The following is a 115,062-nucleotide window of genomic DNA, read 5'->3' as shown; positions in this document are numbered from 1 at the left end:
CGTCGGCGGTTTCGCCTTTCACGCGATACGCGAGCAGCACCGCGCCGAGTTCGAGATCGTCGACGCGGCCGTCGAGCATCGCGGTGTAGAGCGAGCGCGTGTCGTCGGCGGTCAGCGCGCGAGCGCCATTCGGGCCGCGGCCGATTTCCTTGATGAATCGGGCCCAGGGGAAGGGAGAAGTGGTATCGGTGGAGTCGGTCATCGTGCGCAAGAGGCGGGTGGCGTGCCGCGCCGGGCGGTTCGCTACGCCATTCGGGGAACAGTTCGGTGTGAGTATCGCATCTATGGCGAGCGGGCGAACAGCAACGAAGCGGGCCCGCAGTGGCGCGCGACGGGCCGCCTGACACGCCTCCGCGCCGTGCCGCGGGTTACACTCGATGTTTCTCGCCGCCTCGGCGGCGCACATCGGAAAACGGAGAACGGGATGAGTTACGTATTTGCACCCGCACCGCAGGTCGCGGTGCCGGTCGTGGGGTCGGGCGAGCAGTTCGCGGTGCGCCGCATCTACTGCGTGGGGCGCAACTACGAGGCGCACGCGCGTGAAATGGGCCACGACCCGGACCGCGAGCCGCCGTTCTTCTTCACGAAGCCGGCCGATGCGATCGTGTACGTCGCGCCGGGCACGACCGGCGAATTCCCGTATCCGTCGCAGACCAGTAACGTCCATTTCGAAATGGAAATGGTCGCGGCGATCGGCGAGGGCGGCAAAGACATCCCCGTCGACCGCGCGCTCGACCACGTCTACGGCTACGCGCTCGGTCTCGACATGACGCGCCGCGACCTGCAAGGCGAAGCGAAGAAAATGGGTCGTCCGTGGGATACCGCCAAGGGCTTCGATCACTCGGCGCCGCTCGGCCCCATCCATCCGGCTTCGACGGTTGGTCACATCGGCAAAGGCGGGATCTGGCTGTCGGTGAATGGCGAGGACAAGCAGCGCGCGGATGTGTCGCAGCTGATCTGGTCGGTGGCCGAGACGATCGCGTATCTGTCGACGCTGTTCGAACTGCGGCCTGGCGACCTGATTTTCACCGGCACGCCGGAAGGTGTCGGCGCGGTCGTGAAGGGTGACCTGATGAAGGGCGGCGTGGACGGGCTCGGCGAGTTCAGCGTGCGCGTCGTCTGAGACGGTTTGCGTGCAGGTGGAGGAGGCAGACAACATGAAGCTCTACAGCTATTTCCGTAGCTCGGCGTCGTATCGCGTGCGCATCGCGCTGAACGTGAAGAACCTGTCGTACGACTACGTACCCGTGCACCTCGTGCGCGAAGGCGGCGAGCAGCTGAAGCCCGCGTATCGCAAGATCAACCCCGACTGCATCGTGCCGACGCTCGCCGACGGCAGTCATTTGCTGCCGCAGTCGCTCGCGATCATCGAGTATCTCGAGGAGACGCATCCCGAGCCGCCGCTGCTACCGAAGGCACCGCTCGATCGCGCGTATGTGCGCTCGGTGGCGCTGCAGGTCGCGTGCGAGATTCATCCCCTGAACAATCTGCGCGTGCTGCGCTATCTGAAGCACACGCTGCGAGTCGACGACGACGCGAAGGACGCGTGGTACCGGCACTGGATCGACGCGGGCTTCGCGACGCTGGAGACGCATCTTGCCGGCGACGCGCGCACCGGCAAACTGTGTTTCGGCGACGCACCGACACTCGCCGACGCGTGCCTGATTCCGCAGGTATTCAACGCGCAGCGCTTCAAGCTCGACACCGCAAAGTTTCCGACGATCCAGCGCATCTACGATCACGCGATGCAACTCGACGCGTTCGCGCGCGCGGCGCCGGGCGTGCAGCCGGACGCGGAGTGAGCCCGGGATCGCTAACACTTCGACGGTAGCTCGAAACGAAAAAAGGGCGCTCCGCTGAGTGCCCTTTTCCTTTGGTTCGCCGCGAGCGCCGAGCGCCGCAACGATCACGCGATCAGCCGCCCAGTAGCGCGTCCGAGAACTCCTCCGCGCTGAACGGCTGCAGATCCTCGACCTTTTCGCCGACGCCGATGAAATACACCGGAATCGGCCGCTGCCGCGCGATCGCCGCGAGGATGCCGCCCTTCGCGGTGCCGTCGAGCTTGGTGACGATCAGGCCGGTGAGCCCGAGTGCGTCGTCGAACGCCTTGACCTGTGTGAGCGCGTTCTGGCCGGTGTTCGCGTCGATCACGAGCAGCACTTCGTGCGGCGCGCCGTCCTGCGCCTTGCCAATCACGCGCTTCACCTTGCGCAGTTCTTCCATCAGATGCAGTTGCGTGGGCAGGCGGCCAGCCGTGTCGGCCATCATCACGTCGATCTTGCGCGCGCGCGCGGCGCCGACCGCGTCGAAGATCACCGCGGCCGGGTCGCCGCTTTCCTGCGCGACCACGGTCACGTTGTTGCGCTGGCCCCACACGGCGAGTTGCTCGCGCGCGGCGGCGCGGAACGTGTCGCCGGCGGCGAGCAGCACCGATTGGTCAAAGCTCTGCAGATGCTTCGCGAGCTTGCCGATGCTCGTGGTTTTGCCCGCGCCGTTGACGCCGGCGATCATCATCACGAGCGGCTGAGCGCGGCCGAGCATCAGCGATTTTTCGAGCGGCTTGAGCAACTCGACGAGCAGTGTGCGCAAGGCGGTTTTGACCTGCAGCGGGGCCGTCAGGCGTTCGCCGCGCACTTTTTCGCGCAGCGCTTCGAGCAGGAATTCGGTCGCCTCGACGCCGGCGTCAGACATCAGCAGCGCGGTTTCGAGTTCCTCGTACAGGTCCTCGTCGATCTTCGTGCCGACGAAAATGCCGGTCAGGTTCGAACTGGTTTTCGCGAGGCCGCTCTTCAGGCGCGTAAGCCACGAGCGCTTCGCGCCGGCATCCTGCACGGGCGGCGGGACGATTTCGACGGTGTCGAGCATGGCGTCTGGCGGCTCGGGCTGCGGCTCGATGATCGTCGTGGCCACAGGAGGAACGGGGGGCGCGGTGGGCTCGATGGGCTCGATGGGCTCGATGGGTTCGGCGGTCGCAACGGGCGCGGCCTCGGCCTCGGCCTCGGGTGCCGCGCCGTCTTGCGCCGCCAGCGATTCGTCTGCGGCGGTATCGGACTCTTTCGAGCCCTTGAATCGTTTGAAAAAGCTGAACATGATCTGACGTATGGGAGAGCGCGCCGATGCGCGCAGCCGGCACGGGACCGGCGAAGCGGTGGGCAGCGCCGGGATGCGAAAAGGCGGGGCGCTGGCAGCCGCACATTTTATCAGGCGTGCCGCGGCGCGTCGTATCGGCCGCTCGGCCAGGCTGGACGCGCGCCAACCCTGTGGTAACGTGAGCGCTCCGGCCCGCGCGCATCGACGCCGTGGGCGTGTTCATCACCTAGCTGAAACTGCGCGATACTGCATGCCTCGTTTAGCACCTTCACGCGCCGCTGGCGCTTCGTCCAAAAGTGGCAAACCGCATGCCATTCGCATCATCGGCGGCGACTGGAAACGCACGCCGCTGCCCGTGCTCGATCTGGACGGCTTGCGCCCGACGCCCGACCGCGTCCGCGAAACGCTGTTCAACTGGCTCGGCCAGCGTCTGGACGACCAGCACTGCCTCGATCTGTTCGCTGGTAGTGGGGCACTCGGCTTCGAGGCCGCGTCGCGCGGCGCCGCTCGCGTGCTGATGGTGGAGCGCCATGCGCGCGCTGCCGGCCAGTTGCGCGCAAACCAGCAGCGGCTCGATGCACGCATGATCGAAATCGCCGAGGCGGACGGCCTGCGTCTTGCGGCGAGTCTCGCGCCAGGCTCGTTCGACGTCGTGTTCCTCGATCCGCCGTTCGATGCCGACCTGCTCGGCAAGGCGCTCGCGGTGGCCGTGCCGCTCGTGCGCGCCGACGGCTATCTTTATGTCGAGGCCGGCGAAGCGCTCGAACCGGCCGCGCACGAGCCACTGTCAGGCTGGGAACTCGTGCGGCAGGGCAAAGCGGGCGCTGTGCACTTTCATTTGCTGCAGCGCGAAAATAAGGAATAATGCGCGTTCCAAAAAAGGGCCGGGCGGTTTATCGTCATCCGCGCCGGTGCGAAATGCGTCGCCCGGACGTGCCCTTTTGTCTGAAGAGAGGAGAAGTCTCATGGTAGTCGCCGTGTACCCGGGCACGTTCGACCCGCTGACGCGCGGTCACGAAGACCTCGTTCGGCGCGCGTCGAGCATTTTCGACACGCTGGTGGTGGGTGTGGCCGACAGCCGTGCCAAGAAGCCGTTTTTCACTCTCCAGGAGCGCCTCGCGATTGCGCATGAGGTGCTCGGCCACTATCCGAACGTCCAGGTGATGAGCTTCAAGGGACTGCTGAAGGACTTCGTGCGGACCAACAACGCGCGGGTGATCGTCAGGGGGCTGCGCGCGGTGTCGGACTTCGAGTACGAGTTCCAGATGGCGGGCATGAACCGTTATCTGCTGCCCGACGTCGAGACGATGTTCATGACGCCGTCCGATCAGTATCAGTTCATCTCGGGCACGATCGTGCGCGAGATCGCGCAATTGGGCGGCGACGTCAGCAAGTTCGTGTTCCCGTCCGTCGAAAAATGGCTGAAGGAGAAGGTCGCTTCGCTGGATCCGCAGGACGGCGCTCAGGGGACCTGAGCCTGAGTCGCGCGAATGCCGGTTTTGACGGATCAAGACCGGCCAGGCCTCGGTGATCGGCGCCAGGTGCATCGGTCGGCTGTTCTAAGTAATGTTGGCGAGCCGTATTGGCGGCGAACGTCAATCCTGTCGTTATGCACGGGCATCGGTGTATTCGATGGTTCGCGCAAGCTGCGATGTCAATGATGATGCGAAGAACAAGAATTGTCTCTTCATCGCAAACGGGGCGATCATCAATAATCACGCCGGCTTGTCAGGTTCCTACGGAACCCTATCCGGAAAACGTCACGGGTGTGGGCAATCGATATACCTTTGTCCAATTCGCCGAGTATGAACTGACGAAGCGCACCAGTACGGTACGATGGATTTCAACAGGGTGACAGGTGCCGCATACGTGGAATTGCCGGAGCGGAGCAACCAGACGGGCATTGCAAGAGGAATGAGAAGTTTTTCCTAACCGGATAGTGCCGGCTTAGCCGAAGCAGAACAATGTCAGCTTCCCTTCGCAGCTTTCGTGAACGCCTCGGCAAGTTTGTCGAAGTGCCGGAGGGCCGCGGGCGTCAGCTCGACCTGTTTGCGGCGAGCGTCTTCGGTGTCGTTGAGCAGGAGCCAGCCCTTTTCGCGCATTGACGTGATACGGGCATGCAAGGTAGCCGGCGACCCCAGCGCACTTTGGGCCATCATGTCTCGAACCGACAGGCGTTCGTTTTTTTGCCTCATGCGAGCAACGAACTCCAGGATCTTTTCTTCGAGTGGATCGAGCGCGGGAAGTGCGGGAAGACCTCGCAGTGCTTCGGTCAATTGAAGAAATCGAAGATAGATATCAGCAGGGCGGCCCATGACCATCGCTCCAACGAAAACGCCGCTCACCCGAGCGCGGAAAGCGAACCTTGATGCCCTGCGACAACCGGGCTTCCCTATTTTATCTCCATGTCCAGCTTACGTTTGGGTTTGCTCCCGGTCGCGGGCACGGCCATCGCGTTCGCGCTGTCGCTCTGGATCGACCAGGAAGTCTTCACGCACATCGAGTTCCACGCGAACCATTTCTCTCAGGTTTGGCCGTTACAAAAACTATAACGATAAAGTCGCGCGTTGCCAAGGTTCGTGGGGGTGATCAACTCGAGCCGTCGCTGGAGGACGATTGGCTGCTTTCCGAAGGCGGATTCAACCGGTCGATGCAAAACCAGAATCGTCGATCAAGTGGCGAAGGCTGTAGGGCGCTACGTGCTCGTAGAGGATCGGCCAATCTACCGCGAGTAACGGAATCGTTGGGTCTTTCCGACACCAGTACGCAACAAACCGCGCCCAGCCCCCGAGAAACATTCCGTTGCCAGAACTCAGCAGACACGGAGGGCGAGCGACAGGCGGAACCAGCATCCGCGGCATTCCCGCCGCCAGGGTTTCAAGGGCGTCCGACGATTCGTGTGACGCCAGCAGACTGTCCTCGGTATCAGACAGGTATCGACGTACTTCTTCTGCGACGCATGTGCTGCGAAGTTCCAGGTAAGAGGCGCGGACTTCATCAAGTACTGAAGTGGGCACACACGAATAATTGGAGCCACCCAGCCTTTCCAAAGCAGCGCGCCTGACGAAGTCAGGAAGCGCCCCCAACCTAGTTTCGCAGCCGAGCAACGCATCTTGAAAGACGGGATAGCACGCGAGCCATGCAGCAGGCGGGCAGCCTACTGGTCGGCGTGCCGATAGCCACCGGTTCGTCCGGATAGCGCGTTCCGTTCCAGCCTGTTCTCTCAGGTTCATCGCTATAAAAAGCATATCAATATGGACGCGGCTCTGCATGCTTGTCGAGCCGGGCATAAAGCTATACATGGGTTTTCGGTCGCGTCGCGCAGAACTTGAGGGCCTCGCGAAATTTTTTCCGTGAGCGTCACGATATCTGTGACCGAAAGCCTGCTGCTTGTGCTCGCGGAACGCCATACGGGCACGCTATGATGCATTCGGCAAAAGCAACCGAGGATGGCTCACCGCAATGTCTAGCTTACGTTTGCATTTTTGGTCGATCGCTGGGACCCTGATCGCGTTCCTGGCGTCGCTGTGGATCAATCAGGAGGTGTTTACGCACACGTCTTTCGTGCGAGGCGTCAACTGGATTTTCCTGCCGTCTGGTGTTCGGCTTCTCAGCACGTTGCTGGTTGGGTTCGATGGTGCACTCGGCCTGCTGCTTGCCGGACTGATTACAGACTTTCTGTACTGGTTTCCGCATGACCCGGTGCGGGCAATAGCAGGCGCCTTGCTTGGGTCACTGGCACCGTATCTGGTCTACAGGTTTGCGCTCGAGTATTTCGATCTGCGCGCATCGCTGACGAACCTGACGCCGAAGCGGCTGCTTGTTCTGGCTGTCGCCTATTCGGGAGCAAATACGCTGTTTCACCACCTGTGGTTCGCGCTGGCCGGTACGACGAAGAACTGGTTCGAAAGCTTCTTCACGATGTTTGTGGGTGATCTGGCCGGCGCGCTAATCATTCTGTATGTGATGAAGGCATTGCTGGCCCTGTTGCCGAAACAGCCCGGCAATTCCCGCGTGTCGAATGGCATGTTCAGCATCCAGTTGGCGTTGAACAGCGCATACGCCAACCAGTTTGCGACGAAGGCTACCGGGCCGAGAAGCGCAGCCGTCCATGATCCTGGCGTGGGATTGCACGGCCGTGCGGGGGCGAAAAAGCTATAATGTATTGTTTTCTCTAGCAAAGTTGGTGGCGGCATGGCCCTGATGATTACCGACGAGTGCATCAATTGCGACGTCTGCGAGCCCGAGTGCCCGAACGACGCGATTTCGATGGGCCCGGAAATCTATGTGATCGACCCGAAGAAGTGCACCGAGTGCGTCGGTCATTTCGACGAGCCTCAATGCATTCAGGTGTGTCCGGTCGAGTGCATTCCGCGTGACCCGAACCACCTGGAAACGCCCGAAGGTTTGATGGCGAAATATCACGCGTTGCAGGCCGCCAAGGGCACCTGACGTTCGCGGGAGACGCGCAAAAGAAAACGGCGAAGGCCTGCGGGCCTTCGCCGTTTTCTTTTGGGGGCGGCGTTTCCGTTATCCGACGTAAGCGCTGAACATGCCGCGCAAAGCGTCGAGCAGTATGTCGCATTCGGCGTCGGTGCCGACCGAGATCCGCAAATGCCGGTCGATGCGCGGCGCGTTGAAATGCCGCACGAAAATTTCCTTTTGCCGCAACCGCGACGCGAGCGTCGCCGCGTTGTACCCCTCATGCCGCGCGAACAGCAGATTCGCCGCCGATGGCACCACCTCGAAGCCGAGCGCGGTCAATTCCGCCGCAAGCCGTTCGCGGCTCGCGATCACCTTCGCGCAGCATTCGCGAAACCACGCGTCGTCTTCGTAGGCGGCGGTGGCCGCGACTTGCGCGAGGCGGTCGAGCGGGTACGAATTGAAGCTGTCCTTCACGCGATTGAGCGCATCGATCAACGCGGGATCGCCGAACGCAAAGCCGACGCGCATGCCGGCGAGCGAACGCGACTTCGACACGGTCTGCACGACGAGCAGATTCGGATAGCGCGCGATCAGCGCAATCGCCGACTCGGCGCCGAAGTCGACATACGCTTCGTCCATCACCACGACCGAATCAGGATGGCTCGCGACGAGGCGTTCGATTTCCGCGAGCGGCAGCGGCCGGCCGGTCGGCGCGTTCGGATTCGGAAACAGGATGCCGCTGTTGGGCACCGTGTAGTCGTCGACGTTGATCGCGAAGCTGTCGTCGAGGGGGATGGTCCGATAGTCGACCTCGAACAGCTTCGCGTAGGTCGGATAGAAGCTGTAAGTGATGTCGGGAAACAGCAGCGGCTTGTCGTGCTTGAGCAAGGCCTGGAACGTTAGCGCGAGTACCTCGTCCGAGCCGTTGCCCGCGAACACCTGCTCGGCGCGGATGCCGTGATACGCGGCGACCGTTTCGCGCAGCTTGCGTGCGCTCGGATCGGGATAGCGGCGCAGTGCGTCGGCCGTGTCGCCGAGCTCGCGGCGGATCGCGTCTAGCACGCGCGGCGACGGCGGATACGGATTCTCGTTGGTATTCAGCTTCACCGGATGCGCGAGCGCGGGCTGCTCGCCCGGCACGTACGGCGTCAGACGGTGAACGATGTCGCTCCAGTAGCGGCTCAAGCGATTCTCCTTGCGGGGCCGATTGCGGGTGTCGATGAGTGTGGCGCGCGTCAGCTGTTGTTGCGATGCAGTTGCATCATTGCGCGTTCGAGCTCGCCCTTGATGATCTGCGGCATCACCGCGAGCGCGCGTTCGATCGACGCGTCGATGACCTCCTGCTCTTCTCGCCGCGGCGGCTTCAGCACATAGTTCGCGACGTCCGGCTTCGCGCCGGCGCGCGCGCTTTCGGGAATCAGATCGCGCGGATGGCCGATGCCGATCCGCAGCCGCCAGTATTGCTGCGACGACAGATGCGCGCTGATGTCCTTCAGCCCATTATGCCCGCCGCTGCCGCCCCCGAGCTTCAGCTTGACGCTGCCGGGTGGCATGTCGAGCTCGTCGTGTGCGACGAGGATCTCGTCGGGAAGAATCTTGAAGAATTGCGCGAGCGCGACGACCGATTGACCAGAGCGGTTCATGTAGGTTTGCGGCTCGAGCAGATGCACTTCCTCGCCATGCAACCGCGCTTTCGCGTAAAAGCCGTGAAAGCGCCGCTCGTCGCGCAGCGCGGTGCCGGCCTCGCGCGCGATTTGATCGACCAGCCAGCAGCCGGCGTTGTGACGCGTCGCGGTGTATTCGGCGCCCGGATTGCCGAGCCCGACGATCAGCTTGATCATGATTGCGTGAGTCCACCAAGTCCGGAAGTGAAACGTACCGGACTAGAAAAGCCGAAAAAAAACCCGCCAGGGCGAACCTCGGCGGGTCACATCGACCGTTTCATAGGAAACGGATCGAGAGGATTGCTTGCTTCGAACCGGAAGGCTCTTAAGCAGCCGGCGTTTCGCCACCTTCAGCAGCAGCAGCGTCTTCAGCGATTGCGCCAGCCGGGATCGTTGCAGCAGCGACCACCGGGTTTTCCGCGTCGACGTGGGCCACGAGCGCCACACCTGCCGGCAACGGGATGTCCTTCGCGTGAACCGATTGACCTGCTTCGATCTTCGCGAGGTCGACTTCGATGAACTCCGGCAGTGCCGACGGCAAGCACTCGATTTCGATTTCGTTGAGGATGTGCGAAATCACCGCGCTCGACAGCTTCACTGCCGGGTTGGTTTCCTGGTTCAAGAAGTGCAGCGGCACCTTGGTGTGCAGCTTCTTCGTCGCGTCGACGCGCTGGAAGTCCACGTGCAGCACGAGCTGACGGAACGGGTGGTATTGCACGTCGCGCAGCAGAACCTGTTGCGACTTGCCTGCCACTTCCAGATCGAGGATCGACGAGTGGAAAACTTCTTTCTTCAGCGCGTGCCACAGGGCGTTGTGATCGAGTTCGATCAGTTGCGTGTCAGCGCCGGCGCCATAAACGATACCCGGGGTCTTGCCCGAGTTACGCAGGCGGCGGCTCGCACCCGTACCTTGCAGGGAACGCTCGAAAGCGACTACTTTCATGTTGAATCTCCAATGCACTGCCCGCGACCAGGCAGTAAAAACAGGGCCTCGAAGCCGTAATGGCTGAGGCCCAGGATAGCGGCAAGAACCTTCGTTCGTTCATGCCGATTGTGCAAAAACGCCGCGTGTCGCGTGAAGCGGTACGCGGTGTCTTCGCAAATGCTTAACTCTCAGCGAACAGCGACATCACCGAATCGCCGCGGCGGATGCGCGAGAACGTTTCGGCGAGCAAACCGGCGCTCGTCAGCGAACGGATCTTCGCGCACGAACGGGCTTCTTCGCCGAGCGGAATCGTGTCCGTGACAACGAGTTCGTCGAGTGCGGAAGCGGCAATACGCTCACCCGCGCCGCCCGACAGAACCGGGTGGGTGGCGTACGCGAATACCTGCTTCGCGCCGCGTTCCTTCAGAACCTGCGCGGCCTTGCACAGCGTGCCAGCCGTGTCGACCATGTCGTCCATGATCACGCAGGTGCGGCCTTCGACTTCACCGATGATGTTCATCACTTCGGCGACGTTCGCCTTCGGGCGACGCTTGTCGATGATCGCGAGATCGCAATTGAGTTGCTTCGCCAATGCACGGGCGCGGACCACACCGCCGACGTCCGGCGAAACTACCATCAGGTTGTCGTAGTTCTGCTTGCGCAGATCCCCGAGCAGCACGGGCGTTGCGTAGATGTTGTCGACCGGGATGTCGAAGAAGCCTTGAATCTGGTCGGCGTGCAGATCCATCGTGATGATCCGCTCGACGCCGGCGATTTCCAGCATGTTCGCCACGACCTTAGCCGAGATGGCGACTCGCGCCGAACGCGGGCGACGATCCTGACGGGCATAACCGAAGTAGGGGATGGCTGCGGTGATCCGGCCTGCGGATGCGCGCTTGAGCGCATCGACCATGATCATCAGTTCCATCAGATTGTCGTTAGTCGGTGCGCACGTGGATTGCAGGACGAAGACATCCTTGCCGCGCACGTTTTCCTGAATCTCGACTTGGATTTCACCGTCCGAGAAACGGCTAACCATTGCTTTGCCGAGGGGAATACCGAGGTTTTTGACGACTTCCTGTGCAAGCGCGGGATTTGCGTTGCCAGTAAAAACCATCAGGCCGTCATGGCTGCTCATCGTGCACCTACTTCAGGCTGGGGGCGGGAGAAATGCGAACTACAGCGAACTACGAGAATTTTTGGCAGGGGAGAAAGGATTCGAACCTTTGCATGCCGGAATCAAAATCCGGTGCCTTAACCAGCTTGGCGACTCCCCTACACTAACTTTGAGCTCCGCCGAACGTGGAGTTTCGTTCGACGATGCAAAACTTATGACGCGAAAGCAAAGAGTGGATGCTGATCCAAGCCCGCTGCTACTGCGCTGTTCCACTCGCCGGGCAGTTTGGCTTGCGCCGCTTCTGCTTCAGCTTTGCTACGGAACGCTGCAAAAACGCTGGCACCCGATCCGGACATCCGCGCTGGCGCGATGCTTTCAAACCACCGCAACACTTGCGCTACTTCCGCGTACTTTCCTACGACAACTTGCTGCATGTCATTCCGGCCGAAGCTTTCTGGCCATTCAGTGTTGCAGCTGTGTTCTGCAGGAAAGTCCGTAATTTTGAGGGGCTTTGTATCTCTTGTCAACGCTTTTTCGGAAAAAATCGCTGCAGTCGGAACCTGCACCCTCGGCGTCACTACCAGGAAGTAACGCGGCGGCAATTGTACAACGTCCAATGATTCTCCGACACCCTCTGCAAACGCATTTTTTCCAAATACGAAGAAAGGCACGTCCGCGCCGAGTTTCAACGCAAGATCCTGCAACTCCTGACGTGGCAGATCGAGCTTCCACAGGCGATTGAGCGCGAGCAGCGTCGTCGCCGCATCGGAACTGCCGCCGCCGAGGCCCGCGCCCATCGGCAGGCGCTTGTCGATTTCGATATCGACGCCTTCGCGGGAGCCCGTATGTACCTTCAGCAACGTCGCGGCGCGTACGGTCAGGTCATGCTCGGGTGGCACGTCGGCGATTTCGGTGCGGCGCGTGATGAAACCGTCGTCGCGTCGCGTGAAGTGCAGCGTGTCGCCCCAGTCAAGCAACTGGAAGACCGTCTGCAGCGTGTGATAACCATCCGGCCGACGGCCGGTGATGTGCAGGAAGAGATTGAGTTTCGCTGGCGCGAGACAGTCGCGCAGCGAATTGCTTGTTTCGATCATGAGTGAAGGCTATATGCGCCACGGTGGCGCCAAACGGGTAGCAAGGTTACGTGAGCGGATGCTGGACAAAAGGCCCAGCAAGAACGACTCACTGATCCAGCACGAGCTTGATGTCGAGTGGCGGCTCCGAGCGGCTCAGATTGAGGCGCTTCACGCCGGTGGCTGGCGCATCGGCATAGGCCACATAGTCGATCGTCCAGCCGTCCTGGGTGATCTGCTTCAGGCGCGACGGTTGCTCCGGATCCTTCTCGGTCTTCGCGCGCGAAGTCGGCGCCGGCGACGGTTGCAGCCAGTAGCGCAACCCTTCGACCGGCAGCGTGAAGCCGAGCGCGTTCTGCATCAGCGTCGACACGTTATCGGCGGTGAGCGGCTGGCGGTTCGGCAATTCGAGCGTGGCCGAAGCCGGCGACGAAGTCACGATGGCCAGCGTCTGGCCAAGCGGATTGCGCAACTGCAGCGTGACGGTGTCGCCCGTTTCCTGCCACGAGAAATTGCCGTAGGCGTTGCGCTGCTGGCCGTTCTGATCGTTGTATTGGATCGCGAAGCGGCCCTGATACGAGCGGCTCGTCTGCGCGGTGACTTCGGTGGCGGCGTTCGACGTGGACGGCCCCTGCGGCTTCACCGACGCGCAGCCGGCCAGCGCGACAACCGCCGCCGCCGCGAAACCAACCGCCATGCCGCGCGGCGCCCTGGAAAAAGAAATCAAACGCGAAAGACGCATCAAAGATTGTTTACCTGAAGACGTTGCAACGTTTTGACGAGCGTCTCGTTGTCGGGTTCGAGCTTGCGAGCCTCGCGAAACGCGGCGCGCGCCTGTTCCTGCTCGCCGGCCTTCCACAGCACTTCGCCGAGGTGCGCGCCGATTTCCGCGTTCGGCTGGAGGCTGTATGCCTTGCGCAGCAGCTTGATCGCATCGGCCGTGTCACCCATCCGGTACTTGACCCAGCCGACGCTGTCCATGATGAACGCATCGTTCGGTGCGAGCGCCGAGGCCTTCTCGACCAGCTTGTCCGCCTCTGGCAGGCGCTGGTTGCGATCTGCGAGCGAATAGCCGAGCGCGTTATACGCCTGCGGATTGTCCGGCTGCGTCTGGATCAGCTTGCGCAGCTGCGCTTCCATGATGTCGTAATGGCCGGTTTTCTCGGCGGCCATCGCGTAGTCGTAGGTGAGGTCGGGGTCGTCGGGAAAGTTCGCCGTGGCTTGCTGCAGACGCGCTTCGGCCTCCGGGTAGCGCTTCGCGTCGAACAGGATCGCCGCATCGGTGCGCGCGATCAGCGCCACATCACGCGGATCGGAGGTCTGCAAGTTGGAAAGCAACTGGCGCGCCTCCTCGGTCTTGCCCTGTTTCGCGAGCAGTTGCGCGCGGGTAATCTGCGCGGCCAGGTATTGTTGACTCGCTGGCGAGATCTTGTTCAGCCAGTCGCTCGCGGCCGCCTCATTCTTCTGTTCGAGCGCTAGCTGCGCGAGGTAGATGTAGGCCTGGCCCGCATCGACACCCGGCGTCTTCTCGGCCTGCTGCGCGTACTGCACCAGATACGTCTGCGCTTCGGGGAGATTCTTCTGCTGGATCTTGATCAGCGCGAGGGCCATCAGCGGTGTCAAGTCGTTGGGGTTTGCCTTGCGCATGAGTTCGAACTGCTTCTGCGCGTCGTCGAGACGGTCGCTGGCAAGATACATCTGCGCCAGCGCGAGCCGTGCGTCATGCGATTTCGGATTCTGCTGCACGTACTTTTCGAGCGACGCGATGCCTTCCTTGCGCTCCTCCGGACCCATTTGCGACAGCATCAACGCCGCCGGCAGATAGTCGGGCTTGATCGTGAGCGCCTGCTCGAGCGACTTGTGCGCGCCCGGCGCGTCGTCGGCCAGCAACTGCTGACGCGCGAGGGCCAGTTGCGCCTCCGGCCGGTTCATGTCGTTCTTCAGCAGGTCCTGCAACACGTGCAGGCCACCGACGCGGTTCGGGCCGCGCGACAACAGCAGTTGCAGCGCGAGGATCGCGCTGCCGCGATTTTCCTCGGGTACCTTCGCCAGTTCTTGCGACAGGATTTGCGAAGCATCGTCGGGCTTGCCAGACAGCACGAGCAGCGACGCGTCGAGCTGGGCGGCGCGTTCCGAACTCGGCGCGTACTGTTGCCACAGTTGCGCGGCGGCGAGCGCGTCCGACGGGCTCTGCGCCGCCAGCGCTATCTCGGTGGCGCGTTGCGCCATGCGCGGGTCGTGAGTGTCGCGCGCGAGCGCGAGGTAGGTCTGATAGGCCGGTGCCGGCTGGTCGCGCTGCAGCGCGATCTCGGCGGCCAGCACCTGGAAGACGATCTGGCTCGACAGCGGTACGCCGGGCAGCGACTTTTCGTCTTCAGGTGTTGCCGGACCCAGCGGGTCCGGCATCGTGACCGACGTGTCGTCGGAATCCGGCGACGGGTCCTGCGCATGCGCGGGCACGGCGGCCAGCGCACACAATCCGAGCGCGGCCGCACCGAGCATCCGGCGAGCGGACACGGCGAGCGGCACGTTGGACACGCGCGCGCGGCGCTTTGATAGCAGCTTCACGAAGGACACGTTCATGGAAATCCGTTCAATGTTTCAGTCGATTGTAACGCGCTCGCTACAATACGCGCACAACCACTCACGCAAGTAGCAGACCAATCAGCCATGCCAGAGTTGCCAGAAGTCGAGGTTACCCGACGGGGGATCGAACCGTATGTGTCCGGGCGCAAGGTTGAGCGCGTCGACGTGCGGACGGCCGCGCTGCGCTGGCCAATTCCGGCCGACCTTGCGAAAACCTTGCGCGGCCACGTGGTGCGCAAAGTCGAGCGACGCGGCAAGTATTTGCTGTTCGAAATCGACGCTGGGTGGTTCATCGTCCACCTCGGCATGACGGGCACGTTGCGCGTTCTGCGTCATGTGCCGCATCCGCCTGCCGCGGCGAAGCACGATCATGTCGACTGGATCTTCGACGACTTTATCCTGCGCTATCGTGATCCCCGCCGCTTCGGCGCGGTGCTATGGCATCCGCGCGAAGCAGGCGACATCCTCGAACATCCGCTGCTCGCGAGCCTTGGCGTCGAGCCTTTCTCGCCGGCTTTTTCGGGCGCGCTGATGCATCGGTTGACGCGCGGGCGCAAGGTGTCGGTGAAGCAGGCGCTGCTGGCGGGGGACATCGTGGTCGGCGTGGGCAATATCTACGCGTCGGAGAGTCTGTTTCGCGCGGGCATCCGGCCGACCACCGCGGCGCGCCGCGTGTCGCTCGTGCGTTATGAACTGCTGGCCGATGCCGTGCGCGTGACGCTCGCCGCCGCGATCGACAAGGGCGGCAGCACGCTGCGCGATTTCGTCGGCAGCGACGGCGAAAGCGGCTATTTTCAGCTCGACTACTTCGTCTACGATCGTGCGGGCCTGCCATGCCGCGTGTGTGGAACGCCAATCAAACAGATCGTGCAGGGGCAACGCTCCACGTACTTCTGTCCCACTTGCCAGCGCTAGATTCTCGATGCCTTCCCGCCTGACCCCAACGACCGGCGCGCGCTCCAGCGCGTCCGACACCACGCCCGCGTTTGCGCCGATGCCCGAGTTTTCCGCGCGGCTGATCGCGTGGCAGCGCCAGCACGGCCGCCACGATCTGCCGTGGCAGAACACGCGCGATCCGTATCGTATCTGGCTGTCCGAAATCATGCTGCAGCAGACCCAGGTGTCGACGGTGATTCCGTACTACGCGAAATTTCTCGCGCGTTTCCCGAATGTCGCCGCGCTCGCCGCCGCGCCGTCCGATGACGTGATGGCGCTGTGGGCCGGCCTCGGCTACTACACGCGCGCGCGCAATCTGCATCGCTGCGCGCAGGTCGTCGTCGAGCAGCATGGCGGCGCGTTTCCCGCGTCGGTCGATGAGCTCGTCGAGTTGCCCGGCATTGGGCGCTCGACGGCCGCGGCGATCGCGTCGTTCGCGTTCGGCGCGCGCGCGACGATTCTCGACGGCAACGTGAAGCGCGTGCTCGCGCGCGTGTTCGGCGTCGAAGGCTTTCCGGGCGAGAAGAAAGTCGAGAACGCAATGTGGACGCTCGCGGAGTCACTGCTGCCGTCGAATGCGTCGAACGCGGAGCTCAGCGGGTACACGCAGGGCTTGATGGATCTCGGCGCGACATTGTGCGTGCGCGGCAAACCCGATTGCACGCGCTGTCCGTTCGCGCCGGACTGCGTTGCCAACGTCACCGGACGTCAACGTGAATTGCCGACCGCGCGCCCGAAGAAAGCGGTGCCGACACGCCGTACGTGGATGCTGCTGCTGCGCGACGGCAATGCGGTGATGCTCGAGCGGCGTCCACCGTCGGGCATCTGGGGTGGTCTGTGGAGTCTGCCCGAAGCTGCCGACGAAGCATCGCTGGCCGAGCGGGCGCGCGCGTTCGGCGGCGACGGCGAAGTGTCCGCGCTCGCGTCGTTCTCACACGTATTCACGCATTTCAAGCTCGATATCGAACCGCGGCTTGCGGAGTTCGATCGCGGTGTCGGCGCCCTGGCCGCGCTCAACGATGCGGACACCGCATGGGTTGCGCTCAGCGATCTGGATTCGTTCGGCGTGCCGGCGCCGGTGCGCAAGCTGCTCGCCAGTCTGCATGGTTCGTTGCTCTAGCGGAATGGATCGGAGGTGCTGAGCGGGCGACTTGGGGCCGACGCGGCAGCCTTCACGACTTCAGGATTTCACAGCAACTGATGCTGTTGCATGTAGTGATGCACGACGTCGATGCGTGCCCCGGCATCGGTTAATTCCATCAGCTTTTGCCGTGCGCGCAACGCGATTGGCAGCACCTCGGCGAGACGGTTCGACACCCACGACGGATCGTCGAGCCGGAACGGCTCGGCGAACGGTAGGCTGTCCGGATCGCGTTCGCGGATCGTTGCGATGATCCGCTCGAGCACTTCCGCGCACGCGCCGAATTTGGCCAATAGCTCATTGCCCTCGAGCGGGAGATCATCGGCGAGCGGCTCGGCCATGCCGACCAGCAGACCGCTCGCTTCGACGCGATGCGATAACAGACGAAAGCGCGTCGTGCCGCGCGCGCGAATCAGCAGCATGCCGAATGCTTCGACGTCGCACTCGTCGATTTCGGCGAGACAGCCGATCGTTTCAGGTACCGAAGGTTCTTCCTCGCGCGCGACTTCCGCGCCGCTTTTCAGCATGCAAACGCCGAACGGTGTTTTTTCGCGCAGACAGTCGCGCGCCATGTCGAGGTAGCGCGCTTCGAAGATTTTGAGCGGCAGCAAGCCATCGGGAAATAGCACCGTATGCAGCGGAAACAGCGGCAAATCGGCGTACACAGTAGGTGTAGAGGACATGGCGCAACGCTTCGGGTTAAGGCCGCGCGATGCGGCCGGTTAAGCCACCAGCTTCGATGATTCGCCGACGTCGACCGGCGCATCGCGGTGCCGCACAATCACATTCGCCGATGTTGCGAGACGCGCGGCAAGCGTCTCCGCGATAAATACCGAGCGGTGCTGGCCGCCCGTGCAACCGATTGCGACGGTCAGGTAGCTGCGATTGTCGTCGCGGAAATGCGGCAGCCACTTGGACAGATACTTCTCGATGTCGTCGATCATCTCGTGGACGACCGGCTGCGCATCGAGAAAATCCATGACCGGTTTGTCGAGGCCGGTGAGCGGCCTCAATTCATGATCGTAGTATGGGTTCGGCAGCGTGCGTACGTCGAATACGAAATCCGCGTCGAGCGGTACGCCGCGCTTGAAGCCGAACGACTCGAACATCAGCACGAGCCCCGCGTCCTCCTGTTCGATGAAGCGCTTGACCCATGCGCGCAGCACGTTCGCGCGCAGATTGCTCGTATCGATCTGATGGCCGAATTCGGCAAGTCCCGCGACCAGTTCGCGCTCGCGTTCGATCGCTTCGGCGAGCGACGTGAGCAGGCCAACGTCCGCATCGTGCGCGGGCGAGCCGGACAGCGGATGGCGGCGACGCGTTTCGGAAAAGCGTTGAATCAGCGACTGCGTGCTCGCGCTCAGGAACAGCACGCGCACGTCGTGCGAGCGCTTGAGGTCGCGGATCATCGCGGGCATTTCGTCGAGCGACGAACCGGAGCGCGCGTCGATCGCGACCGCGAGACGATCCTGGCCGTCCGCGGCGAGGTAGGTGGCGAGTTGCTGCAGGAAACGCGGCGGCAGATTATCGACGCAGTAATAACCCGCGTCTTCGAGCGCGTTCAGGGCAACGGATTTGCCGGAGCCGGAGATACCGGTGATCAGGATTATGCGCATGGAGTCGTCGAAAGCGTAGATTTCATCATAGCATCTGGCCTCCATGCGCGTGCCCGCGGCCTGCCTTCTGCGGGCGCTTCATGGCGCTGTGGCGGGCTTCAGATCAGCTTGCCGGGAAACTGGCTATCGGGATCCTGCATGGCGAGACGTTGCCGATCCATGAAATCGCGCAGCGTGTCGATACCGCGCAGCTGCAGAATCGTATTGCGCACGGCCGCTTCGACCAGCACCGCGAGGTTGCGGCCGGCGGCCACCTGGATCGTCACCTTGCTGATCGGTAGGCCGAGCACGTCGACGGTCTGGCTTTCCAGCGGCAGCCGCTGGAATTCGCCGTCGGGGCGGCGCACCAGTTGCACGATCAGCTTCAGTTTCATTTTGCGGCGCACCGCCGTTTCGCCGAAGATCGTCTTGATGTCGAGCAGACCGAGGCCGCGAACTTCGAGCAGGTTCTGCAGCAGCGGCGGACAGCGTCCTTCGACGAAGTCCGGGCCGAGGCGCACGAAGTCGACGGCGTCGTCGGCGACGAGACCGTGGCCTCGGCTAATCAGTTCGAGGCCGAGCTCGCTCTTGCCGAGGCCCGAGTCGCCGGTCAGCAACACGCCCATGCCGAGGATGTCGAGAAACACGCCGTGCAGCGTCGCGCGCGGCGCGAGAATGCGCGACATGTAAAGACGCAGACTATCGATCACCGCGGCCGCCGAGGTCGGCGTCGTGAACAGCGGCGTCGACGAGCGCGTGCAGCGCAGCACCAGCTCCGGCGGCGCCGCGACTCCGCCCGCGACGACGAGAAACGGCGGCTCCAGCGCGATCAACTCGGCCATGTGGCGCGAGCGGTCTTCGTCGGTCTGACGTTTGTAGTAGTCGATTTCAGCGTCGCCGAGCACCTGGATCCGGTTGGGGTGGATCAGGTTCAGGTGGCCGACGAGGTCGGCGCTCGACGTGGCATTGGCGACCGATTCCGAAGAAAAGCCGCGCTCCCAGCCTTCATGCCCCGTGAGCCAGCTGAGCTTCAGCATGGCGGCGTTGTCGTCGAAAATGCTTTGGGCGTTGATGCTGGACGTATCCATGAGTCAGTGACTCCAGTGTGAGCCGCTTGCCGGGTCTTTGCTGCGTGTGCGGGCGCGTATGAACTACCGCCGCCGTTGCATCAAGGTTGCCACTGAGTAAGCAGGCGATGCAACGATTCGCGTTCTTCTTCAGTGTGCAGCCGCTCGCGGGCGTCGCGATCGGACAGCAATTGCGCGATCTCGGAGAGAATTTCGAGGTGCTGTTGAGTGGCCTGTTCGGGGACGAGCAGGAAGATCAGCAGCGAGACCGGCTGGCCGTCCGGCGCTTCGAAGGGGATCGGTTCGGCGAGTCTGACGAATGCGGCGAGCGGCTGCTTGAGGCCCTTGATCCGCCCATGCGGGATTGCGACGCCTTCGCCGAGCCCGGTCGAGCCGAGTCGTTCTCGCGCAAAAAGATTGTCTGTGACGGTACTGCGGGCGATGCCGTTCTGGTTCTCGAAGATCAGGCCCGCTTGCTCGAACACGCGTTTCTTGCTGGTGACCGATAGTCCGATGACGACGTTCTCGAGGGGAAGAAATTTGGCTAAACGATTCATTTTGACAGGCGAAAACGTGGCCTGAGTTCTCCCCACCGGGGCGGTTGAGTGACGTTCCATTCGTTCGATGCTGGCGAAGACGGACGCTCAGAGTCGATCGCGAAAGCGTTAGATTTCGATCGGCCGTACTTCATCAGAGCTGGCTTGACCCCGATGGTAACTGGAACATTATAGAACAGGGTGACGGCCGATGGTGCGGCGCGCCATCTATGCATATCAGGTTTTTCAGCGCTTGCGCCGCGGCACGTGTCGCGCTGCGCAAACCTCTGCGGGAATGGTTGGGATCGGCCTCGGCGAGACGCACCGGCGGTGAGCGGGAACCGGGGCGCTGAAACGAAAAACCGCCCGGTCGCGGGCGGCTCGACGAGTTCAAGGGAATTGAGGAATTTCCTCTAATTTCTCCTATTGCGGCGGCACGTCCAGTTGCGGCGCCGGCTGATACTTGATCGCTTCGTGCTGATGGCCTTGCAGACGATCCTTGTGGCGTATCACCTGCCTGTCGAGCTTGTCGATCATCAGATCGATTGCAGCGTACAAATCGCTGTCACAACTCTCGACGAAGATATCCTTACCCTTCAGATGGAGGTTGATTTCCACCTTTTGACGCTTGTCCTTTTCCTTATGGTTGTCGACCGAGAGGACCACACTGCCGTCGATGACCTGATCGAAATGTCTTAGCACCCTGTCCAGTTTGGTGATCACGTATTCGCGCAACGCAGGCGTTACTTCGAGGTGGTGTCCACTGATCTTGAGATTCATAGTGCTTCTCCAAGCTAATGGCCGCTTGGTCCGCACAATGACAAAGGTCCGGTCGATCTGACGGCTTGCCTGTGTCGCCCCCCGGTGACGGACATCTGGCAGGTCGCAGCGGCCGGCCTGTCCGCCAGGTGCGGAGCGGCCGGTAAATGCCCGCTGCAAAACGCGACGGGCTACAGAGACTTGCGCAGGTTGACTGCCGGGATTTTGAGCGCCTCACGGTATTTCGCAACGGTACGCCGTGCGACCACGAAGCCCTGTTCCGCCAGCAGTTCGGCTATGCGACTGTCTGAAAGTGGCGATTTCGGGTTTTCCGCTCCTATCAGTTGTTTGATCAGCGCGCGAATGGCCGTGGAGGAGGCCGCGCCGCCGGTGTCCGTCGAAACGTGTGAGCCGAAAAAGTACTTGAATTCCAGCGTCCCGAATGGGGTCAGCATGTATTTGCCGGTTGTCACACGCGAGACAGTCGACTCGTGTAGGCCCAGCGTATCAGCTATTTCCCGCAAAACCAAGGGGCGCATGGCAATTTCGCCGTGCACAAAAAAGCTCTTTTGACGCTCGACAATTGCCTGCGCAACCCGCAGGATCGTCTCGAAACGCTGCTGGATATTTTTGATCAGCCAGCGTGCTTCCTGCAGTTGCTGGCGCAACGAACCACTGCCCGGATCGCCGCGGTTATTGCGCAGAATATTCGCGTATAGATGGTTAATCCGCAGCTTCGGCACTACCTCGGGATTCAGCTCCGCCAGCCAGCCCTGTGCCGTTTTGCGCACCATGATGTCGGGCACGACGTAGTCCGCTTCGGCCTTGCCATAGGCCGCGCCCGGAAATGGTTCGAGCGAGCGGATCAGCACATGCGCGTTGCGCAGATCGTCGTCGCTGGCCTTAAGGTGCTTGCGCAGCCGCGTGAAATCGCGCGCGGCGAGCAGTTCCAGGTAATGGCTGACAATGTCTAGCGCAAGCGTGCGCGTGGGCGATGGCTCGAGCCGCAGCAACTGCAGCTTCAGACATTCGGACGCGGAGCGCGCGCCGACACCTGATGGGTCGAAGCTATGCAGCAGCGCAAGCGCGGCGTTCAGTTCGTCGACGTCGACTTCGAGTTCTTCGGGCAGGTCGGCCAGCACTTCTTCGAGCGTGGCGGCGAGATAGCCGTCGTCGTCCAGCGATTCGATCAGGAACGTGATGAGCGCGCGGTCGCGCTGGCTCGCCTGGGTGACGCGCAGTTGCGTCATCAGGTGGTCGCGCAGCGACGTGCTCGATTCGTGGATTTGCAGCGGGGGCAGGTCGTCGTCGTCCGACGCGTTGCCGGAGCGGCCGTAGTCGTCCAGGTTCCACTGCGAGGTATCGCCGCCGCCGTCGCCCGAAAGGCCATTGTATTCGTCGACACCCTGCGGCTCGCCGCTTTCGGCTCGCTCGCCGTTGCCCTCGGACGATGCCGAACCGTTGCCGGCCATCGGATCGGCCGGCGCCGAGGAGCCCGGTGTCTGGGCGATCACGGAACCGTCGGATGCCACCCGCAACGGGCTCGCGATCCACTCGTCTTCGTTTTCGAGGAGAGGATTCTGCGAGATCGCCATGGCGACTTCCTGCTGCAGTTCGAGCGTCGACAACTGAAGCAGCCGGATGGACTGTTGCAGTTGCGGCGTGAGCGCAAGATGCTGCGATAGGCGGAGTTGGAGGCTGGCTTTCATGGCAAGTTGAGATTCATTGTAGAGAGTTTGCCACGACCGCGATACCTTGCGGCACTCGCAATTTATGGGTACGCCCAATTTGGCGCGCCGCGCGGCGCCACCCTGCGCCGCCTGACAACGAATGTGCGGGTGCCGCAAAAATGGCGCCGCGGCCGGCCGCGCGCGCTCGCTTGGCCGGGGACGCCGTACGTGCTTACATGCGGAAGTGCTCGCCCAGATAGACGCGCCGCACGCTTTCGTTTTCGATGATGTCGCTAGGCGCGCCGGCGGCCAGCACGCTGCCGTCGCTGATGATGTACGCGTGATCGCAGATACCTAGCGTTTCGCGCACGTTGTGGTCGGTGATCAGGACGCCGATATTGCGCTGCTTCAAGAACTTGACGATTTTCTGGATTTCCAGCACCGCGATCGGGTCGACGCCGGCGAACGGTTCGTCGAGCAGAATGAAGCTCGGATTGGTTGCCAGCGCGCGCGCAATTTCAACCCGACGACGCTCGCCGCCCGACAGCGACAGCGCCGGATTTTCACGCAGATGCGCGATCTGAAGCTCGTCGAGCAGCGCTTCGGTGCGTGACGTGATCACGTCTTTGCCGAGGCGCTTGCCGTTTTCGTCGTGCTGCAATTCCAGCACCGCGCGAATATTCTGCTCGACGCTCAACTTACGGAACACCGACGCTTCCTGCGGCAGATATGACAGGCCGAGCGATGCGCGTTTGTGAATGGGCAGCAGGCTGATCGACTTGCCGTCCAGATCGATTTCGCCGGCGTCGAGCGGCACGAGGCCGACGATCATGTAGAACGACGTGGTCTTGCCGGCGCCGTTCGGGCCGAGCAGGCCGACCACTTCGCCGCTCTTCACGTCGAGCGACACGTCCTTGACGACCGTGCGCGAGCCATAGCGCTTCTTCAGATTGCGCACGACCAGCGAACTGCTGGTGCCGGCCGGCTTCCTATGGGGGAGGGGCGCGATGGTGCTGCTCATGGTGCTCACTGGTTCGGCGCTCCCTGGATCGAGTTGGACGGCGTGAGCGTGGCCGACGCGCCGGTCAGCGGCGCGGCGCCGGCGTTGCGCGGCGACAGCATCGCGCGCACGCGGCCGGTCGGGTTGCCCGGACCGGCGACGTCCTTGCCTGACTTCGCGGTGTAGAAGTCGTTCTGGCCGTCGTAGGTGATCACGCTACCGTGCACCTGGTCGAGCAGCGTCGTCATGCCCTGCAGGCGGCGCACCGTCGCGTTGGTGGTCAGCGTGGTCAGATCCTGCTTGCCGTCGTAGTCGATACGGATGGCCGTACCCTCGATGTATTCGTCGAGCCCTTCGCGCTTCTGGCGGAAATACGACAGATTGCCGCCGCTCGAGGTGCCGGTCGCGAATTGGTAGCCCTGCGGGTCTTGCGACACTTCGACGCGATCGGCCTTGATCAGGATCGTCCCTTTGGTGGCCACCACGTGGCCGGTGAAGATGCTGACCTGCCGCAGGTCGTCGTAAGTCATGTTGTCCGCTTCGATGTTCAGCGGCTTGTCTTTGTCGGCGCGGTCCGCGTGCGCAAGCGGCGCGAAGCCGACGAGCGGCAGCGCGACGACGAGCGCAGCAAGTGCGGCGCGGCACGCGGACAGCGCGCGCGAACGGCCGGTATCAAAACGGGGGTGCGATTCGTTCATGCAGTCACGCCTGGAATGGATTACCCGGTATGCGTTGGCTTAGTGGCCGGAATCGGACGCGGCGATTGCGCCTCTTACATTGCCGAACAGTTGCATAAACCGGGTGACATTGTTGTATTTCATGCCGCTGGCAGTCATCACGGACATGCCGCGCTGAAGTTTAACTGGCTTTTCAGTCTCGATCACATCGTCGTTGACGAGGACCCTGAAATGCTCGGAATCGGCCTGCATCTGCGGATCGCCGCCGCCGGGCGCGCGCAGGATGCGCGCGTTCTGGTACAGATTGACGATCGACGCATCCGCGTTGACCGTGCCCGTGTCGCCGGTCGCGGTGACGATCGGCTTGCCGGGCTGGAACGCACGCATCGCCGGCTTGACGAGGTCGCTCATTTCGTCGTCCTCGTAATGGACCAGCGACTGCGCGGTCAGCCGGTACTGCGTCGCGCCTGACTGGTCGAGCTCGGACACCGAAAAGTTGTCGGCGAAGTAGTCCGGCGTGTGTTCCTTCGGGCGCACCTCGTCGTCGGTCTTGCGCGGCAACGTGGCTTGCAGCAGCCACCACGTGATGCCGGCGAGCGCCGCCATCGCGATGAGAGGGATCAGCGAAGTCAGGCGAAACTGGTTCATCCCACGAGGCCCCGTTGCTCGCCGCTGCACGCCGCCGCGAGCAGTGCTTCATATTTGTGCTGGGCACGCAGCAGCGTGTCGCACACTTCGCGCGCCGCGCCGTAACCGCCGCGCGCCTCGCTGACCCAGTGGGCGCGCGCGATCACTTCGGGATGCGAATTGGCCGGCGCGGCCGCGAAGCCGACGCGCAGCATCACCGCGAGATCGACCCAGTCGTCGCCCATGTAGCCGCAGTCCTCGGCGGTGAGGCCGGTTTGCCGCAGCAGGTCGGCGAACGCCTGTGGCTTGTCCTGCACGCCCTGGTAGACGTGCGCGATGTTCATTTCTTTCGCCCGCGCGGCCACGATGCCGGACTTGCGCCCGGTGATGAGCGCCGTTTCGATGCCGGCCTGGCGCAGCAGCTTCATGCCGTGGCCGTCCATCGAGTTGAAGCCTTTCATCGTGTCGCCTTCCGCCGTGAACAGCAGGCCGCCGTCGGTCAGTACGCCGTCGACGTCGAAAATCATCAGCTTCACGCGGCTTGCGCGTTCGGTAGCGGTAGGGGGAGCAACGGCCATCAGATCACCTTCTTCGAAAACAGGTCGTGCATGTTGAGCGCGCCGATCAGCTTGCCCGTTTCGTCGACGACCAGCATCTGATTGATACGATAACGCTCCATCAGTTCCACGGCTTCGACCGCGAGATGATCCGGCCCGATCGTGCGCGGGCCCGCGGTCATCACCGAGGCGATCGGCAGCTGGCGGAAATCGCCGTCGCGTTCGAGCACGCGGCGCAGGTCGCCATCGGTGAAGATGCCCGTCACACGGCCCTCGCGGTCAACGATCGAGGTCATGCCCATGCGCTTCGCGGTCAGTTGGAAGAGGGCATCGCTGACGGTTGCCTCAGGGGTGACCTGCGGCAACTGGTCACCGGTGCGCATGACGTCGCGCACGTAGGTGAGCAGGCGTCGGCCGAGCGCGCCGCCCGGATGCGAGCGCGCGAAGTCGTCGCGGCCGAAGCCGCGCGCGTCGAGCACCGCGACCGCGAGCGCATCGCCGAGCGCGAGCGCGGCGGTGGTGCTGGCGGTGGGCGCGAGATTCATCGGACAGGCTTCTTTCGCGACGCCGGAATTCAGATGCACATCCGCGAGTTGCGCGAGGCTTGAGCCAGGACGGCCCGTCATCGCGATCAGCTTCGCGCCGATCCGCTTGATGAGCGGCAGGATCGCCATCAGTTCCTCGGTTTCGCCCGAATTGGACAGCGCGAGAAATACGTCGTCGGCGGTCACCATGCCGAGGTCGCCGTGGCTTGCTTCCGCCGGATGCACGAAGAACGCGGGTGTGCCGGTGCTTGCCAGCGTGGCCGCGAGTTTGCGGGCCACGTGGCCGGATTTACCGATGCCGGAGACGACCACGCGTCCACGGCAACCCAGGATGAAATCGACCGCGCCGACGAAACTGCCGTCGAGCTGGTCGCGAAGCGCGCGCACGGCGTCCGCTTCGATGTCGAGTACGTCGCGAGCAAGCGTGAGTGCCCTGTCGCCATTGATTTTCGCTATCATTCGCGGAGTATAGCAAAGGCGCCTGTTCGCCGCGCCGGGCCTGCTGTGCCGAGCCGCTGTCTGCATCGGCCTGTCGACAATCCCCTTTTTCAGCTGCTTTGCCGCCTTTTTGCAGCTTTTTTGCCGGCCCAATCAATCATCTCGCACGGCGTTCTCGTGCGCGGTTCCGCTGACGAACGAGGACGCTTCACCCATGCGTTTTTGCCGATGATTTCCCCGCTCGAAATGACGCTGTTTCTGCTGCTGGCATCGGTGGCGGGTGTGGTGATCTTTCGCTTCCTGAATCTGCCGCCGATGCTCGGCTACCTGACGGTCGGCATCGTCGTCGGGCCGCATGCGTTCGGGCTGATTCCCGATTCGGCGGGGGCGCAGAATCTCGCGGAATTCGGCGTCGTGTTCCTGATGTTCTCGATCGGGCTCGAGTTTTCGCTCGCCAAGCTGCGCACGATGCGCCGGCTCGTGTTCGGACTCGGCTTGCTGCAGGTGATCGGCACGGTCGCGGTGGCGGTGTCGCTCGGCTTCGTGCTCGAGCGTTGGGTGCATATCACGTGGCAGGCGAGCGTCGCGCTGGGCGGCGCGCTGGCGATGTCGTCGACGGCGATCGTCAGCAAGATGCTCGCGGAGCGGCTCGAAATCGAAACCGAGCACGGCCGCAATATCTTCGGCGTGCTGCTGTTTCAGGATCTCGCGGTGGTGCCGCTGTTGATCATCATTTCGGCGCTCGGCGGCCGCTCGGAGAATCTGGTCAGCGCGCTCGGCGTCGCGGCGATCAAGATCGTCGTGGCCCTCGCGCTGCTGCTGATCGTCGGGCAGCGCTTCATGACGCGCTGGTTCAACGTCGTCGCGCGGCGCCGCTCGCAGGAGCTGTTCGTCCTCAATCTGCTGCTGGTGACGCTCGGCGCCGCGTTCATCACCGACAAATTCGGGCTGTCGCTCGCGCTCGGCGCGTTCATCGCCGGCATGCTGATCGCCGAGACGCCGTATCGGCATCAGGTCGAAGAGGACATCAAGCCGTTTCGCGACGTGCTGCTCGGGCTCTTCTTCGTGACCACCGGCATGCTGCTCAATCCGCGCGTGATCTGGGAGCATCCGCTCGTCGTGCTGGCCTTTTTCCTCGGCCCCGTGCTGCTGAAATTGGTCATGATCACCGGCCTTGCGCGGCTCTTCGGCGCGACGCCGGGCGTCGCGATGCGCACCGGTATCGGTCTCGCGCAGGCGGGCGAGTTCGGCTTCGTGCTGCTGAACCTGATTCTCGACCGACATCTCGTCGACGCGACGCTGTTGCAGGCGATTCTCGCCGCGATGCTGCTGTCGATGCTCGCCGCACCGTTCATGATCCAGAACGCGGACCGTGTCGTGCTGCGGCTGTCGTCGACCGAATGGATGATGCAGTCGTTGCAGATGACGCGCATCGCCACGCAAAGCCTGAAGCAGAGCGGCCACGTAATCATCTGCGGCTACGGCCGCGCCGGGCAGAACCTCGCACGCATGCTCGAGCATGAAGGGCTCTCGTATGTCGCGCTCGATCTCGATCCCGACCGTGTCGCGGCGGCCGCGGCAGCCGGCGAATCGGTCGTGTTCGGCGACGCGGGGCGGCGCGAGTCGCTGCTGGCCGCCGGCCTGCATCGCGCGGCCGCGATCGCGATCACCTACGCGAACACGCCGTCGGCACTGCGCGTGCTGCACAACATTCACGAGATGGAGCCGACGCTGCCGGTCATCGTGCGCACCGTCGACGATGCCGATCTGGAGAAACTGCTCGCCGCCGGCGCGACGGAGGTGATTCCGGAGATCGTCGAGGGCAGCCTGATGCTCGCGTCGCATACGCTCGTCGTGATGGGTGTGCCGATGCGGCGCGTGGTGCGGCGCGTCGAGGAGATGCGCGACGAACGCTATTCGCTGCTGCGCGGCTATTTCCACGGCGCCGACGACATCGACGACGACGACGGCCACGAGCAGGTGCGGCTACAATCGGTGCCGGTCGACGAGAGCGCCGACGCGGTGGGCCGTACGCTCGCCGAGGTGGGCCTGTACGAACTCGGTGTCGAAGTGACCGCGATCCGCCGGCACGGCATCCGCGGCGTCGAACCGGACCCGTCGACGAAACTGCGCGCGAGCGACATCGTGGTGCTGCGCGGTCTGCCCGAACAACTGGCGCAAGCCGAGGAGCGGCTGTCGAAGCATCGCCGCGCCGCTGCAGCCTGAACCCGTGAGCCTGGCCCGTTCTGGCGGGCGACCGTGATTCAAGCCTTTCACCGGACCTGTCGAGGTCCATCCGGAGACATCATGTCCAAGGCGCTCGCGAGCGCGCCGCTCGATGCGGCCGACTACATCAGAAGTCACATTCGCACGGTGCCCGACTGGCCGCAGCCGGGCGTGCAGTTCCGCGACATCACGCCGCTGCTGCGCGAGCCGAAGTCGCTGCGTGTGCTGATCGACCTGTTCGTGCAGCGCTATATCGACGCGAAGCTCGACTACATTGCCGGGCTCGATGCGCGCGGCTTCATCATCGGGCCGATCGTCGCCCATGAGTTGAGCGTTGGCTTCATCCCGATTCGCAAGGCGGGCAAGCTGCCGTACAAGCGGATCTCGCAATCGTATGAACTGGAATACGGTACCGCGACCGTCGAGATTCACGAGGATGCGTGCGAGCCGGGCGACCGCGTCGTGATCATCGACGATCTGATCGCGACCGGCGGCACGATGATGGCCGGCAAACTGCTGCTCGAGCGGCTCGGCGCGGTCGTCGTGGAAGGCGCGGCGATCGTCGATCTGCCGGAACTGGGCGGCTCGAAGCTGCTGGGCGAGGGCGGTCTTGCGCTCTATACCGTGACGAGTTTCGACGGTCATTGAACCGGGAGGTAGTCACGGCGCGTGCCGTGACGCGCGGTAGCGTTTCCCGCCGTACCAGCGGCTAAAGTCGCATGAGCCGCACAAGCCCCGTTGGCCGAGCAAAACCAACCGGGCTCAACGATATGGCTCACCCATCATGGTTCACCAGTCGCCCAACCAGAAGGCCACCACGATGCCCAACTTCCTGCTGTTTCTTGCCACCTCGATCGCGATCACCGTGGCGCCCGGCCCGGACAATCTGCAGGTGCTCGCGCGCGGCATCTCGCAGGGCCGCGCGGCCGGCCTGGTCGCCGCGCTCGGCTTTGCCGCCGGCATCACGTTTCATACGACACTCGCGGCGCTCGGCGTCGCCGCGCTGCTGCGCTCGTCGCCGCTCGCGTTCGAAGCGATCAAGCTCGCCGGCGCCGCGTATCTGGTGTGGATCGGCATCAAGGCGCTGCGCAGCCAGGGCCTCGCGACCGCGCACGAGCGTGCGCCGCAGCCGCTTTCGACGGTGTTTCGCCAGAGCGTGCTCGGCAATCTGATGAATCCGAAGGTCACGCTGTTCTTCGTCGTGTTTCTGCCGCAGTTCGTGCAGCCGGACGGCGCGCAGAGCGTCACCGTGCAGATGCTGGAGCTCGGCGCGCTGTTCATGCTGCAGACCGTCGTGGTGTTTTCGCTATTCGGCGTGTGCGCGGGGATCATCGGCGGCTGGCTCAGACGGCGGCCGCGCGTGGGCCTGTGGCTCGATCGCGTGGCCGGCGCGACGTTCATCGCGATCGGGATTCGCGTCGCCTTGCGCGACTGAGGCTCGTCACGCAATCCGCCCGCTTCTGCTTTGCCCCGGTTCGCCACGACGGCGGACAGTTTGGAGTTTTCCGATGACTTTGCCCTGCATCACCGCCGCGCGCCGCTTCGACGCGAACGCGCATCGGCCGTTTCTGATCGGCGCCGAACAGGTCGGGTGGATTCGCGAGCGCGACGTGCCGCTGCTCGCGCGCTGGCCCGACGTGTTCGAGATGGCGAACGACGGCGTGACGCTCTGCGCCACGTTCGATACCGTCGATCTGCGCAGCGCGGCGCTCGCTTCCGTGATCGGCGCGCTCGCCGCCGATGGTCGCATCCCCGGCTGGCGCAACGAGACGTACGCGATCCGCAATGCGTTCGACGCGCCGCCGCTCGCGTATATCGAGCGCGCGGCGTCGCGCTTCTTCGGCACGATGACCTACGCGGTGCATCTGAACGGCGTCGTAGAATATGCGGATGGCGGGGCGCCCTTTGGCGGAGCGCCCTTTGGCGGGGCGCCGCGTGGCGCACCGCAATTGTGGATCGCGCGCCGCAGCGATACCAAGGCGACCGACCCCGGCATGCTCGACAACGTCGTCGCAGGCGGGATCGGCTGGGGCTTCGGCATCGCCGAGACGATCGTCAAGGAGTGCTGGGAAGAGGCGGGCATTCCGGCGCAGATCGCGGCGAGCGCGGTCGCGGGCCGCACCGCGCACGTGCTGCAATCGCTGCCGGAAGGCACGCAGGCCGAGCAGATTTTCATCTACGACCTCGCGCTGCCCGCCGACTTCGCGCCGCGCAACCAGGACGGCGAGGTGGGCGAACACCGGCTCGCGCGCATCGACGAAGTCGCGCGCTGGATCGAGGAAGGCGCGCTGACCGTCGATGCCAGCCTCGCGACGCTCGATTGCCTGCTGCGCCGCCGCTGGATCGACGAGGACGCGTGCGAGGGCATCGACGCGCTGTTCGCGCCGCCGGCGCTGGCCTAGCTCAGGCTCATCAGTCGAGCTCAACCCGTGCAGCCAGTACCCACTGAAACAAACCACGCATTGAAGAAGGGAGTCACCGAGGTCATGTCGACCGATCACAGCTTTATCCTCAAACTGTCGTGCGCCGACCGGCCCGGCATCGTTCACGCCGTGTCGGGCTTTCTGTTCGAGCGGGGCAGCAATATTCTCGACTCCGCGCAGTTCGGCGACAGCCGCACCGGCGAGTTCTTCATGCGCGTGCATTTTCAGCAGGTGGGCGGCGATCCGGGGCTTGACGCGCTGCGCGCGTCGTTCGTGACACTCGCCGAGCAGTTCGGCATGAGCTGGGAATTGCACGACGCGAACGTGAAGCCGCGCGTCGTGATCATGGTGTCGAAGATCGGCCACTGCCTGAACGATCTACTGTTCCGCTACCGCACCGGTCAGTTGAACATCGAGATCCCGGCGATCATCTCGAACCACAAGGAGTTCTACCAGCTCGCCGCGAGTTACGACATTCCGTTCCATCACTTCCCGCTGCTCGGCGGCACGCCCGAAGCGAAAACCGCGCAGGAAGCGCGCGTGCTCGAAGTGATCAACGAGCATCAGGCCGACCTCGTGGTGCTCGCGCGCTACATGCAGATCCTGTCGCCGAACCTGTGCGAGGCGCTCGCCGGCCGCGCGATCAACATCCACCACTCGTTCCTGCCGAGCTTCAAGGGCGCGAAGCCGTACTACCAGGCGTTCGACCGCGGCGTGAAGCTGATCGGCGCAACCGCCCACTATGTGACGACCGATCTCGACGAAGGTCCGATCATCGAGCAGGAAGTCGAGCGTGTGGACCACAGCATGACGCCGGAACAACTGACGGCGATCGGCCGCGACGTCGAGTGTGTGACGCTCGCGCGCGCGGTGAGGTGGCACGTGGAGCATCGCGTCGTGCTGAACGGCAGCAAGACGGTGGTGTTCCGCTAGGAGCCGCGCCAGTCACACTGCGCCGGTCGAGGTCGGCGCGGTCCTTTACCTGCTCGTGTTACGAACGCGCTGCCGCGCCGCCCGTGCTTCTCGCGAGATTCGCGTTTTGCGCGGAACGACGGCGCGCGTTCAGCTTCTTCAGCCAGATCAGCAGGCCCGTGACGCTCAGCACGGCCACCGCCACCCCCACCGCGCTGATCAGAATCCGCCCCTCGAGACCGAGGATGCGCCCCGAGTGCAGCGGAAACTGCACCTGCAGGAAGATGTCGCCGGCCGTGCCTCGGCCGGGAATCCGCGCGGCGAGCCGCTTGCCGGTGGCGGCGTCCCAATACATCCACGGGTTGCCGAGGCCGGTGTCGCCGTGGTCGTTGCCGGACGTGTAGAAGCCGACGCCATACGCGTGCATGAATTCGGCGTAGTAGAGCGCGCCCGGCGGCGCGGCGACATGCATTTCCTTGCCGGCCCGCCCGGCGAGTTCGACGATGCGCTCGCGGCTCACCACCTGATCGCCGGGTTGCGGCGCGCGCAGGATTTCGGGGTTGCTGAACGGATCGGGTGTCAGCGTCGACAGTCGTGACACGATCGGCCGCACCACCTGGGACGACAGATTCATCGAAATCGACGTCAGCGCGACGATCGCCAGCAGGCCCCAGATCCATACGCCGCCGGAGCGGTGCAGATCGAACGTCAACGCATAGCCGCCGCGTTTCAGGCGCAACGTGAACGACTTGCGCCAGGCCTTCAGGCTCGGAAACGACAGGCACAGCGCAATCACGCAGTCAAAGAGCCACACGATGCCGACGATCCCCATCAGCCAGGTGCCAAGGTCGACACCGCCGGTAAACGGCAACTGCAGCGTGTAGTGCAGCTTGTAGATGAACGGAATCAGGTTGAGTCGCGCGAGCGACACGGCGCCCCACTCGCGGCATCCCTGGATCTTGCCGGTGACGGGATCGACGGCGATCTGATTGAAATCGAGCGGATAGGGCTGCTTCGTCGCCGGATCGGTGCGCGGCAGCACCATCATCTGCAGCGTGTGGCCCGGTTCGACCGTGAGCGGCAGATAGGTCACCCGAAGACGCGGATCGGCGGCTTCGACGCGATTCGCCAGTTCGAGGCCGGACAGCGTCGGCCCGGCCGTGCGAGCCTGGTAAAACGACGGGTTCAGCGCGGCATCGAGCTCGTGGTCCCACGCGATGATCGCGCCCGTAAGGCCCGCGATGAACAGAAACAGTGCGGTCGCGACGCCGAACCAGCGGTGCAGGCGGACAAGCTGGCGTCTCATGCGCGAGCCGGCAACGCGCAACAGGGACCCAGACGAAGACGCGGGTGCGAGATCGGGTGAAACGTCACGATGCGGACTAGGTGTAAATAGGAATTGTTCGCATCTTAGGGGTTGACGTGGTCGGCTGCAAGTTTTCTGTCAGCAAGAGGCGACGATGCAGGGTCGCGGGAAGCAAAAAGAAAAGCGGCACCGAAGTGCCGCTTGCGCTTTCGTCGGCTGCGTGGACTGCCGCGTGTGCTGCAGAGCGCTAGTGAGTGCTGACTTTTGCTACTCGACCCAGCCCAACTCACACCAACCGCAAATAAATGAGCTCCCGCTTGATGTACGCATAAAAAATCGGCGCCGCGATGACCCCGGCGATACCGAACGCCGCTTCCATCACCAGCATCGCGATCAGCAGCTCCCATGCGCGCGCCTCGATCTGCCCGCCGACGATCCGCGCGTTCAGGAAGTACTCGAGCTTGTGAATCAGGATCAGGAACACAAGTGACATAATCGCCGCCGGAAAACTCACCGACAGCGCGACCGCGACGATGATCGTGTTCGAGATCAGATTGCCGATCACCGGCAGCAGACCCACGATGAACGTGACGAGCACGAGCGTCTTCGACAGCGGCAGCCGGTCGTGGAAAACCGGCAGGATCACCAGCAGGAAGATCGCGGTGAACACCGTGTTCAGCGCGGAGATCTTCACCTGCGCGAATACGATGCGGCGAAACGCGTCGGCAAAACGCGTGACGCGCGTGACGAACGCGGTGGACAGCGGCAGCCGCTGGATATGCTTCTGCGCGCCGACCGCGATGATCGCGCCGATGATCATGCCGAGCAGCACGTGCGTGAACGCGCGCGCCACGGTCGTGCCGCTTTGCTGCAGCATGTTCGCGTGCGTGTGCATCAGTTCGGCGGCCTTCGTCTTCATCTGCTCGGTGTCGACCGGCAGATAGTTCGCGACGAATTGGGGAATCCTGCCGCGCGCCTGGTCGATCAGTTGCATGGCCTGATCGAGCAGAGCCTGCACGCTCGGCACGTCGTTCTCGAAATGCGAGATGATGCCGAGCGTGAGTCCCGTCAGCGCGCCGACGATCAGCGTCGACAGAATCACCACCGCGAGCCAGCGCGCCCGCTTGCTCGACATGTGACGCTCGATGCGCGGCGCGATCGTATGCACGAGCTGAAACACCAGCAGCCCGGCGAGCAGCGCGCCGAGCAGCTTCAGTGCGATCACCGCCCACATGCCGAACAGCATCACCACGTAGCTGCCGATCTCGACCGCCGACAGCTTCGGCAGACTCATGTCGCTGGTCAGCCTGACCGGGCGCGGGCGCAGGTCCTGCACCCGATCTTCTTCGTGCGCCTGATTACGCTTGGTCATGGCTTATCCCGTCTCCAACCTCGGTAGTGCAGCGTTACTTTGTGGTGGCGGCGCGCTTGAGCAGCGGCGCCAGATATTTGCCGGTAAAACTGGCCTTCGACTTCGCGACCTGCTCGGGCGTGCCCTGGGCGATGATCTGCCCGCCGCCGGCGCCGCCTTCGGGGCCGAGATCGATGACCCAGTCCGCAGTTTTGATTACATCGAGATTATGTTCGATGATCACGACGGTATTACCCTGGTCACGCAACCGGTGTATGACTTCCAGCAACTGCGCGATATCGTGAAAGTGCAGGCCGGTAGTCGGTTCGTCAAGGATGTATAGCGTGCGACCGGTATCACGCTTGCTCAGTTCCAGCGACAGTTTCACACGCTGCGCCTCGCCGCCCGACAGCGTGGTGGCCGACTGACCCAGGCGAATATAGCCGAGACCCACGTCCAGCAGGGTTTTCAGCTTGCGCGCGACGACCGGCACGGCCTTGAAGAACTCGTACGCGTGTTCGACCGTCATGTCGAGCACTTCGCTGATGTTGCTGCCTTTGTACTGGATATCGAGCGTTTCGCGGTTGTAGCGCTTGCCGTGGCACACGTCGCACGGCACGTACACGTCGGGCAGGAAGTGCATTTCGACCTTCAGCACGCCGTCGCCCTGGCACGATTCGCAGCGCCCGCCCTTCACGTTGAACGAGAAGCGCCCCGGATCGTAGCCGCGCTCCTTGGCGGCCGGCACGCCCGCGAACAGCTCGCGGATCGGCGTGAAAAGGCCCGTGTAGGTGGCCGGATTCGAGCGCGGCGTGCGGCCGATCGGCGACTGGTCGACGTTGATCACCTTGTCGAAGTGCTCGAGGCCCTCGATCGACTCGTACGGCGCAGGCTCCGTGGCCGAGCCGTACAGATGATGCGCGACCGCGTGATACAGCGTGTCGTTGATCAGCGTCGACTTGCCCGAGCCGGACACGCCGGTCACGCAGGTCAAAAGACCCACCGGCAGATCGAGCGTGACGTTGTGCAGATTGTTGCCGTACGCTTCGACGATGCGCAGGCGCCGCTCGTCGGGATCCTTGCGCTCGTCGGGGTATTCGATCGTGAGCGCGCCGGACATGTATTGGCCCGTCAGCGACGCCGCGTTCTTCTGCACCTCTTTCGGCGTGCCCTCGGCGATCACCATGCCGCCGTGCTCGCCGGCGCCCGGGCCCATGTCGACCACGTAGTCGGCCATGCGGATCATGTCCTCGTCGTGCTCGACGACGATCACCGAGTTGCCGAGATCGCGCAGATGCTTGAGCGTCGAGATCAGCCGGTCGTTGTCGCGCTGATGCAGGCCGATCGACGGTTCGTCGAGCACGTACATCACGCCGGTCAGCCCCGAGCCGATCTGGGAAGCGAGGCGAATGCGCTGCGCTTCGCCGCCCGACAGCGTTTCGGCGCTGCGTTCGAGCGACAGGTAATCGAGCCCGACGTTGTTCAGGAACATCAGACGCGCGACGATTTCCTTGACGACCTTGTCGGCGATCTCGCGCTTCGAGCCTTCGAGACGCAGGGTCTGGAAGTAGCCGAGCGCATCGCGCAACGGCCAGCCGCTGATCTCGAAGATGCCGCGCGCGTCGCTGTCCGCGCCGATGCGCACGAAGCGCGCCTCGCGACGCAGCCGCGTGCCCGCGCACGCCGGGCATGGCTGGTTATTCTGGTATTTGGCGAGTTCTTCGCGCACCGCGGACGAATCGGTTTCGCGGTAGCGCCGCTCCAGATTCGGGATGATCCCTTCGAACACGTGCTCGCGCACCGACGTGCGGCCGCGCTCGTTGATGTACGAGAACGGAATTTCCTGCTTGCCCGAACCGTACAGCAGGATCTTGCGGACTTTCTCCGGCAGGTCCTCGAGCGCGGTGTCGATGTCGAAGTCGTAGAACGCTGAGAGGCTCTGCAGCATCTGGAAGTAGAACTGGTTGCGCCGGTCCCAGCCCTTCACCGCGCCCGCCGCGAGCGACAGCGACGGATGCGCGACCACCCGCTTCGGATCGAAGAACGTAATCTGGCCGAGGCCGTCGCATTCGGGGCACGCGCCCATCGGGTTGTTGAACGAGAACAGGCGCGGCTCGAGTTCCTGCAGCGAATAGGAGCAGATCGGGCAGGCGAACTTCGAGCTGAACAGGTGCTCCTTGTCCGTATCCATTTCGAGCGCGATCGCGCGGCCGTCGGCGAGACGCAGCGCCGTTTCGAACGATTCGGCAAGGCGCTGCTTCACGTCGGGGCGCACGCGCAGACGATCGATCACGACGTCGATCGTGTGCTTGTCGTTTTTCTTCAGCTTCGGCAGAGAGTCGACTTCGTAGATTTTCGCAGTGCCTTCGTTGGCGGTGCCGCCGCCCGAACGCACGCGAAAGCGCACGAAGCCTTGCGCCTGCATGTCCTCGAACAGATCCGTGTGCTCGCCCTTGCGATCGCTGACGACGGGCGCGAGGATCATCACGCGCGTTTCCTCGGGCAGCGCGAGCGCCGCGTCGACCATCTGCGACACGCTTTGCGCTTCGAGCGGAATCTCGTGATCGGGGCAGTAGGGCGTGCCGACGCGCGCGAACAGCAGACGCAGATAGTCGTGGATTTCGGTGACGGTGCCGACCGTCGAGCGCGGATTGTGCGAGGTCGCCTTCTGTTCGATCGAGATAGCCGGCGACAAGCCTTCGATCAGGTCGACGTCCGGCTTTTCCATCAGTTGCAGGAACTGCCGCGCATAGGCGGACAGACTTTCGACGTAGCGCCGCTGTCCTTCCGCATACAGCGTATCGAACGCCAGCGACGATTTGCCGGAGCCCGAAAGCCCCGTGATAACGACGAGCTTGTGACGCGGTAGGTCGAGATTGACGTTCTTCAGGTTGTGGGTGCGAGCCCCACGAATACGGATTTGTTCCACGGATTTATTCCATGAACTGCGGAAAGGGAAAGAGGCCAAACCTGCTACTATAACGACTTTTCCAGACCGCCGTTACGGTGTGCTGACAGCGGGAAAAAGGCGTAACTGGGGCCGTTTTCCGTGAGTACAAGATGCCGCGAGGGGCGAGCGGGGGCGATGGGGCACGGGCTTTGCGCGTCTCGTCGGCGCGGTCCCGCCGATATGCCGGGGCTAGCCGCCTGCCTGTTCGTTCTGCTCCACTGTGCCGGCGGCCAAGGCTGTCCCCACGGGCTCGCCGCCCGGTTCATTCAAACAACGCATCGATGTCCAATCCGTCCGCCATCTCCACACGCATGAGCGCGCCCGAATTGCGCGCGACCGTGTCGCTTGCCGCCATCTTCGCGCTGCGCATGCTGGGTCTCTTCATGATCATGCCGGTGTTCTCGATCTACGCGAAGACCATTCCCGGCGGCGAAAACGTGCTGCTCGTCGGCATTGCGCTCGGCGCGTACGGCGTCACGCAGTCGATGCTCTACATCTTCTATGGCTGGATCTCCGACAAGGTCGGCCGCAAGCCGGTGATCGCGACGGGCCTGCTGATCTTCGCGATCGGCAGCTTCGTCGCGGCGGCCGCGCACGACATGACGTGGATCATCGTCGGCCGGGTGATTCAGGGGATGGGTGCGGTGTCGTCGGCGGTGATCGCGTTCATCGCCGATCTGACCTCGGAGGAACATCGCACGAAGGCGATGGCGATGGTCGGCGGCAGCATCGGCGTGTCGTTCGCGGTCGCGATCGTCGGCGCGCCGATCGTGTTCCACTGGCTCGGCATGAGCGGGCTCTTCACGCTGGTCGGCGTGTTCTCGATTCTCGCGATCGGCGTCGTGATATGGGTCGTGCCCGATGCGCCGAAGCCGGTGCATGTGCGCGCGCCGTTCGCCGAAGTGCTGCACAACGTCGAGTTGCTGCGTTTGAATTTCGGCGTGCTCGTGCTGCACGCCACGCAAACCGCGCTGTTCCTCGTCGTGCCGCGCATTCTCGAAGCGGGCGGGCTGCCGGTCGCTTCACACTGGAAGGTGTATCTGCCGGTGATGGGGCTGTCGTTCGTGATGATGGTGCCGGCGATCATCGCCGCCGAGAAGCGCGGCAAGATGAAGATCGTGCTGCTGTCGGCGATCGCTCTTATCCTGATCGGCCAGTTGTTATTGGGCGTTGCTCCGCATACGATTCTGAGTGTGGCGGCGATCCTGTTCGTGTACTTTCTCGGCTTCAATATTCTCGAGGCCTCGCAGCCTTCGCTGGTGTCGAAGCTCGCGCCCGGTACCCGCAAGGGAGCCGCGGCCGGCGTGTACAACACCACGCAGTCGATCGGTCTTGCGCTGGGCGGAGTGGTCGGCGGCTGGCTCCTGAAGGTGAACGGCCAGAGCGCGGTTTTCTTCGCCTGCTCCGGGCTGGTATTTTGCTGGCTTATAATCGCCGCAAAGATGAAACAGCCGCCGCGCAAGGCATAACACAGCGTACTCGGGGCACCTCCCGAATCATCCAGAACTCACCCGGCGGCGGGCAGAGGCGCTCTTCTGGTCTCGGGCCTGCCGGCCGTGAGACGCGAACCGCGTAGTGCCGCGCCGCCTGCAACAGGAATCAACAGGAGAAATTCATGGCATCCGTGAACAAGGTCATTCTGGTCGGCAACCTCGGCGCCGATCCGGAAGTCCGCTATCTTCCGAGCGGCGACGCAGTGGCGAACATCCGCCTTGCGACGACGGACCGCTACAAGGACAAGGCGTCGGGCGAGATGAAGGAAGCCACCGAGTGGCATCGCGTCGCGTTCTTCGGCCGCCTCGCGGAAATCGTGGCGGAATATCTGAAGAAGGGCTCGTCGGTGTACCTCGAAGGGCGCATCCGCACGCGCAAGTGGCAGGCGCAGGACGGCACCGATCGCTATTCGACCGAGATCGTCGCGGAGCAGATGCAGATGCTGGGCGGCCGCGGCGGCGCGTCGATGGGTGGCGGCGATGAAGGCGGTTATAGCCGTGGCGAGCCGTCGGAGCGCAGCGGCGGCGGCGGTGGTCGCGCGATGTCGTCGGGCGGCGGTTCGCGTGGCGGTAGCGGCGGTGGCGGTGCGAGCCGTCCGAGCGCGCCGGCTGGCGGCGGCTTCGACGAGATGGACGACGATATTCCGTTCTGATCGTTGCGGCTCGATGCCGAGCCGACCAGCGTCCCGCTGATCGACACAAAAACAGAGGCCCGCTTTCTGCCAGGAAAGCGGGCCTTTCTGCCTTCTGTTTGCCAGCATTTTTTACGTCACGCGCGCGGACGGGGCATTTCGTCAGAAACTCACCGACTCAAATGCTCCAACGTATCCCGCAACGGCAGACTCGAAATCACGATCGGCCCGGTGAACGGCGTGTCGAGATCGACGATCACATAAACCGCCGAAGCAATCGACACCGCTCCCAGCGATATCGTCACCAGCGCCAACGCATTACGCGGCGCGATCAACCCGAAGCTCAGAAAGATCACGCCTAGCCAGAACGTCAGCGTCTTGAAGAACGGCTGCGAAATCGAGCTGTGCGCTTCCTCGATGATTTTCCAGCGCGCATCGATGACGCGCCGGTACTGCGTCAACGCGTCATCGAGCGCACGTTGCTGCAACGCATCCTGCGTGCGCAGTTGTCGCAATTGCCGCCCCACCGTGGTCAGCATGTCGCCCAGATGCACGTTTTCGAGTTGCTGCGGATTGCCCGGCGGCCCGAGATCGCGCGGATAGTCGCCGCTCGGCGCGGGCTCGCGCGGCCATGTCGAAGCGATCGCCGCCGCCGTGTACTGGCGCAACAGGCGCCGCGATTCGTCGGCCGCGCTGCCGAGTTCGCGCAGCGTCGAGTCGAATTCGATCAGTTCGGCCGCATAGCTGCGCATATCGTTCGACGCGGTGTCGAAGCTCGCTTTCGCCGATGCCGTCATCAAACCCAGCACCAGCGCGGCGAACGTCACCAGCATGCCGATTACGAGCTGCACGAGCTGTACGGTCTCGTGTGCCTTGTGCTCTTCCGGCAGCAGCGGCCGCACCCCGACGCCGAGGCCGGTGGCGATCAGCAGCAGCGCGAACACGAGTACGGCCGAACCGATTTCCGACATGGGCGCGCTCCGGGCAGGAGGGGGCTTCGACAGAAGGGCTTCAGCAAACGGGCTTCGAGACTCTATTGATGTAACGCAAGCCGGGCGAGCGATCAACCATAAAGTTTTCGGCCGATACGCCGTTGTCCCGAATGTGCTGTTTGCTTAATTTTCAGATAAGTTGCGGACCGGGCCGAACGGCGTGGGCGCAGCCTGCGTGGCCATGCAGCTATCGTCAACGATACGGAATCATCGGCCGGGCAGCCCAAGGAGACCAGTCCGATGTTGAAAAAGCTGTCGATTCGCACCAGCCTTACCCTGATGATCGTGTTCTTCGGCATCGTGCTGCTGCTCGGCGCGGCCGCGGGATTGTTGTCGCTGCGCTCGTCGAACGCGTCGCTGCAACAGATGTACACGGTCGACACGCCCGCCGTCGCCGACCTCGAAGGCAGCGCCGGCCAACTGCTGCGCCTGCGGCTCGCGCTCGCGACGTACGCGTCGCTCGTCGCGCTGAACGATCAGGACGGCGCGAACGCCGTGCTCAAGCGCTTCGATCAGTACCGCAAAGCCTCTGACGAGCGGCTTGCCCACTATTTGAGCCATGCGGGCACGGATGCCGATGAGCAGCGTCTGATCGCCGACATGCAGCAGAAGCGCGACGCGTTCCTGCATGACGGCGTCGACCCGACGCTCGCCGCGCTGAAGTCGAGCGACATCAACGCCTTCCAGCAATTGCAGGCGCATAAACTGCCGTCGCTGTACAGCGCGTACGAGAAGGCCATGCTCGCGCTCGAGCAGTTGCAGCTCGATCACGGCGCACAGCGCTACAAGGATGCGCAGGACCTGTTCTACGCGATCAGCACGGCGGTGGCGATCGGCATTGCGCTGTCGCTGGTCGGCGGCTTGCTCGCCCGCTTCGTGCTCGTGCGCGCGATCGTCACGCCGGTCGATGCGACGATCGCGCAGTTCCAGCGCATCGCCAACGGCGACCTGAGCGGCCGCATCGAGGTGCTCAGCGACAACGAGATGGGCCGTCTCGCGGCCGCGCTGCGCAAGATGCAGGAGTCGCTGATCGCGACGGTCAACGCGGTTCGTCAAGGTACCGATTCGATCGATACCGGCGTCAGCGAGATCGCGGCCGGCAACGCCGATCTGTCGCAACGCACCGAGGAGCAGGCGGCGGCGCTCGAGGAAACGGCCGCGAGCATCGAAGAGCTGACCACGACGGTCAAGCAGACGGCCGACAACGCGAAAGAGGCGAGCTCGCTCGCGCAGGGCGCCTCGACGCTGGCCGCGCAGGGCGGCGAGCTGACCGAGCAGGTGGTCGGCACGATGCACGGCATCGTCGACGATTCGCGGCGGATTGCCGATATCGTTGGCGTAATCGAGGGCATCGCGTTCCAGACCAACATCCTCGCGCTGAACGCCGCGGTCGAGGCGGCGCGAGCGGGCGAGCAGGGACGCGGCTTCGCGGTCGTCGCGAGCGAAGTGCGCTCGCTCGCGCAGCGCAGCGCGGCGGCGGCCAAGGAGATCAAGGGCTTGATCGACGCGTCGACCACCCGCGTGGAGCGGGGCTCGCAGCTCGTCGAGCGCTCGGGCACGACGATGAACGACATCGTCGGCGCGATCGCGCGCGTCAGTTCCATCATGAACGAGATCGCGGCGGCGGCGCTCGAACAGAGCACCGGCATCGATCAGGTCAATCGCGCGGTCGGTCAGATGGACGAGGTCACGCAGCAGAACGCGGCGCTCGTCGAGCAGGCGGCCGCGGCGGCGAGTTCGCTGGAAGATCAGGCGCGGCGCCTGTCGACGGCGGTGGCGGTGTTCCGGACCGGCAGCGAATCGCGCAGCCGTGCTCCGGCGCCCGGCGCGAAGCTGGCCGGTGTTGCCGGCGAGCGGAGACTGGACAGCGAGTTTGTCGCGGCGTAACGCGAGCCGTTGCGCTGCGTCAACCCACGACCTCTCACCGTCCCACTACTGCATGCCCGCGTAATACCTCGCCACCGCATCGATTTCCTCGGGCGTCATCTGCCGCGCGACATTGCGCGTCTGCTCGTTGATGTCGTTGCGCCGCGCGCCCGAAGCGAACGCCTGCAACTGCGCGGCCAGATAGGCCGCCGACTGTCCGCCGAGCCACGGCGCCGCGCCCTTGCGATCGAGTTGGCCATGACACGCCGCGCACGGTGCGATATTGCGTTGCGGGTCGCCCTGCATCACGAGCCTGGTTGCGGTCGCATCGGGTCCTTCGCCGGCGCGGGTCTTCTCGGCCGCCGCGGGGAGCGGGAGCGACGCGTAGTACACCGCCAGATCGTGCAGATCCTGGTCGCTGCGTCCCGCAATGATTGCCTGCATGACCGCGCTTTGCCGCTGGCCGCTCTGGAAGTCGCGCAATTCCTTGTCGGTCACGTCGGCGTACTGCCCGGCCAGCGCCGATTTGTGCGTCATGCGAAGAGCCGCACGAGCGCATCACGTGCATTGCTGACCAACTCGCTTTCGCCCGGACGCCGCGGCAGCAGATGAAACTCGATGGCGGGCAGCGGTGGCAAGCCGAAGTTCGCGGCACACGCCACCACGCCGCCGCCGAGCGACGACTCGTTCAGACAGGAAATCCCGAGCCCCGCCTTCAATGCGAGCTGCAGGCCCGCGACGCCCGACGCCGAATGCGACACCACGTACGGTACTTTGTGTTGGTCGAGCAGCTTGACGGCGAAGCGCTGCAACTGACACGTCGACGGCAGCAGCACCAGTTGATACGGCGCGATGGGGCGGCTGGCGGCATCGGCGCAACTGGCCCATAGCAGCCTTTCGCGCCGCACGACGATGCTCGCGGCACCGGCACCCGCGCCGCGTGCACGCAGCTGGCCTGTGACGAGCCGCGCCGACAAACCGATGTCGAACGACGCGCGATCGTCCGCGCCGCTGTCGATCACCGCGCTCGGCAGCACCGTCACGTGCAGCTTCAGCCGCGGATGCTGTTCCGAAAACGTCTTGAGGATGCGCGCGATGTCGTGCGGCCGGTAGTAATCGGTGATCGCGATGCGCAGCTCGCCGTCGAGCGAGCGGCCTTGCAGGTCGTCGAAGGCCGCTTCGCTCATCGCGATGATGCGGCGCGCATGCTCGAGCAGGCGCTCGCCCGCGGACGTCGGACTCACACCCTGCCGGCTGCGCACGAGGAGCGGCTGGCCGGCGCGCTCCTCGAGCTTCTTCAGCTGCTCGCTTACCGACGACTGCGACAGGAACACGCGCTGCGCGCCTGCCGACACCCCGCCCGATTCGGCGACGGCGACGTAGGTCCGCAACTGCGCAAGGTCGAAACCACGCTGGCTCATGATTCGGTTTTTCCGATGGTGGCGATCTAAATTTCCGGCTATGCCGATGGAATGCCAAGCCGTAGCATACCCTCGAACGACACACGGAGGGTGTGATGGAAAACGGATCGATGACAGCGTCGGGCGGCACCGGCGAGCGCGGCGCGCGGCATCGCTGGAAGGTGCTGGGCGTTGGTTTTGCCGCGAATGCGAGCTTTTCGGCGGCATTTTCGGGGATTCCGACGACAGCGGTGTTCCTGCGCTCGGACTACCACCTGGGCAACCACGGGCTCGGCCTCGTGCTCGGCATGCTCGGCCTGGGCATTGCGGTCAGCGAGTTGCCGTGGGGGCTCCTAACCGACCGCTGGGGCGATCGCCGGGTGCTGCTGCTCGGCTTGCTGTCGACCGCGGTCGCGCTAGCCGGTCTCGCGCTGTTCGTGTCGCCGGGCGGCGCGCATGTGCCCGGCATCGTCCCGCTCGCGCTCGGGCTGCTGTTGGTCGGACTGCTGGGCGGGAGCGTCAACGGATCGAGCGGCCGAGCGGTGATGGCGTGGTTTCGCGAAGGCGAGCGCGGCCTCGCGATGAGCATCCGCCAAACCGCCGTGCCGGCGGGCGGTGGACTCGGCGCAGTGGTCCTGCCGGTGCTCGCCTCGCACTTTGGTTTTGCGAGCGCCTATGCGGTGCTGGCGTTGGCGTGCGCGATCACCGCATGGTTCGCGTGGCGCTGGCTGCACGAGCCCGCACACGCGGACGATACGCCGGCGCCCAAAGGAGTGCGCGCGGCTGCGACGGCCCGTGCTGCGGCGGCCAACGGTCGGAGGTTGGACTCCTCGAACGTCAGCGCACCGCCGCCGATGATCTCCCCATTGCGCGACATCGCGATCTGGCGCGTCGCGCTTGGCGCGGGCGCGCTGTGCATGCCGCAGATTGCCGTGATCACATTCGGCACGGTGTTCCTGCACGACTTCGGGCGTGCCGGCGTGTTCGCGATCAGCGCGACGATGGCCGCGGTGCAGACTGGCGCCGCGATCGCGCGGGTCTGGAGCGGCGCGTGGACCGACCGGCGCGGCAACCGCCGCGCGTATATGCGGGCATGCAGTCTGGTGACCGCCGTGCTGTTCGTGCTGCTCGCGCTCGCGACCGGGCTCATCGGCCTGCGTCGCGCCGGGGCGGTCGCGCCGTTCGCGCTGATGATCGTACTCGGCGGAGTTAGCGCGTCGGCGTGGCACGGCGTCGCGTTCACCGAACTCGCGACGCTCGCCGGTACTCGCCGCGCGGGCACCGCGCTCGCGATGGGCAACACCTGCGTGTTCCTCACGCTGTTCGTGACGCCGCTCGCGATTCCGGCGCTGCTGTCTATCGGAGCATGGCCGCTGGTGTGGACGGTGGCGAGCGCTTGCGCGTTGCTCGCATTGCCGGTGTTTCCGCGCGCCGCGTCGACGCGTGCGATGCGCGCGACGCGTGCTTGCGATGCGGCGTGAGACATGGGGCGAACAGCGCGCTTTGCGTTGCCGAATCGATTTTGATTCGATTCGAATCACGGTGCGCATATTGCCTGGTCGAACTATAAATTATCCCGATTATTGATCTGGATTAGGAACGCTCCGATTGTCGTGAATTTGCGAGGGTGATCAGATGGCTTTTCCGGCACGTCGCTTGAGTGCCGCGACGCAGGTCGACGCCTGCCGCCTGCACAGCCACTGCCGCGCGCATTTCGACCATTCTTATAGCGAGCGAGACTAATCGTGACAAATCTTCGAATCATTCTGGCGGACGATCACCCGTTCATCCTGCTTGGCCTGAAATCGACACTGGAGGCGCACGAAGGTCTGTCCGTCGTCGGTCAGGCGCAGATGCCCACTGCGTTGATCGCATTGCTGCAACACACACCGTGCGACGTGCTCGTCGTCGATCTCTCCATGCCGGAGCCCGCCGGCGAGATTGGCGACGGACTCGGCCTGATCCGGCGCATTCGTGGCGAGTGGCCGTCATTGCGCGTCGTCGTCGTGACCGGGCAGACGAACGCCGCGATGTTGCGTGTCGTCGTCGCCGATGCCGCGGTCAGTGTGATCGGCAAAGCCGATTCGCTCGAGGAGCTGCCGCAAGCGGTCTGCGACAGTGCGCGCGGCGCGCGCTACCTGGGCCGCTCGGTAGTCGAAACGCTCGCGCGTTTGCAGCCGGACAACGGTCGGTTCGTGTCGGCCCTGCTGCTGTCGAAGCGGCAGACCGACATCCTGCGCAGGCTCGTGAGCGGCGAGTCCATCGTGCAGATCGCGGCGGCGCTCGGCTGCCATCGCCGCACGGTGAGCCGGCACAAGCGCGAAGCGATGGCGCGGCTTGGCGTCAACGACGACCCCGCGCTCTTTTCCTGTGTGCGCGCCTGCGGCACGGTCCTCCTCGAATCGGAAGACTAAGCATCAGGCATACGGTTGTTCGTACCATTTCAGAGCGCTCTGATGTTTGTCGCAATAGAAATGCTCGACCATTGCGTGAGCGCCGGTCACACATAACAAGGTCGAGAAATGAAAGTATCGAGGAGCGCCAGACGATGAACCTCATGGCTGCATCAGGCTCGCCTGTTCGAACGATCATTGCGGATGATCATCCGCTGGTTCTGCTGGCTATAGAAAATCTGATTGGCAACTATCCGGGCCTGAAGGTGGTTGGCCGTGCGGCGGATGTCGCCGAACTGTTCATCGAAGTCGATCGCAGTCCTTGCGATATCGTGCTGATGGACCTTTACATGCCAGGAGGGCACAACGACAACCGGTTCGACGTCGTCAGGCAGTTGAAGGCGCGCTATCCCAACGTGGCGCTCGTCATTCTGACAATGGAAACGGAGGCGGCGACGCTGCGCAAAGTGATGTCGCTCGGCGTGGATGGGCTGCTGAGCAAACGTGATCGTATCGATCTGATCCATGTGGCGGTGGTCATGGCGCTGGCGCGCGAATGTTTTGTCGGTCCGGCGGTGCGCGCCATGCTGGCCGATGTCACGCTGACGAAACGTCTCGACTTCGTGCGCGCCACCCTGTCTCGCCGAGAGTTCGAGGTTTTTACGCAATACGCGTCAGGACTCGGCGTCACGGAAATCGCCACGCGGCTGGGACGTAGTGTGAAGACGATCAGCGCGCAGAAGTGCATGGCCATGCGCAAGCTGTCGCTGAATAGCGACGCCGAACTGTTTCGCTTCGCAGTCGAGTATGGCGTAGTGCCAGAAGGGCTTGGTCAAAGCCGTTAAGCGGGCGGCAACATTCTGCGCAGGCGCGCGGCGAATATATCGGCATAACCGGGGGACACATTTCGTGCGGTATGCCCGATCGACACCATAAAAAAGTCACGGAAAAGAATGCCAAACAAGATTCACGTCGTCGTGGCGGACGATCACGACTCCATTCGCGCGGGCGTCCGATCTCTGCTGCGCGACAAGCCGAATATCGAAATCGTCGGCGAAGCTGCCGACACCCGTGGTCTCGCGAAGCTGCTCGATGCCTGCGCATGCGACGTCGTCGTGTCGGACATCGGCATGCCGGGACTCGACGGAGACACCAGCGCGGTGCCGCTATTGCGCCGGCTGCTACGGCGCACGCCGCATCCCCACGTGGTCGTGCTGACCATGATTGGGCGCGCGCATGTGTTGGCCGGCTTGCGCAATATCGGCGTGACTGGAATCGTCGACAAGCGCGACGCCGTGGACGCATTGATCGACGCAATCGAAGCCGTTGCCGCCGGGGGCACCCATCTATCGGAACAGGTTCGGGCCGCACTCGCGACCGCGGAGCCTGCGCCGCCCCGGCGCGGCGGTGTGATGAGCGCACGCGAGTGGGAGGTGTTTCAACTCTATGTGCGAGGCCTCGCGGTGCACGAGATCGCCACACGTTTGCGGCGTAGCGACAAAACCATCAGCACGCAAAAACGCAGCGCGATGCGCAAGCTCGGACTGGAAACAGAAGCCGACCTGATCAACTACGCCACTCAGATTGGGCTGATATGAGGCGCAGCAACGGTCACAAATTCTTTCCCGATGGATTTGAGGTAGCCCTTATCAGACTTATCTGATTGCCGTGGCGTGGGGGGCACCCAATAATCCTGGCGCCCCTGTCATTGCGCGCCTTGCGCCGCAACTGCCAAGCGGCTGGCTCGTGATCCGATTACCAATGGATCAGGGGAATCCGGTGCAGACCTCTTCGCGCGATCGTTTGGCGTCTGTGCCTCATACTTGATGGACGGGATAGAGATGGTTGCGCTAGGCAAGCGATTGTGCAGCGAGGGTGTGGGTACGGCTTGGCTCGTGTTCGTCGGCTGCGGCAGTACGGTGCTGGACACCACAGGCGTGCTGCAGGGCACTGGCGCGTTGCAAATGTCGTTGGCGTTCGGTCTTGCGCTTGCTACCGGCAGCTATGCCTTCGGCAAGATTTCCGGCGCGCATTTCAATCCTGCCGTCACCATCGGCCTGACGATCGCGCAGCGCTTTCCCGTGCGTGATGTCTTGCCCTATATCGCTGCGCAAATCTGGGGCGCAATAGTCGCCGCGGCGCTGCTCGCCTACCTCGCCAGCGGCCGGCCAGGTTTCGAACTCTCCGCGAGTGAATTCGCGGCGAACGGCTTCGGCGCTCATTCGCCCGCCGACTATCCATTGCATGCGGCGCTCGTCGTGGAATGCGTGCTGTCGTTCGTGTTTGTCGGAGCATGCCTGCTGGTCGTCGTTCGAAAAGAGGTGGCAACGATTGCGCCATTCATCACCGGCGCATGTCTGATGCTCGTCTACCTGGTGTCCATTCCGATCACCAATGGAGCGGTCAATCCCGCACGCTCGACCGCGCAGGCGCTGTTCGTCGGCAACTGGGCGCTGGATCAGTTGTGGCTGTTCTGGGCCGCGCCGTTGGCCGGAGCAATCGCGGCTGGCGTGCTGTTTTCGTTTCTGGACGGCGGAGCCGATTCGTCTTCGGTGTCGTTGGTGGACGGGCAGGGTGACGTTTCGTGAGCGAGGGACGGTACTCACCACTTCCGGTCGATGCGGTGCTGACATTGGGGCTGCGGCGTTTGTTGCGGTGTCTTTGGCCGCGCTCGCCGCGCCACTCAATGACGCATTGGCTCGCGTTTTTTCTGCTGGCGGTTACGGATGCGGTCTGCATGGCCGGACCTGCCGGCGCTGCGTCACAGCCACCCGTAATTTCCGCAGTGGGAACGGGTTCTTCCGCGTCGTCATCCATTGCATTTCCTGCCAGATTGACGGTCGGCATTCTCGAAGGAGGCTGGGCGCCGTTCGACATTCCGCTGGGCGGCCGGCTCGCCGGCGTCAGCGGCGACCTGTTGCGCGCGCTCGTGGGGCCGAACGTCGTCATCGAGACGAAAAGCTTTCCCGACATGGCCAGGCTGGTCGCCGCGGCTTGCGCCGGCGAGGTCGACCTGCTGACGAGCATAGCGCGCACGCCGGAGCGCGAGCGCTGCCTCAGCTTTACGGCTCCTTACTTCCACTCGTTCGCCTCGGCCGTCGTGCGTCGCGACGACGCCCGGCATGTGAACCCGACCGACCTCGCTGGCGCGCGTATCGCGATCGAGCGCGGTTTTGCGCGTGAGCGTTTGTTGCGCGCAGGTTTTCCTCGCGCGAGTATCGTCTCGTTCGCGAGCACGCACGAAGCGCTGAACGCGCTACTGCATGGCGATGCAGACGTCTACTTCGGCTTCACGCCGGTCGTGCAATACGAACTGGCGACCGACGCGTATCGCAAGCTGCGCGTAGCGTTCGAGCAAGGCGGCAAAGCGCTCGACCTGCGCTTTGCCGTATCGCCTAGCCAGCCTGCTTTGCGCGATCAGATGAACCGCGCGCTCGTGTCGATGAATCCCGCCGAGGCCGCCGCGATACGCGCGCGCTGGCTGTCCGGCAACTTCAACGCGGCGCCCGCGCCGCATGCACCACGTTTCACGTTGACGCCGGAAGAGAAGAACTGGCTGCGTTCGCTGCCGCCGTTGCAGGTCGGCTTCGACAACGACTGGGCGCCGTTCAGCTATGTTGATTCCGCAGGCCGCCCCGTCGGCCTGACCGCCGATTACCTCACGTACCTGAGCAGCACGCTCGGTGTCGTGTTCAACCGCGCGCGCATGGCCGACTGGGCCGCCGCCGTCGAGGCGTTCCAGCGTGGCGACCTCGCGATGCTGTCCTCCACATCGAGTCGCGCCGCGCTCCTGGTAGGCGCCGACCATAGCCGTGTGTACGAGAGCGATCCGCTGGTGATCGTCGGGCGGAGCGGCGCGCCGCCCCCGTGCTCGTTCGACGACATCACGTCGTGCCGCGTCGTGATGTCGCCGCACGTGGCCGGCTCGGTGCCGCTCGCGTTGGAAGCGGTGCCGGTCGATCACATCGTCGTCGCGGCGAGCCTGGGCGAGGCGCTGCGCATGGTCGCGAGCGGCGAGGCCGACGTGCTGGTCGGCAACGCGGCCGCGATCAACGTGCAACTGCGGCAGCACTACGTCGGCGCGCTCAGGGTGCTCGACTCGCTCGGCGAATCCGACTCGTTGTATTTTGCTGTGCGCGAGGATCTGAGCCCGCTCGTCAAGCTGATCGATCGCGCGTTGCAGGCGATGCCGGCAGCCGAAAAGCAGCGCATCCGGCGCAAGTGGGTGAGTCCCGCCGCGCCGGACAACGCCGTATGGAGCGTGACTGCGGTGCGGCTGCTGCCGGTGCTGATCGGCATCGGCGTCGTGCTGCTGGTCACGTTGCGCGCGTACGTGCTGCTGCAACGCGAAGTCCGGCTACGTAAGCAGACCGAGCGCGAACTCGCACTGCAATTGAACTTCCAGGAAACGATGATGAAGACGGTGCCGTATCCGCTCATCGCGAAAGGCCTGGACGGACGGTACATCGCGATCAACGAGGCCTATGAGAAAGCGTGCGGGCTGGAGCGCAAGGACGTGCTCGGGCGCACGACGACCGAGGTCGGCACATGGGGCGACGCAAACAGCCGCGTGCTCGACGACATCACGGGCGAGATCCTGCGCGGCGGCGGCATCGCGAAAGTCGAACTCCAGTTCGAGGACGGCGCTGGCGAGACGCGGCATGGGATTTTCTGGACGAGCGTCTGCGAGGCCAGCGATGGGCATCCGGCGTACGTGCTTGGCACGATGGTCGACATCACCGACATCCGGCGCGCTGAAATGCGCGCGAGCGAAACCGAACGGCGCCTGTTCGACGTCACGCGCTCGTTGCCCGCCGTCGTGTTCCAGTTGCGGCGCTCGCCGTCCGGCGCGTATTCCTTCCCGTACATCGGCGGCGACACGCGGCATCTGCTCGGCGAGGGTGATTGGCATGGGGGGGCGCGGGTCGATTTCCAACGAGTGTCGGAGCTGGATCGGCCGCGCGTTCTCGCCGAGCTCGAGCGTTCCGCGAGCTGCGCCTCCCCAGTGCATATGGAGTTCCGCCTGGGAAACGCCGGTCAACTGAAGTGGGTGCGGGCCGAACTGGTGCCGCGGCGAGAAGCCGATGGCAGCGTCGTTTGGAGCGGCTATTGGGTCGATGCGAGCGTCGAGCGCGCGCGTTCGGAGGAACTCGCGCGGGCACGCGATGTGGCCGAGGCGGCCTCGCGCGCGAAGGACGACTTCTTCGCGATGATGAGCCACGAAATCCGCACCCCGATGAACGGTGTGCTCGGTCTCGTCGAAGTGCTCGAGCGCACGCCGCTCAGTACCGATCAGAGCGAAATGCTCGGCATGATCCATGAGTCGGCGGGCGCGCTGCTGCAGATTCTCGATGATCTGCTCGATTATTCGAAGATCGAGGCGGGGCGGCTCACGCTCGAAGCCGAGCCGATCGATCTGCGCGAACTCGTCGATAACGCGGTCGGCCTGCTCGCGGGGCGCGCCCACGAAAAAGGGCTGAAAGTGCGCGTCGACATCGCGACCGACGCCGCCGCGACGCTCCGCGGCGACAGCGTGCGTCTGCGCCAGATTCTGTTCAATCTGCTTGGCAATGCGATCAAGTTCACGCCGAAGGGCGAGGTGGGTGTTAGCGTGGCGGTCGTCCAGGATCGCGCGGACTCGCAGACGTTGGAGCTGACCGTTGAGGACACCGGCATCGGCATCGCGCCGGACGTGCAGGCGGGCCTGTTCGAGCCGTTCGTGCAGGCTGAGTCGTCCACCACGCGGCGCTTCGGCGGCACGGGCCTTGGGCTGACGATCTGCCGCAAGCTGATCGACCTGATGAACGGCACGCTCGCGCTGCGCAGCGAACCGGGCCACGGCACGAGGATGACCGTGCGGCTGACGATGCCGATCGTCGAGCAGCGTTATTCGATCAACGGTCTGCGCGGCAAACGCGCCGTCGTGATCACGCGAGATCCGCGCATCGGCCGCGCTCTCGCACACTTCGGCGAGGCGCTCGGGCTCGAACTGCGCAGCCTCTCGGCCGCCGCTGCGGCGACGCAGGGCAAAAGCGACCTGCTGAGCCGCGCGGATCTGCTGTTCGTCGGCGAGGACGTCACGTTGCCCGTACAGATCGGCGCAAATGCGCGTGTCGTCACGCTGACCGAAAAGCCGATGCCGACGGGTTACCGCATCCTCGACGACAAGGTGCGCGTGAGCATCAATCCGATTTCGTGGCGCGGCCTCGGCGCCGCATGCGCGGCCGCGACGACGGGCCTGTCGTCGATGTCCCCGATGGTACCGCGAGCGCCAGGCGTGCCGTTCTCGACCGATGGCGTCGCGCCGCCGCCGGATCGTGAACGCGCGATCGCGAGCGGGCGACTGATTCTTGTCGCGGAAGATCACCCAGTCAATCAGGAGTTGATCCGCCATCAACTCGCCCTGCTGGGGTTCGCGTGCGACGTCGCGAACGACGGCGCCGAAGCGCTTCTCGCGCTCGAGCGCACGAGCTATGGCTGCCTGATCACGGACTGTCACATGCCGAACCTGTCCGGTTACGAACTGACTCGCCGTATCCGCGAAGCGGAGGCACTGCGCGGCGGCGCGCAGCGTCTGCCGATACTCGGCATCACGGCCAACACCGCGCCCGACGACCTGAGGCTGTGCCGCGAAGCCGGCATGGACGACAGTCTGATCAAGCCGACTCGGCTCGCCACGTTGCGCGACTACCTGAGCCGCTGGTTTGGCACCGACACCGTTCGGCACCCCGCGCCGGCAGAAACATGCGGTCGCGAATCGTCTGCGCCGGCCGGCGAGCGGCAGATCACGCAGCGCGTCGGTGTCGAACCGTACGTGCCCATCGAACTAGCACACATGACGCAGTTATGGGGAAGCGAGTCGACGGTCAAGGCGTTGCTCGGTTCATTCATCTCGTCGATGCGCGAAGACTTCAACGCGCTTGCGACGTTACTCGAACGCGCGGACACGGGGCGGGTGCCCGAGTGGCTGCATCGGGTGATGGGGGCGGCCAGCGTGCTGCGGTATCGGCCACTCGTACACGCGCTCGAAGCCTATCGTCGCGACATTGTCGCGAAGTCGCCCGAGCAGTTGCGTAACGAGGGGCATGCGCTAATCCGCCAATGCGAGGCGATGCTCGATGGCATCGAACAGCAGGCCGCATTGCTCGCCTAGCGGGCGGCGGGCGGTGACCTCGCGCGAATACGCGGCCGATTCAAACGGCCGCGACCAAAATCGGGACGAAAAAAAACGCGGCCGAAGCCGCGTTAAAGATTTGGAGACATCCTTCGATGAAGGAGTCACTTCTCGCAAATCGGAGCATACCAGGAACAGCGTCATTTATTCATTACAAATCGCGCAATTAACTTTTCGATTAAATCGATTAAAACGATTTCGCACTACGTTTTTGCCGGTATTTTAGGCATATCGTGACGAACGCCTGCGCGCATTGCGCACCTTGCCCATCAGGCCTTCGGTTTTAATCACAGTCCGGTTCGAATTAAAGCGGCCCGCGCAAGTCACCATCCCAACCTCACCGGCTCCAAATGATTTGCACTAGTATGTGGAAGCTCCGCACGGCCGACACGGGTGCCGCGGTGGCGCGTCAATGTCCGGAGAAGACCATGATTTCGCTGCGAAAATTGAATCTGGCCGTGGTGGTATGGGCGCTTGCGTCGGGCGCTGCGTTCGCGGATACGGTTGCGCTGAAGGCGAATCTCCAGCCGTCGAGCGAAGTGCCGCCGCGCGTGAGTCACGGGCACGGCATGCTGAATGCGACCTTCGACACGTCCACCCAATCGCTGCAGTGGACTGCTACTTACGAAGACTTGAGCAGTCCGGTCACCGCCGCGAATTTCCACGGTCCCGCGCCGGTTGGCCAGAACGCGAAGGTCCAGGTGCCGATCGAGAAGAATGGCCTCGCGAGTCCGATCAAAGGCACGGCGAAGCTGACCGAGCAGCAGGTCACGGATCTGATGGCGGGGCAGTGGTACTTCAATGTTCATACCGCGCAGAATCCGACGGGCGAAATTCGCGGGCAGGTGTTGCCGGCGAACTAGGCGTGGGCCTCGCGTGGGCCGAGCGCGCGTGCCGCGGCCAAAAGCAGCTTCACACCGTTAGAACCCGCCAACCAACGGCGTCCCCGCCACCGCCCGTACCATGACGGGACTTCAACGAAGGAGCATGTCCCGATGAGCTGGCAAAGCGCACTCGCTTGCTGGTATTTGCGCAAGCAGTTCCGGCCCGAAACCCTCAAACCGTCTATCAACGTCGAGCGGGCGCGCGCGCTGACCTCGAAGCGGGTGTGGTCGCCACGCGTGCCGCGCGGCTGGCATCTTCGCGAAACGTATGGCGCGGGCGAGGCGCCGCTCGTCGGCGAATGGCTGGAACGCGTGGACGGCGGCACGGCCGGCGGCGCGGAGCCGACGGTGCTGTATTGCCACGGCGGAGGCTACTACTTCTGCTCGCCGCGCACGCATCGGTCGCTAACGTTCGCTCTCGCTACCCGCGCAGACGCGCGGCTCTTCTCCCTCGACTACCGCCTCGCGCCCGAGCATCGCTTTCCGGCCGCGCTTGAGGACGCCACCGACGCCTATCGACAGCTGCTCGCGATGGGCATCGCGCCGAGCTCGATCGTGGTCGCCGGCGACTCGGCCGGCGGCGGCCTCGCGCTCGCCACGCTGGTCGCGCTGCGCGACGCCGGCGCACCGATGCCCGCTGGCGGCCTGCTGTTCTCGCCGTGGACCGATCTGGCGACGACCGGCGCGAGCCTGCGCACCAACGACAGCGTCGATCCGATGTTCTGTGGCGCCTCGATCGAGCGCGCGGCCAAGGTCTATCTCGGCGACGCGCCGGCCACGCATCCGTACGCGTCGCCGGTCTACGCGGACCTGCGCGGTCTGCCGCCGCTGTTCTTGCAGGTGGGCAGCACCGAGGTGCTGCTCGACGACGCACGCCGCGTCGCCGACAACGCGCACGCGGCAGGAGTCGATTGCGAATGCGAGGTGTGGAAAAACCTGCCGCACGTGTGGCCGATGTTCGCGCCGTTCATGCCGGAGGCGAACCGCGCGCTCGATCGCGCGGCCGCGTTCGTGCGACGCGCGACGAGCCGCGCCGCGAACAGGGCTCAGGCGTCGAGCGTGACGTCGAGCGTCCGATAGACGGCTTCGATCGTTTGCTGGCCGTATTGCCGCTCGAGCCGCCGCACGGTGAAGTGCCCGTGCGCGACCTGCTGGAAGTGATCGATAAACACGGTGTTGACCATCGCGCCGAGCACCGCGCCGATCGCGGGAATCGATTTGGCAGCGATCTGTTCGCTGACCTGCACCGAAAAGCGCGCGGCGATCGCGTTGAGCAGCCGCAGCAGCGCCGCCGAGCCGTGGGTCGTGAAGCCCTTGCTGGCCACCTCGGACGACGCCTTCGACACCGCCTGCGCTAGCGCGCCGCGCATGAAGAAGTAGCCGAGGTCGGCGTCGTCGTCCTCGCTCGATGTACCACCCATGCCGAGCACGGTCAGGCATTGCAGCTGCGTGTCGACCGAGGTCAGGTCCTCGCCCTCGCTGCGCGCGATGTCGCAGATCGAGCGGAACATCAGCGTAGTCGTGACCGGCAGCTCGACTGGCAGCGCGATCAATCCAAACGCCCCGCCGGCCGCGCCGGTGGTCGCGACCGCGAACTTGTGCAGCAGGTTGTTCGGCTTGTCGGGCGCGAGAAGCCTGGCGTCCTCGCGCCGGCCGAGCGTGCGTAGCGCGATCGACAGACATTTGCGCAACGCGGCCTGCGTCGCATCGGACACTTTTTGGTTGGCGAACGCCGGGATGCGCGATAGCAGCTTCTCGATCGGCGCGCCGACGACGCTCGCGAGCTTCATCGTGAGCGCGGGGCTTTCGAGCTGGTGTTTCGCGCGCCGCAGCGCGGCGAGATCCTGCTCCGATAAGGATGGTGCTGCGAGCGAACTCGGCTGCATGGGCCTCCCTGGCATGTCATGCCTTGCGTACCTGGAGTCAGTCTACCGCGTTGCAAGACGCGTTCCGTCCCGCTTGGCGCGTCGCACCATGGTATGATCCCCAATCTTTTGACACGTCAACTTTTGCTCCATCAAAAATGGCTGTCCATACCGCCGCCCACCATTCGAGTGGGCAAGTCTTACCGTTTCGCGAATCCCTGCTGGCCATGCTCGGCATCTCGTTCGTCACGATGCTGGTCGCGCTCGACCAGACCGTGGTCGGCACCGCGCTGCCCACCATCGTGTCCGAACTCCGAGGCTTCGAGTTGTACGCATGGGTCGCAACCTCGTATCTGCTGACCTCGGTGATCACCGTGCCGATTTTCGGGCGGCTTGGCGATTATTACGGGCGCAAGCCGTTCGTGATTGCGTCGATCGTCGTGTTCACCGGCGCCTCGGTGCTGTGCGGCGCGGCCAACAGCATGCTGTTTCTCGTGCTCGCGCGCGGGTTGCAGGGCATTGGCGGCGGCATGCTCGTCGGCACCGCGTTCGCATGCATTCCCGATCTGTTCCCCGATTCCGTCGTGCGGCTGCGCTGGCAGGTGCTGATGAGCTCGGCGTTCGGCATCGCCAATGCGGTCGGCCCGTCGCTCGGCGGTTTTCTCACGCAGTACTACGGCTGGCGCTCGGTGTTCTATGTGAATTTGCCGGTCGGGATGCTGTCGCTGTTTTTCGTCTGGCGTTTCCTGCCGCATCTGCGGCACGTCGAACATACCGGCAAAATGCGGCTCGACTGGCCCGGCGCGCTGCTGATCGCGATCGCGCTCGGCTCACTGCAGCTGTTCGTCGAATTGCTGCCGAAGCACGGCGTCACGCTGAGCGCGTTCGCGCTGCTCGGGCTCGCCGTCGCGTCGGCCGTCACGCTGTGGAAATGGGAAAAGCGCTGCCCGACCGCGATCCTGCCCGTCGACATGTTCCGCAACCGCAGTCTGGCCGCGCTGTTCACGCTGGCCGTGCTCGGCGGCTTCACGATGTTCTCGCTGCTGTTCTACGCACCGCTGCTGTTCCAGGGCGGCTTCGGCATGTCGCCGAAAGAGGCGGGCCTCGTGATCACGCCGCTCGTCGTGTTCATCACGATCGGCAGTATCGCGAACGGGCGCGTCGTGTCGCGGGTGAAGAATCCGAACCTGATGCTGTACATCGGCTTTGCGATGGTCGCGCTGTCATGCCTTGGCATCGTCGTCGCGACCCGTTCGATGCAGCAATGGGTGCTGATGTCGTTCATGGTCGTCGGCGGCCTCGGGCTCGGCTTCGTGATGCCGAACCTGACGATCTTCGCGCAGCAGACCGCGGGCCGCGAACACCTCGGCATCGCGACCGCGCTGCTGCAGTCGCTGCGGATGATCGGTGGCATGATCGGCACGGCGCTGACCGGCACGCTCGTGACCCACATGTACAGGAGCGGTGTGCGCAATGCGCTCGAAGGCGCGGGCGCGTCGCACTGGTTCGCCGATCTCGGCGATCCGCAGATCCTGATCAACCGCGATGCGCAGACCACGCTCGTCGACCAGTTGACCCACGCTGGCCACAACGGCGCGATGTTGCTCGAAAGTGCGCGCGAGGCGCTGGTCGGGGCGATTCATCTGGGTCTCGCGATGGCCGCGGTGATCGCCGTCGTGTCGGTGTGGCAAACCCGCCGCGTGCCGCCGATCAAGCTGCAGCGCAAGCTCGAGCCGGTGATTCACGCAGACTGATTTTTGAACTTGGTGTTGGACAGGCAGATTATGGAAGAACAGGACCGCGTCGCCGTCATGCAGCAATTTGGTCGCACGTATCGGGCGTTCATGTCGGCATTCGAGGCCCAGGTGGGGCATCCGTTGCCACGCTGGCGCATTCTGCTCGCGCTGCGCGAGCAGGCCGGCGAGTCGTCGCAGAAGCGGCTCGTCGAGCGGTTGCGCGTCGATCCTGGCGCGCTCACGCGACAGTTGAAGGCGCTCGAAGGGTTGGGCTGGATCGCGCGCAGCATGGATACGCGCGATAACCGCGTGACCAACGTGCGCCTGACCGAAGCGGGCCACGCCGCGACCGAAGCGAGCCTGCCGCGTCGCAACGCGTTCTTGCACGACACGATGGCCGGGTTGCCGGATCAGGCGCTCGCGGCGTTGTCGAGCGCGCTGAAAATGTTGGAGACGCGCATCGGCGAGGTGACGGCCAACGCCAACGCCGCGACCGTGGCCGCCGCGCCGCAGGAGACCGCTGGCGACGAGGCGGCGCAGCGCATGTGATTTTTAGTCCGCGCGTGGCGATAAAAAAGGCTGTGAGCCCAGGGGCGGACAGCCTTTTTCTTTAGCGGAACAGATCGCGCTTCAGTCAGCGCGGCGTGGTCCGATCAGAAGAACGTCTCGATCACTTCCTTCACGCGATACTGCGGATCGACGACCAGCACCTGCTTCCACTTGTCGAACGTCAGGCACGGATGCGAGATGTCAAACGCGATCATGTCGCCCACTTTCAGATCGGCGCCGGCGGGAATCCGCAGATACGCGTGCTGATCCATCAGACCGAAGATCTCCCAGCCCTCGCTCGCGGCGATGTCGCGCGGCGCTTGCTGGCCCGGGCGATAGTGGCGCGCCGGCTCCGGCATGCCTGCGTCGAACGCGGAGTCGCGTTTGCCGAGGCCGATGATCGCGCGATCCGGCTCGGGAATGGACTGCACGTACGCCCACAATTGCAGCGCCGGCAGCAAGCCTTCGCCCATTTTCTTCGCGACCGGATTGCGCTTGAAGATGTCGGTCTGCGCCTTGCGATAGATGCCGACGTCATGCGTCAGATAGCAGCCGGGACGCAGCACGACCTCGACCTTGCCGGATTGCGTCGCCTGCGCGAACTCTTCGGCGACCACGTCGTACCACGCCGATCCCGCGCCCGATAGCACCGCCGGCGAGCGCGCGAAACGCCCCTGCTCGACAAGTTCGCGAGTGACCGCAACCGCGCCTTGCAGGAACGCGCGCACTTCGGGTTCTTCCTTCAGCACGCCTTCGTACAGTTCGACCCCCGCGAGCTTCAGCACGTCCGGATAGCGCGCGATCGCGTCGAGCACCGCGTTGCGCTGCGCTTCGTCGCGCACGCCGGTGCGTCCACCCGGCACGCCGAGTTCGAGCAGCACCTGCAGCGGCTTCTTCACCGAGGTGAAGAATTCGCCGAGTTGCTCGACGCCTTCAGCCGAATCGACGAGGCAGAAGAATTCGAAATCCGGATCGCTGAGCAATTCGGCGATCATCATCATGTTGTGACGGCCGACCAGCTGATTCGCCATCAGGATGCGCGAGACGCCGCCGTGGTACGCCGCGCGCACCTGATGAGCGGTGGCGAGCGTGATGCCCCACGCACCGGTTTCGAGCTGACGGCGAAACAGTTGCGGCGCCATCGTGGTCTTGCCGTGAGGCGCGAGCTTGACGCCGTATTCGGCAACGAACGCCTGCATCCATTTCAGGTTGTGCTCGACGCGATCGGCGTACAGCACGGCGGCCGGCAGGCTGACGTCCTCGGCGAGCAGGTTCCACTCGAGGCGCGCGGCGTCCTTCAGCTGGACGCTCGTGCCCGGAACCATGCCCAAGCCCTTGCTATAAGGATCAATCGTCGCGCCCTGATAGTTTGTAACTTTCATGTCTCCGATGCTCCATCGTCCGGGTAAATTGAGTTGGATTTGACTTTACCATGTTATCGAAAGTACGATGGCTGAACGAATGTTATTTAGTACCATGGGTTTCGAAGGCCGCCGGGAAGGGCCGCGAAAGCCGTGCCGCGAACCCCACCGCCTGCCATGAACCGTAGCGCCGAACCGCTCGCTTTCGACATCGTCGCGCGCATTGCCGAGTGCGCGCCGGAGTTGCGCTCGGCCGAACGCAAGGTCGCCGCGCTGATCCTCGACGATCTGACCGGCGCGTCGCGCGCGAGCATCGGCGCGCTGGCACAGCAGGCCGAGGTCAGCATCGCGACCGTCACGCGCTTCGCGAAGGCGGTCGGCTGCCGCGACGTGCGCGAACTCAAGCTGCGGCTCGCGCAGGCGGCCGCGGTCGGTCAGCGGTTTCTCGAGCGCGACACCGCAAGCGACGCACCCGAGCCGATCGCCACGCGCGTCTTCGACGAGCTGCAAACGGCGCTCGCGCACAATCATCAACTGCTGCGCCAGGCGCCGCTCGCCGAAGCGGCGGCCGCGCTGCGCGATGCGCGCATGATCTACGTGTTCGGCATGGGCGGCGGCTCGACCGCGCTCGCTGACGAAATGCGTTTCAGGCTCGTGCGCCTCGGCCGCCCGGTCGCGACCTATCAGGACGGGCTGTTGCAGCGCATGGTGGCGAGCACGGTGTCGCGCGAGTGCGTCGTGATCGCGCTGTCCACCACGGGGCGCGTGCCCGAGATGGTCGAGAACTGCAAGATCGCGCGCAGCTACGGTGCGACGGTGGTCGCGCTGACGGCGCCCGCGTCGCCGCTGGCGAAGCTCGCCAACTGGCTGATCCCGATCGTCGCGTTCGAAACCGATTTCATTTACAAGCCGTCGTCGTCCCGTTACGCGATGATGATGGCGCTCGATGTGCTCGTCACCGAACTTGCCGTCAGTCAGGGCGACGAAAGCCGCGAATTGCTGCGCCGCATGAAGCACGCGCTCGACGCGCACCGCGGCGGCGGCGATCGACAACCGTTAGGAGACTGATCCATGCATTCGCATCCCGAAGCCGCCGACACGCTGATCTTCGGCGCGCAACTGTACGACGGCACGGGCGCGCCGCCCGTCGAGCGCGACGTGGCAATCCGCGACGGCCGCATCGCCGCGATCGGCAATCTGTCGAACTGGCTCGCCGAAGAGGTGATCGAGGCCGAGGGGCGCGCGCTCGCGCCGGGCTTTATCGACGTGCACACGCACGACGACACGCATGTGATCCGCTCGCCGCAGATGCTGCCGAAGATCACCCAGGGCGTGACGACGGTGATCGTCGGCAATTGCGGGATCAGCGCGTCGCCGGTATCGCTGAAGAGCGATCCGCCCGATCCGATGAACCTGCTCGGCGAGCGCGACGCGTTCCAGTACCCGACCTTCGCCGACTATGTGAACGCGGTGAACGCCGCGCGGCCGGCGGTAAACGTCGGCGCGCTGATCGGCCACACGGCGTTGCGCAACAACCAGATGGACCGGCTCGATCGCGCGGCGACTGCCGAGGAAATCGAGCGCATGTGCGCGCAGCTCGAGGAAGCGCTCGCGCACGGCGCGCTCGGTCTCAGCTCGGGGCTCGCATACGGTTCGGCGTTCGCCGCGCCGACCGAGGAAGTGATGGCGCTCGCCGAGCCGCTCGCGGCCGCGGGCGCGTTGTACACGACCCATATGCGCACCGAGTTCGACGCGATTCTCGACGCGATGGACGAGGCCTACCGCGTCGGTCGTCATGCGCGTGTGCCGGTCGTGATCTCGCATCTGAAGTGCGCGGGGCCGTCGAACTGGGGGCGCAGCGTCGAGGTGCTGAAGTCGCTCGAAGGCGCGCGCGGCGGGCAGCCGGTCGGTTGCGACTGCTATCCGTACAACCGCAGCTCGTCGACGCTCGATCTGAAGCAGGTGACAGGCGACATCGACATCACGATCACGTGGTCCGAGCCGCATCCGGAAATGGCGGGCAAGCTGATCAAGGAAATCGCGGCCGAATGGGGCGTCTCGCAGCAGGAGGCGGGCAAGCGCCTGCAGCCGGCCGGCGCGGTCTATCACAACATGTCCGAAGACGACGTGCGGCGCATCCTGTCGCATCCGGCGACGATGGTCGGTTCCGACGGCCTGCCGAACGATCCGCTGCCGCATCCGCGGCTGTGGGGCGCGTTTCCGCGCGTGCTCGGCCACTATGCGCGCGATGCCGCTTTGCTGCCGCTCGAGGAAGCGGTGCGCAAGATGACGAGCCTGTCCGCGCGCCGCTTCGGACTCGCGCAACGCGGCGAAGTGCATATCGGCTATCACGCCGACCTTGTGCTGTTCGATCCGGCGAAAGTGCATGACGTGGCGACGTTCGACAAGCCCCAGCAGCCCGCTGCCGGCATCGACGCGGTGTGGGTCAACGGCGTGCTGTCGTATCGCGATGGCGCGGTGACGGGCGAGCGGGCTGGCCGGTTCGTCACGCGCGGTGCGCCGTCGAAGGGCGATGCGCAGGGCGCGTTCTGATTTTTTATCGATTGATGGCGGCACGCGCGGCAAGGGCGCCGCGCGTGCCCGACTTTTTAAGGAGTGTGACGATGAAGCGATATGGCGTGGAAGGCGGAAAGGGAACGGGCGGTCAGGTGATGCCGTTCGCGCGCGCGGTCGAGGCGGACGGCTGGCTGTTCGTGTCGGGCCAGACGCCGATGGAAAACGGCGAAGTGATCAACGGCGGCATCGTCGAGCAATCTCACAAGGCGATCCAGAACGTGTTCGCGATCCTGAAGGAAGCGGGCTATGGCGCCGAGCACGTCGTGCGTTGCGGCGTGTGGCTCGACGATCCGCGCGACTTCGCGTCGTTCAACAAGGTGTTTCGCGAGTATTTTGGCGAGAATCCGCCGGCGCGCGCGTGCGTGGTGTCGTCGATGGTGATCGACTGCAAGGTCGAGGTGGATTGCGTCGCGTATAAGAAGCCGGCGGCCTGATCGCTTTGATGGCTTTCATGTGACGAGGGCGCCGCAGGTCGTGATGGCCTGCGGCGCCCTCGTCGCGTTTACCGCTGTTTTTTGTGTTGGAGTTACTGCCGCGCGAGCCGCATGTTGTCCGGCATCGGCAGGTTGTAGTTGGTGCGGAACGGGTTGATGTCGAGCCCGCCGCGGCGCGTGTAGCGCGCATACACGGCGAGCTTCAGCGGTTTGCACATCTTCATGATGTCGACGAAGATTCGCTCGACGCATTGCTCATGAAACCCGGTGTGATTGCGGTACGAGATGATGTATCGCAAGAGGCCCGCGTGATCGATCTGCGGGCCTGCGTAGTGGATCTGCACGCTGCCCCAGTCCGGCTGACCGGTCACCGGGCAGTTCGACTTCAGCAGGTTCGAGAACAGCGTTTCCTCGACCGGCGCTTCGTCGCGCGCCGCGCTCAAAAGTGACGCGTCCGGCTGATAGACGCTCGCCTCGAGTTCGAGCCGGTCGAGCGACAGACCGGCGAATTCTTCCATTTTCAGCTTGCCGAATTCGTGCGGTGTGCTCAGATGTACCGACACGGTCGCGCCGCACGACGCGGACACGTCGCGCCTGATCGTGTCGCGCACGCTCTCGGCCGAGTCGAACGCAGTCTGCGCGAACGAGCCCAGATACAGCTTGAACGATTTCGACTCGACGATGTTCGGCGAGTCGGCCGGCACGAAGAACGTCGCGACGGCGATCTGCGGCTTGCCGCGCGCGTTCAGCCACGACAGCTCGTAGGCGTTCCAGATGTCGGTGCCGAAAAACGGCAGTCGCGCGGTAATGCCGATCGCCTCGCGCGCATGGCTGCGCGAAATCGGAAATAGCAGCGTCGGATCGTATTGTTCGGTGTAAGTCGAGGACTTGCCGAGCGGGGATTGTTCGGGTGTCATGATGCGTTCACGATGCCACTCAGCACGTGCCCTGTCGCGGTTACGACGCGGGCCGATTCGCAGTGGCCGATCTGGTCGTCGAAGAAAAGGTCAGGCTCGAACTCGCGCAGAAATGCGCTTTTGTCGAGGCCGCCGAGGAACATCGCTTCGTCGATTTCGATGTTCCATGCCATCAGGGTGCGGATCGCGCGCTCATGCGCGGGAGCCGAGCGCGCCGTCACCAGCGCCGTGCGAATGCGCATCGGCGCGGCCGCGTCCGCGAGTTTTTGCAGCCGGTGGAGTGCTTCGAGCAGCGGCTTGAGCGGACCGTCCGCGAGCGGCAGATGCTTGTTGTCGATCTCGTGACCGACGAACGCGCGCAGGCCGTCTTGCTGGAAGATGCGTTCCGCTTCGTCGGAAAACAAGACCGCATCGCCGTCGAACGCAATGCGGATTTCGTCCGGGTATTTGCTCGCCATTTTCGCCGATTCCGGCAACACGCGTGCGGCTGGGAAGCCAGCGGCGAGCGCATCGCGCACGTCGTGCTGATTCGCCGACAAAAACAGCGAGGCGTTCAGCGGCTTCAGATAACCGAACGGCGCGCGGCCGCGCGTGAACACGCCGCGCTCGATCGCGAGCCCGTGTTCGCGGCAGGAATGAAACGCGCGCAGACCGCTGATCGGATCGCTGCGCGACAGGATCACCACTTCGACGCGATGACCGCCGGCGTTCAGCGCAAGCAGCTTGCGGATCAGCGGAAACGCGACGCCCGGTTTCGCGGGCACGTTCAGACGCTCGCGCTGCAACGCTTCGTAAGCCTGCAGGTCGCCGGCCTCGTAGACACGGTTCTCTTCCTCGAAGTCGAACAGCGCGCGCGACGAGATTGCGACCACCAGTTTGTCGACGAGCGAAAGCGCCATCGTTGCGTTCCGGTTCGAAGAGATCAGGCGAGAAAGAGACGATAGACCGGATTCTTCGTCTCTTCCCAGCACGGATAGCCGAGCGTTTCGATGAAGCGCTCGAACGCCGCGTGGTCGCTTCCGGGCACCTGAATGCCGACCAGAATCGAGCTGTAGTCCGCGCCCTGGTTGCGGTAGTGGAACAGGCTGATGTTCCAGTTCGGCGCCATCGACGACAGGAATTTCATCAGCGCGCCCGGACGTTCCGGAAACTCGAAGCGAAACAGTCGTTCGTCGCGCGCGAGCGGCGAGCGGCCGCCGACCATGTAGCGGATGTGCTGCTTCGACAGTTCGTCGAAGGTCAGGTCGACGGTGGCAAAACCGTGCGCTTCGAACGCGCCGGCGATCTGCGCCGATTCGCTGCGATTGCGGATCTGCACGCCGACGAAAATATGCGCCGAGTTCGCGTCGGCGATCCGGTAGTTGAACTCGGTGACGCTGCGCGTGCCGAGCAGCTCGCAGAAGCGCCTGAAGCTGCCGCGCTCTTCGGGGATCGTCACCGCGAAGACCGCTTCGCGCGCTTCGCCCACTTCCGCGCGTTCGGCGACGAAGCGCATGCGGTCGAAGTTCATGTTCGCGCCCGACGTGATCGCGATCAGCGTCTGGTTCTCGATGCCTTCCCGTTCGGCATACTGCTTGGCGCCGGCCACCGCGAGCGAGCCCGCCGGTTCGAGCACGCTGCGCGTGTCCTGGAACACGTCCTTGATCGCGGCGCACAGCGCATCGGTGTTCACGAGCAGCACTTCGTCGAGATATTCGCGGCACAGACGGAAGGTCTCTTCGCCGACGAGCTTCACCGCGGTGCCGTCGGAGAACAGGCCCACTTCGTTCAGCGTCACACGCTCGCCCGCCTGCAACGACGCGGCCATCGCGCACGAATCGTCGGTCTGCACGCCGATCACCTTGATCTCGGGGCGCACCGATTTCACGTAGGCGGCGACACCGGCCGCAAGACCGCCGCCGCCGATCGGCACGAAGATCGCGTGAATCGGCCCCTGGTGCTGGCTGAGGATTTCCATCGCGACGGTGCCCTGGCCGGCGATCACGTACGGATCGTCGAACGGATGCACGAAGGTCAGGCCGCGCTCTTCCTGCAGCTTGACCGCGTGACCATAGGCGTCGCTATACGACTCACCGAACTGCACGATCTCGACGGTCGGCCCGCCATGCGTGCGGATCGCGTCGACCTTGAGCTGCGGCGTCGTCACCGGCACGACGATGATCGCCTTCACGCCCATGCGTGCCGCCGATAACGCCACGCCCTGCGCATGATTGCCCGCCGACGCGGTGATCACGCCGCGACTGAGCGCCTCGGCCGGAATATGCGCCATCTTGTTGTATGCGCCGCGCAGCTTGAACGAGAACACCGGCTGGTTGTCCTCGCGCTTCAGATAGACCGGGTTGCGCAGCCGCGCCGACAGGTTCGGCGCGCGTTCGAGTTCGGTCTCGCGCGCCACGTCATAGACGCGCGCGGTCAGGGTCTTTTTCAGGTAGTCGTGGGAAGCCATGCGGGTGGCGCGGTGCGCTGTGTAAAACGGGAAGACGTCAATGATAGCGCCAACGGTGCCCGCTCTGGCCGTTCAGCGCGCTCCGCGGACGGGTGCCGTGCACTTAACCGGGCCGTATCGGAATTGCGCGATCGAAGCTCGCCCAACCGTCCGGCCGGTCAATGGACGGTATGCGAAAACGCCGCCGGATTCATCGCCAAAACCTCCGAACCCCCGCCGCCGCCCGATTCCCACCGTCAACGCGTGGCGGAATGATGCGGTAGAATTTCGTTTTGGAATAAGGATCGGAAGATGCACTGGCAGCCTCGGATCGCCCATTTAATGCCCGTCCCGCGCGAATCCTGCCCCGCGGCGGAACGGCATGTCCGCCACGCGCGATCGTGTAGCTGTCTCTGAGTGCCGCGAAGCGACCGCCGTGAGTTGGCCGCCGGTCGTGCTTGCTCCCCTTGAAGCCCTAGAAGATTTCAAGCATTGCGCCCCACGCGCATTGTCCGCCGACGCCTCGTGACGAGTGCGCCAGGCTGACCTACCGAGTCGTCCAACCATGAACGCACCTCAAGTTTTCGATCCGCACGGCGCCGCCGGCGCGGTGGCCGCCGATCCCGAAGCGCGCCTGCGCGAAATTCCCTACAACTACACGTCGTTCTCCGACCGCGAAATCGTCATCCGCCTGCTCGGCAACGACGCCTGGGACGCGCTCGCCGAACTGCGCGCCGAACGCCGCACCGGCCGCTCGGCGCGCATGCTGTACGAAGTGCTCGGCGATATCTGGGTGGTGCGCCGCAATCCGTATCTGCAGGACGACCTGCTCGACAACCCGAAGCGCCGCGCGCTGTTGATCGAGGCGCTCAATCACCGTCTCGCCGAAATCGAGAAGCGCCGCCGCGCCGATCTGCGCGAACACGGCGACGAAGCCGGCGTCGATCGCGCCGCGCGCGTCGAAAAGCTGGTGCAGGCCGCGCGCCGCGCGATCGACCAATTCGCCAGCGAATTCCAGCAGACCTACGACCTGCGCCGCCGTTCTACGCGCGTGCTCGGCAAGGTCACGCAGAAGGACAACATCAAGTTCGACGGCCTGTCGCGCGTCTCGCACGTGACCGACGCGACCGACTGGCGCGTCGAATACCCGTTCGTCGTGCTGACGCCGGACTCCGAGGCCGAAATCGCCGGCATGATCAAGGCCTGCTTCGAACTCGGCCTGACCGTGATTCCGCGCGGCGGCGGCACCGGCTACACGGGCGGCGCGGTGCCGCTCACGCCGTTCTCGGCCGTCATCAACACCGAAAAGCTCGAACAGCTCGGCCCGGTCGAAATGACCCAGTTGCCGGGCGTCGATCGCAAGGTCGCGACGATTTTCTCGGGCGCGGGCGTCGTCACCCGCCGCGTGACCGAAGCGGCCGAGCAGGCCGGCTTCGTGTTCGCGGTCGACCCGACCTCGCTCGACGCGTCCTGCGTCGGCGGCAACGTCGCGATGAACGCGGGTGGCAAGAAGGCGGTGCTGTGGGGCACGGCGCTCGACAACCTCGCGTGGTGGCGCATGGTCGACCCGGAAGGGAACTGGCTCGAAGTCACGCGTCTCGAGCACAACATGGGCAAGATCCACGACATCGAAGTCGCGCGTTTCGAGCTCAAATGGTTCGACGGCAACTACGCGCCGGCCGAGAAGCTGCTGCGCACCGAAGCGCTGGACATCAAGGGCCGCGTGTTCCGCAAGGAAGGCCTCGGCAAGGACGTCACCGACAAATTCCTCGCCGGTCTGCCGGGCGTGCAGAAGGAAGGCTGCGACGGCCTCATCACGTCCGCGCGCTGGGTGCTGCACAAGATGCCTGCGCATACGCGCACCGTCTGTCTCGAGTTCTTCGGCCAGGCGCGCGAGGCGATTCCGAGCATCGTCGAAATCAAGGACTACCTGTTCGAGACGTCGCGCCAGGGCGGCGCGATTCTCGCGGGTCTCGAGCATCTTGACGAGCGCTATCTGCGCGCGGTCGGCTATGCGACCAAGAGCAAACGCAACGCGTTTCCGAAGATGGTGCTGATCGGCGATATCGTCGGTAACGACGCGGACGCGGTCGCGCAGGCCACCTCGGAAGTCGTGCGCATGGCCAACGGCAAGAGCGGCGAAGGTTTCGTCGCCGTCAGCGCCGAGGCCCGCAAGCGCTTCTGGCTCGACCGCAGCCGTACGGCCGCGATCGCAAAGCACACCAACGCGTTCAAGATCAACGAAGACGTCGTGATTCCGCTCGACCGCATGGGCGAATACACGGACGGCATCGAGCGCATCAACATCGAGCTGTCGCTGAAGAACAAGCTGCAACTGGTCGACGCGCTCGAAGCGTTCTTCAAGGGCGGCAAGCTGCCGCTCGGCAAGAGCGACGACGCGAACGAAATCCCGAGCGCCGAGCTGCTCGAAGACCGCGTGCAGCAGGCGCTCGATCTACTCGCGCGCGTGCGCACGCGCTGGGAATTCGTGCGCGGCAAGCTCGACCTGTCGCTGCGCGAGGCGCAGCACTACCTGGTCGGCCTCGGCTACGAGTCGCTCGCCGAAAAGTTCGCCGACCGCGTCGACGCGCAACCCGACGCAACCGTATTCCACCTCGCGCAGGACCGCACGATTCGCGTGTCGTGGAAGCAGGAAATCCGCGCCGAATTGCGGCAGATTTTCAACGGCGGCGAGTTCAAGCCGATCCTCGACGAAGCCCAGGCGATCCACAAGCAGGTGCTGCGCGGGCGCGTGTTCGTCGCGCTGCACATGCACGCGGGCGACGGCAACGTCCACACGAACCTGCCGGTCAACTCCGATAACTACGAGATGCTGCAGGACGCGCACACGGCGGTCGCGCGCATCATGAAGCTCGCGCGTTCGCTCGACGGTGTGATCTCCGGCGAGCACGGCATCGGCATCACGAAGCTCGAATTCCTGACCGACGACGAGATCGGCGAATTCCGCAAGTACAAGCAGCGCGTCGATCCGCATGGCCGCTTCAACGCGGGCAAGCTGCTCGAAGGCGCGGACCTGCGCAACGCGTACACGCCGAGCTTCGGCCTGATGGGCTACGAATCGCTGATCATGCAGCAGTCCGATATCGGCGCGATTTCCGAGTCGATCAAGGACTGCCTGCGCTGCGGCAAGTGCAAGCCCGTCTGCGCGACCCACGTGCCGCGCGCGAACCTGCTGTACAGCCCGCGCAACAAGATTCTCGCCACGTCCTTGCTGGTCGAGGCATTCCTGTACGAAGAGCAGACGCGCCGCGGCGTGTCGATCAAGCACTGGGACGAGTTCAACGACGTCGCCGATCACTGCACTGTCTGCCACAAGTGCGTGACGCCGTGCCCGGTGAAGATCGACTTCGGCGACGTGTCGATGAACATGCGCAACCTGTTGCGCAAGATGGGCAAGAAGAAGTTCAATCCGGGCAACGCCGCGGGCATGTTTTTCCTGAACGCGACCAACCCGCAGACCATCAACCTCGCGCGCACCGCGATGATGGGCGTCGGCTACAAGGCGCAGCGCCTCGGCAATGAAGTGCTGAAGAAGTTCGCGAAGAAGCAGACCGCGCATCCGCCCGCCACGGTCGGCAAGCCGGTGATCACGCAGCAGGTGATCCACTTCATGAACAAGAAGATGCCGGGCAACCTGCCGAAGAAGACCGCGCGCGCCTTGCTCGATATCGAGGACAACAAGATCGTCCCGATCATCCGCAATCCGAAGACGACCACCGCCGACACCGAAGCAGTGTTCTACTTCCCGGGCTGCGGCTCCGAGCGGCTGTTCTCGCAGGTTGGTCTCGCGACCCAGGCAATGCTGTGGGAGGCGGGCGTGCAGACCGTGCTGCCGCCGGGCTACCTGTGCTGTGGCTATCCGCAGCGCGGCTCGGGCCAGTACGACAAAGCCGAGCAGATCGTCACCGACAACCGCGTGCTGTTCCACCGCGTCGCCAATACGCTGAACTACCTCGACATCAAGACGGTGGTGGTGTCGTGCGGCACCTGCTACGACCAGCTCGCCGGTTACGAATTCGAAAAGATCTTCCCGGGCTGCCGGATCATCGACATCCACGAGTATCTGCTGGAAAAAGGCATCAAGCTCGATGGCGTGAACGGCGTGCGCTACATGTACCACGACCCGTGCCATTCGCCGATCAAGACGATGGACCCGGTCAAGCTCGTCAATCAGTTGATGGGTTCGGAGCAGGACGGCTACAAGATCGAGAAGAACGACCGCTGCTGCGGCGAATCGGGCACGCTCGCGGTCACGCGTCCCGACATCTCGACCCAGGTGCGCTTCCGCAAGGAAGAAGAAATCCGCAAGGGCGCGGCGAAGCTGCGCGGCATTCCTCTCGTCGCCGAAGCGGGCGCGAACGCGATCAATCCGGCCAATGCATCGGCCGGCGCCGCGGGCGCGCCGAACGGTTCGGTGCTGAAGGCCGGCGACGGTCCGCAGCCCAATCACGGAAACGCGGGTTCGACCGACGTCAAGATCCTCACGAGTTGCCCGTCGTGCCTGCAAGGGCTGTCGCGCTACAACGAAGACGCGGGTACCGAGGCGGACTACATCGTGGTCGAGATGGCACGTCACGTGCTCGGCGAAAACTGGATGGCGGACTACGTTCAACGGGCGAACAATGGCGGAATCGAGCGCGTGCTGGTTTAATGGCACGACCAACGATTTTTGCCGAGGACGACGATGGACTGCGTTTTTTGCCGTGAAGACGGCGGCCATGTGCTGTGGCAGGACGACGCGCTGCGAGTCGTCCTCGCCGACGAACAAGACTACCCGGGCTTTTGCCGGGTCATCTGGAACGCTCACGTCGCCGAGTTTTCGGATCTTTCTGCCGACGAGCGCGATCACGTGATGAAGGCCGTGTACGCGGTCGAGCGTGCGCAGCGGCGCGTGATGCAGCCCGCGAAGGTCAATCTCGCGAGCCTCGGCAACCAGGTGCCGCACGTGCACTGGCACGTGATTCCGCGTTTCTCGAACGACGCGCATTTCCCCCTGCCGATCTGGGCGCCGCGCCAGCGCACGGTGTCCGAAGCGATGTTGTCGTCGCGCCGCGCGCACGCCACGCTGCTGCGCGAAGCCGTGCGGCAGGAAATTGAACAGGCGCTGGGCTGAGCGTCGCTGAACCCGTCGCCGCGCATCGCCGGACTGCCGTCGGCGTGCGAGGCGGCCGATCCGACGTTATCACCCGCCGTTATCTGATGAGGCCAACATGAGCGGATTGACTCCCGAGACGCCGGTGCCGACAGGCGTGATCTTGCATTCGAAGTCGCGCGTGCTCGAACTGCAGTACGCGAACGGCGAAGCGTATCGGCTACCGTTCGAACTGCTGCGCGTGTATTCGCCGTCGGCGGAAGTGATGGGCCACGGGCCCGGCCAGGAAACCCTGCAGACCGGCAAGCGCGACGTGACGATCACGATGATCGAAGGCGTCGGCAATTACGCGCTGCAGCCGACCTTCTCCGATGGACACGCCACCGGTATCTACTCGTGGGACCTGCTGTATGACATGGCCGTGCGTCAGGATGAACTCTGGCGCGCGTATCTCGCCAAACTGGCAGCGGCCGGCATCGACCGCGACACGCCGATGGTGCCCGCCGCGGCTGCGCACGGGCACTGTCACTGATACGATTCGCCCCCGAACGCCGCTCGAGCGGCGCAACATTCAAGAACACGCGAAAGGACGAGCGCGATGAGCAAAACCCACTTCGGCTTTCAATCGGTCGACGAACAGGACAAGGCGCAGAAGGTGGCGGGGGTGTTCCACTCGGTGGCCGCCAACTACGACCTGATGAACGACCTGATGTCGGGCGGATTGCACCGGGCGTGGAAGGTGTTCACGATCGCCCAGGCGAACGTGCGGCCGGGCTACAAGGTGCTCGACATCGCGGGCGGCACGGGCGACCTGTCGAAAGCATTCGCGAAGCAGGCGGGCGAAACGGGCGAGGTCTGGCATACCGACATCAATGAATCGATGCTGCGCGTGGGCCGCGACCGGCTGCTCGACAAGGGCATCATCACGCCGGCGCTGCTGTGCGATGCCGAGAAAATCCCGTTTCCGGACAACTACTTCGACGTCGTGACGGTCGCGTTCGGCTTGCGCAACATGACACATAAGGACATCGCGCTCGCCGAGATGCGTCGTGTGCTGAAACCGGCCGGGCGGCTGCTCGTGCTCGAGTTCTCGAAGGTATGGGATCCGCTGAAGAAGGTCTACGATCTGTATTCGTTCAAGGTGTTGCCGTGGCTCGGCGAGCGCTTCGCCAAGGACGCGGAAAGCTACCAGTACCTGGCGGAATCGATCCGCATGCATCCGGACCAGGAAACTTTGAAAACTATGATGGAACAAGCTGGTCTCGACGGCGTCAAATATTACAATTTGTCAGCTGGCGTGGTAGCTTTGCATGTGGGGACCAAATACTAGAGTCCCTAACCCATCGATTTTTAAAGGAAAGTGCGAAATGTCCGATTCGAATTTGTTATCTACTCGTAAGGTTAAGGGGGCGCTGGCGAGAAGAATCGGACTGATCGCGATGGTCGGTCTGCTGATGGCCGGCACGCTTGCCTCTCTCGACGCCGAAGCACGCCGCATGGGCGGAGGCCGCAGCTTCGGCCGTCAATCGAATAGTCTGCAGCAGCGCCAGACGCCGCCGCCGTCCCAGCCGGCGCAGAACAATCAGGCCACGCAGCAGAGCGCGCAGGCGGCGCCTGCGACTAAGCCCACGCCGCCCGCCGCGCCGAACCGCAATCGCTGGCTCGGGCCCATAGCCGGTCTCGCGGCCGGTCTCGGCATCGCCGCATTGCTGTCGCATTTCGGGCTCGGCGAGGCGTTCGCCGGCATGTTCGCGAACGTGATCGTGATCGCGTTGATCGCGATTGTGGTGATCTGGCTCATCCGCCGCTTCACCGGCCGTAAGCGCGATGCGGCGCAGCCTGCCTACGCGGGCACGGCGCCGTCGCTGAACACGAAAGGCACCGACTATATTCAGGAGCCGCGTTACACGGCGCCGCCCACCGGCTCGTATCTCGAACCGCAGGGCAACCCGTTGACCACGCCATCGCTCGGCGCGACGCCGTCGGTGCCGGCCGGCTTCGATTCGGAAGCGTTTCTGCGTAACGCGAAGGTGTACTTCGTGCGCCTGCAGGCCGCGTGGGACGTCGGCAACGTCGAGGACATCCGCGAATTCACGACGCCGGAAATGTTCGCCGAAGTGCGCGTCGATCTCGCGTCGCGCGGCACGCAGCCGACCCAGACCGACGTCGTGCAGTTGAACGCCGAGCTGCTTGGCGTCGAGGAGCGCGCGAACGAATCCTTCGCGAGCGTGCGCTTCTCCGGTTTGATCCGCGAGGAGCCGGGCGCGGCGGCCGAGCCGTTCGTCGAAGTCTGGAATCTGACGAAGGCGAACCGCACTGGCGAAGGCTGGCTGCTTGCCGGCATCCAGCAGGTCGAGCAACACTGACATGCCGAAGCATCGAGTCGCGTTTGCCTCGAAAAGAGCCGGCCACGGCATGGCGATTCCTCACCTCGCGCATGGCTTAGGCCGTTCGGCATAGCAGGCCGCGAAGCGAACGGACGTTACAATGGGAGCCCGCGCAAGCACCTCGCTCGCGCGGGTTTTTTCTTGCCACCTTCGATGACCCTCGCCGCCAAGCCCTTCGCTGCTGCTGTCAATCATCTGCTCGCCCGCGAATCGTGGGCCCGCGAGCGCCTCGCCCCGTACGCGGGCAAGACCGCTCGCCTGTCATGTCCGCCGGTTGTGCTCGCGCTGCTCGTGCAGCCCGACGGCTATCTCGGTACGCTCGACGAAGCCGATGCGCATCAGTTCGACGTGACGATCTCGGTGCCGTCCGACGCACTGCCGGCGTTCCTGCAAGGTGGCCAGGCCGCGGTGATGAAGCACGTGAAGATCGAGGGCGACGCCGAGTTCGCGACCGTGATCGCGAAGCTCGTCGAGCATCTGCGCTGGGAGCCGGAGGAAGATCTCGCGAAGCTGATCGGTGACGGACCCGCGTGGCGCATCACGTCGCTAGTCCGCTCAGTCAGCGAGCATGTGCAGCGCACCGGTCGCAATCTGCTCGACACCGCCGCCGAGTACCTGCTCGACGAAAATCCGCAACTGGTGCGGCGCACCGCGCTCGCTGACTTCAACGTCGAGCTGGCGCGCGCGCGCGATTCGCTCGCGCGCGTCGAAAAGCGCATCGAGCGCATCGAACAGAAGGTCGAAGCCCGCGGCGCGCAAACGCCGGGCGGCGCCGCCACGTCGCGCGGCACGCGCTAGTCACCGGGCCCAGCCATGCGTTTTCTGCGTTTTCTCAAGATATTTTTCACGGTCATCCGCTTCGGCCTCGACGAAATGATGTTGAGCCGCATCAACGACCGGCGCGTGCGTCTGCTGCTGCGCATCACGACGCTCGGCCGCAAGTTCGATGCGCCGCCGGGCGTGCGTCTGCGGCTCGCGCTCGAAAGCCTCGGGCCGATCTTCGTCAAGTTCGGCCAGGTGCTGTCGACCCGTCGCGATCTGCTGCCGGTCGATATCGCCAACGAACTTGCCAAGCTGCAGGACCAGGTGCCGCCGTTCGATTCGGCGGTCGCGATCGCGCTCGTCGAGAAGTCGCTCGGCGCGCCGGTCGACGTGCTGTTCGACGATTTCGAGCGGGTGCCGGTCGCGAGCGCGTCGATCGCACAGGTCCACTTCGCGAAGGTGAAGGCCGGCCAGCATGCGGGCAAGGCGGTCGCGGTGAAGGTGCTGCGCCCCAAGATGCTGCCGGTGATCGATTCCGACCTCGCGCTGTTGCGCGACATCGCCGTGTGGGCCGAGCGTCTGTGGGCCGACGGCAAGCGCCTGAAGCCGCGCGAGGTGGTCGCCGAATTCGACAAATACCTGCACGACGAACTCGACCTGATGCGCGAGGCCGCCAACGGCAGCCAGTTGCGGCGCAACTTCCTGGGGCTCGACCTGCTGCTCGTGCCCGAGATGTACTGGGAGTTCTGCACGCCCACGGTGCTCGTGATGGAGCGCATGGTCGGCGTGCCGATCAGCCAGGTCGATACGTTGCGCGCGGCGGGTGTCGACATCCCGAAGCTCGCGCGCGAGGGCGTCGAAATTTTCTTCACGCAGGTGTTCCGCGACGGCTTTTTCCACGCCGACATGCACCCCGGCAACATCCAGGTGAGCCTCGATCCCGCGCACTTCGGCCGCTATATCGCGCTTGACTTCGGCATCATCGGCGCGCTGTCGGACTTCGACAAAAACTACCTCGCGCAGAACTTCCTCGCGTTCTTCAAGCGCGACTACCATCGCGTCGCGACGCTGCATCTGGAGTCGGGCTGGGTGCCGCCGAGCACGCGCGTCGAGGAGCTCGAAAGCGCGATCCGCGCGGTCTGCGAACCGTATTTCGATCGCGCGCTGAAGGACATTTCTCTCGGCCAGGTGCTGATGCGTCTGTTCTCGACGTCGCGGCGCTTCAACGTCGAGATCCAGCCGCAGCTCGTGTTGCTGCAAAAGACGATGCTGAACGTGGAAGGCCTAGGCCGTTCGCTCGATCCCGAACTGGATCTGTGGAAGACCGCGAAGCCCTATCTCGAGCGCTGGATGAACGAGCAGATCGGCTTGCGCGGCTGGTACGAGCGTCTGAAGATCGAGGCGCCGCAGTGGAGCAAGACGCTGCCGCAGTTGCCGCGCCTCGTCCATAACATGCTGGCCGAGCGCCATCATCCGGTGGGCGGCGCGAACGACGACGTGATCCGTCAGATCCTGCTCGAGCAAAAGCGCACCAACCGTCTGCTGCAAGGCCTGCTGCTGTTCGGCGTGGCGGTCGGCGTCGGCGCGATGCTGGCGCGTGCGTTCCTGGTACTGGCTTATGGAGGTTAGATTCCGATGAGCGATCCGACCCAACCCGCCGCGCCCGATTTCGCAACCCGCGATCCCGACTCGCCCGAGTTCTGGGACGAACGCTTCGAGCGCCATTTCACGCCGTGGGATCAGGCGGGCGTGCCGTCCGCGTTTCGCGCGTTCGCCGAACGGCACCGCAACGTGGCCGTGCTGATTCCAGGCTGCGGCAGCGCGCACGAAGCGGTATGGCTCGCGCGTCAGGGCAACCCGGTACGCGCGATCGACTTCTCGCCGGCCGCCGTGGCGGCGGCACGCGAGCAGCTCGGCGCGCATGCATCGCTGGTCGAACAGGCGGATTTCTTCACCTATGCGCCACCGTTCGTACCGGCATGGATCTATGAGCGCGCATTCTTCTGCGCGCTGCCGCCGGCGCGCCGCGCCGACTACGCGCAGCGCATGGGCGAACTGCTGCCGGCCGGCGGGTTGCTGGCGGGCATCTTTTTCATCGGCGCGACGCCGAAAGGGCCGCCGTTCGGCGTCGAACGCGGCGAGCTCGATGCGCTGCTCACGCCACACTTCGAGCTGGTCGAAGACGAAGCGGTCGACGACTCGATCGCCGTATTCGCCGGACGCGAGCGCTGGCTCACCTGGCGGCGTCGCGGCTAACGCCACGCGCGCCGCTCTTGAGAGGTCCGGGGCTCGTCCCCATCTGGCGCGGTGGCGGGCGCGTCGTGCGTCCGCTTCCCGAAATCCGGGGAACGGACATCGTTTGCGGCTATAATTCAAGGCTTTGCAAGCGTTTACAAGATTTCAGTAGGGATTTGGAGTAAGAGAGGATCATGCCGATCTACGCTTATCGTTGCGGGTCATGCGGTTTCGGGAAGGACGTGCTCCAGAAAATGAGCGACCCCCAGTTGACGCAGTGTCCCGAGTGCGGAAAAGACACCTTTAGCAAACAACTCACGGCCGCCGGCTTCCAGTTGAAAGGCTCCGGCTGGTACGTGACCGATTTCCGCGGCAGCACGAGCGCGCCGGCCGCGTCGGAAGCGAAGTCCGAGCCGGCCGCAGTCGCTGCCCCGGCTGCATCGGCTGCCGCGCCCGCGGCCCCCGCCGCAGCGCCCGCCGCCGCGAGCCCGAGCGGTTCCGGCAGCGCCTAGTGGGACTGCCGCCCCGCGCGGGCGGCGTATCTACCGCGCATGGGCTTCGGCCCGCGCAGCTTTCTGGCGGTACACATGACGACGAAGAAATTCACGCTCAAATCGGTGTTTCTGACCGGCCTGCTGGTGCTGGTGCCTCTGGCCATCACACTGTGGGTGCTCGGTCTGGTCATCGGCACGATGGACCAGACGCTGTTGCTGCTGCCTACCTCGTGGCAGCCGGAACGCACGATCGGCTATCGCTTGCCGGGCCTCGGCGCGGTGCTCACGCTCGCGTTCATCTTCGTCGTCGGGCTGTTGACGCAGAACTTCATTGGGCAGAAGCTCGTGAAGTGGTGGGAACTGCTGGTCGCGCACATTCCGGTGGTCGGCCCGCTCTACACCAGCGTGAAGCAGGTGTCCGACACGCTGCTCTCGAGCAGCGGCAATGCATTCCGCAAGGCGCTGCTGATCGAGTACCCGCGCCGCGGGTCCTATACGATCGCGTTTCTGACCGGCATCCCGGGCGGCGACGTGGCCAACCATCTGAAAGAAGAGTACGTCAGCGTATACGTGCCGACCACACCGAACCCGACGTCCGGCTTCTTCCTGATGGTGCCGAAAAGCGAAGTGATCGAGCTCGACATGACGGTCGACGCTGCGCTCAAGTACATTGTCTCGATGGGCGTCGTGGCGCCGTCCGCGCCGCCGCCGGCGCCGGTGCGCCGCGCCACCGTCGAGCCCCCGCTCTAATGCCGGCGCGCAACGCTTCATGCAGGATCGTCTGCGGCGCGCCGTTCAACCAATGCAAAACGAAAGACAAACATCATGTCGATGAGATCTGAATACTGCGGTCTGGTGACCGAAGAACTGCTGGGCCAATCCGTCTCGCTGTGCGGCTGGGTAAGCCGCCGCCGCGACCATGGCGGCGTCATCTTCATCGACTTGCGCGATCGCGAAGGGCTCGTTCAGGTCGTCTGCGATCCGGATCGCGCTGACATGTTCAAGGTCGCCGAAGGCGTGCGCAACGAGTTCTGCGTGCAGGTCAAGGGTGTCGTGCGCGGCCGTCCGGAAGGCACGACCAATGCCTCGCTGAAGAGCGGCAAGATCGAAGTGCTGTGCCACGAGCTGATCGTGCTGAACGCGTCGGTCACGCCGCCGTTCCAGCTCGACGATGACAACCTGTCGGAAACCACGCGCCTCACGCATCGCGTGCTCGACCTGCGCCGTCCGCAGATGCAGCACAACCTGCGTCTGCGCTATCGTGTCGCGATCGAAGTGCGCAAGTACCTCGACGAGCAGGGCTTCATCGACATCGAAACGCCGATGCTCACGAAGAGCACGCCGGAAGGCGCGCGCGACTACCTCGTGCCGTCGCGTACGAACCCGGGCCAGTTCTTCGCGCTGCCGCAGTCGCCGCAGCTATTCAAGCAGCTGCTGATGGTCGCGAACTTCGACCGTTACTACCAGATCACCAAGTGCTTCCGCGACGAAGACCTGCGCGCCGACCGTCAGCCGGAATTCACGCAGATCGACTGCGAGACCTCGTTCCTGTCGGAACAGGAAATCCGCGATCTGTTCGAGGCGATGATCCGTCACGTGTTCAGGACGACGATCGGCGTCGAGCTCGACCAGAAATTCCCGGTCATGGAATACGCGGAAGCGATGCGCCGCTTCGGTTCGGACAAGCCGGACCTGCGCGTGAAGCTCGAGTTCACCGAGTTGACCGATGCGATGCGCGACGTCGACTTCAAGGTGTTCAGCACCCCGGCCAACACGAAGGACGGCCGTGTCGCGGCGCTGCGCGTGCCGAAGGGCGGCGAGCTGTCGCGCGGCGACATCGACAGCTACACGGAATTCGTGCGCATCTACGGGGCGAAGGGTCTCGCGTGGATCAAGGTCAATGAAGCGGCGAAGGGCCGTGACGGTCTGCAAAGCCCGATCGTGAAGAACCTGCACGACGAAGCGCTGAAGGCGATCATCGAGCGCACCGGCGCACAAGACGGCGACATCATCTTCTTCGCGGCGGATCGCGCGAAGGTCGTCAACGACAGCCTCGGCGCGCTGCGTCTGAAGATCGGTCATTCGGAATTCGGCAAGGCCAACGGCCTCGTCGAGTCCGGGTGGAAGCCGCTGTGGGTCGTCGACTTTCCGATGTTCGAATACGACGAGGAAGACAACCGCTACGTCGCCGCGCATCACCCGTTCACGAGCCCGAAGGACGAGCACCTCGAGTACCTCGAAACGGACCCCGCGCGCTGCCTCGCGAAGGCCTACGACATGGTGCTGAACGGCTGGGAAATCGGCGGCGGCTCGGTGCGTATCTACCGTGAGGAAGTGCAGAGCAAGGTGTTCCGCGCGCTGAAGATCAACGCGGAAGAAGCGCAGGCGAAGTTCGGCTTCCTGCTCGACGCGCTGCAATACGGCGCGCCCCCGCACGGCGGTATCGCGTTCGGTCTGGACCGCATCGTCACGATGATGGCCGGCGCCGACTCGATCCGCGACGTGATCGCGTTCCCGAAGACGCAACGCGCGCAGGATCTGCTCACGCAGGCGCCGAGCGAAGTCGACGAGCGTCAGCTGCGCGAGCTGCACATCCGTCTGCGTACGCCGGAACCGAAGGCATAAAACCGCGGCCGCTGCGCGCGGCCGGCAAGCGGTCTTGCGTGTGCCGGCCAGCGGGCCGGCGGCCGCAAAAAAACCACACGAGCGAAACGAAAAGGCGCTGAGGTGATCTCCACCTCAGCGCCTTTTTCATTTTTTGCGTTACAGTGAAGCCACTGCTTTCCAGACCCTTTCGACCGTCATCCGACATGTACCGCGCGTATCGTCGCGCCCAGTTTGAGCCATGCCGAAACCGCCGAAAATTCCGCAGTCCGTCCTCGTCATCATTCATACGCCTGCGCTCGACGTGCTGCTGCTCGAGCGCGCCGATCATGCGGCGTTCTGGCAGTCGGTGACGGGTTCGAAAGACCGGCTCGACGAACCGCTCGCCGACACGGCGGTGCGCGAAGTCGGCGAGGAAACCGGCATCATGATCGGCGGCGCACTGGTGCCGCGCAGCGGGTTGTTCGACTGGCACTACTCGATCGACTACGAGATCTACCCGGAATTTCGTTACCGCTACGAAGCGGGCGTGCTCTACAACACCGAGCACTGGTTCAGCCTGCAGGTCCCCGAGTGCATCGACGTGACGCTCGCGCCGCGCGAACACACCGCGTATATGTGGCTGCCATATGAAGAGGCCGCATCGCGCTGCTTTTCGTCGTCGAATGCCGATGCGATCCTGCAGTTGCCGCGGCGGCTCGCCGCACGCCCGGTCGATCCGCAATCCGGCCCGCTGGCCGGGGAGCGTGGCCAGTGAGCGCAGGCGGCTCGGGCCGTTTGGCGCGTCTGCGCCACACGTTGCTCGGCCGTCGTTACTGGCAGCGCTACCGCTTCACCAGTAACAACGAGGTCGAGCTGCTGCGCTCCGGCGACGATTTCTTCGACGCGCTGATCGAGCGCATCGACGCGGCCGAGCACAACGTCGCGCTCGAAACCTATATCTTCTGCGACGACGAAGCCGGCCACGCGGTCAGCGAGGCGCTGCTTCGCGCTGCCGCGCGCGGCGTCGGAGTGCGCGTGATCACCGATGGCGTCGGCACCGCGCGCCTGAAGATGTTCGAGCAATGGCCGGCCGGCGGCATCGAGCATCGCATCTACAACCCGCATCTGTTCGGCCGCTTCGGCTTTTCGCGCACGCACCGCAAGCTCGCGGTGATCGACGATCAGATCGCGTATTGCGGCGGCATCAATATCGTCGACGATTACGAGAACAACGGCGAGAAGCTGCCATACCGGCGCTGGGACTTCGCGGTCGAGCTGCGCGGGCCGGTGGTCGCCGACGTGCGCGATGCGATCGACGTGCAGTGGCGGCGGATTCGCGTCGGCCATCGGCCGCTCGATTCGATGAAGCCCGACCTGTCGTCGCAGGACGCCAACTCGCTTGGCAGTCTGCGCAGACGCCGGCGACGCCGCAACGAGGAACTGTGGGCCGGCGGCGAGCCGTGCGTCGCATTCGTCGCGCGCGATAACCTGATCAACCGCCGCGCGATCGAAAAAGCTTATCTGGCCGCGATCGGCCAGGCGCGCCATGAAATCCTGCTCGCGAATCCGTACTTCATGCCGGGACGCAAGCTGCGTCGCGCGCTGGTGTTCGCGGCGCGGCGCGGCGTGGTCGTGAAGCTGATCATCGGGCGCAAGGAGTTCAAGGCGCTCGATTACGCCGTGCCGTTCCTGTACCACGCGCTGTTGCGCGCAGGCGTGCAAATCGCCGAATACGAGAAGACGCTGCTGCACGGCAAGGTCGCGGTGGTCGATTCGAACTGGGGCACGGTCGGTTCGTCGAATCTCGATGCGCTCAGCCTGATGCTCAACAACGAAGCGAACGTCGTGCTCGTGAACGATCCGTCGATCCCCAAACTGCGCGACGCGATTCTCGACGCGTTCACGGACGCGCGCCCAATCGATGAAGCGCACTACGAATCGCGACCGGCGCGCGTGCGCGCGCTGAGCTGGATCGCGTACACGAGCTACCGCGTCGCGATGAAGCTGCTGACGGTGGGCGGCTACGACTAATACCGCTCGCACGAGAGCCCGCGCTTGCTGCATCATGTCGGCCATCAATCGGCGCCAGCGAACCGGGGCAAAGAAATAGAACACGCGCGAGAACACGCGCGCGCCGATCGGCAACCATCGAGTCAAGGCAAACGCCTCTAAAAATCTGATTGATCTGATGGTCGAAAGCCGCAAAATTAGAAGCCGGTTAGAAACCGGTTTCTAATAAAGTCCTTGTTTCGCGGACGGCAAGCACTCAATAATAGTACGGCCGTTCGATTTCAAATTCGGTCACATTAGAACGGTAAGACAGCTATGCGAAAAGGCGAACAAACCCGAGCCGCGATTCTCGACGCAGCACTCGATCTGGCAGGTCGAGACGGACTGGAAGGTCTGACGATTGGTCTGCTGGCCGAGCGCATGCAGATGAGCAAGAGCGGTGTGTTCGCGCATTTCGGGTCGCGCGAGGATCTGCAGATCGAGGTCGTGCGCGAATACCACCGCCGTTTCGAAGAAGAGGTGTTTTTCCCGAGCCTGCGCGAGCCGCGTGGTCTGCCGCGCTTGCGCGCGATGATTTCCCGCTGGATCGAGAAACGCATTCAGGAAGTCACGACCGGCTGCATCTACATCAGCGGCGCCGTCGAATACGACGACCGCGCGGATAGCCAGGTGCGCGAGCAGTTGGTGTCGAGCGTGACGACGTGGCGTGCGGCGCTCACGCGCGCGATCTCGCAAGCGATGGAAGAAGGGCATCTGCGCGCCGATACCGACCCGCAGCTGATGCTGTTCGAACTGTATAGCGTCACGCTCGGCCTGCATCACGACGCGCGCTTTCTGCATTTGCCGGATGCGGTGCGTCTCACGTGGGCCGCGCTGGAAAAACTGATTAATTCGTATCAAAGCGAAAGCCGTTAGCGGCGTCGCCGGAATCTACCGGAAACGCGCGGCGCAGAAGGTCCGACCACGGACCCGGCCAACGGCCTGGCTTTTTGTCAAACCAGGGAGAGAGAGTCATGGGACAGTACGCCGCGCCGCTGCGCGACATGCAATTCGTGTTGCACGAACTGCTCAACGTCGAGGCCGAACTTCGGCAAATGCCGAAGCACGCCGAACTCGACGCCGACACGATCAACGCGGTGCTCGAGGAAGCCGGCAAGTTCTGCTCCGAAGTGCTGTTCCCGCTCAACCACAGCGGCGACCAGGAAGGCTGCACGTATGCCGGCGACGGCGTCGTGACCACGCCGAAGGGCTTCAAGGAGGCCTATCGGCAATACGTCGAAGCCGGCTGGCCGGCGCTCGGTTGCGACCCGGAATTCGGCGGCCAGGGACTGCCCGCGTTCGTCAACAACGCGCTCTATGAAATGCTGAACTCGGCGAATCAGGCGTGGACGATGTATCCGGGCCTGTCGCACGGCGCGTACGAATGCCTGCACGCGCACGGCACGCCGGAACTGCAGCAACGCTATCTGCCGAAGCTCGTCGCAGGCGTCTGGACCGGCACGATGTGTCTGACCGAGCCGCATTGCGGCACCGACCTCGGCATTCTGCGCACGAAGGCCGAGCCGAACGGCGACGGCTCGTACTCGATCAGCGGCACGAAGATTTTCATTTCGAGCGGCGAGCATGACATGGCGGAGAACATCGTCCACCTCGTGCTCGCGCGTCTGCCGGATGCGCCGAAGGGCACCAAGGGGATTTCGCTGTTCATCGTGCCGAAGTTCGTGCCGAACGAAGCGGGTGAGCCCGGTGAGCGCAACGGCGTGAAGTGCGGCGCGATCGAGCACAAGATGGGCATTCACGGCAACGCGACCTGTGTGATCAATCTCGACAACGCGAAGGGCTGGATGGTCGGCGAGCCGAACAAAGGCCTGAACGCGATGTTCGTCATGATGAACGCAGCGCGTCTCGGCGTCGGCATGCAGAGCCTCGGTCTCACCGAAGTCGCATATCAGAACTCGCTCACGTACGCGAAAGAGCGGCTGCAGATGCGTTCGCTGACCGGCCCGAAGGCGCCGGAAAAGGCCGCCGATCCGATCATCGTGCATCCGGACGTGCGCCGCATGCTGCTCACGCAGAAGGCCTACGCCGAAGCCGGCCGCGCGTTCTCGTACTGGTCGGCGCTGCAGATCGACAAGGAGCTGTCGCACGCCGACGAAGCCCAGCGCAAGGAAGCCGCCGACCTCGTCGCGCTGCTCACGCCGATCCTGAAGGCGTTCCTGTCGGACAACGCGTTCGAAGGCACCAATCACGCGATGCAGATCTACGGCGGCCACGGCTTCATCGCCGAATGGGGCATGGAGCAGTACGTGCGCGACGCGCGCATCAACATGATCTATGAAGGTACCAACGGCATCCAGTCGCTCGACCTGCTCGGCCGCAAGGTGCTCGGCGACATGGGCGCGAAGATGAAGAAGTTCGGCAAGCTCGTCGCCGAATTCGTCGAAGCCGAAGGCATCAAGCCGGAGATGCAGGAGTTCGTGAACCCGCTTGCCGAGATCGGCGAAAAGGTGCAGAAACTGACGATGGAAATCGGCATGAAGGCGATGCAGAACCCGGACGAAGTCGGCGCCGCGGCCGTGCCGTATCTGCGCACGGTCGGCCATCTGGTGTTCTCGTATTTCTGGGCGCGCATGGCTCGTATCGCGCTGGACAAGGAGGTATCGGGCGATCCGTTCTACAAGGCGAAGCTCGCGACCGCGCGCTTCTACTTCGCGAAGCTGCTGCCCGAAACGGCGATGACGATCCGCCAGGCGCGCGCCGGTTCGAAGCCGATGATGGACGTCGAAGAAGCGTTGTTCTGACGCTCGCACATCGAGCGAGGCCACACACATCGCGCGAAGCATGGCTGACGCTTCGCGCCATCGCACAACTCTCCGGAGAAACGACGTGAGCAATCTGATCATTCGCAAGGTAGCCGTGCTCGGCGCCGGCGTGATGGGCGCGCAGATCGCCGCGCACCTGATCAACGCCAAGGTGCCCGTGCTGCTGTTCGATCTGCCCGCCAGGGAAGGCCCGAAGAACGGGATCGCGCTGAAGGCGATCGAAAATCTGAAGAAGCTGTCGCCGGCGCCGTTCGGCGTGAAGGACGACGCGCAATACATCCAGCCCGCGAACTACGACGACGACATCGACAAGCTCGCCGAGTGCGACGTCGTGATCGAAGCGATCGCCGAACGCATGGACTGGAAGCACGACCTGTACAAGAAGGTCGCGCCGCACATCGGCCCGAACGCGATTTTCGCGACCAACACCTCGGGGCTGTCGATCACCGCACTGTCCGAAGGTTTCGCGGACGAACTGAAGGCGCGCTTTTGCGGCGTGCACTTCTTCAATCCGCCGCGCTACATGCATCTGGTCGAACTGATCCCGACCGCGACGACGCGTCCGGAAATTCTCGATCAGCTCGAAACCTTCCTGACCAGCGTGGTCGGCAAGGGCGTCGTGCGCGCGAAAGATACGCCGAACTTCATCGCGAACCGCGTCGGCGTGTTCTCGATCCTTGCGGTTATTGCCGAAGCCGCGAAGTTCGGCCTGCGTTTCGACGAAGTGGACGACCTGACCGGCGCGCGCCTCGGCCGCGCCAAGTCGGCGACGTTCCGCACCGCCGACGTGGTCGGTCTCGACACGATGGCGCACGTGATCAAGACGATGCAGGACACGCTGCCGGACGATCCGTTTCTGCCGGTCTACGAAACGCCGGCCGTGCTCGCCGAACTGGTGAAGAAGGGCGCGCTCGGCCAGAAGACCGGCGCCGGCTTCTACAGGAAGGAAGGCAAGGCGATCAAGGTACTCGATCCGAACACGGGTGCATATATCGACGGCGGCGGGAAGGCGGACGAACTCGTCGGCCGCATCCTGAAGCGTCCGGCTGCCGAGCGTCTGAAGCTGCTGCGCGAAACGCAGCACCCGCAGGCGCAGTTCCTGTGGTCGATCTTCCGCGACGTCTATCACTACATCGCCGTCCATCTGGAATCGATCGCCGACAATGCGCGCGACGTCGATCTCGCGATCCGCTGGGGCTTCGGCTGGAACGAAGGTCCGTTCGAAGGCTGGCAGACGGCCGGCTGGAAGCAGGTCGCCGAATGGGTGCAGGAAGACATCGCGGCGGGCAAGGCGCTCGCCAACGTGCCGCTGCCGTCGTGGGTGCTCGAAGGCGCGGTTGACGAGAAGGGCGGCGTGCACACGGCCGAAGGCTCGTGGTCACCGGCCACGCAGACCTTCGTGCCGCGCTCGTCGCTCGACGTGTACCGCAAGCAGGTGTTCCGCGCGCCGCTCGTCGGCGAAACCGGCGCCGATCCGAAGACCTACGGCAAGACGCTGTTCGAGACCGATGCGGTGCGCGCATGGGTCGACGATCGCGCGGGCGAGGACGACGTGCTGATCGTGTCGTTCAAGAGCAAGATGAACACGATCGGACCGGCGGTGATCGAAGGGCTCACGCAGGCGATCGAACTGGCCGAGAAGGACTACAAGGGCCTCGTCGTGTGGCAGCCCACATCGCTGAAGCTCGGCACGCCGGGCGGTCCGTTCTCGGCGGGCGCGAACCTCGAAGAAGCGATGCCCGCGTTCATGATGGGCGGCGCGAAGGGCATCGAGCCGTTCGTGAAGAATTTCCAGCAGGGCATGCTGCGCGTCAAGTATGCGAACGTGCCGGTGATCTCGGCGATCTCGGGCATCGCGCTCGGCGGCGGCTGCGAGCTCGCACTGCACAGCGCGAAGCGCGTCGCGCACATCGAGAGCTATCTGGGTCTCGTCGAAGTCGGCGTGGGTCTCGTGCCGGCGGGCGGCGGCCTGAAGGAAGCGGCGCTGCGCGCGGCCGAAGCGGCAAGCCAGGTCGGCGCGACGAGCGATCTGCTGAAGTTCCTGCAGAAGTCGTTCGAGAACGCGGCGATGGCGAAGGTGTCGGCCTCCGCGCTCGACGCCCGCGCGATGGGCTACCTGAAGCCTTCCGACACGATCGTCTTCAACGTGTTCGAACTGCTCGACGTCGCGAAGAAGGAAGCGCGCGCGCTCGCCGCGGCGGGCTACCGTGCGCCGCTGCGCGCGACCCAGGTGGCGGTCGCGGGCCGCTCGGCGATCTCGACGATCAAGGCGTCGCTCGTCAACATGCGCGACGGCCGCTTCATCAGCGAGCACGATTTCCTGATCGCGAGCCGCATCGCGGAAGCGGTGTGCGGCGGCGACGTCGAAGCGGGCAGCCTCGTCGACGAAGAATGGCTGCTGCAACTCGAGCGTCGCGCGTTCGTCGAACTGCTCGGCACGCAGAAGACGCAGGAACGGATCATGGGCATGCTGCAGACCGGCAAGCCGGTGCGCAACTAAGCGGCGACCGCACAATGTGCATGGGACCAGAGTAAGAGCTTTGGCCAACTCTGGTCGACAAAGGAGATTCCCAAATGGCAAAGCAATTGCAAGACGCATACATCGTCGCCGCGAGCCGTACGCCGATCGGCAAGGCGCCGCGCGGCATGTTCAGGAACACACGTCCGGATGAGCTGCTGGTTCACGCGATCAGGTCGGCCGTCGCTCAGGTGCCCGGCCTCGACACCGGCGTGATCGAAGACGCGATCGTCGGTTGCGCGATTCCGGAAGCGGAGCAGGGCCTGAACGTCGCACGGATCGGCGCGCTGCTGGCAGGTCTGCCGAACACGGTCGGCGGCGTCACGGTGAACCGCTTCTGCGCGTCGGGTCTGACCGCGCTCGCGATGGCCGCGGACCGCATCCGCGTCGGCGAGGCGGATGCGATGATCGCGGGCGGCTGCGAATCGATGAGCATGGTGCCGATGATGGGCAATAAGCCGTCGCTGTCGCCGCATATCTTCGATCGCAACGAAGACGTCGGCATCGCGTACGGCATGGGCCTGACCGCGGAGAAAGTCGCCGAGCGCTGGAAGATCAGCCGCGAAGCGCAGGATGCGTTCTCGGTCGAATCGCACCGCCGCGCGTTCGCCGCGCAGCAAGCCGGCGAATTCAACGACGAAATCGCCGCGTACACGATCGTCGATCGCGTGCCCGATCTCGCGACCGGCGAGATCAACGTGAAAACGCGCGAGGTGTCGCTCGACGAAGGTCCGCGCGCGGACACGTCGATGGAGGGCCTCGCGAAGCTGCGCGCGGTGTTCGCGAACAAAGGCTCGGTCACGGCCGGCAACAGCTCGCAGACGTCGGACGGCGCGGGTGCGTTGATCGTCGTGTCGGAAAAAATCCTCAAGCAGTTCAACCTGACGCCGCTCGCGCGCTTCGTCAGCTTCGCGGTGCGCGGCGTGCCGCCGGAAATCATGGGCATCGGCCCGAAGGAAGCGATTCCGGCCGCGCTGAAAGCCGCGGGTCTGAAGCAGGACGACCTCGACTGGATCGAGCTGAACGAGGCGTTCGCCGCGCAGTCGCTCGCGGTGATCCAGGACCTCGGCCTCGATACGTCGAAGATCAACCCGCTCGGCGGCGCGATCGCACTGGGCCATCCGCTCGGCGCGACCGGCGCGATTCGTGCGGCGACCGTGGTGCACGGCCTGCGCCGCCGCAACTACAAGTACGGCATGGTGACGATGTGCGTCGGTACCGGCATGGGCGCGGCGGGCATCATCGAGCGTCTGTGAGCCGCTGATCGAACGGGGGATCCTTCTGTGATCCACCAGGGATCGCGCAACGGTTCGCAGGCCGCGCGGCTTGCGAACCGTTTTTACATTCAGCAGGAGCACAAGGAGATGAACGGGATGACGACGGATATTCTGGTCGAGCGCGCCGACGCGGTGCTGACCATCAGCTTCAACCGGCCCGGCAGGAAAAATGCGTTCACGGCCGCGATGTATCAGACGATGGCCGACGCGCTCGTAGACGCGCAGGGCGACGCGTCGGTGCGCGCGATCCTGATTCGCGGCAGCGCGGGCACATTCAGCGCGGGCAACGATCTCGAGGACTTCATGAAGTCGCCGCCGGTTGGCGAAACCCCGCCGGTGTTCCAGTTCCTGCGCGCGCTATGTTCGGCGGAAAAACCGGTGGTGGCGGCGGTCGCGGGGCCGGCGGTCGGCGTCGGCACGACGTTGCTGCTGCATTGCGATCTGGTCTACGCGGCCGACACCGCGAGCTTTTCGCTGCCGTTCACGCAGCTCGGGCTGTGCCCGGAAGCAGCGTCGAGCCTGTTGCTGCAGCGCGTGGCCGGTTACCAGGCGGCGGCGGAAAAACTGCTGCTCGGCGAGGCGTTCGACGCGGCCGAAGCGCACCGCATGGGCTTCGTGAATCGCGTGCTGCCGGCGGGCGAAGTCGACGCGTTCGCGGCGTCGCAGGCCGCGAAGCTGGCGGCGCTGCCGGCGTCGTCGTTGCGCGTGACGAAGAGCCTGATGAAGCGCGCGAGCCAGCAGGAACTGCAGACGCAGATGACCGAGGAAGCCGTGCATTTCGGCAAGATGCTGCTTGCGCCCGAAGCGCGCGAGGCGTTCAAGGCGTTCTTCGAGAAGCGCAAGCCGGATTTCCGGCGGTTCGACTGAAGGGGCGACGCAGGCGGGCTTCGGGTGGGTTAGCCGTGAATCGTCGCTGCGCCGCTTCAATCGCTCAAGCTTGCTGCTGCCAGGTGTCGTAATCGACGTAGCTGCCTTCGCGGCAGAAGCTCACGAGCCGCACGCCCGCCTCACGCGCGATCGCAATCGCGAGCGACGACGGCGCCGAGATCGTCGCGACCATCGGCACGTCGACGCGCGCGGCCTTGCGCACCAGCTCGTAGCTCGCGCGGCTCGACAGAAACACGAAACCGTCGCGCGTATCGGCGCGGTCGAGCACGAGCTGGCCGATCAGCTTGTCGAGCGCGTTGTGGCGGCCGACGTCCTCGAACGCAGAGTGGATCGCGCCTTGCGCATCACACCACGCGGCCGCGTGGAGGCCGCCCGTCAAACGAGTGAGCGCCTGGTGCTCGGGCAGCGCGCGCGCGGCGCGTGCGATCGCATCGGGCGCGAGCCGCTGCAAGAAGCCAGTGTCGGGTACACGCTGCGGTTTCAGATCCAGCAGATCGATGCTTTCGATGCCGCACACGCCGCAGCCGGTGCGCCCGGCGAGCGCGCGGCGCTTTTCCTTCAAACCGGCGAACGCCTGCTGCACGACCTGCAATTGCACCTCGGCATAAGGCAGCTCGCCGTGCCCGTGCAATTCGACCTCGATGTCCTGAATGTCGCTGCCGCGCTCGACGATCCCCTCCGAAATCGCGAAGCCGACCGCGAACGCTTCGAGATCGCGCGGCGTGCACATCATCACCGCGTGCGAGATGCCGTTGAACACGAGCGCGACCGGCCACTCCTGGCCGACGTGATCGGTGGCGGTGTCAACCGCCGCGCCGCGATGGCGGCGCACTTCGAGTTGCACCGCGCCGGGTTGTTCGTCGCTGTCGAGGGCGTGGGGCTGGCCGCCCGCCCGCCCGGTTTGGCGCCCGTTTTGCTGTCCGTTCAAGCTGCTTCACTCCTGTACCATGCCGCGCGTCAAAGGGTGCGCCGGGCTCGCCGTATGCTTCGCGGCGGCCGCCGCGCGGGGCGCCGTCGCGCGAATAAGGTTCTAAAATACCTCAAGCGACGCCCGCACGCTGTCCGCCACCGACAAGGAGCACTGACATGGGACTCAACGAAGCACCGCTTCTGTTCGACTTCGAGGTCGCGTCTTCGGAGAATTTCACTTATATCCCGATGTCGGTGCGCTTCAATCTCGACCGTTTCGGGCTGCGCATCACGCTCGCGCAGTGGCAGCAACTGCCGCTCGAAGATCGCAAGCTGCTCGCGCGTTTCCCGGTCGAAGACGACACGCAGATCGAACCGAATTTCGATCACGCGCTGTTCGAGATGCTGCGCACGCACGCGAACGTCGAACCGGAGTGGTTCACGCCGGAGGAGTCGCCGGCCTGGCGTCAAACCGACAGCGTGCCCGACGGTGTCGCGCATCAGGCGGGGCTGGCCGGTCTCGCCGCGCCGAGCGTCGCGCGCTGGGCCGAGCTCGATCCTTTCAAGCGCTATGTGCTCGCGAAGCTGTCGCGCAAGCCCGAGGCGAGCCACGATTTCGTCCCGGCGATGAAGGAATTTGAAGCGGCCGGCTAGGCGCGGCCGGCTAGGTGCGGCCGGTCAGCCGCCCCCAGCCAGGCGCCCCCACCAACTCGCAGCCTTCCCCCAAATCATCAGATTTTTTTCACGCCGACCCTCAACCCGCTTCCGATCGCTGCCGATATCCAAAGGATGGCGCGTAAAAGACTTGCATCGATGCGGCCCGACGCACCGGCAGCGAGCGCGCTCTCCCGCCCTCGGAACGATTGACGTTCGGAATCCATGAATCCTTTTCTATCGAAGCGACTGCTGATCAATATTGTGGTCGTGGTCGTCGCGGTCGGTGCAAACGCGTTCGTCGCGTACACGCAGATTCGCGGGCAGCGCGACGCCGATGCGCGCCTCGCGCGCTCGACCAGCGTGCGCCAGAACCTCGATGCGTATCACGCCGCGCTCGATAACGCGCTCGCCGCTCTGCACCGCCTGAAAGAATCGGGCAAGCCGGTGCCGCCCGACGCGGCCGCTTCGATGACGAACACACTCGCGAGCCGCGAGCAATCACTGCGCGAGGAGCTCGCGAGCGAGCCGTACATGTCGGGGGCGCTTGCCAGCCTGAGCGCGGCGCGGCACGCGTTGCAGCACGATCTCGAGGACACGCTGCGCAACCATGCGAGTGACCTGCCCGGAGCGGCAAGCGCGGCGTCGGGGGCGGCGTCGGGCGTGGCGCACGCGGCATCGACCGAAGCACCGGGGGCGGCCCCCCTCGACGCGCCATTCGAGGCATCCCTCGACCCTGCGCCGTCGAACTCGCATCTTGCCCCCGCGCTAGAGCGTGTCGAAGCCGCGCTCGCCACGTTGCGCAGCGAGGAAAACCGCTCGTTGCAGACCTCGCTCGCGGCATCGGCGAGCGACAGCGAGCGCGCGATGTTCGTGCTGCTCGTGACGATGCTCACCGGCAGCGTGCTGCTGTTCCTCACGTTCGGCGTGCGCGAGAACAGCGCGCGCGAAAAACTGCGCAGCGCCCGCGCGCTGGTGCGCAACGACGAGCGTTTTCGCAGCCTGTTCGACGATCACACCGTGCCGATGTACATCTTCGATCGCGACACGCTGTGCTTTCTCGCCGTCAACAAGGCCGCGATCCAGCAATACGGCTACACGGAAGACGAGTTTCTCGGCATGACGATCCGCGCGATCCGCCCGAACTCGGAAATCGGCCGCCTGGAGACGCACCTGCAGCGTAGCGCCGACCTCCGCCAGAGCCACACGATGGCGGGCATCTGGCGGCATCGGCGCAAGGACGGCTCGATCCTCAGCGTCAACGTGTCCTATCACGCACTGAACTTCATGGGCCGCGACGCCTCGTTCGTGCTGGCGGACGACGTGACCGACCAGATCAACGCCGAAGCCGAAGCGCAGCGTTCGAATCAGATGCTCGAAGCGGTGATCGACAACATTCCGCAGCGCATCTTCTGGAAGGACCTGAACTCGCGCTATCTCGGCTGCAACATGGCGTTCGCGCGCGATGCGGGGCTCGCGTATCCCGAACAGGTGGTCGGCAAGAGCGACGCCGACCTGGCGTGGCGCGCGTTCGCCGACCTGTTGACCGAGCACGATCGCGAAGTCGTGAGCACCGGCGTGCCCAAGATGAACTTCGAGGTCGACTTCGTGATCGACGGCTTGCACCGCACGACGGTCACGAGCAAGCTGCCGTTCACTGACGGCGGCGGTCAGGTGATCGGCGTGCTCGGCTCGTACACCGACATCACCGAGCGCAAGCGCGCCGATCTCGCGCTGCGTCTGCAAAGCCGGGCGCTCGACGCGAGCGTCAACGCGATCCTGATCACCGCGCCGTCGCCGTCGGGCAATCTGATCGAATACGTGAATCCGGCGTTCATGCGCATCACCGGCTACGATCCCGCCGAGGTGATCGGCCACGACTGCCGCGTGCTGCAACGCGACGACCGTGACCAGGAAGGCGTCGCGTTGATCCGCGAGGCGCTCGCGGCGAATCGCGAGGTCAGCGCGGTGGTGCGCAACTATCGCAAGGACGGCGCGCTGTTCTGGAATCAGCTGTTCATCGCGCCGGTGCCGAACGCGGAAGGCGTGATCACCCATCATATCGGCGTCATCAACGACGTGACCGAGCTGATCCGCTATCAGGAGCAGCTCGAATACCAGGCCAACTACGACGGCCTTACGCGGCTGCCGAACCGCAACCTGCTGCGCGACCGGCTCGAACATGCGCTCGTCGTCGCGCAGCGGCATCATTCGGGCGTCGCGGTCGTGTTCCTCGATCTCGACGGCTTCAAGAACGTCAACGACAGCCTCGGCCATAGCGTCGGCGACCGGCTGCTCGGGGTGGTCGCCGAACGGCTCGCGCGCTGCTCGCGCACCAGCGACACGGTTGCGCGTCACGGCGGCGACGAGTTCGTGATCGTGATGACCGACACCGTCGACGAGCAATCGCTGATCACGTGGATGGAGCGCGTGCGCGCGTCGATCGCCGAGCCGGTGTGGCTCGACGGCACCGAGCTGTACGTCGGCTGCAGCATGGGCGCGAGCCTGTTCCCGCAGGACGGCGAGGATGCCGAAACGCTGATGAAGAAGGCCGACGTCGCGATGTATCGCGCGAAGGACATGGGGCGCAACACGTTCCAGTTCTATCAGCCGGAGATGAACGCGAGCGCGGGCGCGCGCCTGAATCTCGAACGACGCCTGCGCCGCGCGCTGCGCGACAACGAGTTCCTGCTGCACTATCAGCCGCAGGTCGATATCGGCAGCGGACAGATCGTCGGCATCGAGGCGCTAGTGCGCTGGCACGATCCCGAGGTCGGGCTCGTGCTGCCGTCGTCGTTCATTCCGCTCGCCGAGGAAAGCGGGCTGATCGGGCCGCTGTCGGAGTGGGTGCTGCGCGAGGCGTGCCGGCAGAACAAGGCGTGGCAGGATCAGGGCTTGCCGCCGGCGCGCGTGTCGGTGAATCTGTCGGCGCGGGTGTTCCAGCAGCGTGACATCGCGAAGCTCGTGATGCAGGTGCTCGACGAGACCGGACTCGAACCGAAGTACCTCGAACTCGAGCTGACCGAAAGCACGATCATGCGCAACGCGGAAGAAGCAGTGTCGATGCTCAACGAACTGCACGCGCTCGGCATCGGTCTCGCGATCGACGACTTCGGCACCGGCTATTCGAGCCTCAGCTATCTGAAGCGCTTCCCGGTGGACCGCTTGAAGATCGACCGCTCGTTCGTGTCGGATATCGGCGTATCGGGCGACGATGAGACGATCACGTCGGCGATCATCGCGCTCGCCCATTCGCTGAAGTTGCAGGTGATCGCCGAGGGCGTGGAAACGTCGGCGCAACTCGACTTCCTGAAGGCACGCGCGTGCGACGAAATGCAGGGCTTCTATTTCGCGAAGCCGCTATCGACGGAAGCGATTTCCGAACTGCTGCACGGCGGGTTGGTGCCGGAGCTGGAGCCGGCGTGAGGGGAGCGTGACGCGGCGACGGGTGTCGCCGCGTGTCGCCGCGTGCCGCGTCCAACGCTGCTCACTGAGCCGGCGTGTCCTTGAACACCGGCAGGCTTTCCGCGAACGCGGAAAACTTCTCGAGCCGCGGATGATCGGCCTTGCTGACCGCCTCCGGCAGCATCATGTGCGTGAACTGCCAAGCTACGGCGACGGCCACGTCCGCCGCGCTGAACTGCTGCTGCGTGTCGGGCAGCGGCCCTTCGCCCACCTCGCGTTCGAGTTCGGCATAGGCGGCGAGCAGTTGCGCGCGCACGCGTTCGACCCACGGTTCATGCTGCTTCTCCTGAGGCCGCAGATTGCGCTCGTAGACGATCTGCACGCTCTTTTCGCACGCGGCGAGCGCGAGGCCCGTCAGACGCGCGGCGCGCAACGCCGCGTCGGCTTGCGTCGGGAACAGCGGGGTGGGGCCGACGAGCGTTGCCAGATACTGCAGGATCACCGTCGAGTCCATCAGGATCGCGCCGTTGTCGGCGACGAGCGTCGGCGCCTTGACGACCGGGTTGATCTTCGCGAACTGGTCGTAGGTGCGGAAAACCGAAATCGACTCGTGTTCGAAGTCGAGCGCGAGCAGCTTCATGCAGATGGCGACGCGCCGCACGTAGGGCGAGTCGAGCATACCGATCAGTTTCATCTCGTTTCCATGAGAAGAGCGACTATGGGGCGTCCCGGGCCTCGTGCGCTGATCGGCTGGAACGGCTAGCGGTGGCGCGGCGCGTGACGCGTGGAATCGCTAGCTTAAGCATCCTCGCCGGCTCAGTCCAGCGCGGGCAGCACGCGCGGACGGCGGTCGCTGTCGGTGGCGACGTAGGTGAGGATCGCTTCCGTGACCTTGACGACTTCCTGCGAGAGCCTCAACCGCTGCGCGTAGACCTCGACCGACACTGTCACCGACGTATTGCCGGTCTTCACGATATCCGCGTAAAAGCTCAGCAGATCGCCGACGAACACCGGTTGCTTGAACAGGAAAGAATTAACCGCGATCGTCGCGACCCGCCCATTCGCGCGACGGCTTGCCGGAATCGAGCCGGCGATGTCGACCTGCGCCATGATCCAGCCGCCGAACACGTCGCCATGAATGTTCGCGTCCGACGGCTGCGGCATGACGCGCAGCGCGCACGGCTTGGACGGAAGTTGAAGAAGATCGGTCATCGGGACATCCTTGGGAAACGTGTTCGAGTGTATTGACGCGCATTGACGCAATGGCTGGGCCAGTTCGACAGTAGGCCATGCAAAGCGCCGCCAGTCGGCTTCTGCGACAATAGAAAGATCAGGAATTGTACGGGAAAGCACCCAGCGAAGCGCGCGAGCCGCGCGCCGCTGCGAACTCCGGCAGCTCCACACTCTCCCCACGATTTATGCGCCGCGCTCCTTCGTCCGAACCCTCGCCGATTTCCACCGCACCCCGCAACGACTGGCAAACGATCCTGTCGCTGCTGCCATACCTTGCCACCTACAAATGGCGAGTCGGCTTCGCGCTCAGCTGCCTGATCGGCGCGAAGGTCGCGAACCTCGGCGTGCCGATCGTGATGAAGCGCATCGTCGACAGTCTCGCGTCGGTCCGGCATCTGACCGCGCTCGGCCGCGCGCAGGACGCGCCCGGCATCGTGCTGCTCGGCGGCGTCGGCTTGCTGGTGGTCGCGTATGCGGTGGCGCGGCTGTCCACTTCGTTTTTCACCGAGCTGCGCGAAATCCTGTTTTCGAAAGTCACGGAAAGCGCGGTGCGCCAACTCGCGCTGAAAGTATTCCGCCATCTGCACGGACTGTCGCTGCGCTTTCATCTGGAGCGGCAGACGGGCGGCATGTCGCGCGATATCGAACGCGGCACGCGCGGCATCACGCAGATGATTTCCTATTCGCTGTACAGCATCCTGCCGACCCTCGTCGAAGTCGGTCTCGTGCTCGGCTTTTTCGTCGTCAAATACGAGGCCTATTACGCGATCGTCACGTTCGTCGCGCTCGCGGTGTACATCGCGTTCACGGTGAAGGTCACCGAGTGGCGCACGCACTTTCGCCGCACGATGAACGAGCTCGATTCGAAGGCGAATTCGCGCGCGATCGACTCGCTGCTCAACTACGAGACCGTCAAGTACTTCGGCAACGAGGAGTGGGAAGCGAGCCGCTACGACGAGAACCTGAAGCGCTATCGCGCGGCGGCGATCAAGTCGCAGCGTTCGCTGTCGGCGCTGAACTTCGGGCAGCAGGCGATCATCGGCACGGGGCTCGTGTTCATCCTGTGGCGCGCGACCCAGGGCGTGATGGCCGGGCGTCTGACGCTCGGCGACCTGGTGCTGATCAACACGTTCATGCTGCAGCTGTATATTCCGTTGAATTTTCTCGGCGTGGTCTATCGCGAGCTGAAGCAGAGCCTGACCGACATGGACCGCATGTTCTCGCTGCTCGGCGCACCGCGGGAAGTACCCGACGCGCCCAATGCGGTGGCTTTGCAAGTGAGCGGCGCGCAGGTGCGCTTCGACGACGTGAGCTTCGCGTACGAGCCTTCGCGGCAGATTCTGCACGGCGTGAGCTTCACGATCGCGGCCGGCACGACGACGGCGGTGGTCGGCCACAGCGGCTCGGGCAAGTCGACGCTCGCGCGGCTGCTGTTCCGCTTCTACGATCTCGACCGCGCGACGGGCGGCGCGATCCGCATCGACGGGCAGGATATTCGCGACGTCACGCAGGATTCGCTGCGCGCGTCGATCGGCATCGTGCCGCAGGACACGGTGCTGTTCAACGACTCGATCTACTACAACATCGCGTACGGTCGGCCGTCGGCGACGCGCGACGAAGTGATCGCGGCGGCGCGCGCCGCGCATATCCACGAGTTCATCGAGAGTCTGCCGAAGGGCTACGACACGCCGGTCGGCGAGCGCGGGCTCAAGCTGTCCGGCGGCGAAAAGCAGCGCGTCGCGATCGCGCGGACCATACTCAAGAATCCGCCGATCCTGTTGTTCGACGAAGCGACGTCCGCGCTCGATTCACGCTCCGAGCGCGCGATCCAGCATGAGCTCGACCTGATCGCGCGCGAACGCACGACGCTGATCATCGCGCACCGGCTGTCGACGGTCGTGCACGCGCAGCAGATCATCGTGATGGACAAAGGGCGCATCGTCGAGCGCGGCACGCACGCGGAGCTGTTGCGCGCGAACGGTTTGTTCGCGCAGATGTGGGCGCTGCAGCAGCGCGCCGCGCACACCACGGATGCGGTGGAAAGAGCGGAAGCAGTCGGGGCAGGTGAGAGCCCGGCGAAGTAAAGCTCAGCGCGCGCGCAGCAGCCGATCGAGCGCTTCCAGCTGCACCTGGGTGCCGATGTTCTCCCACGAGCCTTCGTACAGCTCGCCGCTCGCGAGCCCACGCGCGATGGTCGCGCGGTAATACGGGCTTAGCGCGCGCCGCGTGCCGCGCGGCAGATCGCGGAACATGCGCGTGTCGTACAGACCGAAACTGCCGAACGTGAGGCGCGGCGGCGCGTCGAGCGACAGCACGCCATCGACGAGACCAAAGTCGCCGTTCGGGTGAAACGCCGGGTTCGGCACCATCACCAGATGCATGCCGGGCTCGGGCAGCGCCTTCAGCCGGCCGGCGTGCGCGTGCAGCGCGGCGTAGTCGTACTCGGTGTACACGTCTCCGGCCACCGCGACGAACACCTGATCCGCGCCCTCGTCGGTCAGTAGCGGCAGCGCCTGCGCGATGCCGCCCGCGGTCTCCAGCGCCTCGTGCTCGGGCGAATAGCGCAGCTCGACCTGCCAGCGCGAACCGTCGCCGAGCGCGGCTTCGAGCTGCGCGCCGAGCCACGCATGATTGATCACGATGCTACGGATGCCGGCCCGCGCGAGCCGTTCGATCTGCCATACGATCAGCGGCTTGCCGCCCACTTCGAGCAAGGGCTTCGGGCACGCGTCGGTCAACGGACGCATGCGCTCGCCGCGGCCCGCGGCGAAAATCATCGCTTTCTTTACGGACATCGTCATCGGTCAGAAGGTGTAGCCGATTTCCTGCGCGCGGCCGTCGAGGTCGTCGAGCAGTTTCGCGAACCCGCGCAGCGGCGCGTAACGCTCCGCCACCTTGCGCGCATAGCCGATGAAGCGCGGCAGGTCGTTCATGTAATGCGCCTTGCCGTCGCGGTAGTTGATGCGGCAGAACAGGCCGAGCACCTTGATGTGCCGCTGCAGCCCCATCCATTCGAGCTGGCGGTAGAACTCGCCGAAATCGGCATCGACCGGCAGGCCGGCTTTTTTGGCGCGCTCCCAGTAGTACGCGAAGCAGTCGAGCTCGAACTCCTCGTCCCAACTGAGGAACGCGTCGCGCAGCAGCGACACGACGTCGTACGTGATCGGCCCGTACACCGCGTCCTGGAAGTCGAGCACGCCTGGGTTCGGCTCGGCGATCATCAGATTGCGCGGCATGAAATCGCGCAGCATGAAGCTTTGCGGCTGCGCGCGCGCGCTCGCGATCAGCAGCGCGAACGTGCGATCGAGCAGCGCGCGCGTGGCGGCATCGACCTCGCGGCCAAGGTGCCGGCCGATGAACCACTCGGGCATCAGCTCCATCTCGCGGTGCAGGAACGCTTCGTCGAACGGCGGCAGCACGTCTTCGCGCGAGCTGAGCTGCCAGCGGATCAGCGCGTCGAGCGCGTCGCGCATCAGCGCGCGAGCCGCGCGCGTGTCGCCCGCGGCCTGCGCGTCGGTCAGCGCGCCCAGATACGACGCGGTGCCGAGATCGGTGACGAGCATGAAGCCCGCGTCGAAGTCGACCTCGAGCACGCGCGGCACGTGCACGCCGGCGGCGGCGAGCAATTGCGCGATCTGTGCGAATTCGCGGCATTTTTCGGGCGGCGGCGCGTCGACGGCGATCAGCGTGGCCGCGCCGTTGCCTTGCGCCGCCTTACCGGCGAGCCGGAAATAACGGCGGAAACTGGCGTCGGACGAGGCCGGAACGAGGGTGTCGGGCTCGAGCGCATGGCGCGCCGCGTGGCCTTGCAGCCAGGCCTTGAGCAGGGAGAGACGGGTGTCGGTGAAATCTTGGGTGGAAGGCAGCGTCATGAAAAGCGGCGGCAAATTCTTGGGGACAACGTCTTGCCATATAATACCCCACGACTTTTTTGACGCGACTCACACGCCAGCTTTCGCGTGCTCCGTTTCACCGCCCGCCTTATCACTCGGCAAATTGGGAATCCAGACGTGCAGCCGACTCTAACGGTCGCGGTGTGCAGGCGGTGGATCGTGACGACGAAAGCTTGCGCACGGGTCGACTCGCCAAACGATACATGCCGCCCAGACAGCTTTCCGATACCACTCCTTCCTGTGCAGTAGTGCCGCGCAAAAGGCGGCTCGTCGCGGCGCTGATCGCCGTTCCGGGCCTGATGCCCGCGCTTGCGCACGCCCAACTGGTGGGGGAAGCTGCGCAACCGCAGGCGGTCTACCCGCCGTGGGGCATGCAGCTTGCGCCGCAGCTCGAGGATCATCCGTTGCAAACGGGCCAGCGGCCGGCCACCTTCGTGCTCGGCGACCACGCGAGCGGCACGATCGACCAGGATCTGGCCGCCAAGGGCTCGGCGGAAGTGCGGCACAACACGTCCGTGATCAAGGCCGACGCTCTGCACTACGATCAGGACACGGACATGGCCGATGCGTACGGCAATGTCCACGTGATCAATACCGGCAATACCTTCATCGGACCCGAAGCGCATCTGCGCGTCGATTCGACCGAAGGCTTCATGACCGCGCCGAAGTACCACTTCACGCTGACGGGCGGCTCGGGCAGCGCGCAGCGCGTCGACCTGCTCGACGCCGAGCGCTCCGTGTTCACGCAGGGCACCTACACGGCGTGCGCGTGCACGGACAATCCGGCCTGGTACATCAAGGGCAGCGAATTCGATTTCGACACCGGCGCCGACGAAGGCGTCGCCTACAACAGCGTGCTGTTCTTCCAGGGCGTGCCGGTGTTCGCGTCGCCGTGGCTGTCGTTCCCGCTGTCGGGCGATCGGCGCAGCGGCCTGTTGCCGCCCACGTTCTCGCTGAGCTCGACGAACGGTTTCGAGCTGTCGGTGCCGTATTACTTCAACATCGCGCCGAATCGCGATCTGACGGTCACGCCGCGTCTGATCTCGAAGCGCGGTGTGCAGTTGCAGAGCACGTTCCGCTATCTGTCGCCGACGTATTCCGGGTCGATCACCGGTGAATTTCTGCCCGACGATCGCCTGACGAAGACCAACCGCTACGCGCTGTACATCCAGCACAACCAGAATTTCGGTAACGGCTTCGGCGGCTACATCTATTACAACAAGGTTTCGGACAACACCTATCCGGAAGACCTGTCGTCGTCGGTCAACCAGTTCATGAACGGCACCCAGCTCCTGTATCAGCAGGAAGCCGGGTTGACCTACAACAACGGACCGTGGTCCGTGCTCGCGCGCGAGCAGCACTGGCAGACGCTGGAGCCGTCGGTCGCGCCGTACGGCCGCCAGCCGCAGTTGAACGTCAAGTACGCGAAGTACAACATCGGCGGCTTCGATTTCGGCGCCGAAGCCGACTACACGAACTTCCGCATCACCACCGCGGATCTGAGCGAAGGCCAGCGGGTGCTGTTCAACCCGTACCTGTCGTATTCGGTGGTGGGGCCGGGCTACTTCGTCACGCCGAAGGTGCAGTGGCACTTTGCGTCGTACAACCTGAACAACATCGGCACCGATCTGGCGAACGTGCCGGGGGCGCAGAAGAATTTCACCGAGTCGATTCCGACCTTCACGTTCGACACGGGACTGACGTTCGAGCGCTCGGTGCGCATTTTCGGCGCGGACTATATCCAGACGCTGGAGCCGCGCCTGTACTACGTGTACACGCCGTACCGCAATCAGAACAACGCGCCGCTGTTCGATACCGCCGAATCCGACTTCGGTCTCGCGGAAATCTTCACGCCGAATACGTTCGTCGGTAACGACCGGATCGCCGATGCGAACCGCCTGACCGCCGGTCTCACCACGCGCTTCATCAACCCGTCCACCGGCGACGAGCGCGCGCGCTTCGTGATCGCGCAGCAGTATTACTTCCGGGATCAGCGCGTTACGCTGACGCCGACCCAGACCAGTACCCAGGCCACGCACTCGGACCTGATCGCGGGAGCGTCGATCAAGCTGGGCGCCGGTTTCGCTTCGGAAACGGCGTTCCAATATAATGCGGACAATAACCAGCTCACGAAGACGAGTGTCGGCTTCGGGTTCAGTCCGGCGAGCGGCAAGGTCGTCAACGTCGCGTACCGCTACACGCGCGCCAACACCACGCTCGACAACCAGCCGATCAATCAGGTGCTGATTTCGGGCCAATGGCCGCTGACGCACCGGATGTACGGTGTCGGCCGGTTCAACTACGATCTGGGTGGCCACCGTGTCGTCGACGGCCTAGTCGGCCTGCAATACGACGCGGACTGCTGGACGCTCGGCGCCGGCATCCAGCGCTACGCGAACGGCCTGAACTCGTCGGGACAGAATCAGTCGAGCACACGGTTTCTGGCGCAGTTGACGTTCAAGGGCTTGTCGAGCGTCGACAACGGGCTGATGACCGCGTTCCGCAGCAGTGTGGCCGGCTACATGCCATTGCCGCCACCGCCACCGCCGGAGTCGCGGTTCACCAACTACGAATGACGCTCGCCCGGTCATTCACGGCTTGCGAAAAGACGGGCGAAGCGCCCGACATCATTGGAGTATCTGTGGCAATCATGAAACAGCTTCGCTTGGCAATACTCGCGGCGGGTCTCGTCGCCGCGGCGTCCTTCCTTCCAGTCGCGTCGGTACAGGCGCAGGCATTGGCCGGCAATAGCGGCGAGACGGTGGACACCATCGCCGCAGTGGTCAACAACGGTGTCATCACGCAGCGCGAGCTCGACGAGCGGGTCGGTCTGATCGCGCACCGGCTGAACCAGCAGAACGCTCCGGTGCCGCCGACGGACCAGTTGCGCCAGCAGGTGCTCACGCAGATGGTGCTCGAGCGCATCCAGCTGCAGAAGGCCAAGGAAGACGGCATCACCATCGACGACGCGGCCGTGCAGCGCACGCTCGAGCGTCTCGCGCAGGCGAACAACATGTCGCTCGCCATGTACCGCGCACGCATCGAGGCGCAAGGCGTGCCCTGGACCACTTTCACGAGCGACGCGCGCACGGAGCTGACGCTGTCGCGTCTGCGCGAGAAGGAAGTGGATAGCAAGATCACGGTGACGGACGCCGAGGTCGCGAACTACATCGCCAGCCAGCGCGGTCCGGGCGCCGGCCAGACGAACGACCTGCACATGCAGCACATTTTCGTGAAGGCGCCGCTCAGCGCCTCGGAGACCGACATCGAGGCGGCGCAGAAGAAGGCCGCGGCGCTGCTCGCCGAAGCGAAGGGCGGCGCGAATTTCGAAAAGCTCGCGAAAGCCAATTCGCAGGCGCCGGACGCGTCGAAGAACGGCGGCGATCTCGGCTTCCTCGCGCCGTCGAAGCTGCCGCCCGAGTTCGTGAAGGCCGCGTCGGCACTGCGTCCGGGCGAGATCAATCCGGATCTGATCCGCACCAACGACGGCTTCGAGATCGTGCGTCTGGTCGAGCGCCGTGCCGGCCAGGGCACCAGCGCGGACGCGCCGAAGCTCGTGCAGACGCACGTGCGCCATATTCTGCTGCGCGTCGGCGACGGTCAGTCCGAACCGCAGGCACGCCAGAAGCTGCTCGACATCCGCAACCAGATCGCCGCCGGCGGCGACTTCGCGAAGTTCGCGCGCACCTACTCGCAGGACGGCTCGGCGTCGCAAGGCGGTGACCTCGGCTGGGTCAGCCCGGGCGAGACGGTGCCCGAGTTCGAGCGCGCAATGAACTCGCTGCAGGACGGTCAGATCAGCGAACCGGTGCGCAGCGAATACGGCTACCACCTGATTCAGGTGCTCGGCCGCCGCGATGCGCAAGGCTCGATTGCGCAGCAGATGGATCTCGCGCGGCAGGCCATCGGCCAGCGCAAGGCGGAACAGGCGTATGCCGACTGGCTGCGCGAGCTGCGCGATACCGCGTACGTCGAAGTGAAGCCGGCCACGGCGAACGTGCAATAACAGAGTCAATGCGATGACGAGCGCTGCCCAGCCCACCCACCGCCCGCTGCAGATCGCGATCACGACCGGCGAGCCCGCCGGCGTCGGTCCCGAGCTGACCGCGCAGGCGCTGGCCGGCGCGGCGGCGCACTGGCCTCAGGCGCAGTTCACCGTGCTCGGTGATGCGCAACTGCTCGCTGAGCGCGCGCGCGCGGTCGGCGTCGATTGGGCGGCGCTGCTCGCGCCAGGCCCGCGCGTGCGGCTCGAACATCACTCGCTTGGCGCACCAGCGCAGGCTGGCAAGCTCGACGCCGCGAACGGCCGCTATGTGCTCGATCTGCTCGATGCGGCGATCGACGGCGCGGTGGCCGGCAGGTTCGACGCGATCGTCACCGCGCCGCTGCAAAAAAGCACGATCAACGACGCCGATGTGCCGTTTACCGGCCACACCGAATATCTGGCCGAGCGCACCCATACGCCGCGCGTCGTGATGATGCTTGCGGGCACCGGCAAGCGGCCGCTGCGCGTCGCGCTTGCGACCACGCATCTGCCGTTGAAGGACGTGTCGGCGGCTTTGACGATCGAAAGCCTCGTCGCGACGTTGCGCATCATCGATCACGACCTGCGTCACCACTTCGGCTTGCCCGCGCCGCGCATCCTCGTGACGGGGCTCAATCCGCACGCTGGCGAAAACGGCTATCTGGGCCGCGAGGAAATCGACGTGATCACGCCGGCGTTGCGGCAGGTGAACGGCGAGGGCGTCGACGCGCGCGGTCCGTATCCGGCCGACACGCTGTTCCAGCCGCGTTATCTCGACGAAGCCGACTGCGTGCTCGCGATGTTCCATGACCAGGGCCTGCCGGTGCTGAAATTCGCGACGTTCGGCGAAGGGATCAACGTGACGCTCGGCCTGCCGATCATCCGCACGTCGGTCGATCACGGCACCGCGCTCGATCTGGCCGGCACCGGCCGCGCCGACGCGGGTAGCCTGATGGCCGCGATCGACACGGCGGTGTCGATGGCGCAGCATCGTCGCGCGGGCTGAGGCGCGGGTAGCGTGGGCGGTCGCGGTGCTCGTGACGCGCCGCGTGGCGTCGTGTTTCCACCGTGACGTCTTTCATTCTCAAGCAGTTTTCTTTCTAGCGTTTCTCCGATGTCCACCAGCAGACAGCAAGGCCGGCACCAGGGCCATCTCGCGCGCAAGCGTTTCGGTCAGAACTTCCTGGTCGACATGGGCGTGATCGATTCGATCGTCGACGTGATCCGGCCGCAGCGCGGCGAGCGCATGGTCGAGATCGGGCCGGGCCTCGGCGCGCTGACCGAGCCGCTGATCGAGCGGCTCGCGACGCCCGACACGCCGCTGCACGCGGTCGAACTCGACCGCGATCTGATCGGCCGTCTGAAGACGAAGTTCGGCAACCTGCTCGAACTGCACGCGGGCGACGCGCTCGAGTTCGACTTCGGCTCGCTCGCGGCACCGGGCGACAAGGCGTCGCTGCGCATCGTCGGCAATCTGCCGTACAACATTTCGAGCCCGCTGCTGTTTCATCTGGCGACGTTCGCGGAGCGCGTGATCGATCAGCACTTCATGCTGCAGAACGAGGTGGTCGAGCGGATGGTGGCGGAGCCGGGCACGAAGGCGTTCAGTCGCCTGTCGGTGATGCTGCAGTACCGCTACGTGATCGACAAGCAGCTCGACGTGCCGCCCGAGTCGTTCCAGCCGCCGCCGAAGGTCGATTCGGCGATCGTGCGGATGATTCCGTACGAGCGGCACGAACTGCCGGTGGTCGACGAAAGCGTGCTCGGCGGGGTGGTGACGGCGGCGTTCTCGCAGCGTCGCAAGATGTTGCGCAACACGCTTGCCGCGCTGCGCGACACCGTCGATTTCGACGCGCTCGGCTTCGATCTGCAACGCCGCGCGGAGGACGTGCCGGTCGCCGAATACGTGAGTGTGGCGCAGGCGGTGGCGGCGCGCTCGGCCGCTGCGGCGGAATAGACTCGACGCTCGACGGCGGAGGGTGCCGTCGTCGAGCCCGCTTACCGTTTCGCCGGCGCGTTGACGAGCGCGATGCCGGTCAGCACCAGCAGCGCGGCGATCAGAAAGCGCGTGCTGAACGACTCGCCGAGCAGCAGCACGCCGAAGGTGACGCCGAACAGCGGCGTCAGAAACGAAAACACCGACAGCCTCGACGCGATGTAACGCGTCAACAGCCAGAACCACAACAGATAGCTGACGAACGCGACGATCACGGCTTGATACGCGAGGCTCGCGAGCGCGAGCGGCGTCACGCTTTCCACGCGCACCTCGCCGAGCCCCAGCGCCAGCGCGAGCAGCACCACCGCCGACACAGTCAGCTGATAGAACAGCGTCTTGCTCGCGCTCGTCCGCGCGAGCCGCGAGCCGCGCACGATCACCGTGGTCGCGGCCCACGCGATGCCGCCGAGCACGCCGAGCGCATCGCCGGCCGCGCCCGCGAGCGTCGAGCCGTAGGCCGCGCTTGCAGCCGTGCCCGCGTCCGTGTGCAGGAAGCCGTCCGCGAACGCGAGCGCCATCCCCGCGAACGCGACGACAATGCCGAGCCACTGGATGCGCCGCATGCGTTCGCCATCGACGAACCAGTGCAGGCCGAGTGCCGTGAAACACGGCGCCGTGTACAGAAAGACCGCCATGCGCGACGCGCTCGTCAGCGTCAGGCCGAGAAAGATGCAGACGAACTCGGCCGCGAACAGCACGCCCGCAAGCAGGCCCGCGCCGAGCGTGCCGTCATCGCGAAAGAGCGGCGTGCCGCGCGAGCGTGCCCATGCCCACACGAGCAGCGCCGCGATCGTCGAGCGCAGTCCCGCCTGAAAGACCGGCGGCACCGCCGCATTGGTGGTCTTGATCGCGACTTGCTGCAGCCCCCAGATTGCGCACAGGCCGATCATCAACAGGATCGCGAAGCTATCCGGGGCGCGGCGCGCGGGCAGGGCGGTGGTCGTGCTCATGGCGGTGTGGTGAAGAGGTGGGGAGTGCACGGCGAGCCGGTCGGTCCGGTGCGCGGCGAAAACGCCGAGCGTCAGTAGTCGGCGTTTTTTGATGGCGTCGGCACGAGGCAAGATTGCGGGCGAATTCGCCCGGCGTCAATTCGCCGGGTGCAACGTGAAGCCGGGCTGTGTTTTCATCGTTCTGGCTGACAGCGCGACTCGTGCTCGCCACCGGACGTCAGTCGACTCGCCTCTTCTTCTGTATCAGCTCGATCTTGTACCCGTCCGGATCGGCGACGAAGGCGATGACAGTCGTGCCGTGTTTCATGGGCCCAGCTTCGCGTGTAACGACACCGCCGCGTTTCTTCACTTCTTCGCATGCCGCATAGGCGTCGTCGACTTCGAGGGCGATGTGACCGTAGCCGGTTCCGAGGTCGTACTTGCTCGTGTCCCAGTTGTACGTCAGTTCGATCGCCGCGCCTTCGGATTCGTCCTCGTAACCGACGAATGCGAGGGTGAACTTCCCGTCCGGGTAGTCGTTCTTTCGAAGCAGGCGCATTCCTAGAACTTCGGTGTAGAACCGGATCGATGCGTCCAGATCACCGACTCGAAGCATGGTATGCAAGATTCGCATGAGGACTCCTTTGATAGTTTGTCGATAAATGCGTCGACCTGCGGCAATTGTAAATGATTGCCGTATAGCTTGAGCCCGCAGCCGCGCCGCCCGCCCGGCCCACTGCGGACTCGATGCGCATCGTGGAATTCGATCGGATCTATTTGAACAAAAAAGTATGGGCAATAAGGGTTTGTGTGCGGTTGCCGGTTTGATATTAGTGTCCAACACTCAGCATCAATCCGGTTCGTCAGATAGCAGTCTGATATATCGGACAATCGATGCGTGACCCGGCGATTCGTTGAGCGTGCAGACAGGCGCTGAAGCCGATTCGTCCGCTCCGGACCACTCTTCTCCGCTTAGGACCCTGCCATGAAGCTTGCCAAACGAGGCGCCCAAGCCGCCTTTCTGTTCGCTGTTGCCGGATTGCTCGCCATCACCGGCTGCACCAAGGTTGCCACGCCAGGGCAGAGCGCAGCGGCATCCCCCTCGACGCTTCAGGCCGTGCTGCAGCGAGGCACGCTGCGCGTCGGCGACTGCCTGACGTTCGCGCCGTTCGGGTTCTATAACAAGGACGGCCAACCAGACGGCTATGACGTGGACCTCGCGAAGGAACTCGCGAAGCAGATGGGCGTGAAGCTCGAGGTCGTGAATACGACGAGCGCGAACCGGATTCCGAATCTGCAGACCAGCAAAGTGGATGTCGTGTTCTGCAACTTCACGCGTAATCTGGAGCGCGCGAAGGTAATCGAATTCACGACCCCCTACGTGGTTGCCAGCGAAGCACTGCTGGTCAGAAAAAATAGTGGCGTTCAGTCGATCAAGGACATGGGCGGTCGCACGATTGCGACGGTCAAGGGCTCGACCAATGGCGACGAAGTGCGCTCGCTGAATATCCCGATCAAGATCCAGGAATACGACAGCTCGCAGGCCGCGATTCTTGCTGTCAAGCAGGGGCAGGCCGACGCGATGATCGAGGACAACAACTTTCTCGCGTATCAGGCCAAGCTCGATCCTGAACTTGCCGTCACGAACGAAGCGCTGGTCCCGCTCGAATACAACGCGTTCGGTGTCAAGGCCGGCGATCAGGAATGGCTCAACTACCTGAATCTGTTCCTCTTCAACGTCAATGCGTCGAAGCTCAACGCGCAGCTCTACAACAAGTGGTTCGGCACCGATCCGCGCTACCCGCTCAATCCGCAGTTTTGAGGAGCGGGAGATGCCGATATCTATTGAAACCCGAACGATGCGGAGGGTGAGATGAGTTACGAGTGGCTCACTCTGTGGGGCTACGTGCCCGAGTTTTTGAGCGCGAGCTGGCTGACGTTGCAAGTGACCGTGCTGGCATTCGTACTGGCGCTAGTCCTCGGCTTGTTGACCGCGCTTGCCAGCGTTTCTGCGCTCGCGCCATTTCGGTTGATTGCTCGCGGCTACGTCGAAATCATCCGCAACACGCCTGTTCTCCTGCAGATTTTCATCGTTTTCTTCGGTCTGCCGTCGGCGGGTATTTCGCTCGACGCATACTGGGCGGGCGTCATTGCGCTCGGCGTCAACGTCGGTGCTTATCTGTCGGAAGTGTTCCGCGCCGGCATACAGTCGGTGCCGCGCGGCCAACTCGAGGCCGCCGGCATTCTCGGTCTCGAACGCGCGCAGATCTTCGTCGAGGTCGTGCTACCGCAGGCGACGCGCGCGGTCTATCCGGCCATCGTCAACTACCTGATCCAGTTGCTGCTCGGTACGTCGCTGCTGTCCGCCATTGCGTTGCCGGAGTTGACCGGCACTGCGACCGTGATCAACTCGCGGACGCTTCTCTACCTTCAGACGTTCAGCGTGACGCTCGTCGCGTATCTCGTGCTCAGTAACGTACTGTCCTGGCTTGCGGGCCAGCTCGGAGCGCGGATCTTTCATCCTCCCCTCGTCATGCCGGCGCGCACCGGTTTCAGGACCGGCTTTATGCGCCGGACGAAACGGGCCTGATTCCCGGATTGGAGTTGGATCATGTCAGTCGAATTGCTGAAAACCAGTTTCTCAATCCTGCTGCAGGGTCTGGTGACGACGCTGTTGCTTTCCATTGCGTCCATCGTGGGCAGCACGCTGATCGGCCTGTTCGCCGCCGTCTTGCGGTCGTTCGGACCGTGGGGCACAGCCCGCCTTGCCAGACTCTATACGGAGCTGTTTCGCGGCACGCCGGTACTCATCACGCTGATGTTCATCTATTTCGGCGTGTCGTACTTCGGTTACGCGATCGACGTCTTCGCAGCCGGCGTCATCGGCTTGAGCATCTATCAGGGCGCCTACATCGCCGAAATCTTCCGCTCAGGGATCGAGGCGGTACCCAAAGGTCAATGGGAGGTATCTCAGATCCTCGGCCTCACGCGGGCTCAGTCGTTCTCGTTCGTCGTGCTGCCTCAGACGGGAAAGATCGTGTTGCCGCCTCTCGTCGGTCAGTATCTGTCGCTCATCAAGGACACGTCGATCGTCAGCATGATCGGAATGTCCGAGTTGATGCATGGTGGCCAGGCCATCGTCGACCGGGTCGGAAAGCCCGTGGAAATCTACGGACTCGTCGCACTCATTTACTTCGCCGTGTGCTTCCCGCTCTCGCAATGGGTGCGCCACCATGACCGCAGGAGATTGTCGTGAGTAACCAAAGCCAAACCAGACCCATCATTTCACTGACGGGCGTCAGCAAAGCATTCGGTTCGACTCGGGTGTTGAACGAAATCAATCTCGAGGTTCGCTCGGGCGAAGTGCTGGTGCTCATTGGCGCGTCCGGCTCGGGTAAGAGCACGGTCTTGCGAATCATGGCGGGATTGGAGACCACCGATTCCGGCGAGGTCTGGGTCAACGATGTGCCCATGCATGATCCGCGCCGAGCGCGAGAGATTCGTGGCCATGTCGGCATGGTCTTCCAGCAGTTCAATCTGTTTCCTCACAAGACCGCGCTCGGCAATGTCACGCTCGCGCTTATCAAGGCACGCCGCATGAGTCCGGACGACGCGCGCAAGCGCGCCATGGACACACTCGAGCGTGTCGGGCTCGCGGACCGCGCGGCACACTATCCAAGCCAGTTGTCGGGCGGTCAGCAGCAACGCGTGGCAATTGCGCGAGCGCTCGCGGTCGAGCCCGGCATCATGTTCTTCGACGAGGCGACGTCCGCGCTGGATCCGGAGCTGGTCGGCGAGGTCACCGAGGTGATGCGTGGGCTCGCGCGCGACGGCATGACGATGGTCGTCGTCACGCATGAAATGGGCTTTGCCCGCAAGACCGCCGACCGCGTGGTCTTCATGGACAAGGGCGTCATCGCCGAGCAGGGCGATCCGGAACAGATCTTCGTCAATCCCGCGAACGAACGCACGCGGCAATTTCTGCACAGAGTCCTCGACCATTGACCTGTCGCGGCCTGAAAGTCGCTTTCGCGGGTCTGCCGCGCGATAAACTCACGTCGCTTGAAAGACAACCGGTCGGATGAACGCTTTACGGAGTGAACGCATGGCTGTAACCGAATCGTCTCGGGCGAGAGGCGTGGATCGCGTCATCGCGATGTTCCGGCAATTGCACGTCGCCCAACGCCCGCTGACCATGCGCGAATTAATCGAGGCGACCGGCGCGCCGCGTTCGAGCATTTACGAGCTGGTCGCGATTCTCGCGGAAGTGGGCTGGCTCGAGACGGCCGCGGATGGGAGCGTGTTCTTCGGGCGCGAGATGCACTACTACGGGTCCGACTATGCAACGCACAACGATCTGATTAGCCGCGCGCATCAATCCATTCTGGCATTGGTACGGAAGTACGACGAGACCACGCAGCTGTGCATGCTGGAAGGCAACAAGTACACGGTCGTGTTATCCGAGAACAGTGCCCGGCCATTCAACATCAGTTCGGACATCGGCGTGAGAGTGCCGATTCCGTGGACCGCCACGGGACGTCTGCTGCTAGGTCACCTGAATGCCGACGAGATTCGCGCGCTCATTCCGGCCGAAGATTTCATCCTCGACAACGGGGTGAATATCGAATTCGACGAATTCCTGAACGACGTGCAGGCCGCAAAAGAACGAGGCTACTGCTGCACCGAAGGACTCTCGAATGCGTTCAGGCTTTGTATGGCAGCGCCGATTCGCGACCGTGCGGGACTGCCGATTGCGGCGCTGTGTTTCATGACCGGTCGCGACACGAGCCCGGACAGGCGCGGCGTGATGCTCGACGATCTGTTGCAGTCCGCGAAAGCGCTCTCGCATAGATAGCGCCCGGCCTCAAAGCGTCGGCAACAGCTCCGGCGGATGCGACTTCAGTGTCTGCCGCGCCTCGCGAAATTCCGGAAAAATCGATTCGACCGTCTGCCAGAAGCGCGGACTGTGATTCATCTCGCGCAGATGCGACAGCTCATGCGCGACGACGTAGTCGATGATCGACAGCGGAAAGTGGATGAGCCGCCAGTTCAGGCGGATTTTGCCGTCGCTCGAACAACTGCCCCAGCGCGTCGCCGCCGAAGACAAGGCATACGCGCGATAGTTGACGCCCAGCTTCTGCGCGTAGATCGCCAGACGCTCGCCGAACAGCCGCTTCGCTTCTCCTTGCAGCCAGCCCTGCACGCGATCCTTGATCTGCTGCGGGTCGGCTTGCAACGGCAGCGGCAATTGCAGCGCGCCGTGCTCGGCGCTGAACGCGAGCATGCCTTGCGGCGCGCCGAGCGTCACGCGCACCGGCTGACCGAGGTAGGGCACTTCGGCGCCGTCTTGCCAGTCGATCTTCGGCAATGCACGCTGCTCGACGCGCGTTTGCCATTCGATCAGCTTCGTAAAAATCCAACGCTGTTTTTCGGTGATCGCGGTTTCGATATCGGCGAGCGTGACCCAGCGCGGCGCGGTGATCGTGAGGCCGGTGCTGTCGATCGCAAAGCCGATCGAGCGGCGCGCGGAACGCTTGAGCGCGTAATGCAGCGTGCGTGAACCGATGGCGAGACTGCGCAGCTTGCTGCCGTCCGGCGCGAGCGGCGCGACGGGCGGCCGGGCCGGTGCTGAGCCCAATGAACCCGGCGCGGAAGGTGAAGGAGACGACGACGTCGACCCCGGCTCGGCGAAGAGCGGGAGATCGAGCTGCCGGTTTTCGAGCGCCGCGGCGGGCTGCGGCGTAGGAGACTTCTGCATCGGCTTCGCTTCGCGCAATACGCCTTCGGAGTTCGAGGGCGTGGCGCGTCAGATGGGCGCGGCGGCGGAATCGTTAGCCGCCGCGCTGTAGGCAGTCGGATCGATGCGGCGCATCTCGGCTTCGATCCACTGCTCGACGCGCGTGTTCACTTCGTCGGGCGTGAGCCCCGTCGTGTCGATCGGCTTGCCAATCGACACCGTGACTATACCCGGATATTTAAGAAACGAGTTGCGCGGCCATACGCGGCCCGCGTTGTGCGCGATCGGCACGACGGGGGCACCGCTCGCGATCGCGAAGCGCGCGCCGCCGGTCTTGTACTTGCCCTGCTTGCCGGTCGGCGTGCGCGTGCCTTCCGGAAACATGATCACCCATGCGCCTTCGGCCATGCGGGCCTTGCCCTGGTTCGTGACCGATACGAACGCGTATTTGCCTTCCTTGCGGTTGATGTGAACCATCTTCAGCATGCCGAGCGCCCAGCCGAAGAACGGCACATACAAGAGCTCGCGCTTGAACACGTAGCACAGCGGGCGCGGCATGATCGCCGGAAACGCGAGCGTTTCCCACGCCGACTGGTGCTTCGACAGCAGCACGGCCGGGCCGTTGGGCAGATTCTCGAAACCTTCGATGCGGTAGCGGATGCCGTTCAGGTAGCGCACCGTCCACAGCGTCAGACGACACCAGCCGGCCGCCATCCAGTAGCGGTTTTCCGCGCGCAGGAACGGAAACGCGATGAAGCACGCGGTCGCGTACGGCACCGTGAACACAACGAAATAAATCAGCAGCAGCAGGGAACGGATAAAGCGCATCGGCGTGGTCGGTGGGGGGTGGGAGCGCGGTGCGCGCGTTTATTCCTGAGCGTCGGCGAGAAAGTCGAGCGCGAACGCGCGCAGGTCGTCGTGCACGATCGTGCCTTCGGGCAAGCCGCCCGCGGCGAGGGTCTTGCGGCCCTTGCCGGTCAGCACCAGATGCACCGGGTGACCGAGCGCAGCGCCCGCCTGCAGATCGCGCAGAGAATCGCCGACCGTCGGCGTATGCGCCGGATCGACCTCGAAACGCTCGGTGATCATCTTCAGCATGCCGGGCTTCGGCTTGCGGCATTCGCAGTGATCTTCCGCCGTGTGCGGGCAGAAGAACACCGCTTCGATGCGCGCGCCGACCGCTGCCGCCATCCGGTGCATCTTCAGATGCATCGCGTTCAACGCATCCATGTCGAACAGACCGCGGCCGATGCCCGACTGGTTCGTCGCGACTGCGACGCGATAGCCGGCGTGGTTCAGGCGTGCGATCGCTTCCAGCGAGCCGGGCAGCGCGACCCATTCGTCCGGCGACTTGATGAACGCGTCGGAGTCGGCGTTGATCACACCGTCGCGGTCGAGGATCACCACTTTCTTGATCGGCATGGCGCGGTGCTCAGGCGGCGAGTCGGGAAATATCGGCGACGCAGTTCATCTGCTGATGCAGCGCGCCGAGCAGAGCCAGACGGTTCGCGCGCAACGCGGGGTCTTCGGCGTTGACCATCACGTCGTTGAAGAACGTGTCCACCGGTTCGCGCAGCGCGGCCAGCGCCGTCAGCGCGCCGGTGTAGTCGCGCACGGCCAGTTGCGATTGCACGCGCGGCGTGACCTGTTCGAGCTGCGCGTTGAGCGCCTTCTCCGCTGCCTCGGTGAGCAAGCTGGGCTGCACGCTGCCGTTCGTCACGCCTTCCGACTTCTTCAGGATGTTCGAGATACGCTTGTTGGCCGCCGCGAGCGACGCCGCTTCGGCCAGTGACGCGAATTCGCGCACCGCGTCGAGGCGCGCGACGAGGTCGTCGAGCCGCGTCGGGTTCAGCGCGAGCACCGCGTCGATTTCGCCGGCCGCGTAGCCGCGTTCGCGCAGCAGGCCGCGCAGGCGGTCCATGCTGAACTCGTAGATCGCGTCGGTCGAATCGGCGACGTTCGGCACGCCGGCGAATTGCGCATAAGCGATGCGCAGCAGCTCGACGAAGTCGACGTTCAACTGTTTCTCGACCAGAATGCGCAGCACGCCGAGCGCATGGCGGCGCAGCGCGAACGGGTCTTTCTCGCCGGTGGGCTGCAGGCCGATGCCCCAGATGCCGACCAGCGTTTCGAGCTTGTCGGCGAGCGCGACGACGGTGCCGGTCGCGGTGGTGGGCAAGGCGTCGCCCGAGAAGCGCGGCTGGTAGTGTTCCGAGCATGCGAGCGCGACTTCTTCCGGCTCGCCGTCGTGGCGCGCGTAGTACGTGCCCATCGTGCCTTGCAGCTCGGGGAATTCGCCGACCATGTCGGTGATCAGGTCGGCTTTCGCGAGGCGCGCGGCGCGCGTCGCGAGCGCGACGTTGGCGCCGGTCAGTGCGGCGATCGCGCCGGCCAGCCCTTCGAGCCGCTCCACGCGTTGCAGCGCCGAGCCGAGCTTGTTGTGATAAACGACGTTCGCGAGCAGTGGCACGCGATCCGCGAGCGGCTTCTTCTTGTCTTGCGTGAAGAAGAACTTCGCATCGGCGAGACGCGGACGCACCACGCGCTCATTGCCTTCGACGATCTCGACCGGCGTCGCCGTCTCGATGTTCGACACGATCAGGAAGCGCGAGCGCAGCTTGCCGTTCGCATCGGTCAGCGCGAAGTACTTCTGGTTCGTCTGCATCGTCAGGATCAGGCATTCCTGCGGCACTTGCAGGAATTCGTCCTCGAAGCGGCACTCATAGACGACCGGCCATTCGACCAGCGACGTCACTTCGTCGAGCAGCGCTTCGGGCATCACGACCTTGTCGTCACCGGCTTGCGCGAGCAGTTGCGAGCGGATCGCTTCCTTGCGCTTCGCGAAGCTCGCGATCACGCGGCCTCTGTGTTCGAGCGTTTCGGCATACGACTGCGC

The 115,062-nt window shown here is 64.3% G+C and carries 102 protein-coding genes, 1 tRNA gene and 2 pseudogenes (2 of these 105 running past the window's edge); 60 read left to right on the top strand and 45 right to left on the bottom strand.

Annotated features, from left to right (window positions below):
* Positions 1–202 carry the 5' portion of a DNA-binding protein YbiB gene (ybiB, locus tag OKW38_RS17225; protein ID WP_187628737.1) on the bottom strand. Its footprint begins 770 nt before the window's first position, so only the first 202 of its 972 coding nucleotides appear in the window; it begins with the start codon at positions 200–202; its stop codon lies beyond the left edge, outside the window.
* Positions 203–424: 222 nt separating this feature from the next.
* Between ybiB and OKW38_RS17220 the strand changes: the two genes are divergently transcribed.
* Both OKW38_RS17220 and maiA read left to right on the top strand, forming a co-directional pair.
* Positions 425–1,123, top strand: coding sequence for a fumarylacetoacetate hydrolase family protein (locus OKW38_RS17220; protein WP_429362427.1), 699 nt, complete (start codon positions 425–427; stop codon positions 1,121–1,123).
* A gap of 34 nt (positions 1,124–1,157) precedes the next feature.
* Positions 1,158–1,802 (top strand): maleylacetoacetate isomerase, encoded by a 645-nt coding sequence (gene maiA, locus OKW38_RS17215; protein ID WP_429362425.1) that lies wholly within the window; start codon positions 1,158–1,160, stop codon positions 1,800–1,802.
* A gap of 112 nt (positions 1,803–1,914) precedes the next feature.
* Here maiA and ftsY read toward each other — a convergent pair whose 3' ends face one another.
* Positions 1,915–3,090 (bottom strand): signal recognition particle-docking protein FtsY, encoded by a 1,176-nt coding sequence (gene ftsY, locus OKW38_RS17210; protein ID WP_429362423.1) that lies wholly within the window; start codon positions 3,088–3,090, stop codon positions 1,915–1,917.
* Positions 3,091–3,340: 250 nt separating this feature from the next.
* On the opposite strand from ftsY, the gene rsmD reads away from it, so the two are divergent.
* From rsmD to OKW38_RS17195, 3 genes and pseudogenes are all read left to right on the top strand, one after another.
* Positions 3,341–3,955: a 16S rRNA (guanine(966)-N(2))-methyltransferase RsmD gene (rsmD, locus tag OKW38_RS17205; protein WP_429362421.1), complete on the top strand. Its 615-nt coding sequence runs from the start codon at positions 3,341–3,343 to the stop codon at positions 3,953–3,955.
* A 100-nt stretch (positions 3,956–4,055) separates the two neighbouring features.
* Positions 4,056–4,565, top strand: a complete 510-nt coding sequence (gene coaD, locus OKW38_RS17200; RefSeq protein ID WP_062125937.1) for a pantetheine-phosphate adenylyltransferase — start codon at positions 4,056–4,058, stop codon at positions 4,563–4,565.
* A gap of 296 nt (positions 4,566–4,861) precedes the next feature.
* A pseudogene (locus OKW38_RS17195) lies at positions 4,862–5,022 on the top strand (porin); the annotation flags it as partial.
* 35 nt (positions 5,023–5,057) lie between these two features.
* On the opposite strand, the gene OKW38_RS17190 reads toward OKW38_RS17195, so the two are convergent.
* Positions 5,058–5,405 (bottom strand): MarR family transcriptional regulator, encoded by a 348-nt coding sequence (locus OKW38_RS17190; protein WP_090802929.1) that lies wholly within the window; start codon positions 5,403–5,405, stop codon positions 5,058–5,060.
* 1,147 nt (positions 5,406–6,552) lie between these two features.
* On the opposite strand from OKW38_RS17190, the gene OKW38_RS17185 reads away from it, so the two are divergent.
* Together OKW38_RS17185 and OKW38_RS17180 are read left to right on the top strand one after the other, a co-directional pair.
* Positions 6,553–7,251 carry a hypothetical protein gene (locus tag OKW38_RS17185; protein ID WP_244144964.1) on the top strand — a complete coding sequence of 233 codons (699 nt, stop codon included), beginning with the start codon at positions 6,553–6,555 and terminating at the stop codon, positions 7,249–7,251.
* 33 nt (positions 7,252–7,284) lie between these two features.
* Positions 7,285–7,542 (top strand): YfhL family 4Fe-4S dicluster ferredoxin, encoded by a 258-nt coding sequence (locus tag OKW38_RS17180; protein WP_090802933.1) that lies wholly within the window; start codon positions 7,285–7,287, stop codon positions 7,540–7,542.
* Positions 7,543–7,620: 78 nt separating this feature from the next.
* On the opposite strand, the gene hisC is transcribed toward OKW38_RS17180, so the two are convergent.
* The 8 genes from hisC to OKW38_RS17140 all read right to left on the bottom strand — a co-directional run bounded on the left by hisC (position 7,621) and on the right by OKW38_RS17140 (position 14,877).
* Positions 7,621–8,700 (bottom strand): histidinol-phosphate transaminase, encoded by a 1,080-nt coding sequence (gene hisC / locus OKW38_RS17175; protein ID WP_429362420.1) that lies wholly within the window; start codon positions 8,698–8,700, stop codon positions 7,621–7,623.
* Between the two features lie 50 nt (positions 8,701–8,750).
* A complete protein-coding gene (gene pth, locus OKW38_RS17170) occupies positions 8,751–9,356 on the bottom strand; it encodes an aminoacyl-tRNA hydrolase (protein WP_429362418.1) in 606 nt (201 codons plus the stop codon).
* A gap of 148 nt (positions 9,357–9,504) precedes the next feature.
* Positions 9,505–10,122, bottom strand: a complete 618-nt coding sequence (locus OKW38_RS17165; RefSeq protein ID WP_090802936.1) for a 50S ribosomal protein L25/general stress protein Ctc — start codon at positions 10,120–10,122, stop codon at positions 9,505–9,507.
* 163 nt (positions 10,123–10,285) lie between these two features.
* A complete protein-coding gene (locus tag OKW38_RS17160; RefSeq protein WP_008921698.1) occupies positions 10,286–11,242 on the bottom strand; it encodes a ribose-phosphate pyrophosphokinase in 957 nt (318 codons plus the stop codon).
* Positions 11,243–11,304: 62 nt separating this feature from the next.
* Positions 11,305–11,381, bottom strand: a tRNA-Gln gene (locus OKW38_RS17155).
* Between the two features lie 52 nt (positions 11,382–11,433).
* Positions 11,434–12,315, bottom strand: a complete 882-nt coding sequence (ispE, locus tag OKW38_RS17150; protein WP_429362417.1) for a 4-(cytidine 5'-diphospho)-2-C-methyl-D-erythritol kinase — start codon at positions 12,313–12,315, stop codon at positions 11,434–11,436.
* Between the two features lie 88 nt (positions 12,316–12,403).
* On the bottom strand, positions 12,404–13,036 hold the full coding sequence (lolB, locus tag OKW38_RS17145) for a lipoprotein insertase outer membrane protein LolB (RefSeq protein WP_184062483.1): 633 nt from the start codon (positions 13,034–13,036) through the stop codon (positions 12,404–12,406).
* A complete protein-coding gene (locus OKW38_RS17140) occupies positions 13,036–14,877 on the bottom strand; it encodes a tetratricopeptide repeat protein (RefSeq protein ID WP_090802939.1) in 1,842 nt (613 codons plus the stop codon). Before OKW38_RS17140 ends, lolB begins: the two co-directional genes overlap by 1 nt.
* An 87-nt stretch (positions 14,878–14,964) precedes the next feature.
* On the opposite strand from OKW38_RS17140, the gene mutM reads away from it, so the two are divergent.
* The gene (mutM, locus tag OKW38_RS17135; RefSeq protein WP_090802940.1) at positions 14,965–15,795 is read left to right on the top strand and encodes a bifunctional DNA-formamidopyrimidine glycosylase/DNA-(apurinic or apyrimidinic site) lyase; all 831 of its coding nucleotides are present in this window, start codon (positions 14,965–14,967) and stop codon (positions 15,793–15,795) included.
* Between the two features lie 7 nt (positions 15,796–15,802).
* Complete coding sequence (gene mutY, locus OKW38_RS17130; RefSeq protein WP_429362415.1) at positions 15,803–16,936, top strand: A/G-specific adenine glycosylase; 1,134 nt, start codon at positions 15,803–15,805, stop codon at positions 16,934–16,936.
* 68 nt (positions 16,937–17,004) lie between these two features.
* On the opposite strand, the gene OKW38_RS17125 is transcribed toward mutY, so the two are convergent.
* The 11 genes from OKW38_RS17125 to kdsD form a co-directional block, all read right to left on the bottom strand.
* Positions 17,005–17,640 carry an LON peptidase substrate-binding domain-containing protein gene (locus OKW38_RS17125; protein ID WP_184067043.1) on the bottom strand — a complete coding sequence of 212 codons (636 nt, stop codon included), beginning with the start codon at positions 17,638–17,640 and terminating at the stop codon, positions 17,005–17,007.
* Positions 17,641–17,679: 39 nt separating this feature from the next.
* Positions 17,680–18,573: an RNase adapter RapZ gene (gene rapZ / locus OKW38_RS17120; protein ID WP_041734268.1), complete on the bottom strand. Its 894-nt coding sequence runs from the start codon at positions 18,571–18,573 to the stop codon at positions 17,680–17,682.
* Positions 18,574–18,671: 98 nt separating this feature from the next.
* The gene (hprK, locus tag OKW38_RS17115) at positions 18,672–19,640 is read right to left on the bottom strand and encodes an HPr(Ser) kinase/phosphatase (protein WP_008921706.1); all 969 of its coding nucleotides are present in this window, start codon (positions 19,638–19,640) and stop codon (positions 18,672–18,674) included.
* An 80-nt stretch (positions 19,641–19,720) separates the two neighbouring features.
* Complete coding sequence (locus OKW38_RS17110; protein WP_184026940.1) at positions 19,721–20,236, bottom strand: PTS sugar transporter subunit IIA; 516 nt, start codon at positions 20,234–20,236, stop codon at positions 19,721–19,723.
* A gap of 342 nt (positions 20,237–20,578) precedes the next feature.
* Positions 20,579–20,935 carry a ribosome hibernation-promoting factor, HPF/YfiA family gene (gene hpf / locus OKW38_RS17105; RefSeq protein WP_027199628.1) on the bottom strand — a complete coding sequence of 119 codons (357 nt, stop codon included), beginning with the start codon at positions 20,933–20,935 and terminating at the stop codon, positions 20,579–20,581.
* Between the two features lie 170 nt (positions 20,936–21,105).
* Positions 21,106–22,623 (bottom strand): RNA polymerase factor sigma-54, encoded by a 1,518-nt coding sequence (locus tag OKW38_RS17100; protein WP_429336607.1) that lies wholly within the window; start codon positions 22,621–22,623, stop codon positions 21,106–21,108.
* Between the two features lie 193 nt (positions 22,624–22,816).
* A complete protein-coding gene (gene lptB / locus OKW38_RS17095) occupies positions 22,817–23,593 on the bottom strand; it encodes an LPS export ABC transporter ATP-binding protein (RefSeq protein WP_090805577.1) in 777 nt (258 codons plus the stop codon).
* A 17-nt stretch (positions 23,594–23,610) separates the two neighbouring features.
* A complete protein-coding gene (gene lptA, locus OKW38_RS17090) occupies positions 23,611–24,282 on the bottom strand; it encodes a lipopolysaccharide transport periplasmic protein LptA (RefSeq protein ID WP_090802944.1) in 672 nt (223 codons plus the stop codon).
* A gap of 39 nt (positions 24,283–24,321) precedes the next feature.
* Positions 24,322–24,909: an LPS export ABC transporter periplasmic protein LptC gene (lptC, locus tag OKW38_RS17085; RefSeq protein ID WP_018419357.1), complete on the bottom strand. Its 588-nt coding sequence runs from the start codon at positions 24,907–24,909 to the stop codon at positions 24,322–24,324.
* The gene (locus tag OKW38_RS17080) at positions 24,906–25,466 is read right to left on the bottom strand and encodes a KdsC family phosphatase (RefSeq protein ID WP_184026959.1); all 561 of its coding nucleotides are present in this window, start codon (positions 25,464–25,466) and stop codon (positions 24,906–24,908) included. Before OKW38_RS17080 ends, lptC begins: the two co-directional genes overlap by 4 nt.
* On the bottom strand, positions 25,466–26,449 hold the full coding sequence (gene kdsD, locus OKW38_RS17075; protein WP_429362413.1) for an arabinose 5-phosphate isomerase KdsD: 984 nt from the start codon (positions 26,447–26,449) through the stop codon (positions 25,466–25,468). The genes OKW38_RS17080 and kdsD overlap by 1 nt, the downstream gene beginning before the upstream one ends.
* A gap of 207 nt (positions 26,450–26,656) precedes the next feature.
* On the opposite strand from kdsD, the gene OKW38_RS17070 reads away from it, so the two are divergent.
* The 5 genes from OKW38_RS17070 to purU all read left to right on the top strand — a co-directional run bounded on the left by OKW38_RS17070 (position 26,657) and on the right by purU (position 32,010).
* Positions 26,657–28,654 (top strand): cation:proton antiporter, encoded by a 1,998-nt coding sequence (locus OKW38_RS17070; RefSeq protein WP_090802948.1) that lies wholly within the window; start codon positions 26,657–26,659, stop codon positions 28,652–28,654.
* Positions 28,655–28,735: 81 nt separating this feature from the next.
* Positions 28,736–29,302: an adenine phosphoribosyltransferase gene (locus tag OKW38_RS17065; RefSeq protein WP_184062472.1), complete on the top strand. Its 567-nt coding sequence runs from the start codon at positions 28,736–28,738 to the stop codon at positions 29,300–29,302.
* Between the two features lie 172 nt (positions 29,303–29,474).
* Positions 29,475–30,089, top strand: a complete 615-nt coding sequence (locus tag OKW38_RS17060) for a LysE family translocator (protein WP_184027294.1) — start codon at positions 29,475–29,477, stop codon at positions 30,087–30,089.
* 73 nt (positions 30,090–30,162) lie between these two features.
* Positions 30,163–31,056, top strand: a complete 894-nt coding sequence (locus OKW38_RS17055; RefSeq protein ID WP_090802952.1) for an NUDIX hydrolase — start codon at positions 30,163–30,165, stop codon at positions 31,054–31,056.
* 84 nt (positions 31,057–31,140) lie between these two features.
* A complete protein-coding gene (gene purU, locus OKW38_RS17050; protein ID WP_429362411.1) occupies positions 31,141–32,010 on the top strand; it encodes a formyltetrahydrofolate deformylase in 870 nt (289 codons plus the stop codon).
* 58 nt (positions 32,011–32,068) lie between these two features.
* On the opposite strand, the gene OKW38_RS17045 is transcribed toward purU, so the two are convergent.
* From OKW38_RS17045 to uvrA, 3 genes are all read right to left on the bottom strand, one after another.
* Entirely contained in the window at positions 32,069–33,295 is a 1,227-nt protein-coding gene (locus tag OKW38_RS17045) for a PepSY-associated TM helix domain-containing protein (RefSeq protein WP_429362409.1), read from the bottom strand.
* Positions 33,296–33,581: 286 nt separating this feature from the next.
* The gene (locus tag OKW38_RS17040; RefSeq protein ID WP_429335712.1) at positions 33,582–34,667 is read right to left on the bottom strand and encodes an AI-2E family transporter; all 1,086 of its coding nucleotides are present in this window, start codon (positions 34,665–34,667) and stop codon (positions 33,582–33,584) included.
* 34 nt (positions 34,668–34,701) lie between these two features.
* Positions 34,702–37,575 (bottom strand): excinuclease ABC subunit UvrA, encoded by a 2,874-nt coding sequence (gene uvrA / locus OKW38_RS17035; protein ID WP_429362407.1) that lies wholly within the window; start codon positions 37,573–37,575, stop codon positions 34,702–34,704.
* A gap of 302 nt (positions 37,576–37,877) precedes the next feature.
* On the opposite strand from uvrA, the gene OKW38_RS17030 reads away from it, so the two are divergent.
* Together OKW38_RS17030 and OKW38_RS17025 are read left to right on the top strand one after the other, a co-directional pair.
* Positions 37,878–39,065, top strand: a complete 1,188-nt coding sequence (locus OKW38_RS17030; protein WP_090802960.1) for an MFS transporter — start codon at positions 37,878–37,880, stop codon at positions 39,063–39,065.
* A 146-nt stretch (positions 39,066–39,211) separates the two neighbouring features.
* The gene (locus OKW38_RS17025; protein ID WP_090802962.1) at positions 39,212–39,742 is read left to right on the top strand and encodes a single-stranded DNA-binding protein; all 531 of its coding nucleotides are present in this window, start codon (positions 39,212–39,214) and stop codon (positions 39,740–39,742) included.
* A gap of 149 nt (positions 39,743–39,891) precedes the next feature.
* On the opposite strand, the gene OKW38_RS17020 is transcribed toward OKW38_RS17025, so the two are convergent.
* A complete protein-coding gene (locus tag OKW38_RS17020) occupies positions 39,892–40,692 on the bottom strand; it encodes a DUF4239 domain-containing protein (RefSeq protein ID WP_090802965.1) in 801 nt (266 codons plus the stop codon).
* Positions 40,693–40,953: 261 nt separating this feature from the next.
* On the opposite strand from OKW38_RS17020, the gene OKW38_RS17015 reads away from it, so the two are divergent.
* Positions 40,954–42,600, top strand: coding sequence for a methyl-accepting chemotaxis protein (locus OKW38_RS17015; RefSeq protein WP_090802966.1), 1,647 nt, complete (start codon positions 40,954–40,956; stop codon positions 42,598–42,600).
* Between the two features lie 45 nt (positions 42,601–42,645).
* Here OKW38_RS17015 and OKW38_RS17010 read toward each other — a convergent pair.
* Positions 42,646–43,101: pseudogene (locus tag OKW38_RS17010) on the bottom strand (c-type cytochrome); the annotation flags it as partial.
* Between the two features lie 11 nt (positions 43,102–43,112).
* Entirely contained in the window at positions 43,113–44,000 is an 888-nt protein-coding gene (locus OKW38_RS17005; RefSeq protein ID WP_429362405.1) for a LysR family transcriptional regulator, read from the bottom strand.
* A 95-nt stretch (positions 44,001–44,095) separates the two neighbouring features.
* Here OKW38_RS17005 and OKW38_RS17000 point away from each other — a divergent pair, with 95 nt between their 5' ends.
* From OKW38_RS17000 to OKW38_RS16965, 8 genes are all read left to right on the top strand, one after another.
* Positions 44,096–45,460, top strand: a complete 1,365-nt coding sequence (locus OKW38_RS17000; RefSeq protein WP_429362404.1) for an MFS transporter — start codon at positions 44,096–44,098, stop codon at positions 45,458–45,460.
* Positions 45,461–45,724: 264 nt separating this feature from the next.
* Positions 45,725–46,393 carry a response regulator transcription factor gene (locus OKW38_RS16995; RefSeq protein WP_090802971.1) on the top strand — a complete coding sequence of 223 codons (669 nt, stop codon included), beginning with the start codon at positions 45,725–45,727 and terminating at the stop codon, positions 46,391–46,393.
* 134 nt (positions 46,394–46,527) lie between these two features.
* Positions 46,528–47,217 (top strand): response regulator, encoded by a 690-nt coding sequence (locus OKW38_RS16990; protein ID WP_429335716.1) that lies wholly within the window; start codon positions 46,528–46,530, stop codon positions 47,215–47,217.
* 108 nt (positions 47,218–47,325) lie between these two features.
* Positions 47,326–47,970: a response regulator transcription factor gene (locus OKW38_RS16985; protein WP_184053864.1), complete on the top strand. Its 645-nt coding sequence runs from the start codon at positions 47,326–47,328 to the stop codon at positions 47,968–47,970.
* Positions 47,971–48,213: 243 nt separating this feature from the next.
* Positions 48,214–48,960 carry an aquaporin Z gene (aqpZ, locus tag OKW38_RS16980; RefSeq protein ID WP_090805580.1) on the top strand — a complete coding sequence of 249 codons (747 nt, stop codon included), beginning with the start codon at positions 48,214–48,216 and terminating at the stop codon, positions 48,958–48,960.
* A 149-nt stretch (positions 48,961–49,109) separates the two neighbouring features.
* On the top strand, positions 49,110–53,525 hold the full coding sequence (locus OKW38_RS16975) for an ATP-binding protein (RefSeq protein ID WP_429362402.1): 4,416 nt from the start codon (positions 49,110–49,112) through the stop codon (positions 53,523–53,525).
* 449 nt (positions 53,526–53,974) lie between these two features.
* Positions 53,975–54,409 (top strand): CHRD domain-containing protein, encoded by a 435-nt coding sequence (locus OKW38_RS16970; RefSeq protein ID WP_090805584.1) that lies wholly within the window; start codon positions 53,975–53,977, stop codon positions 54,407–54,409.
* A 132-nt stretch (positions 54,410–54,541) separates the two neighbouring features.
* Positions 54,542–55,510, top strand: a complete 969-nt coding sequence (locus OKW38_RS16965) for an alpha/beta hydrolase (protein ID WP_429362400.1) — start codon at positions 54,542–54,544, stop codon at positions 55,508–55,510.
* On the opposite strand, the gene OKW38_RS16960 is transcribed toward OKW38_RS16965, so the two are convergent.
* Positions 55,477–56,316, bottom strand: a complete 840-nt coding sequence (locus OKW38_RS16960) for an EcsC family protein (RefSeq protein ID WP_090802977.1) — start codon at positions 56,314–56,316, stop codon at positions 55,477–55,479. The two genes, OKW38_RS16965 and OKW38_RS16960, sit on opposite strands and share 34 nt — an antisense overlap.
* Before the next feature lie 137 nt (positions 56,317–56,453).
* On the opposite strand from OKW38_RS16960, the gene OKW38_RS16955 reads away from it, so the two are divergent.
* Positions 56,454–58,049, top strand: a complete 1,596-nt coding sequence (locus OKW38_RS16955) for an MDR family MFS transporter (protein ID WP_429362398.1) — start codon at positions 56,454–56,456, stop codon at positions 58,047–58,049.
* Positions 58,050–58,079: 30 nt separating this feature from the next.
* Positions 58,080–58,580, top strand: coding sequence for a MarR family winged helix-turn-helix transcriptional regulator (locus tag OKW38_RS16950; protein WP_090802981.1), 501 nt, complete (start codon positions 58,080–58,082; stop codon positions 58,578–58,580).
* Between the two features lie 104 nt (positions 58,581–58,684).
* Here the strand turns inward: OKW38_RS16950 and OKW38_RS16945 are convergent, their stop codons facing one another.
* A complete protein-coding gene (locus OKW38_RS16945) occupies positions 58,685–59,962 on the bottom strand; it encodes an amino acid deaminase (protein ID WP_429362397.1) in 1,278 nt (425 codons plus the stop codon).
* Positions 59,963–60,118: 156 nt separating this feature from the next.
* On the opposite strand from OKW38_RS16945, the gene OKW38_RS16940 reads away from it, so the two are divergent.
* From OKW38_RS16940 to OKW38_RS16930, 3 genes are all read left to right on the top strand, one after another.
* Positions 60,119–61,009, top strand: a complete 891-nt coding sequence (locus OKW38_RS16940) for a MurR/RpiR family transcriptional regulator (RefSeq protein WP_090802984.1) — start codon at positions 60,119–60,121, stop codon at positions 61,007–61,009.
* Between the two features lie 3 nt (positions 61,010–61,012).
* The gene (locus OKW38_RS16935) at positions 61,013–62,494 is read left to right on the top strand and encodes an N-acyl-D-amino-acid deacylase family protein (protein WP_090802986.1); all 1,482 of its coding nucleotides are present in this window, start codon (positions 61,013–61,015) and stop codon (positions 62,492–62,494) included.
* 71 nt (positions 62,495–62,565) lie between these two features.
* On the top strand, positions 62,566–62,952 hold the full coding sequence (locus OKW38_RS16930) for a RidA family protein (protein WP_008923846.1): 387 nt from the start codon (positions 62,566–62,568) through the stop codon (positions 62,950–62,952).
* A 92-nt stretch (positions 62,953–63,044) separates the two neighbouring features.
* On the opposite strand, the gene queF is transcribed toward OKW38_RS16930, so the two are convergent.
* Genes queF through ilvA form a run of 3 tightly spaced genes read right to left on the bottom strand, consistent with a single transcriptional unit; the run spans position 63,045 to position 66,357 of the window.
* Positions 63,045–63,869 (bottom strand): NADPH-dependent 7-cyano-7-deazaguanine reductase QueF, encoded by an 825-nt coding sequence (gene queF, locus OKW38_RS16925; RefSeq protein ID WP_090802987.1) that lies wholly within the window; start codon positions 63,867–63,869, stop codon positions 63,045–63,047.
* On the bottom strand, positions 63,866–64,768 hold the full coding sequence (locus tag OKW38_RS16920; RefSeq protein WP_429362395.1) for a 5'-nucleotidase: 903 nt from the start codon (positions 64,766–64,768) through the stop codon (positions 63,866–63,868). Before OKW38_RS16920 ends, queF begins: the two co-directional genes overlap by 4 nt.
* 23 nt (positions 64,769–64,791) lie before the next feature.
* On the bottom strand, positions 64,792–66,357 hold the full coding sequence (ilvA, locus tag OKW38_RS16915) for a threonine ammonia-lyase, biosynthetic (RefSeq protein WP_429295002.1): 1,566 nt from the start codon (positions 66,355–66,357) through the stop codon (positions 64,792–64,794).
* 502 nt (positions 66,358–66,859) lie between these two features.
* Here ilvA and OKW38_RS16910 point away from each other — a divergent pair.
* From OKW38_RS16910 to OKW38_RS16825, 18 genes are all read left to right on the top strand, one after another.
* Entirely contained in the window at positions 66,860–70,966 is a 4,107-nt protein-coding gene (locus tag OKW38_RS16910) for a DUF3683 domain-containing protein (RefSeq protein ID WP_429362394.1), read from the top strand.
* Positions 70,967–70,999: 33 nt separating this feature from the next.
* Entirely contained in the window at positions 71,000–71,428 is a 429-nt protein-coding gene (locus OKW38_RS16905; protein WP_184062416.1) for an HIT family protein, read from the top strand.
* 97 nt (positions 71,429–71,525) lie between these two features.
* Entirely contained in the window at positions 71,526–71,939 is a 414-nt protein-coding gene (locus tag OKW38_RS16900) for a gamma-butyrobetaine hydroxylase-like domain-containing protein (protein WP_018419393.1), read from the top strand.
* Between the two features lie 66 nt (positions 71,940–72,005).
* On the top strand, positions 72,006–72,737 hold the full coding sequence (gene ubiE / locus OKW38_RS16895; protein WP_090802995.1) for a bifunctional demethylmenaquinone methyltransferase/2-methoxy-6-polyprenyl-1,4-benzoquinol methylase UbiE: 732 nt from the start codon (positions 72,006–72,008) through the stop codon (positions 72,735–72,737).
* 37 nt (positions 72,738–72,774) lie between these two features.
* Positions 72,775–73,773, top strand: a complete 999-nt coding sequence (locus tag OKW38_RS16890) for a Tim44 domain-containing protein (protein ID WP_090802996.1) — start codon at positions 72,775–72,777, stop codon at positions 73,771–73,773.
* A 174-nt stretch (positions 73,774–73,947) separates the two neighbouring features.
* Complete coding sequence (locus OKW38_RS16885) at positions 73,948–74,592, top strand: ubiquinone biosynthesis accessory factor UbiJ (RefSeq protein WP_429362392.1); 645 nt, start codon at positions 73,948–73,950, stop codon at positions 74,590–74,592.
* Positions 74,593–74,607: 15 nt separating this feature from the next.
* Positions 74,608–76,185: a ubiquinone biosynthesis regulatory protein kinase UbiB gene (gene ubiB / locus OKW38_RS16880; protein WP_187611162.1), complete on the top strand. Its 1,578-nt coding sequence runs from the start codon at positions 74,608–74,610 to the stop codon at positions 76,183–76,185.
* 6 nt (positions 76,186–76,191) lie between these two features.
* Entirely contained in the window at positions 76,192–76,812 is a 621-nt protein-coding gene (locus OKW38_RS16875) for a methyltransferase domain-containing protein (RefSeq protein ID WP_429362390.1), read from the top strand.
* 173 nt (positions 76,813–76,985) lie between these two features.
* On the top strand, positions 76,986–77,303 hold the full coding sequence (locus tag OKW38_RS16870; protein WP_090803004.1) for an FmdB family zinc ribbon protein: 318 nt from the start codon (positions 76,986–76,988) through the stop codon (positions 77,301–77,303).
* A gap of 75 nt (positions 77,304–77,378) precedes the next feature.
* Positions 77,379–78,035 carry a DUF502 domain-containing protein gene (locus OKW38_RS16865; protein ID WP_090805585.1) on the top strand — a complete coding sequence of 219 codons (657 nt, stop codon included), beginning with the start codon at positions 77,379–77,381 and terminating at the stop codon, positions 78,033–78,035.
* 75 nt (positions 78,036–78,110) lie between these two features.
* The gene (gene aspS, locus OKW38_RS16860; RefSeq protein WP_090803006.1) at positions 78,111–79,910 is read left to right on the top strand and encodes an aspartate--tRNA ligase; all 1,800 of its coding nucleotides are present in this window, start codon (positions 78,111–78,113) and stop codon (positions 79,908–79,910) included.
* 220 nt (positions 79,911–80,130) lie between these two features.
* The gene (nudB, locus tag OKW38_RS16855; protein WP_090803007.1) at positions 80,131–80,646 is read left to right on the top strand and encodes a dihydroneopterin triphosphate diphosphatase; all 516 of its coding nucleotides are present in this window, start codon (positions 80,131–80,133) and stop codon (positions 80,644–80,646) included.
* Positions 80,643–81,902 (top strand): cardiolipin synthase ClsB, encoded by a 1,260-nt coding sequence (gene clsB, locus OKW38_RS16850; RefSeq protein ID WP_429362389.1) that lies wholly within the window; start codon positions 80,643–80,645, stop codon positions 81,900–81,902. The genes nudB and clsB overlap by 4 nt, the downstream gene beginning before the upstream one ends.
* A gap of 294 nt (positions 81,903–82,196) precedes the next feature.
* Entirely contained in the window at positions 82,197–82,796 is a 600-nt protein-coding gene (locus tag OKW38_RS16845; RefSeq protein WP_090803011.1) for a TetR/AcrR family transcriptional regulator, read from the top strand.
* A gap of 98 nt (positions 82,797–82,894) precedes the next feature.
* Positions 82,895–84,682: an acyl-CoA dehydrogenase C-terminal domain-containing protein gene (locus OKW38_RS16840; RefSeq protein WP_090803012.1), complete on the top strand. Its 1,788-nt coding sequence runs from the start codon at positions 82,895–82,897 to the stop codon at positions 84,680–84,682.
* A gap of 85 nt (positions 84,683–84,767) precedes the next feature.
* Positions 84,768–87,203 carry a 3-hydroxyacyl-CoA dehydrogenase/enoyl-CoA hydratase family protein gene (locus tag OKW38_RS16835; protein WP_429362387.1) on the top strand — a complete coding sequence of 812 codons (2,436 nt, stop codon included), beginning with the start codon at positions 84,768–84,770 and terminating at the stop codon, positions 87,201–87,203.
* Between the two features lie 74 nt (positions 87,204–87,277).
* Positions 87,278–88,477: an acetyl-CoA C-acyltransferase gene (locus OKW38_RS16830; RefSeq protein WP_184062394.1), complete on the top strand. Its 1,200-nt coding sequence runs from the start codon at positions 87,278–87,280 to the stop codon at positions 88,475–88,477.
* 117 nt (positions 88,478–88,594) lie between these two features.
* Complete coding sequence (locus OKW38_RS16825; protein ID WP_429363781.1) at positions 88,595–89,365, top strand: enoyl-CoA hydratase; 771 nt, start codon at positions 88,595–88,597, stop codon at positions 89,363–89,365.
* Between the two features lie 64 nt (positions 89,366–89,429).
* Here OKW38_RS16825 and fdhD read toward each other — a convergent pair whose 3' ends face one another.
* Positions 89,430–90,314 (bottom strand): formate dehydrogenase accessory sulfurtransferase FdhD, encoded by an 885-nt coding sequence (fdhD, locus tag OKW38_RS16820; protein ID WP_429362385.1) that lies wholly within the window; start codon positions 90,312–90,314, stop codon positions 89,430–89,432.
* Between the two features lie 158 nt (positions 90,315–90,472).
* On the opposite strand from fdhD, the gene OKW38_RS16815 reads away from it, so the two are divergent.
* Entirely contained in the window at positions 90,473–90,949 is a 477-nt protein-coding gene (locus OKW38_RS16815; protein ID WP_429335735.1) for a nitrate reductase associated protein, read from the top strand.
* Between the two features lie 77 nt (positions 90,950–91,026).
* Here the strand turns inward: OKW38_RS16815 and OKW38_RS16810 are convergent, their stop codons facing one another.
* On the bottom strand, positions 91,027–91,176 hold the full coding sequence (locus OKW38_RS16810; protein ID WP_429335736.1) for a hypothetical protein: 150 nt from the start codon (positions 91,174–91,176) through the stop codon (positions 91,027–91,029).
* On the opposite strand from OKW38_RS16810, the gene OKW38_RS16805 reads away from it, so the two are divergent.
* Complete coding sequence (locus tag OKW38_RS16805) at positions 91,175–94,375, top strand: sensor domain-containing protein (protein ID WP_429335737.1); 3,201 nt, start codon at positions 91,175–91,177, stop codon at positions 94,373–94,375. The two genes, OKW38_RS16810 and OKW38_RS16805, sit on opposite strands and share 2 nt — an antisense overlap.
* A 61-nt stretch (positions 94,376–94,436) precedes the next feature.
* Here the strand turns inward: OKW38_RS16805 and OKW38_RS16800 are convergent, their stop codons facing one another.
* Positions 94,437–95,048, bottom strand: coding sequence for a glutathione S-transferase family protein (locus OKW38_RS16800; RefSeq protein WP_429362383.1), 612 nt, complete (start codon positions 95,046–95,048; stop codon positions 94,437–94,439).
* A gap of 122 nt (positions 95,049–95,170) precedes the next feature.
* A complete protein-coding gene (locus OKW38_RS16795; RefSeq protein ID WP_429335739.1) occupies positions 95,171–95,566 on the bottom strand; it encodes an acyl-CoA thioesterase in 396 nt (131 codons plus the stop codon).
* Positions 95,567–95,772: 206 nt separating this feature from the next.
* Between OKW38_RS16795 and OKW38_RS16790 the strand changes: the two genes are divergently transcribed.
* Positions 95,773–97,671, top strand: coding sequence for an ABCB family ABC transporter ATP-binding protein/permease (locus OKW38_RS16790; RefSeq protein ID WP_429362382.1), 1,899 nt, complete (start codon positions 95,773–95,775; stop codon positions 97,669–97,671).
* 3 nt (positions 97,672–97,674) lie between these two features.
* Here OKW38_RS16790 and murU read toward each other — a convergent pair whose 3' ends face one another.
* Together murU and OKW38_RS16780 are read right to left on the bottom strand one after the other, a co-directional pair.
* On the bottom strand, positions 97,675–98,388 hold the full coding sequence (gene murU, locus OKW38_RS16785; RefSeq protein ID WP_429362380.1) for an N-acetylmuramate alpha-1-phosphate uridylyltransferase MurU: 714 nt from the start codon (positions 98,386–98,388) through the stop codon (positions 97,675–97,677).
* A 3-nt stretch (positions 98,389–98,391) separates the two neighbouring features.
* Positions 98,392–99,459: an aminoglycoside phosphotransferase family protein gene (locus tag OKW38_RS16780; RefSeq protein WP_184062378.1), complete on the bottom strand. Its 1,068-nt coding sequence runs from the start codon at positions 99,457–99,459 to the stop codon at positions 98,392–98,394.
* A gap of 224 nt (positions 99,460–99,683) precedes the next feature.
* Here OKW38_RS16780 and OKW38_RS16775 point away from each other — a divergent pair, with 224 nt between their 5' ends.
* The 4 genes from OKW38_RS16775 (at position 99,684) to rsmA (ending at position 105,461) form a co-directional block, all read left to right on the top strand.
* The gene (locus OKW38_RS16775; protein WP_429362379.1) at positions 99,684–102,056 is read left to right on the top strand and encodes an LPS-assembly protein LptD; all 2,373 of its coding nucleotides are present in this window, start codon (positions 99,684–99,686) and stop codon (positions 102,054–102,056) included.
* Between the two features lie 65 nt (positions 102,057–102,121).
* Positions 102,122–103,486 (top strand): peptidylprolyl isomerase, encoded by a 1,365-nt coding sequence (locus OKW38_RS16770; RefSeq protein ID WP_429362377.1) that lies wholly within the window; start codon positions 102,122–102,124, stop codon positions 103,484–103,486.
* A 13-nt stretch (positions 103,487–103,499) separates the two neighbouring features.
* Entirely contained in the window at positions 103,500–104,510 is a 1,011-nt protein-coding gene (pdxA, locus tag OKW38_RS16765; protein WP_429362376.1) for a 4-hydroxythreonine-4-phosphate dehydrogenase PdxA, read from the top strand.
* Between the two features lie 108 nt (positions 104,511–104,618).
* Positions 104,619–105,461 (top strand): 16S rRNA (adenine(1518)-N(6)/adenine(1519)-N(6))-dimethyltransferase RsmA, encoded by an 843-nt coding sequence (rsmA, locus tag OKW38_RS16760; protein ID WP_090803032.1) that lies wholly within the window; start codon positions 104,619–104,621, stop codon positions 105,459–105,461.
* A 41-nt stretch (positions 105,462–105,502) separates the two neighbouring features.
* On the opposite strand, the gene OKW38_RS16755 is transcribed toward rsmA, so the two are convergent.
* Both OKW38_RS16755 and gloA read right to left on the bottom strand, forming a co-directional pair.
* Positions 105,503–106,450 (bottom strand): DMT family transporter, encoded by a 948-nt coding sequence (locus OKW38_RS16755; protein ID WP_429362374.1) that lies wholly within the window; start codon positions 106,448–106,450, stop codon positions 105,503–105,505.
* A gap of 217 nt (positions 106,451–106,667) precedes the next feature.
* Positions 106,668–107,063 carry a lactoylglutathione lyase gene (gene gloA, locus OKW38_RS16750; protein WP_429335745.1) on the bottom strand — a complete coding sequence of 132 codons (396 nt, stop codon included), beginning with the start codon at positions 107,061–107,063 and terminating at the stop codon, positions 106,668–106,670.
* Between the two features lie 351 nt (positions 107,064–107,414).
* Between gloA and OKW38_RS16745 the strand changes: the two genes are divergently transcribed.
* From OKW38_RS16745 to OKW38_RS16725, 5 genes are all read left to right on the top strand, one after another.
* On the top strand, positions 107,415–108,251 hold the full coding sequence (locus OKW38_RS16745) for a transporter substrate-binding domain-containing protein (RefSeq protein ID WP_184034601.1): 837 nt from the start codon (positions 107,415–107,417) through the stop codon (positions 108,249–108,251).
* Between the two features lie 51 nt (positions 108,252–108,302).
* Entirely contained in the window at positions 108,303–109,019 is a 717-nt protein-coding gene (locus OKW38_RS16740; protein WP_187618949.1) for an amino acid ABC transporter permease, read from the top strand.
* Between the two features lie 21 nt (positions 109,020–109,040).
* Positions 109,041–109,685: an amino acid ABC transporter permease gene (locus tag OKW38_RS16735; RefSeq protein ID WP_429356594.1), complete on the top strand. Its 645-nt coding sequence runs from the start codon at positions 109,041–109,043 to the stop codon at positions 109,683–109,685.
* Positions 109,682–110,434, top strand: a complete 753-nt coding sequence (locus tag OKW38_RS16730; protein WP_429362371.1) for an amino acid ABC transporter ATP-binding protein — start codon at positions 109,682–109,684, stop codon at positions 110,432–110,434. Before OKW38_RS16735 ends, OKW38_RS16730 begins: the two co-directional genes overlap by 4 nt.
* Positions 110,435–110,534: 100 nt before the next feature.
* Complete coding sequence (locus OKW38_RS16725; RefSeq protein ID WP_184067183.1) at positions 110,535–111,284, top strand: IclR family transcriptional regulator; 750 nt, start codon at positions 110,535–110,537, stop codon at positions 111,282–111,284.
* Positions 111,285–111,293: 9 nt separating this feature from the next.
* Here OKW38_RS16725 and OKW38_RS16720 read toward each other — a convergent pair whose 3' ends face one another.
* The 4 genes in view from OKW38_RS16720 to glyS are tightly spaced (at most 48 nt apart) and all read right to left on the bottom strand, a layout consistent with a single transcriptional unit that may run on beyond the window.
* The gene (locus OKW38_RS16720; RefSeq protein WP_090805591.1) at positions 111,294–112,187 is read right to left on the bottom strand and encodes a M48 family metallopeptidase; all 894 of its coding nucleotides are present in this window, start codon (positions 112,185–112,187) and stop codon (positions 111,294–111,296) included.
* Between the two features lie 48 nt (positions 112,188–112,235).
* Positions 112,236–112,994, bottom strand: a complete 759-nt coding sequence (locus OKW38_RS16715) for a lysophospholipid acyltransferase family protein (protein WP_090803045.1) — start codon at positions 112,992–112,994, stop codon at positions 112,236–112,238.
* Between the two features lie 39 nt (positions 112,995–113,033).
* Entirely contained in the window at positions 113,034–113,588 is a 555-nt protein-coding gene (gmhB, locus tag OKW38_RS16710) for a D-glycero-beta-D-manno-heptose 1,7-bisphosphate 7-phosphatase (RefSeq protein ID WP_429362370.1), read from the bottom strand.
* A 10-nt stretch (positions 113,589–113,598) separates the two neighbouring features.
* On the bottom strand, positions 113,599–115,062 hold the 3' portion of the coding sequence (gene glyS, locus OKW38_RS16705; protein ID WP_429362369.1) for a glycine--tRNA ligase subunit beta. 636 nt of this gene lie beyond the right edge of the window; 1,464 of the gene's 2,100 nt are visible here — the last part of the coding sequence; its start codon lies beyond the right edge, outside the window; it ends in the stop codon at positions 113,599–113,601.

Origin of the sequence: Paraburkholderia sp. MM5496-R1, from assembly GCF_050436205.1 — a bacterium.
Taxonomy (GTDB): domain Bacteria; phylum Pseudomonadota; class Gammaproteobacteria; order Burkholderiales; family Burkholderiaceae; genus Paraburkholderia; species Paraburkholderia tuberum.
Note: the sequence above shows the minus strand (reverse complement) of the source record. Positions and strands in the feature narration are given on the sequence as shown.

Bases quoted from the DNA above. Each gene is read 5' to 3' on its own strand.
- OKW38_RS17220 (WP_429362427.1), top strand. From the start codon at position 425: ATGAGTTACGTATTTGCACCCGCACCGCAGGTCGCGGTGCCGGTCGTG.
- maiA (WP_429362425.1), top strand. From the start codon at position 1,158: ATGAAGCTCTACAGCTATTTCCGTAGCTCGGCGTCGTATCGCGTGCGC.
- ftsY (WP_429362423.1), bottom strand. From the start codon at position 3,090: ATGTTCAGCTTTTTCAAACGATTCAAGGGCTCGAAAGAGTCCGATACC.
- rsmD (WP_429362421.1), top strand. From the start codon at position 3,341: ATGCCTCGTTTAGCACCTTCACGCGCCGCTGGCGCTTCGTCCAAAAGT.
- coaD (WP_062125937.1), top strand. From the start codon at position 4,056: ATGGTAGTCGCCGTGTACCCGGGCACGTTCGACCCGCTGACGCGCGGT.
- OKW38_RS17190 (WP_090802929.1), bottom strand. From the start codon at position 5,405: ATGGGCCGCCCTGCTGATATCTATCTTCGATTTCTTCAATTGACCGAA.
- OKW38_RS17185 (WP_244144964.1), top strand. From the start codon at position 6,553: ATGTCTAGCTTACGTTTGCATTTTTGGTCGATCGCTGGGACCCTGATC.
- OKW38_RS17180 (WP_090802933.1), top strand. From the start codon at position 7,285: ATGGCCCTGATGATTACCGACGAGTGCATCAATTGCGACGTCTGCGAG.
- pth (WP_429362418.1), bottom strand. From the start codon at position 9,356: ATGATCAAGCTGATCGTCGGGCTCGGCAATCCGGGCGCCGAATACACC.
- OKW38_RS17165 (WP_090802936.1), bottom strand. From the start codon at position 10,122: ATGAAAGTAGTCGCTTTCGAGCGTTCCCTGCAAGGTACGGGTGCGAGC.
- OKW38_RS17160 (WP_008921698.1), bottom strand. From the start codon at position 11,242: ATGAGCAGCCATGACGGCCTGATGGTTTTTACTGGCAACGCAAATCCC.
- ispE (WP_429362417.1), bottom strand. From the start codon at position 12,315: ATGATCGAAACAAGCAATTCGCTGCGCGACTGTCTCGCGCCAGCGAAA.
- lolB (WP_184062483.1), bottom strand. From the start codon at position 13,036: ATGCGTCTTTCGCGTTTGATTTCTTTTTCCAGGGCGCCGCGCGGCATG.
- OKW38_RS17140 (WP_090802939.1), bottom strand. From the start codon at position 14,877: ATGAACGTGTCCTTCGTGAAGCTGCTATCAAAGCGCCGCGCGCGCGTG.
- mutM (WP_090802940.1), top strand. From the start codon at position 14,965: ATGCCAGAGTTGCCAGAAGTCGAGGTTACCCGACGGGGGATCGAACCG.
- mutY (WP_429362415.1), top strand. From the start codon at position 15,803: ATGCCTTCCCGCCTGACCCCAACGACCGGCGCGCGCTCCAGCGCGTCC.
- OKW38_RS17125 (WP_184067043.1), bottom strand. From the start codon at position 17,640: ATGTCCTCTACACCTACTGTGTACGCCGATTTGCCGCTGTTTCCGCTG.
- rapZ (WP_041734268.1), bottom strand. From the start codon at position 18,573: ATGCGCATAATCCTGATCACCGGTATCTCCGGCTCCGGCAAATCCGTT.
- hprK (WP_008921706.1), bottom strand. From the start codon at position 19,640: ATGGATACGTCCAGCATCAACGCCCAAAGCATTTTCGACGACAACGCC.
- OKW38_RS17110 (WP_184026940.1), bottom strand. From the start codon at position 20,236: ATGGAACGTCACTCAACCGCCCCGGTGGGGAGAACTCAGGCCACGTTT.
- hpf (WP_027199628.1), bottom strand. From the start codon at position 20,935: ATGAATCTCAAGATCAGTGGACACCACCTCGAAGTAACGCCTGCGTTG.
- OKW38_RS17100 (WP_429336607.1), bottom strand. From the start codon at position 22,623: ATGAAAGCCAGCCTCCAACTCCGCCTATCGCAGCATCTTGCGCTCACG.
- lptA (WP_090802944.1), bottom strand. From the start codon at position 24,282: ATGAACGAATCGCACCCCCGTTTTGATACCGGCCGTTCGCGCGCGCTG.
- lptC (WP_018419357.1), bottom strand. From the start codon at position 24,909: ATGAACCAGTTTCGCCTGACTTCGCTGATCCCTCTCATCGCGATGGCG.
- OKW38_RS17080 (WP_184026959.1), bottom strand. From the start codon at position 25,466: ATGGCCGTTGCTCCCCCTACCGCTACCGAACGCGCAAGCCGCGTGAAG.
- kdsD (WP_429362413.1), bottom strand. From the start codon at position 26,449: ATGATAGCGAAAATCAATGGCGACAGGGCACTCACGCTTGCTCGCGAC.
- OKW38_RS17070 (WP_090802948.1), top strand. From the start codon at position 26,657: ATGATTTCCCCGCTCGAAATGACGCTGTTTCTGCTGCTGGCATCGGTG.
- OKW38_RS17065 (WP_184062472.1), top strand. From the start codon at position 28,736: ATGTCCAAGGCGCTCGCGAGCGCGCCGCTCGATGCGGCCGACTACATC.
- OKW38_RS17060 (WP_184027294.1), top strand. From the start codon at position 29,475: ATGCCCAACTTCCTGCTGTTTCTTGCCACCTCGATCGCGATCACCGTG.
- OKW38_RS17055 (WP_090802952.1), top strand. From the start codon at position 30,163: ATGACTTTGCCCTGCATCACCGCCGCGCGCCGCTTCGACGCGAACGCG.
- purU (WP_429362411.1), top strand. From the start codon at position 31,141: ATGTCGACCGATCACAGCTTTATCCTCAAACTGTCGTGCGCCGACCGG.
- OKW38_RS17045 (WP_429362409.1), bottom strand. From the start codon at position 33,295: ATGAGACGCCAGCTTGTCCGCCTGCACCGCTGGTTCGGCGTCGCGACC.
- OKW38_RS17040 (WP_429335712.1), bottom strand. From the start codon at position 34,667: ATGACCAAGCGTAATCAGGCGCACGAAGAAGATCGGGTGCAGGACCTG.
- OKW38_RS17030 (WP_090802960.1), top strand. From the start codon at position 37,878: ATGTCCAATCCGTCCGCCATCTCCACACGCATGAGCGCGCCCGAATTG.
- OKW38_RS17025 (WP_090802962.1), top strand. From the start codon at position 39,212: ATGGCATCCGTGAACAAGGTCATTCTGGTCGGCAACCTCGGCGCCGAT.
- OKW38_RS17020 (WP_090802965.1), bottom strand. From the start codon at position 40,692: ATGTCGGAAATCGGTTCGGCCGTACTCGTGTTCGCGCTGCTGCTGATC.
- OKW38_RS17015 (WP_090802966.1), top strand. From the start codon at position 40,954: ATGTTGAAAAAGCTGTCGATTCGCACCAGCCTTACCCTGATGATCGTG.
- OKW38_RS17005 (WP_429362405.1), bottom strand. From the start codon at position 44,000: ATGAGCCAGCGTGGTTTCGACCTTGCGCAGTTGCGGACCTACGTCGCC.
- OKW38_RS17000 (WP_429362404.1), top strand. From the start codon at position 44,096: ATGGAAAACGGATCGATGACAGCGTCGGGCGGCACCGGCGAGCGCGGC.
- OKW38_RS16990 (WP_429335716.1), top strand. From the start codon at position 46,528: ATGAACCTCATGGCTGCATCAGGCTCGCCTGTTCGAACGATCATTGCG.
- OKW38_RS16985 (WP_184053864.1), top strand. From the start codon at position 47,326: ATGCCAAACAAGATTCACGTCGTCGTGGCGGACGATCACGACTCCATT.
- aqpZ (WP_090805580.1), top strand. From the start codon at position 48,214: ATGGTTGCGCTAGGCAAGCGATTGTGCAGCGAGGGTGTGGGTACGGCT.
- OKW38_RS16975 (WP_429362402.1), top strand. From the start codon at position 49,110: ATGGCCGGACCTGCCGGCGCTGCGTCACAGCCACCCGTAATTTCCGCA.
- OKW38_RS16970 (WP_090805584.1), top strand. From the start codon at position 53,975: ATGATTTCGCTGCGAAAATTGAATCTGGCCGTGGTGGTATGGGCGCTT.
- OKW38_RS16965 (WP_429362400.1), top strand. From the start codon at position 54,542: ATGAGCTGGCAAAGCGCACTCGCTTGCTGGTATTTGCGCAAGCAGTTC.
- OKW38_RS16960 (WP_090802977.1), bottom strand. From the start codon at position 56,316: ATGCAGCCGAGTTCGCTCGCAGCACCATCCTTATCGGAGCAGGATCTC.
- OKW38_RS16955 (WP_429362398.1), top strand. From the start codon at position 56,454: ATGGCTGTCCATACCGCCGCCCACCATTCGAGTGGGCAAGTCTTACCG.
- OKW38_RS16950 (WP_090802981.1), top strand. From the start codon at position 58,080: ATGGAAGAACAGGACCGCGTCGCCGTCATGCAGCAATTTGGTCGCACG.
- OKW38_RS16945 (WP_429362397.1), bottom strand. From the start codon at position 59,962: ATGAAAGTTACAAACTATCAGGGCGCGACGATTGATCCTTATAGCAAG.
- OKW38_RS16940 (WP_090802984.1), top strand. From the start codon at position 60,119: ATGAACCGTAGCGCCGAACCGCTCGCTTTCGACATCGTCGCGCGCATT.
- OKW38_RS16935 (WP_090802986.1), top strand. From the start codon at position 61,013: ATGCATTCGCATCCCGAAGCCGCCGACACGCTGATCTTCGGCGCGCAA.
- OKW38_RS16930 (WP_008923846.1), top strand. From the start codon at position 62,566: ATGAAGCGATATGGCGTGGAAGGCGGAAAGGGAACGGGCGGTCAGGTG.
- queF (WP_090802987.1), bottom strand. From the start codon at position 63,869: ATGACACCCGAACAATCCCCGCTCGGCAAGTCCTCGACTTACACCGAA.
- OKW38_RS16920 (WP_429362395.1), bottom strand. From the start codon at position 64,768: ATGGCGCTTTCGCTCGTCGACAAACTGGTGGTCGCAATCTCGTCGCGC.
- OKW38_RS16910 (WP_429362394.1), top strand. From the start codon at position 66,860: ATGAACGCACCTCAAGTTTTCGATCCGCACGGCGCCGCCGGCGCGGTG.
- OKW38_RS16905 (WP_184062416.1), top strand. From the start codon at position 71,000: ATGGACTGCGTTTTTTGCCGTGAAGACGGCGGCCATGTGCTGTGGCAG.
- OKW38_RS16900 (WP_018419393.1), top strand. From the start codon at position 71,526: ATGAGCGGATTGACTCCCGAGACGCCGGTGCCGACAGGCGTGATCTTG.
- ubiE (WP_090802995.1), top strand. From the start codon at position 72,006: ATGAGCAAAACCCACTTCGGCTTTCAATCGGTCGACGAACAGGACAAG.
- OKW38_RS16890 (WP_090802996.1), top strand. From the start codon at position 72,775: ATGTCCGATTCGAATTTGTTATCTACTCGTAAGGTTAAGGGGGCGCTG.
- OKW38_RS16885 (WP_429362392.1), top strand. From the start codon at position 73,948: ATGACCCTCGCCGCCAAGCCCTTCGCTGCTGCTGTCAATCATCTGCTC.
- ubiB (WP_187611162.1), top strand. From the start codon at position 74,608: ATGCGTTTTCTGCGTTTTCTCAAGATATTTTTCACGGTCATCCGCTTC.
- OKW38_RS16875 (WP_429362390.1), top strand. From the start codon at position 76,192: ATGAGCGATCCGACCCAACCCGCCGCGCCCGATTTCGCAACCCGCGAT.
- OKW38_RS16870 (WP_090803004.1), top strand. From the start codon at position 76,986: ATGCCGATCTACGCTTATCGTTGCGGGTCATGCGGTTTCGGGAAGGAC.
- OKW38_RS16865 (WP_090805585.1), top strand. From the start codon at position 77,379: ATGACGACGAAGAAATTCACGCTCAAATCGGTGTTTCTGACCGGCCTG.
- aspS (WP_090803006.1), top strand. From the start codon at position 78,111: ATGTCGATGAGATCTGAATACTGCGGTCTGGTGACCGAAGAACTGCTG.
- nudB (WP_090803007.1), top strand. From the start codon at position 80,131: ATGCCGAAACCGCCGAAAATTCCGCAGTCCGTCCTCGTCATCATTCAT.
- OKW38_RS16845 (WP_090803011.1), top strand. From the start codon at position 82,197: ATGCGAAAAGGCGAACAAACCCGAGCCGCGATTCTCGACGCAGCACTC.
- OKW38_RS16840 (WP_090803012.1), top strand. From the start codon at position 82,895: ATGGGACAGTACGCCGCGCCGCTGCGCGACATGCAATTCGTGTTGCAC.
- OKW38_RS16830 (WP_184062394.1), top strand. From the start codon at position 87,278: ATGGCAAAGCAATTGCAAGACGCATACATCGTCGCCGCGAGCCGTACG.
- OKW38_RS16825 (WP_429363781.1), top strand. From the start codon at position 88,595: ATGACGACGGATATTCTGGTCGAGCGCGCCGACGCGGTGCTGACCATC.
- OKW38_RS16815 (WP_429335735.1), top strand. From the start codon at position 90,473: ATGGGACTCAACGAAGCACCGCTTCTGTTCGACTTCGAGGTCGCGTCT.
- OKW38_RS16805 (WP_429335737.1), top strand. From the start codon at position 91,175: ATGAATCCTTTTCTATCGAAGCGACTGCTGATCAATATTGTGGTCGTG.
- OKW38_RS16810 (WP_429335736.1), bottom strand. From the start codon at position 91,176: ATGGATTCCGAACGTCAATCGTTCCGAGGGCGGGAGAGCGCGCTCGCT.
- OKW38_RS16800 (WP_429362383.1), bottom strand. From the start codon at position 95,048: ATGAAACTGATCGGTATGCTCGACTCGCCCTACGTGCGGCGCGTCGCC.
- OKW38_RS16795 (WP_429335739.1), bottom strand. From the start codon at position 95,566: ATGACCGATCTTCTTCAACTTCCGTCCAAGCCGTGCGCGCTGCGCGTC.
- OKW38_RS16790 (WP_429362382.1), top strand. From the start codon at position 95,773: ATGCGCCGCGCTCCTTCGTCCGAACCCTCGCCGATTTCCACCGCACCC.
- murU (WP_429362380.1), bottom strand. From the start codon at position 98,388: ATGACGATGTCCGTAAAGAAAGCGATGATTTTCGCCGCGGGCCGCGGC.
- OKW38_RS16780 (WP_184062378.1), bottom strand. From the start codon at position 99,459: ATGACGCTGCCTTCCACCCAAGATTTCACCGACACCCGTCTCTCCCTG.
- OKW38_RS16775 (WP_429362379.1), top strand. From the start codon at position 99,684: ATGCCGCCCAGACAGCTTTCCGATACCACTCCTTCCTGTGCAGTAGTG.
- pdxA (WP_429362376.1), top strand. From the start codon at position 103,500: ATGACGAGCGCTGCCCAGCCCACCCACCGCCCGCTGCAGATCGCGATC.
- rsmA (WP_090803032.1), top strand. From the start codon at position 104,619: ATGTCCACCAGCAGACAGCAAGGCCGGCACCAGGGCCATCTCGCGCGC.
- OKW38_RS16755 (WP_429362374.1), bottom strand. From the start codon at position 106,450: ATGAGCACGACCACCGCCCTGCCCGCGCGCCGCGCCCCGGATAGCTTC.
- gloA (WP_429335745.1), bottom strand. From the start codon at position 107,063: ATGCGAATCTTGCATACCATGCTTCGAGTCGGTGATCTGGACGCATCG.
- OKW38_RS16745 (WP_184034601.1), top strand. From the start codon at position 107,415: ATGAAGCTTGCCAAACGAGGCGCCCAAGCCGCCTTTCTGTTCGCTGTT.
- OKW38_RS16740 (WP_187618949.1), top strand. From the start codon at position 108,303: ATGAGTTACGAGTGGCTCACTCTGTGGGGCTACGTGCCCGAGTTTTTG.
- OKW38_RS16735 (WP_429356594.1), top strand. From the start codon at position 109,041: ATGTCAGTCGAATTGCTGAAAACCAGTTTCTCAATCCTGCTGCAGGGT.
- OKW38_RS16725 (WP_184067183.1), top strand. From the start codon at position 110,535: ATGGCTGTAACCGAATCGTCTCGGGCGAGAGGCGTGGATCGCGTCATC.
- OKW38_RS16720 (WP_090805591.1), bottom strand. From the start codon at position 112,187: ATGCAGAAGTCTCCTACGCCGCAGCCCGCCGCGGCGCTCGAAAACCGG.
- OKW38_RS16715 (WP_090803045.1), bottom strand. From the start codon at position 112,994: ATGCGCTTTATCCGTTCCCTGCTGCTGCTGATTTATTTCGTTGTGTTC.
- gmhB (WP_429362370.1), bottom strand. From the start codon at position 113,588: ATGCCGATCAAGAAAGTGGTGATCCTCGACCGCGACGGTGTGATCAAC.